Raw genomic sequence first — 115,343 nt, 5'->3', positions numbered from 1 at the left:
GAAAATATGTCTATGCATATTTGTAGCAATTGCGGCCATCACGAAGCGATTTTCGGCACGGGTGGTGCAGAAAAAATGGCACAAAAATACAATGTGAAAGTATTAGCTCAGTTACCGTTGAATATCCAAGTTCGTCAAGATTTGGATGCAGGTAAACCAACTGTGGTTGCTGCACCAGATAGTGAAATTGCGAAATCTTTCTTAGATTTAGCGGAGAAAGTATCAACTGAGCTTTACTGGCAAGGTTCAGTGATTCCAAGTGAGATTTTATTCCGCGAAGTGAAATAATCACAAAAAGATCATAAAAATTAACCGCACTTTAGGTCATCCAAAGTGCGGTTATTTTTTTGGCTAAATTTGCTTATTTTAAATGATCCGCATCATTCATTTTCTCAACGCGAAAACCGTTCTCATCGTCATAATGTACAACACTAATTGAGGTATTAATGAGGGATACCGATTTATCTTCATCGCGGTGGTTTTGCCACGTTGCGCCATTTAATAATGCCAGTAATAAACGTAAGGTGTGCCCATGTGACACGATAAGAATATTACCTTGATCGTGGATCTTAATAATATCCTGCAATGCTTTTATCGCACGTTCACCCAATTGTTCAAACGTTTCGCCACCATTGACTTGAGCTTTGTAATTGGCAGGATCTTTAATGAGTTGTTTGAACTCTGGATGTTCTCTTAACGTATCAACAACTTTGCCTTCCCAAGAACCAAAATACTGTTCATTTAAACCTTGGTGATGGAAAAGGGGGATATCTCGTTCACCAATAATATGAGAGGCTGTCGCGATGGTACGTTTTAATACGCTAGAGTAGGCCGCGACAAAAGGAATATGATTAAGTGCCACACCTGTTTTTTTCGCGCCATTAACGCCTTCTTCAGTCAAAGGGGAATCGCCATGACCTTGCATTAAACCTTCTGTATTCCAAACAGTTTTACCGTGGCGAATGAAATAAAAAGTCAGTTGTTTTTTCATTTTCATGTCCATAAAAAAATTAAGGAAGCCGAAACTTCCTTAATCATAATTTTAACGAGAGTAATAACCTGCCATTGAACTATATACGGCATTTTCTGCTTGAATGATGTTGTATTTCGCATTCAAGATAGAAAGTTGAGAGCTTTTCTCTGTGTTTGCCGCGGCGAGCCATTCACGTAATTCAGATACACCAGCATTGTAACGATCACGATAGTATTTGGTGATACGTTGATTATAGCTGTGTGTTTTTTGCAAGTTAGCAAAGGCACTTTGCGCTTGTGTATAGGCGAAGTAGTTGGTATCTACATCATTCAAAGCTTTAGTAATACTTTGCTCGTAGTTTAAACGTGCGGTTTCATAATCGGCTTCAGAGATTTTCACGTTCCATTTCACCGTATTCCAGTTGAGGAATGGTAGGCTAATGCCGATTAAACCTGTACCAACTGGATTGTGCAATGCGTTACCGACTTTAGTGCCACTTGATGTTAAGCTGCCGCCTAAAGTCACTTCTGGGAACCAACCTTTTTCGGTTGCTTTCGCATTTTTGAATGCACTGCTTAAGCGATATTGATAGCCTTTCACATCAGGACGATTCGCAATCACAGAAACAGGCACATTTAAATTCACGCCTACATTTTTTACATTAAGAATGTGTGGGAAGTTGATATTTAATGCTTCTTCTGGTTTTAAGTTCAGTAAGTTACGTAAAGTTTGTTCCGCTGTTTTACGTTGCGTTTGATAGTTGATTAAGTTGTTACGTGCGTTCAATACCGCTTGTTGTGCTTGATCTACGCTTGCGCTGTCTGCAACACCTTGTGATAAACGGCGTTGCATAATGCTGCTAATGTCATTGTAGTATTTAATGCTTTCTTGTGTGGTGTTGATCGCATCATTCAAGTAGGCAATTTGATAATAGGTTGTCACAACAGAGTTGATGAGTGAAAGTTTCGTTGCTTCTAAATCTTCAGCCGTTGCTTTGTGTGACCATTCGGCGGCATCTGCAGTATCTGCTAAGCGTTGCCATAAATCTAACGTATAACTCACATTTAATGCACCTTGATGGCTTACTGCTGAGCTGCCACCGGTTTTCACATTTTTACTTGCGGAAGATTGGGTTGAACCGCTAAATGCAGGAATTAAATTTGCGCCTGCAAGGTTTGCATTATATAAAGCACGGTTTACGGCGACAGACGCTTTGGCTAAATCTTTGTTGTTAACTAATGCTTGTTCTACCACACGATTTAATTGTGCATCATTGTAAAGCGCCCACCAGTTTTCTTTTACATTAAATTGTTTGGTGATTTCCGCATAATTTTGGTAATCCTGCTGGCTCGCTTTATAAGAATCGCCGATATTAGCACAACCTGCTAGAGCAGTTGTCATCGCGATTGCTAAGGTTAATTTTTTCATTTTTAACATGGATTTTTTCCTTTCTTTTTAATTAAAGTGCGGTCAAAAATTAGTGAGAATTTTAACCGCTCTTTTGAGTTTTACAAAATTTCTTTATTCTCTCGCAAGGGCGGTAATTGGATCTAATTGTGCTGCGCGTTTTGCCGGCATATAACCGAAGATCACACCAATCAGGGTAGAGAAGACCACCGCTGCAACAATTGAGCCGGTTGAGAATGCCATCGTAAAGTCAGTCATAAATACGTTAAAGAGTAGACCGATTAAACCCGAAAGTAGAATACCCGTCACGCCACCAATTAAACAAATCAGCACGGCTTCAATTAAAAATTGTTGCAGAATGTTAAATTGTCTCGCACCAATAGCCATGCGCACGCCAATTTCTTTGGTTCGTTCAGTAACAGAAACCAACATAATATTCATTACCCCAATACCGCCTACAATCAAAGAAATAAAGGCGATAGAAGAAATGAGCAATTTCATTGTGCCAGTGGTACTTTCAATGGTTTGTTTAATGGTATCGCTATTCATGATGAAGAAATCTTTTTTACCATGACGCATGGTGAGCAATTCAGTAATTCCTTTTTCGGCGACAGTAGTATTCACCGAATCATCCACTTTAACGGTAATCGAACCAATTTTTTTGCTACCCGAAATACGATTCATCACAGTGGTGTAAGGGGCATAGATATTAAGTGAACTGCTTGCCCCTCCCATTTGTTTATCCGATACCACACCAATAATACGTAATGGACGTTTATTAAACATCACAATTTTGCCGATGGGATTTTCATCTGGAAAAATCGACTTTTTCGCACTTTCATCGATTAAGGCTACTTGGTTGTTATCAGCAACATCTTGAGCAGAAAATAAATTACCGGATTTTAGTTTTAAGCCATCTACATCAAAATATTGTTCGCCTACACCTTTTAAACTGGTCGAGGAGAAAGTTTGATTGCCGTAAATCAATGTGCCACTTGATGAGCTATTTGGCGTGACACTTTGTACATAGCTTTGTTGATTTAAGGCTGTGGCATCATTAATTGTGAGATTCTGCATCTGTTCTGCACGACGATCGCCAAAACCAGTACCGTTAAAGATAGTCATGGTACTTGTACCAATGCCTTTAATGTTCTCTAAGATTTTTTGCTGTGAACCATTTCCCAATGCCACGACAGAAACCACAGACGTAATCCCGATAATAATCCCGAGCATGGTTAAAAGAGAACGCATTTTGTGGGCAATAATGGCACTCACAGACATACGAAAGGCTTCGACAAATTGATCTTTGCTGAACCCAAAGTGCGGTTTAGATTTGGTTTGATTTTCGACCGCACTTTTTACCGCCTCTTTTTGTGTATCGCCAATGATTTCGCCATCTTTAATTTCAATCACGCGATTCGCACTGGCGGCAATTTCACGATCGTGGGTTACCATAATAATAGTGTGGCCTTCTGCGTGTAATTGACGCAGAATTTCCATTACATTTTGTCCGCTTTGCGAATCTAATGCACCAGTGGGTTCATCGGCTAAGATAATTTCACCGCCATTCATCAACGCACGCGCAATACTCACACGTTGTTGCTGACCACCAGAAAGCTGGCTGGGTTTATTTTGCCATTTATCACCTAAGCCTAATTTTTCTAAAAGTTGCTTCGCACGAGAAAGACGTTTTTCTTGCGGCATTCCGGCATAAATAGCTGGTAAGGCGACGTTTTCTGCTGCGGTCAAGCTCGACAATAAGTTATAGCGTTGGAAAATAAAGCCAAATTTTTGGCTACGTAAATCTGAAAGTTGATCTTTGCTTAATTCAATGGTTTCTTTTCCATTGATTTTGTAAGAACCACTGGTTGCCGTATCCAAGCATCCGATGATATTCATCAAGGTTGATTTACCCGAACCAGATTGCCCAATAATCGCGACGAAATCACCTTTTTCAATATTTAAAGAGACACTATTTAAAATATGAACGCGATTTTCACCTTCACCGAAGTAACGGTTGAGATCCTTAATTTCAATAATATTCATTAATTTCTACCGCACTTTTAGAACATTCTTGGACCACGAGGCATAGAGCCAACCTGTTCACCATTCGCGACTTGTGACACGATAACTTTCTCACCTTCGTTTACGCCGGATTTGATTTCAGTGTGGAAATCATTTTGTACACCAGTTTTAACTTCACGCGGTTCAGACTGATTTTTGTCATTTAATACATTGACAAAGCTTTTGCCATCACGTTTTTGAATAGCCATATTGGAAACCAATAACACGTCTTTTGCATTGGCAATTTTGATGTTGTTTTCTGTTGTCATTCCGATGCGTAAAGTGCGATCAGGGTTATCAATTAATACGTTAGCGTAATAGTAAATCGCACTGGTTGTGGAGCTACTACTGCTTGAACTTGTCGAAGATGATGTTGAAGAGCTATCACTTGTCGTGGTATTGGCTGGATCAACAGAATCAATGACAGAGTGATACACCGTTTGGCTATCTGATAAAATAGTAAAGCTGACTTCTTGGCCAGCCTTAACTTTAGTAATATCGCCCTCTGAAATTTCAGGTTTAATTTTCATTTTGCTTAAATCGGCAATGGTCACAATCGTCGGCGTCGTTTGGTTGGCATTAACGGTTTGACCTTCTGAAACAGGCACAGAAACAACGGTACCATCCATTGGTGCGGTGATTTTGGTATAACCCACATTGGTTTCTGCGGTATTTACTTCAATTTCAGCTTGTTTGATATTGGCTTCAATGGCTTCCATTTCCGCTTTTGCATTATCAAGGGTGCTTTTAGCTGTATTCAAACTGTCTAAAGACGTCGCTTTTTGTGTATAAAGTTTTGATAAGCGGTTATAGCTTGAAAGGGCTACATCATAAGCGGTTTTCTTCGCTTTTAATTGAGCTTGATAGCTGACTAATGCGGCCTTTTTGGTATTTAAGGTATTAACTTGGGTTGTAGAATCAATATCCGCGATCATTTCGCCTTTTTTGATTTCTTGCCCTAATTTAACATAGAGTTTGGTGATTTTACCCGAAACTTGGGCACCAACATCCACTTCATTCACGCTTTCAACTGAACCAGAAGCGACAACTGTTTTTTCCACATTGCCACGTGTAACGGATTCCGTCAGATAAGTCGTTTCTTGTTTGCTATTGCTTGAGAAAAAATAATAAGCTGCACCAGCAGCAACGGCTAATCCAAGTAAAATAAAAAAGCGTTTTTTCATAAAGACTTTGTCATCCTAATAAAAAAATGAACGTTTGTTCAGTAAAGAGATATTCTAAAGGTAAACTTTTCAGTTTGCACGAAAAATCTTCAAGTTAGACCTAAAAATCCTAAAAAATTCAGTATTAATTTAATGAAAGTGCGGTTAGTTTTGGGATCAAATTCACAACGCCAGACTTTTCGTATAGAATGGGGAAATTATTTTCAATTTATTGAGAAATTTATGAGCAATACAGAACACACTCTAGAAAATGCGGAAAATACCCGCACACACAATTTCATTACTCAAATTATTGATGAAGATTTAGCTTCGGGTAAACACAAAAGTGTTCATACTCGTTTCCCGCCTGAGCCAAACGGCTATTTGCACATTGGTCACGCAAAATCGATTTGCTTAAACTTCGGCTTGGCAAAAGAATATAACGGTTTATGTAACCTACGTTTTGACGATACCAACCCGGTGAAAGAAGATGTGGAATATGTGGATTCCATTAAAGCTGATGTGGAATGGTTAGGCTTTAAATGGGAAGGCGAGCCGCGTTATGCGTCTGATTACTTCGATGCACTTTATGGTTATGCGATTGAGTTAATCGAAAAAGGTTTAGCGTATGTGGATGAACTTTCTCCAGATGAAATGCGTGAATATCGCGGTACATTAACTGAGCCAGGTAAAAACAGCCCATATCGTGATCGTAGTGTCGAAGAAAACCTCGCGTTATTTGAAAGAATGAAAAACGGTGAGTTTGCCGAAGGTACATTAAGTCTTCGTGCGAAAATCGACATGGCTTCACCATTTATGGTCATGCGTGACCCTGTGCTTTACCGTATTAAATTTGCGAGCCATCACCAAACTGGTGATAAATGGTGCATTTACCCAATGTACGATTTCACTCACTGTATCTCTGATGCGATTGAGCGTATTACACACTCTTTATGTACATTAGAGTTCCAAGACAACCGTCGTTTATATGACTGGGTGTTGGAAAATATCAGTATTGAACGTCCATTACCGCATCAATATGAATTCTCTCGTTTAAATTTAGAAGGTACGTTAACGTCTAAACGGAAATTATTGAAATTAGTGAACGATGGCATTGTAGATGGTTGGAATGATCCGCGTATGCCAACCATTTCAGGTTTACGTCGTCGCGGTTATACCCCGGCTTCGTTACGTGAATTCTGCCGTCGTATCGGTGTGACTAAACAAGATAACGTCGTAGAGTATTCTGCGCTTGAAGCATGCATTCGAGAAGATTTAAATGAAAATGCACCACGTGCAATGGCGGTGATTGATCCTGTTCGTGTAGTGATTGAAAACTTTGAAGGCGAAGAAACCTTAACGGCGCCAAATCACCCGAATCGTCCTGAATTAGGTGAACGCCAATTACCATTTACGAAAGAGCTTTATATTGATCGTGCAGACTTCCGTGAAGAAGCAAACAAACAATATAAACGTTTAGTGTTAGGTAAAGAAGTGCGTTTACGTAACGCCTACGTGATTAAAGCTGAACGCGTAGAGAAAGATGCAAATGGTGAGATTACTACGATCTTCTGTACTTACGATCCTGAAACCTTAGGTAAAAATCCAGCTGATGGTCGTAAAGTGAAAGGGGTAATTCACTGGGTATCTGCAGTACATAATCACCCCGCGGAGTTCCGTTTATATGAACGTCTCTTCACCGTACCAAACCCAGGTGCAGCAGAAGAGATCGAAAGCGTGTTAAATCCAACCTCTTTAGTGGTGAAACACGGTTTTGTAGAACAAAGCCTTGCAAATGCAGAACCTGAAAAAGGTTATCAATTTGAACGCGAAGGTTATTTCTGTGCGGATAACAAAGACAGTCGTCCAGAGCACTTAGTGTTTAACTTAACCGTAAGCTTAAAAGAAGGCTTCTAATTCTAAACAACAAAGTGCGGTCACAAATTACGTAAATTTTGACCGCACTTTTTTATTGGTTTCACTATGCAATTTGAATCTCATTTTTGGCAAAAAAAATCGCTCCTTGAAATGACGGAATCCGAATGGGAAGCCTTATGTGATGGCTGCGGAAAATGCTGTTATCGAAAATACATTCAAGGGCGAGGCAAGCGTGAAAAACTCTATTACACACGCATTGCTTGCAATCTCTTAGATGTGGAAACAGGAAAGTGTCGTAATTATCCTGAACGTTTTAAGATTGAGAGTGATTGTACGAAACTAACCAAAAAGAATTTGCCTGATTTTGGTTGGTTGCCGAATACTTGTGCATATCGTTTATTGTATGAGGAGAAACCTTTGCCCGAATGGCATCCCTTAATCAGTGGCGATCCTGACTCTGTGAAAAAAGCAGGCATTTTAATTCAAGATGGTGTACACGAAGAAGATGTCATTGATTGGTTTGAATTTGTGACTGAAACTGAATAAATTTTCACTAATAGACTTTTTGAAATTTGTTTTTTGATGTAGGTCACAATTTGCAATGTTGGTAATTGTATTTCAATTGCACTTACTTATAATACTTAGTAAGTATTATGTAGAAGTATTATTCGTTGTATGCAAATGTCCTTATCATTCAAACAATCTGCTAAACATCTTGGCATTTCGTTTTCCCATTATGATATTGATGGGCATTTAATTGATGCGTCGCCAACCAGTATTGATTATTTTATCGAGCAGTTGCAATTTCCGCCGAATATTGGACAAAATCAGCCGTTCCAAAATGTCATATGTGCCTTTAAAAACGAACCCATTCATGATGATTTAACCGCGTTTTCTTCTCCTCCTGATGCTTCTTTGCGTTATCAATTGCTTGACGAGCAAAACCAAATTCAGTTTGAAAATACAATTCCATATTCAACCGCACTTTCATTGCCTGCTTTGTCTTTTATCTATTATCGTTTAATGCTTTTTGTCTCTCAACAAATGAGAAAATGCAATCGGTTGTAAATTAATTAAGCTTCTAAAGCATAAAGGAGTATGTTATGACGAAACTAGTCACGCAATCAGTAATTAATTCATTTTTTGATGGCAAACATGCCGATCCTTTTGCTGTATTAGGCATGCATGAAACTCATAATGGTATTGAGATTCGTGCGTTATTACCCGATGCAGATAAAGTCGAAGTGATTGATAAAGAAAGTCAATCCATCATTGTCGCTCTCGAAAAAGTGGATGACCGTGGATTTTTTACTGCGATTATGCCAGAGATTCGTCATTTCTTTGCCTACCAATTAAAAGTGTATTGGGGCGCAGAAGCCCAAATTATTGAAGATCCATATCGCTTCTATCCGATGATGAATGATTTAGACCAATGGCTATTAGCAGAAGGTTCATTATTACGTCCTTATGACGTATTAGGTGCACATTTCTCCGAATGTGATGGTGTGCCAGGCGTGAATTTCCGTGTATGGGCACCGAATGCGAAACGCGTTTCATTGGTAGGTGATTTCAACTATTGGGACGGTCGCCGTCATCCAATGCGTTTCCATCCCGCAAGTGGGGTGTGGGAATTATTCTTACCAAAAGCTAGTTTGGGTCAACGCTATAAATTTGAATTAATTGATTGCAATGGCAACCTTCGTTTGAAAGCCGATCCTTATGCATTTAGATCGGAATTACGTCCAGATACCGCATCAGAAATCAGTATGTTACCGGATGTAGTCGAAATGACGGAGCAACGTCGTAAAGCGAACCAACGTAATCAACCTATTTCGATTTACGAAGTGCATTTGGGATCATGGCGACGTAATTTAGAGAATAATTTCTGGCTTGATTATGACCAAATTGCGGATGAACTCATTCCTTATGTCAAACATATGGGCTTTACTCATATTGAATTTTTACCGCTCTCCGAATTTCCATTCGATGGCTCTTGGGGCTACCAACCGATAGGCTTGTATTCTCCAACCAGCCGTTTCGGTACGCCTGAAGCTTTTAAACGTTTAGTCGAAAAAGCACATAAAGCAGGCATTAATGTCATTTTAGACTGGGTGCCAGGACATTTCCCAAGTGATACACATGGTTTAGTGGCATTCGATGGCTCGGCGTTATATGAATATGCAGATCCACGAGAAGGTTATCACCAAGACTGGAATACTTTGATTTACAACTATGGTCGTAATGAAGTGAAAAACTTCTTATCCAGCAATGCTCTGTATTGGCTTGAACGATTTGGTCTAGACGGTATCCGTGTAGATGCAGTAGCATCGATGATTTACCGTGATTATAGCCGTGCTGAAGGCGAATGGATCCCGAATCAATATGGAGGGCGTGAAAATTTAGAAGCGATTGAGTTCTTGAAACACACCAACTGGAAAATTCATTCTGAGGTGTCTGGCGCGATTTCCATTGCCGAAGAATCTACTTCTTTTGGTGGTGTAACTCATCCGACAGAAAATGGTGGACTTGGGTTTAATTTCAAATGGAACATGGGCTGGATGAACGATACCCTAAGTTATATGAAACTCGATCCGGTTTATCGTCGTTATCATCACGACAAAATGACCTTTGGGATGATCTATCAATACAGCGAAAACTTTGTATTGCCACTTTCTCATGATGAAGTCGTACACGGCAAATGCTCGTTACTCGGTAAAATGCCTGGCGATGCCTGGCAAAAATTTGCTAACTTGCGCGCTTACTACGGTTATATGTGGGGCTATCCAGGCAAGAAATTATTATTCATGGGGAATGAATTTGCTCAAGGTCGTGAATGGAATTATGAAGAAAGCTTGGATTGGTTCTTACTTGATGAAAACCATGGTGGCCTATGGCATAAAGGTGTATTGCAATTAGTCAAAGATTTGAACGGAATTTATCAAAAAAATGCACCGCTCTTTGAATTAGACGGCGAACCTGAAGGTTTTGATTGGTTAGTGGTAGATGATGCGGAAAATTCAGTCTTTGCTTTTGAACGTAAAAGCAGTAATGGCGAACGCATTATTGTGATCAGCAACTTCACCCCTGTGCCACGCGAAGGCTACCGTATCGGTGTGAATGCTGCGGGTGAATACGAAGAAATTTTAAATACGGACTCAATGTACTATCAAGGTTCAAATGTAGGTAATTTCGGGTCAGTGAGAAGCGAAGCGATCGCAAGTCACGGACGTGACTATTCGATTAGCGTGATCATTCCGCCACTCGCAACGATCTATTTAAAATATAAAGCATAACAATAGCGAAGAACACGATGTTTAGTATTTATAACAATGGCAAACCTTCCCCAATGGGATATTCGCAAACGCTGGAAACCAGAGTAAAAATTTCGAATTTTGCACTGTTTTCTAGTGCGGCGGATGCTATTGAACTTTGCTTGTTCCGTGATGGCAAAGAAAGCCGTTTTGCCATGAGCAGAACCGATGATATTTGGCATGTGGCAATTGAAGGTGTCGAGCTGAATGATGAGTATGCTTTTAGAATCACAGGCAAAAATGACCGCACTTTAGCTAATCCGCAAAAGTTAATACTTGATCCTTATGCGAAAGCAGTCACTCATAAACCAGATTTAAGTTCACCAGAAGCCTGTTCAATTTTCGTGTTAAATGATGAACGAGATAATGCAGCGGTTGCACCTAAAGGTCGCATTGTGGATGAACATTTTGATTGGTCAGGGGATTGTAAGCCGTCTATTCCTTGGGCTCAAACCATTGTTTATGAACTGAATGTTAAAGGATTTAGCCAATTAAATTCCTGTATTCCAGAAAATATTCGGGGCACTTATGCGGCTTTAGCACACCCAGAAAATATTGCGTATTTTAAATCATTGGGTATTACTAGCCTTGAATTGCTTCCAGTGAATTTCTTTATTGATGAACCGCATTTGCAAGAAAAAGGATTACGTAATTATTGGGGTTACAATCCACTAGCTATGTTTGCTTTAGAACCAAGTTATGCCGCTGATCAAAAACAGCCTTTAAATGAGTTTAAAAGCATGATCAAAACCTTGCATCAAGCGGGCATTGAAGTGATTTTAGATGTCGTATTTAACCATACGGCTGAATCCGAAAAATCATTTTCTACATTTTGTCAGCGTGGTATTGATGATGAAACCTATTACTGGCAAAACGAGCATGGAGACTACCTCAACTGGACGGGATGCGGCAATATGCTCAATCTTGCTAATGATGTTACTCGCAAATGGGTATTAGATTGTTTACGTTACTGGGTAACAGAATGCCATGTGGATGGTTTTCGCTTTGATTTAGCCACAGTGCTGGGGCGTGAAACGCCTGATTTCAATCCGAATGCAAAATTGTTTGTGGAAATGGAACAAGATGACGTTCTACAAAAAATTAAATTAATTGCAGAACCTTGGGATATAGGCCATTACGGTTATCAAGTTGGGTATTTCCTCGCTTATTTCTCTCAATGGAATGATCGTTTCCGTGATGATATGTGCCGTTTTTGGCTATGGCAAAGTGGTGAGGTAGGCGTCTTTGCTGAGCGTTTTGCTGGCTCTAGCGATATCTTTAATCGTGAAGATCGATTACCACATGGCAGCTTGAACTTTATTACAGCCCATGATGGTTTTACGTTGCGAGATTTAGTGAGCTATAACCATAAACATAATGAAGCTAACTGTGAAGAGAACCGTGATGGACGGAATGAAAACTATAGCTACAATCATGGAATTGAAGGTTCTCAACTGGATTTAGCAGATGAATGGCAAAGTGCGGTTGAAAAACGTCGTGTTTTATCGGAAAAAGGTTTATTAGGCTCTTTATTACTAGCAAATGGTGTACCCATGCTACTTGCCGGAGATGAGTTCGGCAACAGCCAATATGGCAATAACAATGCCTATTGCCAGGATAACGAAATTACTTGGTTAAAGTGGGATGATTTTAACCAAACCTTATTTGACTTCACCAAACAAACCATTGCATTGCGAAAAAAAATTAAAAGTTTGCAACAGGAGGCTTGGTGGTCGGATGAAAATGTCGTGTGGTTGAATACTGGGGGAAACCCGATGACCCTAGACGATTGGCATAATCGGGAAAGCAAAGCCCTACAAATCATGTTGGACGGCAAGTATCTTTTCTTAATTAATGCAAAAACTGAACCGCAATCTTTTTATTTTCCAAGTGGTAAATGGAAAAAGATTGCCGAAACTGAAAATAGCGTGATTCAACAATGTGATGTGAGCGGTATAGCATTTGAAGTGTTGGAACATATGGATGATGAAAACGATGGAGTTTGTTATGAAAAGTGATCTTAATAAATATGAATTAGTTAAAGGTACTTTAGTGCTTATTTTGGCTGGTGGTCGTGGTTCCCGTTTACATGAATTAACCGATAAACGTGCTAAACCTGCGTTATATTTTGGCGGTAATCGTCGCATTATTGATTTTGCGCTTTCCAACTGTATTAACTCAGGTCTGAATCGCATTGGTGTCGTGACCCAGTATGCCGCTCACTCTTTATTACGCCATTTACAGACAGGTTGGTCATTCTTACCACAAGAGCGTGGTGAATTCGTTGATATGCTACCTGCTCGTCAACAAATTGATGATTCTACATGGTACCGTGGTACAGCGGATGCGGTATATCAAAATATGGCGATTATCCGTAATCACTATCGTCCAAAATACATTTTGATTCTTGCAGGTGATCATATTTATAAACAAGATTACAGTGTCATGTTAATGGATCACGTGAGAAGTGGAGCAAAATGTACAGTAGGTTGTATTGAAGTACCACGTTCTGAAGCGAGTGAATTTGGTGTGATGGCGGTAAACGAAAATCTTAAAGTTAAAGCCTTCGTTGAGAAACCAAAAGATCCACCAGCGATGGTTGGTAAACCAGACATTTCATTAGCATCAATGGGGATTTATGTCTTTGATGCAGAGTATCTCTATAAAATGTTAGATAGAGAAGTAAATACGCCTTGTACATCACATGACTTTGGTAAAGATGTCTTGCCAAAATGCTTGGAAGAAGGCGTGCTTTATGCACATCCATTCAGCCGTTCTTGCATGGGCAGAAATACTGAAGGTGAGATTTACTGGCGTGATGTGGGTACGCTTGATAGCTTCTGGCAATCTAATATCGATTTGGTTTCAGAAAATCCACAATTAGATATTTACGATCAAAGCTGGCCAATTCGTGGTAATCCAGTACAGGCTTATCCGTCTAAATTCTTCTATAAAAAAGCGAATGTAAAACCGGTAGATAACTCGCTTATCGGTGGTGGCTGTGTGATTATAGATGCATCTATTAGTAATTCTGTGTTGTTTGATAGAATCAAAATTGATGAAGGATCTTCTGTTGATCACTGTGTTGTGTTACCACAAGTACAAATTGGTAAAAATTGTACGTTGAAAGATTGTATTATTGATCGCCATTGTATTATTCCAGATGGTATGGAAATCGGTGTAGATAAAGCCCTAGATAGTAAACGTTTCCGTGTGAGTTCTACTGGTAAAGTTGTACTTGTTACATCAGCAATGTTGAAAAAATTGCAGGGTGAAGAAGTCACAAACGAAGAACATTTGGATTAAAGTGCGGTCAATTTTGACAGTATTTTTAATGAACTAAAAAGATTGTGCTGTTATCAATGACAACACAATTTTAAGTATAAAAGGAAAATTATGAGAGTTTTACATGTTTGCTCGGAGCTGTATCCCTTACTCAAAACTGGCGGACTTGCCGATGTTTTAGGGGCGTTACCTTTTGCACAAAAAGAAATTGGTATTGATACACGTATTTTGTTGCCGGCTTATCCAAAAATTTCATCGGGTATTGAGAACACACATGTTGTGACAGAATTTGATAATTTTGCAGGCCATGTTGTATTACGTTATGGCGAATACAATGGCGTAGGAATTTATCTGATTGATGCGCCGCATCTCTATTGGCGAGAAGGGAACCCTTATCACGATACAGATTACAATGATTATGCCGATAACTATAAGCGTTTTGCTTTATTAGGCTGGGTGGGTGCCGAGCTTGCGACAGGCTTAGACAGTTGGTGGCGAGCAGAAGTGGTTCATGCTCATGATTGGCATGCGGGCTTAGCCGCCGCTTATCTCTTTAATAAAGGTCGTCCTGCAAAATCAGTATTTACGATTCATAACTTGGCATATCAAGGACAATTTGCCCACCGTCATTTACATGAAATTGGATTGCCAGAAGGGATGTTCCATGTTGATGGTTTAGAGTTATTTGGCCAAATTTCATATTTGAAAGCAGGTCTCTATTATTCTGATATGGTCACAGCAGTGAGTCCAACTTATGCGAAAGAAATTACCACACCAGACTTTGCTTATGGCTTACAAGGCTTGCTAACGGGTTTACGTGAAGCAGGTAAGTTGGTGGGGATTTTAAATGGCGTAGATCAAGAAATTTGGCATCCAAGTTGTGATGCTTATATTCAGCATCACTACAAATTAAAATCCATCGCAGGCAAGAAGAAAAATAAAGCCGATTTACAAGCTTATTTTAATTTACCACAACAATCTGATGCACTCTTATTTGTGATGGTGACTCGCTTAACCGAACAAAAAGGCGTGGATTTATTGATTGCCACAGCGGATGAAATTGTTAAACAAGGCGGCCAATTAACCATTCTCGGTTCAGGTGCAAAACATTTGGAAGAGGGGATTTGCCAATTAGCACAACGTTACCCAGAAAATATTGCAGTAAAAATTGGTTATGATGAAGCACTTTCACATTTGATGGTTGCCGGTGGTGATGTTATTTTAGTACCAAGTCGCTTTGAACCTTGTGGATTAACTCAATTATATGGGTTGCAATATGGCACATTGCCGCTTGTTCGTGCAACGGGAGGATTAGCTGATACCGTGACAAACAGTACAAGTGAAACCATTAAATCGCGTACCGCAACAGGTTTTGTATTCCAAAAAGTCGAAGCAGATGATTTACGAAGTGCTATCCAGCATGCCTTTGCTTTGTGGCAAAAACAACGTGTTTGGGCGATGGTTCGTAATAATGCCATGGCTCAGGACTTTAGTTGGAAAAATGCAGCCGCTCAATATGAGCAGCTCTATTTAGGCATTTTAGATTCATAATTAAATGGATTGACTCCCTCTTCAAAATAATCGCCTTTGAAGAGGGGGATTTTTGTTGTTTTTTTCGTAAAAAAGCTTAAAATTTGCGCGATTTTTTTATTGAGGTTTTACTTTCTATGATCATGGACAATTTTGATTCGCCATTTCTTTACAACCGGCCAAGTCTTGATGTTGAAGACGTAAAAAAAGCAATTGTTTATAAATTAATTTTCTTAATTGGTCGTTCACCAAAAGAGGCGAGTCAACGTGACTGGCTCAATGCGACACTTTATGCTGTACGTGATTTAGTGACTGAAGGCTGGATTACCACCGCTCGTCAATCTCGTGCAGAAGAAACTCGCCGTGTTTATTACCTTTCTATGGAATTCTTAATCGGCCGTACACTTTCTAATGCGATGATCGCAGAAGGTGTTTATGACGTGGCAGAAAAAGCCCTGGCTGAATTAAATGTTGATTTGGAAGAGATTATTGAAAAAGAAGTGGATCCAGGTCTAGGTAACGGTGGTTTAGGTCGCCTTGCAGCTTGCTTCATGGACTCACTAGCAACATTAGCAATTCCAGCGATGGGTTACGGTATTCGTTATGAATACGGTATGTTCCGTCAAAAAATTGAAAATGGTCAACAAGTTGAACGTCCAGATGATTGGTTAGAAAAAGGTGCACCTTGGGAATTTATGCGTCCATCAAAACGTTTCAGCATTGATTTTGGTGGTCATATCTATTTTGAAGATAAAAAATGTATCTGGAATCCGGCTGAAAAAGTGACCGCACTTGCATACGATCAAATGATTCCAGGTTATAAAAATGACTCGGCATCAACCTTACGTTTATGGTCTGCGCATGGTGGTGAGGTGTTCGATTTAGCGGAGTTTAACCGTGGTGATCACTTAGCGGCGGTGGCAACGCGTTCAGCTAACCAAAACCTTTCTCGCGTACTTTATCCAGATGATTCTACCTGGAATGGTCGTGAGTTACGTTTACGTCAAGAGTACTTCTTGGTATCTGCATCTTTGCAAGATATTCTACGTCGCCATTTAAGAACCCATGGTACACTGGATAATCTTGCTGATAAAGTAGCGATTCACTTGAATGATACCCACCCGGCATTAGCCATTCCTGAGTTGATGCGTATTTTAATCGATTTACACGGTTACTCATGGCAAAACGCTTGGGATGTGACTCGTCGAATCTTCTCTTATACTTGCCATACTTTAATGTCAGAAGCATTAGAAACCTGGCCGGTAGAAATGATGGCGAAAATCTTACCGCGTCATTTACAAATGATTTTTGAAATTAATGATCATTTCCTAGAGTATGTGAAAACTTATGTCACGACTGATATGGACTTTATCCGTCGCGTTTCACTGATCGAAGAAGGATATCAACGTAAAGTGCGCATGGGCTGGTTGTCTGTTGTCGGTTCACATAAAGTGAACGGTGTCGCAGCAATTCACTCAGATCTTATGGTTTCTTCTACTTTTGCTGATTTTGCACGTATCTATCCGGAACGTTTCACCAATGTGACAAACGGTATTACACCACGTCGTTGGCTTGCGGTAGCAAATCCGAAATTAGCGGCTTTATTTGATCAATATATTGGTTCTGAATGGCGTTGCGATTTAAGCCAAATTGAAAAACTTAAAGCGTTTACAGATAAAGGTGAATTTAAGCGTGCTGTTGCAGATATCAAATACGATAACAAAGTGAAATTAGCTCAATATGTGAAGAAAACACTTAACATCGATTTAGATCCGCATGCATTATTTGACGTTCAAGTAAAACGTATTCACGAATACAAACGCCAAATACTTAATGTGCTACACATTATTGCTCGTTATAACGAAATGTTGGCTCACCCAGAAAAAGATTGGCAGCCTCGCGTATTTATTTTAGCGGGTAAAGCGGCTTCGGCTTACTATGCGGCAAAACAAACCATTCGTTTAATTAACGATGTCGCAAATGTCATCAATAACGATGAGCGCTTAAAAGATCGTTTAAAAGTTGTATTTATCCCGAACTACAGCGTAAGTCTTGCACAATTGATCATTCCTGCTGCAGATATTTCTGAGCAAATCTCTCTTGCAGGAACAGAAGCATCAGGTACCAGTAACATGAAATTTGCCTTAAATGGTGCGTTAACATTGGGTACACTTGATGGTGCGAACGTTGAGATTTTAGATAATGTTGGTGAAGACCACATCTTTATCTTTGGTAATACGGTTGAAAAAGTGGAAGCATTACGTCGCGAAGGTTATCGTCCGTTTGATTATTATCAAAATGACGAGCAATTACGTGAAGTCATTGAACAAATCATTCGTGGTGATTTCTCTCCGGAAGAACCGAACCGTTATCACTCTCTCATTCAAGGTTTACAATACCACGATTACTATCAATCCTTTGCTGATTTCCGCAGTTATGTGGAAGCGCAAAAAGCGGTAGATAAAAAATATCAAGATCGCGATGTATGGATAGCAAGTACCATTCAAAATATGGTGAATATAGGCTTTTTCTCATCAGACCGTACGATTCTTGAATATGCGAAAAATATTTGGAAAATTGAGCCGTTAAAACTCGAGAAGTAAGTTCTTTTCCACTCATAGAAAACCCTGTCGGATTATTTCCACAGGGTTTCTTTTTATGCTAAAATCCACCGTCAAATTTATTGTTCATTCAGATTAGGAAAAAGTATGAAAGTTTTAGAAGGTGCGGTAGCTGCGCCAAATGCTAAAATCGCAGTAGTGATTGCTCGTTTTAACAGTTTTATTAATGAAAGTTTATTAGAAGGTGCGGTAGATGCATTAAAACGTATCGGCCAAGTGAAAGATGAGAATATTACAATCGTTCGAGCACCAGGTGCGTATGAACTTCCATTAGTAGCACGTCGTTTAGCTGAAAGCAAAAAATTTGATGCGATTGTAGCATTGGGTACAGTAATCCGTGGTGGTACAGCTCACTTTGAATATGTGGCTGGCGAAGCAAGCAGCGGTTTAGGTCAAGTAGCAATGCAAGCTGAAATCCCAGTAGCATTCGGTGTTTTAACCACTGAAAACATTGAACAAGCTATCGAGCGTGCAGGGACCAAAGCAGGTAATAAAGGTGCAGAAGCTGCATTAACTGCCCTTGAAATGGTGAATCTTTTACAACAAATTGATGCGGCATAATTCAAATGACAGAGAAAAAAGAACCTGTAAAAAAAGTATCGCCACGTCGTAGAGCGAGAGAATGTGCGGTTCAAGCATTATATTCTTGGGCGCTCTCTGGTAATGCGCCAGAACAAGTGGAACTCACTTTCGTTGTGGATCAAGATTTAAAAGGTGTGGATAAACCTTATTTTAGCCGCCTTTTCCGTCAAACCGTTGCGAATGTAGAAGCCGTTGATTTTTCAATGAGCCATTATTTAGATCGCGCATTGGATGAATTAGATCCGATTGAAAAAGCGATTTTACGTTTAGCGGTTTACGAACTTCAATTTGAGCCAGATGTACCGTATAAAGTGGCGATTAATGAGGCAATTGAAGTGGCGAAAGTGTTTGGTGCAGATGAAAGCCATAAATACATTAACGGTGTATTGGATAAAGTCGCTCCTGCATTAGGTCGCAAATAATTATTCAAATGTAGGGTAGACAAATGTCTGCCCTTTGTTTTTTGGTGCGCAGATAAAATGAGTACAGGTGAATTTGATCTTATAGGGCGATATTTCTCAATACAAAAAGGCAATCAATACTTTGTTGATTTTAGTATTGGGGATGATTGTGCGATCACTCATATTCCAGAAGGCTATCAGCTTGCCATTACCAGCGATACGATGGTCGAGAGCACGCATTTTTTATCTTCCATTTCTCCAAAAGATTTAGCGTATAAAGCTATCGCGACAAATCTAAGTGATTTAGCCTCTATGGGGGCGAAACCTGCTTGGATTTCTCTTGCGCTGACATTACCTGAAGTTGATGAAAACTGGCTAAGCCAATTTAGTCAAAGTCTGTTTGATACATTAAATCAATATGATGTGACGTTAATTGGTGGCGATACAACGAAAGGCCCACTTTCTATAACTATTACGGCACAAGGTTTCGTACCCAAAGGAAAGGCTTTATTCCGACATAACGCGAAGGTTGGAGATTTAATTTATGTATCGGGCTCGTTAGGTGATAGCGCGGCGGGTTTAAATTGGATCTTACAGGGTAAAAGTGCGGTCGATTTTGATACTGAATTTTTAGTAAAACGCCATTTTCACCCAACACCACGCGTTGAATTAGGTCAAGCCTTAGTGAATGTAGCGCATTCATGCATTGATATTTCAGATGGTCTCGTTGCCGATTTAGGGCATATTTTAACGAGAAGCCAATGTTCAGCTGAGATTGAATTATCAACCTTGCCTTTCTCTACATCACTCAAAAAAACATATAGCTTAGAAAAAGCAGAAGCGTTTGCATTAAGTGGCGGGGAAGATTATGAACTTTGCTTTACAGTTCCTGCAAACAAAAAGGCCGAGATTGAAAAGTTATCCCAATCGTTGAATATACCTTGCACTTGCATCGGAAAAATTGTTCAGCAAAATAACAATCAGATTACTTTTTTAAAAGATGGACGTGTAATCAATTATCAAGCACCGTCTGGTTTCGATCATTTTAAGGATAAATAATGAATAGTTCACCACTTGATAGAGTTAGCTTAAAAAATCCAGTTCATTTACTTGCATTAGGTTTCGGTTCAGGATTAATTCGTCCAGCACCGGGCACATGGGGAAGTTTAGCTGGAACGATTTTAGGTTCGGCATTATTAGCTTGTCTTGGACTAAAAATCTTCCTAATTTTGACCGCACTTTGCTTTGCGCTTGGCTGTTATCTATGCCAAAAAACCGCAGATGATATGGGCGTTCATGATCACGGTTCCATTGTTTGGGATGAGTTTATTGGGGTATTTATTGTGTTAGCCGCGATTCCAACTTTGTCGTTCCCTTGGATTGTGATTGCCTTTGTATTGTTTCGTTTCTTCGATATTTTAAAACCTTATCCAATCCGATACTTTGATCAAAAACTGGAAAGCGGTTTTGGGATTATGGTGGATGACGTTTTAGCGGCAATCTATGCTGTTATCGTGATCGTGATACTACGTATTGTAGGCTTACCATGCTAAATTTGATGATTATTCATCTTGTTGGTTTACTTTCGCCAGGCCCTGATTTTTTCTATGTCAGCCGAATTTCTGCCATGAGTTCCCGTCGAGAAGCTATTGGTGGCGTGATTGGGATTACCATTGGCGTACTAATTTGGGCAACGGCTGCCGTTTTAGGACTCGCCATTATTTTTGCTACCATGCCAATTATTCAAGGCATTGTGATGATGCTTGGTGGTTCGTATTTAGTTTATCTCGGCATTAAAATGGCAAAAGTAAAAACCAATGCGGTCTTTGATGAAAAGCAGAATGCAAATACATCAAATCAATCGACTTTAACGAGCATTATGAAAGGCTTATTGGTCAATTTATCTAATGCTAAAGTAGTGATTTATTTCAGCAGTGTGATGTCATTGGTTTTAGTGAATATTACCGAAACATCACAAATATTGACCGCACTTGCCGTGATTACCGTAGAAACCTTTTTATATTTCTACATCATTTCGGTGCTTTTCTCTCGTTCTGTTGCAAAACAGTTTTATAGCCAATATAGTCGCTATATTGATAATGCCGCAGGGCTGATTTTTATTTTCTTCGGAATCTATTTAATTTATAGTGGCGTTCAACACGCTTTAATTTGATTAAAAAAGGACAAAACATGACATTAAAAATTGCGATCGCCGGTGCAGGCGGAAGAATGGGGCGTCAATTAATTCAAGCTGTACATAATGCAGAAGGGGCAGAATTAGGTGCTGCTTTTGAACGTAAAGGTTCCTCTTTAGTCGGCGCAGATGCTGGCGAGCTTGCGGGGATTGGTGCATTAGGTGTCAAAGTATCAGATGATTTAAATGCAGAAAAAGATAACTTTGATTTGCTGATTGATTTCACGCGTCCGGAAGGCACGCTTGAGCATATTGCATTTTGTGTCGCTAATAATAAAAAGATGGTAATTGGTACCACAGGTTTTGATGATGCAGGCAAAGCCGCAATTCAAGCTGCATCGGAAAAAATTGCCATTGTATTTGCATCCAACTTCAGTGTGGGTGTGAATTTGGTGTTTAAACTATTAGAAAAAGCCGCCAAAGTGATGGGCGATTATTGCGATATCGAAATCATTGAAGCACACCACCGCCATAAAGTGGATGCACCATCGGGTACCGCACTTTCTATGGGCGAACATATTGCGAAAACTCTTGGTCGTGATTTGAAAACGCATGGCGTATTTTGTCGTGAAGGTATTACAGGCGAGCGCAAACGTGATGAAATTGGTTTCTCTACTATTCGAGCCTCAGATGTAGTAGGTGAACATAGTGTCTGGTTTGCCGATATCGGTGAGCGCGTTGAAATTGCTCACAAAGCATCAAGCCGTATGACCTTTGCGAATGGTGCAGTGCGTGCAGGTAAATGGTTAGAAAAACAATCTCACGGATTGTTTGATATGACAGATGTGTTGGATTTGAATAATTTATAAAGAGTAGATAGGATTTTTTAATTCACTTATTAAATAACGATCCGTACATGTTATGTGTGGATCGTTATATTTATGTATGGTAAATATTTAGTTTATAAATATTGAATAGGATTATTACAGTTTATCTGTGGGATAATTATTTAATAATTTTTAACCCAAAACCAAGAAAAAAAGAATGAATCAGAATATCGTAGATATTATATATTTTAATAATAATGAATGTATTATGACTATTACTTTCCCATATGAATGGGATTATGAAGGTATGGAATATATACAAGATAAAATAAATTTATATTTACATTATGTAGAAAGCGATCAAATTTATAATAATTACCCAAGTTTTAAAGTAGACGCTGTTCGTTTTAGAGTAGTGTATGACAGTAGATTAACAAAAGATGCTGAGGTGTTTTTAAATAATTTAGGTTCTGCATTAAATAATATTAATGTGTTGTTTGATTATTTTTCTACTAATGAAATAGAATAGATAAACCTTTGCTAGCTGGATCTAATAAGTTTCTAGATTGCAATAAAAACTAATCAGTTAATTGAGCAAAATAGTAATAATGATGCGATTTATAATAACAGTAATAAAACTTTCAATAATAGTTTCTTTGGGAATGTTGCTTTTGTATGTTATGGAGTGCATACAATATGGTGAAGTTAAGAGCTTTATTGATTTTCTAAAGACAACTTATCCTTATTCAATTTTGGCCGTTTTAGTGGGAATGTTGGCGAAAGAGAAAATAGATCATTAATATAGAGATATGTTATAAAATTTGCATCTTATAGTTCTATTTCCAAATCACTTTCCACCCGACAGCAACACAGTAAAATCTCATCGGGTTGGATAAAGGCAAGGGGCGCTTCAGCGTAAGACACCTTGCCTTTTTTTATCTTCACGCGACAAGAACCACAATAACCTGAACGACATTGATATTCATGGTGAATTTGATGTTGTTCTAAAAAGTTAAGCAGAGAAGTTTGGTTATCGAAATCTAAGGTGATTTGGCGCTGAATAAGGTGGATTTTCATGAAACAAAATAAAACAAAATTTTGCTCATTATAGAAGAAAGAGAAGTAAAACTCACGGCTCTTTTGTTGTAATATAGCGAGCTAATATTCATCATAAGGGAAGAACATGCAAACCTTTCTAAAATTAACGTTAATTTCAACCGCACTTTTATTAACGGCTTGTAGCACCATTTCAAAAGAGCCGGTTAAGCATATTGATATGTACGTAAAGCCTTATTACGATGCCAGAGATGGGCGACTTGAACAGATTAATGTGAATAAAGATATTGATGCGTTATTACTGAAAAATACACAAAAAGATTTTGAAAGTGCGGTCAATATTATTGAGAAAAAAGTGGATTTTGTTTCCCCGATGACAATGTTTGCACTTTCTGCTCGTGCTTATGATTTTGGTTTACGTGATGAAGCAGTAAAATGGTTTTATCGTGGGCAAAACCGTTTAATCACCGCTTTATATGTGTTGGATTTAGATAAATTAACAGTATCGAATAATACAGCATTTGGGCAATTAGTGGGACAGCATGTTAATCCCTATGCGTTCTGTGATTTGAATAAGCAACACAAGGCAGCGCAAGATGCGATTGACTGGGCGAAAAATCACCCATATCAGACTGTATTTTTACCTCAATTACCAAGCAAACATCCAGATAGAAAACAGGCATTAAAAGAAGCAGAGGCAAAACTTGATGCGCGCCTAGTTGAGCAAGACCGCTATTTTGCTAATCCTGAAAATAAAGCGAAATGGGAAAAAGAACGCCAAGATAACTTGGTAAATGAGCGATTTTGTTGGTGATTTTAAAAAAATTTAAAAATCTTAAGGTTGCTTAAGATTTCATTAAGATTTGTTGTGTTTAATAAGCATCAACAAGGCAGCAATGAGGATAATCCTTCGCTTTGAAACATGACTATTTATGCTTAATTTTATTTAGGAGAACATGATGAAAAAATTAGCTTTAGCAACCCTTTTAGCTTTATCTACTTCAGCAGCATTTGCTGGTTTTAATGGTAACACTGCACAAGGTGGCTTCCAAGGTAGTAACCAAGGTCAACAACTGACTGTTAAACAAGCATTATCTGCGAAAGATAATTCTATGATTACCTTAGTCGGTAACATCACTCAACAAATTGATGGTGATGAATATATTTTTACCGATGGTACAGACCAAATCAAATTGGAAATTAAAAACCGCGTTTGGAATGGCTTAAATGTGGGACCTCAGGATAAAATCCGCGTTTACGGTAAACTAGACAATGAAATGTTTGAAAAACCAGAGCTTGAAGTCATTAGCGTTGAAAAAGCGCAATAATTCATATAATTTGAAGTGGTGGGCAAAAGCCCGCCATTTTTTGTTTTGAGAAAGGTAAAAGTGCGGTCAATATTATGCGAGTTTTATTAGTAGAAGACGATCCTCTCATCGGCAATGGTCTGCAAATTGGTTTAACGAAATCAGGTTTTATTGTAGATTGGTTTACTGATGGGCAAAGTGGATTAAATGCCTTAATTGGTGCACCTTATGATGCGGTGGTATTGGATTTAACCCTGCCTAAACTGGATGGTTTGGATGTATTAAAACAATGGCGCTCAAATAATCAAGATGTGCCTGTATTGATCTTAACTGCACGTGATACATTGGATGAACGGATTAAAGGCATTCAACAAGGTGCCGATGATTATCTTTGCAAACCTTTTGCTTTGGCTGAAGTGGTGGTGAGATTACAAGCATTAATTCGTCGTCGTTATGGGCAAGTCAAACCGCAGATTGAGCATGGCAATGTCAAACTCGATCTTGCACAGCGTAAGGCTTGGTTGAATGAGGATGAAATTACATTAACCGGACGTGAATATAAATTACTCGAGCTTTTTATGCTGAATAAAGAACGAGTGCTTTCACGTGCAACCATTGAAGAAAAATTGTCAAATTGGGATGAAGAATTAAGTAGTGGTGCATTGGACGTACATATTTATAATTTGCGTCAAAAGCTGGGTAAACAATTTATTCGTACGGTACATGGCGTAGGCTATGCTTTAGGACAAGTTAATGAAAAATAAACGACTGAGTTTTCGTCTCTTAATCGGTTTAAGTTTGACCGCGCTTTGTGTGTGGTGCGTTGCCACGGCTGTTGCTTGGACGGTTGTTAAAAAAGAAGTCAAAGATGTCTTTAATGCACAGCAGGTGCTTTTTGCTGAGCGTTTGGCAACGTCTGATTTGAAAAATGTATTATTAGGCGAAAATGCGAATTTTCCACGTGGTGGATTTAAACCACAGAAACGTCATTATGATAATGATGCATTGGCCTTTGCCATATTTTCTAACAAAGGTGAAAGATTATTAACCGATGGTGATAATGGCGACAAATTTATTTTCCAAAATAAAACCGGATTTAGTAAAGCGCATATTTTAGATGATGACGATGAATGGCTGATTTATTGGCAACCTGTCGGTAAAGGTGAACTTGTCATTGCGGTGGGACAAGAATTGGAATACCGCGAAGAGTTGGTCAATAAAATGGTCTTCAGCCAAACAGGGATTTGGTTTGCTGGATTACCAATACTATTATTGGTTGCGTTTATTGTGATTTATCGTGCATTAAAACCAATTAATCGATTGAGTCGAAACGTACAAGCTCGTCGCCCTGGAGATGTATCATTATTAGAAACCGATAATGTACCAACAGAGATTCTACCGTTAGTCCAAAACTTAAATCAATTTTTCACACGTACCAGTGAGCAGCTAGAACGGGAGCGCCGTTTTGTTTCTGATGCAGCACATGAATTACGTAGTCCATTAGCGGCATTGCGTATTCAAACAGAAGTCGCACAGTTAGCTGGCGATGATGCACAAACACGTGAAACGGCTTTAGCGCATTTAACCCAAGGTATCGATCGGGCAACTCAATTAATCGAACAGCTTCTTACGCTTTCCCGCTTAGAGAATCTCAAAGAATTAGATAACCTTGCTGATATTCATTGGTCGGAAATTATCACTTCGCTTATTGGTGATTTATATTTTAGTGCACAACAACGCCAAATCGAATTACAGTTTGAGCATCAGGGAGATCCTGCCGTTAAGCAAGGGCAGCCATTATTACTTGCACAAATGCTACGAAACTTATTAGATAATGCCATAAAATATTGTCCTCAAGGCACTCTGGTTCGTGTGATTTTACAGCCACGTAAAATTTTTATTGAAGATAATGGCAGTGGTGTTGCGCCAGAAGAATTAGCGAAATTAGGGCAGCGTTTTTATCGTCCTGCAGGACAAAATGAAAAGGGAAGTGGGCTTGGATTGTCTATTGTGGCAAGAATAGCAGAATTGCATCACTATCGTTTCCGATTAGACAATATTGAAGCTAACGGGCAAATTCAAGGTTTGCGAGCTATCATTGAGTTATAAAAAAAGGGCGTTTAATACGCCCTTTTTGTTAAAACATTCCACCAATTAATTCCAATCGACCTTTCTCAACTTTAATTTCTTTGGCGAATTTCTTAATCAGCATTTGTTTCATGTCACTTTCATCCAAGGTGTAAACAGGCATCCGACTTAATAATGCTGCAACACCATCACTTAATAGCGGCATAACATCTTGGAGTTGATCCATCACACTATTAGGTTCGCCAGACCAGCGTAAAATTCGTAGATTTTTTAAATAAAGCGCCCCTTCTTGTGCGTTATACTCTGGAACGGCATCAAAGGTTAAATGCAATTTAGCTGGATAGGTTTTACCGGATAAACGAATAAGCGTATCAACTAAGCCACTCATTTCAACACGATTGCTTTCAGTTTGCCCGATTTTAGTTACTAAATCTTTCAGTGCGTAATCCACAGAAAATAATCCTGGAATACCGAGTTTGTCATTAATCGTGCCTTTTTCACTTAAATATTGGTTAATTTGTTGCTCGCTGATACTGAAGGGAGAGGCTTGTACAGATAGCGTACAGAAACCTAAGGTCAGTATGGTAAGCACTTTTTTCAAAAAATGCATATTTTTCTCCTTGATTGAAAAAGAATGAAAATTTTGTAGAATGTATCGCTTATCTTTTCAATACACAATAAAAATTTAAGTAGAGATTATGACTTCGTCACTTAAAGACCATGTGCAAAAGCTTCTTGAAGAACATCGTGGAGAACGTGTTTTCCGCTTTGAATATTTAGGGAAACATTATTGGTTAAAGCAACCCGAGCAATTAAAAGGGATATGGTTATTATTAAAACCACATCCAAAACAACATTTTAAAGAAGAGTGTGAAATACTACAGCATTTAAATAATATTGGTGCACCAGTACCTAAATTATGCGGTTTCGGTGATGATTATTTAGTATTGGAAGATGCAGGGCCAACATTAAACATCTGGCTGAATGATGAAACATTGTCTTGGGCAGAAAAATCACATATTTTGCATTCAGCGATAGAAATATTGATTAATCTTCATCAACAAGGCATTATTCACGGTCGTCCAGCTATACGAGATATCGCATGGAAAGATGGTAAAATTAGTTTTATGGACTTTGAATCTCATTCAAAAAGCCATAATGAACATTGGTTGATTACACGTGATATGCTAGCATTTTTAGACAGTTTATGTCGTGTGAAAAGCTTAGATGATGAAAAGCTTAATGAATTATTTGATTATTATAAATCTCACTGTCCGACAACTTATTGGGTTGATATGTTGTCATATGTGAAAAGATTTCATTGGCTTTATTATCTTTTACTTCCGTTCAAACCGATTGCACGAACTGACTTATTGGCCGTTTATCGGTTATTTGAACATTTAACAAAGGAAAATCTATGAAAAAATTATTTTTAGTGGCTGTATTAAGTGCTTTGGTGAGTGCTTGTTCTGTTGGCGTAGGTGCTGGTGGCGGTAGTAATGGTGTAGGCGTTGGTGTCGGCCTTGGTACTGGCTTTGGATTCTAACTATCACTTTAGATAAAGCAAAGTGCGGTCAAAAAATCTTATGTTTTCAAGAAAATTAGTAGAAATCGCTTGATCTTTTGATTTAGATCACTATAATACACCCATATTTCGGACGCGGGGTGGAGCAGCTTGGTAGCTCGTCGGGCTCATAACCCGAAGGCCGTCGGTTCAAATCCGGCCCCCGCAACCAATAACAAGTTCAGTAAAAAGAACCCCAAATTTGGGGTTTTTTTGTACGAGAAATTTAGAAACTGGGCTTAGGTTCATTGACGAACCTAACCCTTTTTTTATGTCTGAATTTTAAGATTAGGAGCAAAAATTGGCAACATTAGAACAAAAATTGCAAGAAATGCTTCAAGGTGCAGTAGAAGACTTAGGCTGTGAACTTTGGGGGATTGAATGCCAACGTGCAGGTCGTTTTATGACCGTGCGTTTATTCATTGATAAAGACGGTGGCGTAGGCGTTGATGATTGTGCTGATGTAAGTCGTCAAGTGAGCGCGATTTTAGATGTGGAAGATCCAATTGCGGATAAATATAACCTAGAAGTATCATCACCAGGTCTTGACCGTCCATTATTTACGCTTGAACAATTCCAACGTTATGTAGGCGAGGATATCGCCGTACATTTACGTATTCCCGTTTTAGATCGTCGTAAATGGCAAGGTAAATTGGAAAAAATTGAAAATGACATGTTGACACTTATTGTTGATGGTCAGGAACAAGTTCTTATTTTTGGCAACATTCAAAAAGCCAATGTAATCGCAAAATTTTAAAGGAGAAAAAGGAAAATGAGTAAAGAGATTTTGTTAGCTGCTGAAGCAGTATCTAACGAGAAGTTATTGCCACGCGAAAAGATTTTTGAAGCGTTAGAGAGTGCGATTGCACTTTCAACGAAGAAGAAATATGACTATGAAACCGATATTCGTGTGTCTATCAACACCAAAACAGGGGAGTTTGATACATTCCGTCGCTGGTTGGTGGTTGATGAAGTTAAAGTGCCAACAAAAGAAATGACATTAGAAGCGGCACAATTTGAAGATCCGAATATTCAACTCGGTGACTATGTCGAAGATCAAATTGAGTCTATCGCATTTGACCGTATTGCAATGCAAACCGCTCGCCAAGTAATCAGCACTAAAATTCGTGAAGCTGAGCGTGCAAAAGTGGTTGAGCAATTCCGTTCTGAAGAAGGCAAAATTGTTACGGGTACGGTGAAAAAAGTAAATCGTGAAAGCATCATTTTAGATTTAGGCAATAAAGCTGAAGCTGTGATTATGCGTGAAGATATGCTTCCACGTGAAAATTTCCGTCCAGGCGATCGTGTTCGTGGCGTGCTTTATAAAGTGAACCCGGAAAGCAAAACCGCACAATTATTTGTAACTCGTGCAAAACCTGAAATGTTAATCGAGTTATTCCGTATTGAAGTACCGGAAATTGGCGAAGAAATGCTTGAAATTCGTGGTGCGGCTCGTGATCCAGGTTCTCGTGCAAAAATTGCAGTGAAATCTAATGACAAACGTATTGACCCAGTGGGTGCATGTGTGGGCATGCGTGGCGCACGTGTTCAAGCGATTACCAATGAATTAGGTGGCGAACGAGTGGATATCGTACTTTGGGATGATAATCCGGCACAATATGTAATTAATGCGATGGCACCAGCTGATGTGACTTCAATTATTGTTGATGAAGATAATCACTCAATGGATATTGCGGTTAATGCTGATAACTTAGCACAAGCAATTGGTCGTAACGGTCAAAACGTACGTTTAGCGACACAATTAACCGGTTGGACATTAAATGTCATGACTACCGAACAATTAAATGAAAAACATCAAGCAGAAGATACTAAAGTATTAAATTTATTCATGGATAAATTAGGTCTTGATGAAGAGTTTGCTCAAATCTTAGTAGATGAAGGTTTTACTTCATTAGAAGAAGTGGCTTATGTTCCTGTGAGCGAACTGAGTGCAATTGATGGTTTAGAAGATGAAGATCTTATCGAAGAATTACAAGGTCGCGCAAAAGATGCCATTACTGCAGCTGCTGCAGCTGAAGAAGAAGCCTTGAAAAAAGCGAATATTGAAGATCGTTTATTAAATCTTGAAGGGATGAATCGTCACATTGCCTTTAAATTAGCTGAAAAACAAATTACTACGCTTGAAGAACTTGCTGAGCAAGGTGTAGATGATTTAGCTGATATCGAAGAATTAACCGCAGAGCAAGCCGCTGACTTTATTATGGCTGCGCGTAATATTTGCTGGTTTAGCGAAGAGTAAGGAGTTTAATAATGACTGAAGATGTAAAAAATGCGGATGCGAATGCACCGAAAAAACTAAGTATTCAACGCAGAACAAAAACAACCGTAAGCAGTACAACAGCTGGCGGTAAAGCAAAAGCGGTACAAGTTGAAGTTCGTAAAAAACGCACTGTGCCAACAGATGCTGCCCGAAAAGCTGCTGAGGCAGAAAAATTAAAAGCACAGCAAGAAGCAGAGAAGAAAGCGGCAGAAGAAAAAGCACGTTTAGCTGCTGAAAAAGCTGCAGCAGAAAAAGCAAAAGCTGAGAAAGCTAAGGTTGAAGCAGAAAAGGCAGTGAAACCAGCACAAAGTGCGGTTGAAAATAAACCTAAATCTGTTGATCCAGAAAAAGAAAAACGTAAAGCGGAAGAAGCAGAACTCCGTCGCAAAGCGGAAGAGCTGGCTCGCCAAAAGGCAGAAGAGCAAGCGCGTAAAGCGGCTGAAGATGCTAAACGTTATGCTGAAGCGGATACGTCAAGCAATGAAACCGCATCAGAAGATTATACTGATTACAATTTAAGCTCTCGTTATGCTTTAGAAGCGGAAGACGAAGAAGAACGCCGTAATGAAAATCGCGGTCGCGGCAAAAATAAAGTCGCTAAAGCGAAAAAAGAACGCGATGACGTGAAAGGCGGCAATAAAAATGAGCGCGAATCTAACCGTAAAAATCAAAAAGATGGTAAATTCGGTAAAGGTAAAAATGGTAAGAAAGGTGCAGCATTACAACAAGCCTTCACAAAACCTGTTCAGGTTGTGAAACAGGATGTTGTGATTGGTGAAACCATTACGGTTGCAGAATTAGCAAATAAAATGGCAACCAAAGCAACTGAAATCATCAAAGCAATGATGAAGATGGGCGAAATGGTGACCATTAACCAAGTGCTTGACCAAGAAACAGCTCAATTAGTGGCTGAAGAATTAGGTCACAAAGTGATTCTTCGCAATGAAAATGAACTAGAAGAAGAAGTATTAGGCGATCGTGATGTTAACGCAGAAAAAGTGACTCGAGCACCAGTTGTAACGATCATGGGTCACGTTGACCATGGTAAAACCTCATTGCTTGACTATATTCGTAAAGCGAAAGTTGCAGCAGGTGAGGCGGGTGGTATTACTCAGCACATCGGTGCGTACCACGTAGAAATGGATGATGGCAAAATGATCACCTTCTTAGATACGCCAGGACACGCCGCATTTACCTCAATGCGTGCACGTGGTGCGAAAGCAACGGATATCGTCGTTCTTGTTGTTGCGGCAGATGATGGTGTGATGCCTCAAACCATTGAAGCGATTCAACACGCGAAAGCAGCAGGTGCGCCTTTAGTGGTTGCGGTGAACAAAATTGATAAACCAGAAGCAAATCCAGACCGAGTAGAACAAGAATTACTTCAACACGAAGTGATTTCTGAGAAATTCGGTGGTGATGTGCAATTCGTTCCAGTTTCTGCGAAGAAAGGTACCGGTGTTGATGACTTATTAGATGCCATCTTGCTTCAATCAGAAGTACTTGAATTAACGGCTGTAAAAGACGGCATGGCAAGCGGTGTAGTGATTGAATCTTACCTTGATAAAGGTCGTGGTCCAGTTGCAACCATTCTTGTTCAATCTGGTACCTTACGTAAAGGTGATATCGTACTTTGCGGTTTTGAATACGGTCGTGTTCGTGCAATGCGCGATGAAAACGGTAAAGAAATCGATGAAGCAGGCCCATCTATCCCGGTTGAGGTGTTAGGTCTTTCTGGTGTACCTGCAGCGGGTGATGAAGCGACTGTAGTGCGTGATGAGAAAAAAGCACGTGAAGTGGCGTTACACCGTCAAGGTAAGTTCCGTGAAGTGAAACTTGCTCGTCAGCAAAAAGCGAAACTTGAAAATATGTTTAGTAATATGGCTGAAGGTGATGTTGCTGAACTGAATATCATCGTGAAAGCAGACGTACAGGGTTCTGTGGAAGCGATTATTCAATCGTTACAAGATCTTTCTACTGATGAAGTGAAAGTGAAAGTTGTTGGGTCTGGTGTCGGTGGTATTTCTGAAACTGATGCAACCCTAGCGGCAGCCTCTAATGCGATTATTGTTGGCTTTAACGTACGTGCGGACGCTTCTGCTCGCCGTATTATCGAAGCAGAAAATATTGACCTTCGTTATTACTCTATCATTTATGAACTATTAAATGATGTGAAAGCAGCGATGAGCGGTATGTTACAACCTGAATTCAAACAAGAAATCATTGGCTTGGCTGAAGTGCGTGATGTATTCAAACATCCGAAATTTGGTGCAATCGCAGGTTGTATGGTGACCGAAGGTGTAGTAAAACGTAACAACCCAATCCGCGTATTACGTGATAACGTGGTAATCTTTGAAGGTGAATTGGAATCTCTCCGTCGCTTTAAAGATGACGTTTCTGAAGTCCGTAATGGTATGGAATGTGGTATCGGCGTTAAAAACTACAATGACGTAAAAGTCGGCGACCAAATCGAGGTGTTTGAAGTCGTTGAAGTTAAACGTTCAATCTAATCGATAAAAAGAGCGGTCAAAATTCAACGTATTTTTGACCGCTTTTTAATAAGAGAAATATTATGGCAAGAGAATTTAAACGCAGCGATCGCGTTGCACAAGAATTACAAAAAGAAATCGCCATCATTTTGCAACGTGAAGTGAAAGATCCCCGTATTGGCATGGTAACCGTGTCTGATGTGGAAGTATCAAGCGATTTAGCTTATGCAAAAGTGTTTGTCACATTTTTGTTTGATCATGATGAAGTAGCGATTGCACAGGGCATGAAAGGGTTAGAAAAAGCGGCACCTTACATTCGTTCATTAGTGGGTAAAGCAATGCGCTTACGCATTGTGCCGGAAATTCGTTTCTTCTACGATCAATCCTTAGTCGAAGGGATGCGTATGTCTAATTTGGTGACAAACGTAATACGTGAAGACGAGAAAAAACACGTTGAGGAAAATGACTAATGTCGAGACCTCGTAAGCGTGGGCGTGATATTGATGGCGTATTTTTATTAGATAAGCCACAAGGCATGTCATCTAATGATATTATGCAAAAGGTGAAACGCGTATTCCAAGCGAATAAGGCAGGGCATACCGGTGCGCTCGATCCATTAGCAACCGGTATGCTACCTATTTGCTTAGGCGAAGCGACAAAGTTTTCGCAATTCTTATTAGATGCAGATAAACGCTATGTGGTTACAGCAAAATTAGGTGAACGTACGGATACCTCAGATGCAGAAGGACAAGTGGTCGAAACGCGTCCAGTCAATGTGGAAACATCACAAATTTTGACCGCACTTGAACAATTTCGTGGTGATATTTTGCAAGTGCCGACCATGTTTTCTGCATTAAAGCACAATGGAAAACCATTGTATGAGTATGCTCGCGCAGGCATTACGGTGGAACGTGAAGCACGTCCTATCACGATTTTTGAAATAAACTTTATCGAGTATCAAGCACCTTTTTTAACCCTGGAAGTGCATTGTTCGAAAGGAACTTACATCCGTACTTTAGTGGATGATTTAGGTGAGGTGTTAGGTTGTGGTGCTCATGTGACTGTATTACGTCGAACTGCGGTTGCGGATTATCCAACAGAAAAGATGATGACATGGGATGCTTTGCAGGCGCTTGCAGAGCAAGGTGATCTTGCTCAACTTGATCAACATCTTTTACCGACAGATACAGCGGTCAGCAAATTACCAGCGTTACAGTTAAATGCTGAACAAAGTAAAGGTATCGGCTTTGGGCAACGTGTCAAATTTGCTAATGAAGCAAAATTATATGGTCAAGTGCGGTTGTTTTCTGACAAGAATGTCTTTTTAGGCGTGGCACTTATCGATGATAACAATGTAATTCGTCCACAACGTTTGATTACACAATCTCTCTAATCATTTGCCTTTCTGTTTTAATTCCAGTAATCTCACCTGTAACCTTTTAATTGCAATCTATGTAAATAAGATATTACAGGTGAATTATGGATGTCCTTAATCATTTACGTCAGGAAATTGATACACTCGATCGCGAACTGATTCAACTTTTTGCTAAACGCCTCGAATTGGTGACCCAAGTCGGCGAAGTAAAGCACGAAAAAGGTTTACCAATTTATGCACCTGATCGTGAATTAGCGATGTTACAAGCACGCCGAGAAGAAGCGGTGAAAGCAGGAATCTCTCCTCAACTCATCGAAGATGTGCTCCGTCGTTTCATGCGTGAATCTTACTCCAATGAAAATCAATTTGGTTTTAAAACCCTGAACCCAGCTATTAACAAAATTGTTATCGTCGGTGGTTACGGAAAAATGGGGCAGTTATTTGCCCGCTATTTGCGTGCTTCTGGTTATCCCATTTCTATTTTAGATCGTGATGATTGGGATGTGGCAGAACACATTTTAACGAATGCAGATGTTGTTATTATCTCAGTACCGATTGATCACACGTTAGAAACCATAGAACGTTTAAAACCCTATTTAACGGAAAATATGCTACTGGCGGATCTCACCTCCGTGAAACGTGCGCCATTGGCTAAAATGTTAGATGTGCATAAAGGGGCAGTGGTTGGGCTACATCCAATGTTTGGCCCAGATATCGCGAGCATGGCAAAACAAGTGGTTGTACGGTGTGATGGGCGCTTTAGGGAGCGTTATGAATGGTTGCTAGAGCAAATTCAAATCTGGGGTGCAAAAATTTATCAAATTGATGCTGCAGAGCACGACCACAATATGACGTACATTCAAGCATTACGTCACTTTTCCACTTTTGCGAATGGTCTGCATCTTTCCAAACAACCAGTCAATTTAAGCAATTTATTGGCGTTATCTTCCCCAATTTATCGCTTAGAATTAGCCATGATTGGTCGTCTCTTTGCCCAAGATGCGGCACTTTATGCGGATATTATTATGGATAAGCCTGAAAATTTAGATGTGATTGAAAGCCTGAAACAAACGTATGAAGAAGCGTTGCAATTTTTTGAAAAAGGCGATCGCCAAGGGTTTATTGATGCTTTCCATCAGGTGAGAGAATGGTTTGGGGAGTATTCAGATCAATTCTTGCAGGAAAGTCGTCAGTTATTGCAACAAGCTCATGATTTACGACATGTATAAAATAAAAGTGCGGTTGATTTTCACCGCACTTTTTTTGTGATTTATTGTCTTGCCAAGCGTAAATTTTGCGGAATTTCCTCAAAGTTAGAACGGAATGGATTAATATCCAATCCACCACGGCGCGTATAGCGCGCATAGACGGTGAGTTTTTCTGGTTTGGCATAATGCATCAAATCATAGAAAATACGCTCAACACACTGCTCGTGAAACTCATTATGTTGACGGAAAGACACGATATAACGGAGAAGTTTTTCGCGATCGATTTGTTTACCCACATAATGAATTTGCACGGTTCCCCAATCGGGCTGGCTGGTGATAAGACAATTGGATTTCAATAAATGGCTCACTAAGGATTCTTCTACCATATTATCGGACGTACAATTTTGCAAAATGTCTGCATTAAATTCGTAGCTGTGGATTTCGATATCCTGATCATCAATACAATCGCCAGTTAAAGTATCGATACCTTGTCCTTGATAGTGGGATAATGGATGTAAACAAACTTTGACCTCGCCTTGAGCACAAGCACTTAGATCTTCACGCATAGTACGTTCTACGCTAGCAAAATCAGCAAATTTACTTTGATTAAAGCTGTTTAAATAGAGTTTGAAGCTTTTTGATTCAATTAAATTTTCACTACGATAATCAATTTCCACATCGGCAATAGCCACTTGCGGCAAACCTTTTGGATTTAACCAAGAAATTTCATAGGCCGTCCAAATATCGGCGCCTTGGGTAAATGGCTGTTGTTCAGTAATGCCTAAGCCATCACGATTGAGTTTTCGAGGCACGGGTTGTAACAAAGTGCGGTCATAATTCGCAGCATATTCTGTTGCTTGACCGAGTTTTAAAGATTGAAGGCTTTTATCTTGATAGTTCATTTGTTTTCCTGAATAACGAAAGCGTTATAAAAAATTCCACGACACATTCGAGACTAATCGACATTGGTCGCATTTAAAGTAAATTACATCAAATAGCGGTGCGTCTAATGCCCAATCGCGACCACATTGCGAGCAACAGCGTTTTTGTTCCGATTCTAAAGAATGGCCACCGATTCGGTATAAATAATAATAGGTCGGTATGCCGCTTTCTTTTTCAATTTCGGCAGCAAGGTATCGTCCATGTTTAGTAAGCGTGCTATTAACCTCGGAGATTTCGCTTAATGATTCTTTTTCTAAAACCGAACCATTCATTTGCAACTGATCGCAAGCCTGCCAATTTTCCTGCCATTTAATCAAATCTTGACTTAAGTGCGGTTGATTTTTTAATTGTTTATAGAGCGGAATTGGAGAAAAATCATCTCCGTTATGTAAGGGTGAGCAAGATTGTAAATGTGTGGTGTAGAGTATTTGCCATGCTGGTTGACTACATTCTGCGGTGCTGTCTGCATTTAAATCATCGGCAATAATTTGAAAACCCTGAAAATTTAGACCGCACTTTTCAGCATGTTCTATCGCCAGATTCACAGTTTGGTTATTATTCTCTGGCAAAAGACTATCTTGCTCAGGGCAAATAACGCGCATCGCAAAACCTTGTTCACCATCATCCTCCGTCAAATAAAGCGGGATTTCACGGCCGATAATTTGTCCGTTATAACGCCATTGGTCGATGATTGCATTGAGCAAACGGCTTTGTTGGCCGATGTCGTTTTCTAAGGCAGTTAATTTAAAAAAGGGTTCGATCAGATACATAATTACAGATTGTGCAAGATTTCTTCAATTTGTTTTAAACCGTTTAAGCGGGTTTCACTTAAGCGAGAGGCAATACTAAGTTCATCAAAAAATTGACGAATATTAAATTGTTGTAATTGGTTGCTGGTTTGGCCATTGATATTTTGCAGTAACAACCATAATAAACCATTCATAATGCGTGCTTCACTGTAAGCTTGAAATTGAAACGTATCGTCATATTGTGGAATGGCCATAAACCAAAGTCCCGCTTCACAGCCTTGAATTGATTGCATTTGAGCCAATTCATCTGGAGAGGGTTGAGGAAGATGTTTACCGGCTTGAATAATGAACCGGTAACGATCTTCCCAATTTTTTGCCTGTTTAATGTTTTCTAGCATGCTAATAACTCTAAGGATTTATCTAATGCCGCAAAAAAAGCGTCCACATCTTGCGGGCTGTTATAAGGCGCAAAAGAAAGTCTTAATGTAGTGCGCTCGCCAAGACGGGCTAAGTAAGGTTGGGCGCAATGTTCGCCAACACGCAACGCAATTTTTTGTTCACTTAATAGGGTCGCAAGATCTGAAGCAGCAATCCCATCAAAAACAAAACAGACCACAGAACTTGGTTGCGGTGAATTGAATAAACGACAATTTGGATAGTTTTTTAACCGCACTTTACTTTGCTCGGCAAGCTCAACGGCATGAGCCTCGGCGGCCTGAAAATCCCATTTTTTAAGCCAATTTAGCACCGCACCAAAACCAATCACGCCAGCAATATTCGGTGTGCCGGCCTCTAATCGATAAGGTAAATCGGCAAAGGTAATACATTCATGGGATACTCGCTCAATCATTTTTCCACCGTAAAAAAGCGGTTGTAGCAAGGAAAGTGAGCTTAGTTTTCCGCTTAATACACCAATCCCGTTGGGGCCATAAATTTTGTGCGCAGAAAAGGCAATAAAATCCGCATCTAATGCCTGTAAATCAATCTGTATATGACTAATAGCCTGAGCAGCATCCACTAAAACGAGCGCATTGCTATGTTGACGGATTAGTCGAATTAAATGCTGGATATGTTGTTCCGTTCCCGTTACGTTGGAAACAAAATTGAGTGCCACTAATTTGGTTTTCTTATTCAATGCTGCAATTAAGGCATTTTCATCAATTAGCCAATTATCCAAAATAGGCAGCACTTGAATTTTTGCCCCACATTTTTTCGCTGTTTCGTGCCAAGTAACAAAATTAGCATGATGGTCCGCTTGGCTAATTAAAATCTCGTCATTTGCATGCAAAGAGGGGAGTAAACCGTTGGCAACCAAATTAATGCCATGCGTTGTTCCGGAAGTCCAAATTACGGCTTTTTCATCTTCTGCATTAATTAAGGTTTTGACTAAGTGACGGGCATTTTCATATTGTGCTGTTTGTGCGGCTTCGTACTGACTACGATGCACGGAGCCTGCCGATTGATAAAAAGTACTCGTTGCATCAATTAATGCTTGAGGTTTTAGTGCTGTCGCCGCATTATCCAAATAAACTACAGCATTTGGCGATTTAAAATAAGGAAATTCATTTTTAAATGATTGATAATCAAAAGCCATGTTGACCTCCATGTTTACCTGCTTTGTTCTGTTTGCGCCATTCATAAGGGGCGGTAGGGTTAGGATCACGCCATAAGCCAATTTTTTGTTGTTGGGCAAAATCTTGAGCTTGAAAGTAGAGTGGATTTTTAGCATATTGCGGATAAACCCACGCCATACCGTTTTTTACCATTTCTAAGTTGATGTTTTGTTCTTGTAGATAAACCGTTGCCAAAATACGTTGGTAGCGATCATAACCGGAAACTGACAACGTCACATTTTGTTTAAAAACAAGCTGTGAAAGATATTGTTTGGCTTTCTTTCCAAATGGTTGGCCTTTTTCTGGAGCATCAATTTCTTGTAATCGCACTTTGAATTGTTTTTTAGTGGGTAAGAGGCAAGTCAGGGTGTCGCCATCACTTACGCCTACTACCCAGCATTCTACTTGGCGTTCTGCTGAGATTGAAAATTGCGTCCAAAGTGCGGTTAAAATTATGGTTAAAAATAAGAAGAATTTTTTAATCATTTTGAATTTCTTTGATCTATATCGCAATATTTAACTAAAAAGAGAGGGTAATTCTAACAAAAAAAGCGTAAAATAAATTTGAATTATTGTTAAATAAGTTGAAAGAGGAAATATGTTACTCCAAAAAGGCGTTCAACTTGTTCGCTCGCTCGTGATTTTATACATTATGTTGCTACTCGGCAATTTGATTTCGCAGTATGTGCCTGTTGGAATTCCTGGCAGCATCTGGGGATTATTAATACTTTTTATTGGATTAACCACTCGTGTCATTCGTTTAGAATGGATTTATTTGGGTTCTAGTTTGTTAATTCGGTATATGGCAGTACTTTTTGTGCCGGTGAGTGTAGGCATTATCAAATATTATGATTTACTTGTTTCTCAATGGAAAATTTTACTCATTCCAAATATTCTCAGTACTTTTCTGACGCTCTTTATTATCGCATTTTGGGGTAATTATTTGTTTTACAAGCAATCTTTTACTCATAAACGTCAGAAAGTATTAGAGAAACGTAATTTTCAGGCAGACTAAGGTTTTATTATGCAGTATGCAATTTATCTTTATACTGGTTTAACGATTTTTGGATTTTGGCTTGCATTACAAATTAGTAAACGTTGGAAGTCCATGATTTTCAATACTTTCGTACTTACTGTATCCATTCTCGTTTTGATCTTAGAAGTAGGAGGCATCCCTTATGATAATTATATGGCAGGAAATGCGCCGATTAATAATTTATTAGGGTTGAGTATTGTTGCACTGGCGTTACCGTTGTATGAACAACTTCGTCAAATTGCCAAACAGTGGAAAATTATCCTTTCAGTCGTCACATTGGCTTCGATATTCTCAATGTTTACAGGGGCTATTTTTGCTATTATTTTAGGCGCAAGTCCTGAAATGGTGGCGACCGTATTGCCAAAATCAATTACCACACCAATTGCGATGGAAGTGTCTTCACATTTAGGCGGTATTCCCGCCGTGACTGCGGTAGGTGTGGTCGTTGCGGGTTTACAAGGCTCCGTTTTTGGTTATCTCATCTTGAAAAAAGTTGGGATTAAACAACAAGAAGCAGTGGGTTTGTCTGTTGGCGCGGTTTCTCACGCATTAGGTACGGTAAGTTGTATGGAAGCCGATCCAAAAGCGGGTAGTTATAGTTCGATTTCTTTGGTACTTTGCGGTATTATGAGCTCCATTTTAGCACCCTTAGTATTCCATATTATTCATCTATTTTTATGAGAACCCAATTAGCTGATTTTTGGACTGAACGTTTCCTCCCTGATCCGCCTCGCGAAAAAGATCATCGACCGCCATTTCGTCGTGATCGCGGGCGGATTTTACATTCCGCCGCTTTCCGTTGTTTACAAGCAAAAACACAAATTCACGCGGTGGGCGAAAATGATTTTTATCGTACGCGCCTAACTCATTCTCTTGAAGTAGCACAAATCGGTAGCAGTCTGGTTTCCCAATTAAAATTTGCGGAAAGCTATGTTGCTATTTCAGACCAGCTTCATATCGAAAAAAGTGAATTACAGAAAAAACTCAAGCCTTTATTACCAAGCAATGATTTAATTGAAAGTTTGTGCTTTGCGCATGATATTGGCCATCCACCATTTGGTCATGGTGGGGAAGTAGCGCTTAATTATATGATGTGTAATCATGGTGGCTTTGAAGGCAATGCGCAGACATTTCGTATCATTACTAAACTTGAGCCTTATACTGAGACGGCAGGGATGAATTTAACGCGTCGTGCTATTTTAGGCGTGGTCAAATACCCGAATATTTTAGACTTATCTTCCCCGCAATATACCCAGTTGCCGCATGCGGAAAACTCAGATCCGCGTTATGTCAAAATTAGCGATTGGAAACCAGGAAAAGGCTTATTCCGTGATGACATCACAATGTTCAACTGGCTGTTGCAAAACCTTTCTGAAAATGACCGCACTTTGTTTGGTTCATTTCAAAAAGTGCGGTCAGAACCTGACGAGTTTTTAAAAACACAATTTAAATCTTTAGATTGCAGCATTATGGAATTGGCGGATGATATTGCTTACGGGGTGCATGATTTAGAAGATGCGATTGTGACCGGTGTGGTAAATCAACATCAATGGCAAGAAGCATTAGCTGAACTTAAAACGATTCCTTCAGATTGGTTGGCAAAAAATATAGAACAGGTCAGCCAACGATTATTCTCCAACCATCATTTCGAGCGTAAAAATGCCATTGGGGCATTAGTGAATTTCTTTATTACCCATGTGCGTTGGAAAGTTACCGGCAATTTTGATGAGCCTTTGTTACGTTATAACGCAGAACTACCGCAAGATGTGATTGCTGCATTAAATGTGTTCAAAAAATTTGTGTGGAAATACGTGATTCGTCATGTAGAAACACAACGCATTGAATATAAAGGGCAACGCATTCTCACAGAAATGTTCCAGATTTTTGAGTCTGACCCTGAACGTTTATTGCCAACGAATACCGCTAATCGTTGGAAAAATGCACCAGAACAGGGTAAAAAGCGTATTATTTGTGATTATATTGCGGGTATGTCAGATGCCTATGCCTTAAAGGTTTATCAGCAGCTTTAAAGTGCGGTTATTTTTATTGATATTTTGAATTTATAGGACAATTTTGTGGCATTAATTAGTTTAACTAACGCTTATCTTTCTTTTAGTGATCATCCTTTACTTGATCACGCCGAATTGCATATTGAACCGAATGAGCGCGTATGTTTGGTAGGGCGTAACGGTGCAGGTAAATCGACTTTATTAAAAATTATTGCACAGCAAGTCACCATGGATGACGGAAAAGTGCAGTATGAAAAAGATTTAGTAGTTTCTCGTTTAGAACAAGACCCGCCTCGCCATGCTGAAGGGAATGTATTTGATTATGTGGCGGAAGGGATTGAGCATTTAGCGGATTTGTTAAAGGAATATCACCATATTTCACAAGAGTTGACACAAAATTACAGTGAACAAATTCTTAATCAACTGGCACAAGTGCAGGCCAAATTAGAGCATGACAACGGCTGGCAGTTTGAAAATAAAATCAATGAAGTCCTGCAAAAGCTCGAGTTAAATCCTGATACTAAATTAGCGGATTTATCGGGTGGTTGGTTGCGTAAAGCCGCTCTTGCTCGTGCGTTGGTGTGTAATCCCGATGTCTTGTTATTAGATGAACCGACCAATCACTTAGATGTGGATGCAATCGAATGGTTAGAAAACTTCTTATTGGAATTTACCGGAAGTATTGTGTTTATTTCCCACGACCGTTCTTTTATCCGCAAAATGGCCACTCGTATTGTCGATTTAGACCGCGGGAAATTAGTGTCTTATCCAGGTAACTATGATTTATACCTCACCGCTAAAGAGGAAAGCTTACGTGTCGAAGCATTGCAAAATGAGCTTTTTGATAAGCGTTTAGCGCAAGAAGAGGTTTGGATTCGTCAAGGTATTAAAGCTCGCCGTACGCGTAATGAAGGCCGTGTGCGAGCTTTAAAAGCTATGCGTGAAGAACGTCGCCAACGTCGTGAAGTGATGGGCACCGCCAAGTTACAATTAGATAACTCGAGTCGCTCTGGCAAAATAGTATTTGAAATGGAAGATGTGAGCTATGAAATTGAAGGCAAACAACTTCTCAAAGATTTCAGTACGACCATTTTACGTGGCGATAAAATTGCATTGGTTGGCCCAAATGGTTGCGGAAAAACCACATTTATTAAACTTTTATTAGGTGAAATCAAGCCAACCAGTGGTCGTATTCATTGTGGTACAAAATTAGATATCGCTTATTTTGATCAATATCGCGCTGATCTTGATCCAGAAAAAACGGTGATGGATAACGTTGCCGATGGCAAACAGGATATTGAAGTCAATGGTATAAAACGCCATGTGTTAGGCTATTTGCAGGACTTCTTATTTCCACCGAAACGCGCCATGACACCTGTCAAAGCGCTTTCAGGTGGTGAACGTAATCGCTTGTTATTAGCTAAATTATTACTGAAACCGAATAATCTATTGATTCTCGATGAACCAACCAATGACTTGGATGTAGAAACCTTAGAATTATTGGAAGAAATCCTCACGGATTATCAAGGCACCTTATTGATTGTCAGCCATGATCGTCAGTTTATTGATAACGTCGCGACGGAGTGTTATTTCTTTGAAGGCGACGGTGTATTGAATAAATACGTAGGCGGTTTCTTTGATGCGAAAGGACAACAAGCCAATTACTTTGCGATGAAAGCAGAGCAAGAGACCCCAAAATCCAAAAAAGAAGCACCAAAAGTACAGGAAAGTGCGGTCAAAAATGACGTTGTTTCTCAAAAGCTAAAATCCGTTAAACTTTCTTACAAAGAACAACGTGAATTAGAACAACTTCCACAACTATTGGAAGAATTGGAAGAGAAAATTACCGCACTTCAAGCTGAAATTGGTGATCCTCACTTTTTCCAACAAGCCCATGATGTAACAGATGCCAAGCTTAAGGAATTATCAGACACCGAAGCTGAACTTGAAACAGCTTTCCTCCGTTGGGAAGAACTTGAAGAGAAAAAAACTCAAGCTGAAGCAAAATAGAGGATAGATAAAAAAGAAACCGAGCTAAATAGCTCGGTTTTTTATTATATGAAATTAACGCCTATAGTGATTTTTCTGCGGTTAAATCCTCCGCAATTTCCTCCGCTTGCTTAATCACATAGCTCACGGCTTCTTCCTGTTTATCCGGTGGGTATTTATAACGCTGTAAAGCTCGTTTAACGAGAATACGCATTTTGGCACGAACGCCTTCTTTGTATTGCCAGTCGATGGTAACTGAGCGTCTTAAAGTATCGGTAATTTCTTTGGCAAGTTTGCTCAATACTTCATCGCCCATCAGTTCACGGGCACTTTGGTTTTGGGCGAGGGCTTCGTAGAAGGCGAGTTCTTCTTTTTTCAGCCCCAGCTTTTCACCTAAAGCTAAGCGTTCTTGGAAGTCTTGGCTCATTTTGAAGAGCTCATCCAAAATTTCCACCACGCTTAAATTGTGGTTGTGGTATTGATTTAGGGCTTCTTTCAAACGTTGCTCGAAGTCTTTTTGCAATGTCAGATTCGCGCCTGATTTGGCTTTGATTTCGCTTGCCAAATAACGCTCCACCGCGCTGACCCATAAGTTCTTAGTCGGGCTGTTTTTGATGGTTTGTAAAAACTCTTCAGAAAGCAAACTAATTTGTGGTTGCGGTTTTTCCAGTAGGTCAAACAAATCAATCACGCCTTCGGAATAGACGGCTTGGTTGACCAATTTTTTTAATAAAATCTGTCTTTCATTAGAACCCGTACCATTTTGTTCACGCTTCGTGAGAATCGAGCGTACTGCATCATAAAAAGCAATTTCTTGGTTGTACGGCTCAACTTCAGCCAATGCACCGCACAGCATATAGCCTTTTTTCACCAATCCTGCCGCTTTCAAAAAGGCTTTTTTGCGAGGCTCGGTTTCTTTTTTATTAAACCAATGTTGCTCGTGCGCTTTGCCATCAAATGGTAATTGATCGAGGCTTAAAATATGGTTGGCGGCAAAACGAATAGCCATCAGAAGATCATGCGGATTATCTTTTTCTAAGGCCGTCTGAACATCAAAGGTTTTCCCTTCAACCGGCGTTGCAAACAGGCTACGGACGAACTCTAAATGCTCTTTCATTTTAAAGAACACATCAATTACGTTATCAGTCAGCTTGCCCTTGCCTTGTGAGTTTGTATATTGCTGAGTAGCTTTTTTGAGCTCGTCAGCAATACCGACATAATCCACAATCAAGCCGCCGTTTTCTCGGCTTTTATTGCGGAATACACGGTTAACCCGAGCAATCGCCTGCATCAGGTTATGCCCTTGCATCGGCTTGTCGATATACATTGTGTTACAACAAGGCGCATCAAAGCCCGTCAGCCACATATCGCGCACAATCACGATTTTCAGTGCATCATTTGGATCTTTAAAACGGCGTTCTAGTGTTTGTTTTTCCTGTTTACTGTAAACGTGTTTCTGCATTTCCGGCGCATCGGAAGCAGAACCCGTCATCACAATTTTAATCGTCCCTTCGTTGATATTGTCTGAATGCCATTCAGGACGTAGTTTGATGATTTCATTGTATAGGTCCACGCAAATCTGACGGCTGGAAACCACCATCATCGCTTTGCTGTCGACGACTTCATTGCGTTTGGCAAAATGCTGCACAAAATCCGCGGCTAAATCGGCCAGACGGGCTTGCGAACCCAGCAATTTTTCCTGCAAACGCAGGGCAGGGGATTGCTCCTCTTCCAGCAAATCATCAATTTCTTTGAATAGCTCATCGTGTTCTTTTTCGTTTAAGCGGATTTGGCGCGCTTCATACACAATCGGCACGGTTGCGCCATCTTCCACCGCATCTTGCAAGTCATAAATCGACACATAACGCCCAAACACATCTTGCGTATCCTTATCTTCTAGGCTAATCGGCGTACCGGTAAAACCGATAAACGAAGCATTTGGTAGCGCATCGCGCAAATAGCGGGCGTAGCCTGCCTGAAATTTGCCTTCATGTAGCTTTTGAGTAAAGCCATATTGGCTGCGGTGTGCTTCATCGCTGATTACAATAATATTGCTGCGCTCATTTAAAACGGGGAAGTGGCTTTCTTTCTTATTTAGGGCGAATTTTTGAATCGTAGTAAAAAACACGCCGCCCACTTCATTTTGCGCGAGCAGTTGGCGCAGTTGATCGCGATCTTCTACTTGTTGCGGCGTTTGTTTGATTAAATCTTTGCCAGAAGAAAAGGTTTGGAAAAGCTGACCGTCCAAATCGTTGCGGTCGGTAACCACCACAATGGTAGGATTTTTCAATTCAGGCTGCGCAAGCAGTTTGCCGGCATAAAACAACATGGAAATCGATTTACCCGAACCCTGCGTATGCCACATCACGCCAATTCGGCGGTCGCCTTTTTCTGAAGTCGCAAAAAGCGTGGAATCTACTGCTTCATTTACGCCGTAATATTGATGGTATGCCGCAATTTTTTTAATGGTTTTACCGCTGGAATCTCGCTCAAATAAGACGAAATAGCGGATATAGTCCAATAAATCCTCAGGCTGCATTAAGCCATTGAGCAGGCTTTGCAATTCATCATCAAAATATAATCGTGCGCTTTTATTTTTTTCATCGACCACTTTCCACGGGGTAAAGCGTTGGAAATCTGCCGAAAGCGAACCCAAACGTGCAGCAATGCCGTCTGAAATAATCAGGGTTTGGTTGTAAACAAACAGCTCGGTAATTTCATCTTTATAGGTTTCAAACTGATTAAACGCCTGCAATAAATCCGCCGATTCACGCAACGGATTTTTGAGCTCAAATACCACCAAGGGCAGACCATTGACAAAGCCGATAATATCGGGAATCCGTTTGCCCCCTTTACGGCTGCGGATTTCCAGCTGATTGACGGCAACAAAACGGTTGTTCTTCCAATGCTCGAAATCCACCAAGCGCGCCATCTCGATTTTTTGCTTGCCGTCAGCCTGATATTCCACCCGCACGCCATCACGCAACAGTTTATAAAACGCCTGATTACGCACCACCAAATCGCCGATATCACTTTTTGTCGCGGATTTAACCACAGAATCCACCGCACTTTCAGGTAGCTGCGGATTAAGTTTACGCACCGCCTCACGCAGTTGTTCAATAAAGATTACACCGCCCAAATCGCCACGAGCAAACTTGCCCTCATGAACGGGCAAGTCTTTACCGTAGCGATATTCCCAACCGAGGGATTGCAGGCGTTGAAGGGTGAGTTGTTCGATATCGTTTTCGTTGAGCATGATGGATTCCTTAGAGTGTGGTTTAAATCTCCCCTAACCCCTCTTTACGAAAGAGGGGAATGGTCTCGAGCGTAGTTTTAGTTTAGGTGTTTTTTATGAGTAATTTCTCTGTTAATCCGACCGCTTGCAGATAATAAACCTTCCAAATCTCCCCTAACCCCTCTTTACGAAAGAGGGGAATGGTATTGAGCGTAATTTTAGTTTAGGTGTTTTTCATGAGTAATTTTTCTGCTAATCCGACCGCTTGCAGTCAACAAACCTCCCAAATAGTCCCCCTCTTTAGCAAAGAGGGGATAGGGGAGATTTGGCTGAAGTGAAATTATCGTTATAAATGATTAGTCATTTTTAGACATAAGGTATTCGATATAAGCTTCTCGCTCATAATCTCGATCCGCTTCTAGTTCATATCCACAAGAAAAACATACGCCATTAATAACATTCATGTCGTAACATTCAGGACACGAATATCTATAATCACCACCATCTAGAATATCTCTATGAGTTAATTCCAACACATCATATACATCTAAGTTATCATTGAGACAGTATTTGCAGATAAGCTCGATATGTTCATCATCTTGACCTTTGCATTCAATTAAATTACTTTTACAACTAGGACACTTTTGATTGTCTAGAAGTACCTCTTTTACTTCATCACTAGGAAAAATAATATTATCGAAACTGTTTCTACAATGTTCTAATTTATCAGTATAAATTTGCTTGTTATTAAGGATTTTCTGATATACAGGAATAGTGATAAATTCTTCAAATCGCCCATGCAGCTCTACCAAATATTTATCATAAAAGCTTTCTATTAAATAATAAATTTTGACTAATAATTGTAATATATCTACCTCATTAACTTGATAAAAGTGTTCAATTTGATTTCTAGTATCAATTATTTCATCTAAAAAGGAAATGTTAGGTAAATTCAAATCAAGAGAATTGAAGTTATCTTTTATCTCTTTTACAGTTGCAGTTTGTCTAGGAAGTTCTTGTATATTTCCATTATAATTTTTCTTTCTAATGTACTTGAACTTATCTTCTTCAAATTGACTTTCTAGTAGTAATTTATATTTATAAAGTAGTAATAATCCTGCGACAGAATTACGAATAGATGAGATTTTTCTATTTTTATCATTTTCTGCTAGATCAAAGTCCTCGATGCCAAGTTGAATTGATGATTTAGCATTATTTAATAAGTTTTCTTTTACCTCTTTCATTTTTGGCATCTTAAATTTCTCCATTTAATAATTTAGGTAATAACAAATCTCTAGTATCTTTCAATACATCAATTTCAGAAAGAAGCTGTTTTCTTTTTTCAAATAAAGAAGAAGCATATTTCTGATGTAATTCAAGTAATTTGAAATCAGGCACTAATAGAGATATTTGTTTCAAATGTGTAGGTCCAAAGTTACGCTGGGCAGAACCTGAAGCTCGGATTTCCAATTCATGTTGTAATTGATTCTCAACAAAACCAGCAATGAAGCCTAATGTGCTTTTATTTTTAATAGGACGGAAACGGATAACACTTGTATTGAGTGATAAAGGCAGATGTTCCTTCCTAACAAAAGCAAATCGTCCTAATGTTCCAGATGTTGAAACAACAATATCGTCTTCTTCAAGTTGGAAGTGTTTATATTTTCCAAAAGCTTCTTCCTTCGTGATTTTATTTGCGGTTGTTAATGTCAAGTCCCCATTCTGGATGCAGCGGATATTGATAAACTTGATACCATCTTCTTCATCTGTATATTGCCAATTACGAATGCCTGGTCCTTCAAGGAAGTCAATGATTTCAGGTAGTGGTTTAATCTCCCACCCCCTCGGCACTTCAATCCCATCAACCTCCACTATCTCACACGGGAACACTTTGGCGGTTTCGGCTAATTCGGCGTAGCGTTCAGACTGTGCTTGTGAAAGTGCGGTCAGTTCTTCGGCTGTTTTTCCGCTGATTGCCTGCATGGCTGCCAGTTCCGCTTGTTCAAGGCTAAGGCCGTCTGAAAGGGCTTGGACTTTGGCGCGCACGGGATCGAAATCGATAAACCAGCTTTTAAACAGGGCTTGGGCGATTTGTTCCAAGGTTTGGTTGATTTGGGTGTTGAGTTGGATTTTATCATCAAAATTTCCCAAATTTTTCGCAATTTCTTTTTGAGTACCTAAATCAGGATACGAAATTTGAATATGTTCAAAAGTATCTCTTGTAATTGTGTCAAAAACTGCACCATGAGTTTTTTGTTTTAATTCTGATATATTATTTTTTAAAAAATAATATAAGAAACCATTGTCAAGAATCCCTTCTTTGCCGTTTAATCCATAACAAGATTGATTAAATGCCATGGGAACAGATAATTGAGCCAAACAACCGACAGTTCCTCTTGCAGAAATAATTAAATGATCTTTATCTAATAACTTAGTACTACTTTTCTGTAATCCTAATTCTGTAATATGCTCAATAGAGTCATTAACATATCTAAAATCGTTATTAAAATCTGCAACAGATAACCAAGGAATATCACCATTCCAATATTTATTCTCACTTCTTTTTGGTGTTCCACCACCAATAATTTCAATGACATCGGATAATTTGCTTGTCGTCCAATCACTCATACCCCAATCCCCCTAAATTCTTTTTAATCTCCGCTTCCAATTCTGCACTTTTCGCAAATTGCTCCGTTAAAAGAGCGGTCAGATTTTGCATTTTTTCTGCAAATGGTATGCCGTCGTCTTCTTGTTCTGCGGTGCCGACGTAGCGGCCCGGTGTGAGGACGAAGTCGTTGTCCGCAATGTCTTCTAAAGTCGCGGATTTGCAGAAAGCGGCTTGGTCTTCATAGCCGTCTGATTGTTGCCAAGTGTGGAGGGTATCGGCAATTTTGGCGATGTCGTCAGCGGTGAAATCGCGCAATACGCGGTCTTTCATATAGCCGATTTGGCGGGCATCGATAAACAATACTTCGCCTTTGCGCTTTTTGTTGCGATTTAAAAACCAAATACAGGCGGGGATTTGGGTATTGGTGAAGAGCTGGCCGGGCAGGGCGACCATACATTCGACCAAGTCGGCATTGATGATGGCTTTGCGGATTTCGCCTTCGTTGTTGGTTTGGCTGCTCATGGAGCCGTTGGCCAGCAACAATGCCATTTTGCCGTTGGGCGAGAGGTGGTAAATCATGTGTTGCAGCCAAGCAAAGTTGGCGTTGCCTTTGGGCGGCGTGCCGTATGCCCAACGTGGGTCATCGGCAAGGGATTCGCTCCACCAATCGCTGATATTGAATGGTGGGTTTGCCATAATAAAATCCATCTTTTTATCGATGTGTTGCGGCTGCGTGAAGCTGTCGGCGTTGTGTTTGCCGAAGTCGTAATCAATGCCGCGGATGGCCATGTTCATGGCGGCGAGTTTCCAGGTGGTTGGGTTGAATTCTTGCCCATAGATGGAAACGTTGTTGATGTTGCCTTGATGGACGGTAATAAAGCGTTCGGTTTGCACGAAAAAGCCGCCACTGCCCATGGCCGGGTCATAGACGCGGCCGGAGTATGGCTCGAGCATTTCGACAATTAGGGAAACTATGGATTTTGGCGTGAAATATTGTCCGCCACGTTTGCCTTCGGCTTGGGCAAAGCGACCAAGGAAGTATTCGTAAACGTGACCGAGAATGTCTTTTGCGCCTAAATGTACGGGTTCGCCGTTGTAAGTCGGACGGGTAAAGTTGGTATCGGAGAAGAGGATAATCAGCCCGCGCAGAGTATCTTCGTTTACGGCATAGCCGCTGATGCGTTGGAGTACGCCTTTGAGTTTTCCGTTGTCTTTTTCAATGGCATCGAAGGCATCGTCAATGAGTTTTGCTACGCCAGAAAATTTTCCACCCCAAGGCAGCTGTGCGCCGATGTTTAAGATGGAAACGGCTTTAATCTCGTCCCAACGGGCTTGCTGCGGCACCCAGAATACATTGTCGGCGGTGTAGTAGTCGCGGTTTTCCAGTTCGGCGGTTAAGGTTTCTTGGTATTCTTCTTCGGTGTTGTAAAAAGTGCGGTCAAGATAGAGCGCGTTTTCAGGATCGGTTAGTTCAGCCTGAATTTTGGCTTGTTGGTGGGTGAAACTATCGGAAATGTATTTTAAGAAGATCAGACCAAGAACGATGTGTTTGTAATTGGCGGCATCAAGCTGCTGGCGCAGTTTATCGGCAGATGCCCAAAGTTTTTCATCTAATTCATTTAAAAATGCTTGTTGTAATACGTGATTTTCATCGACAATCTTGGTCGTGTCGTGTCGTGTCGTGTCGTGTCGTGTCGTGTCGTGTCGTGTCGTGTCGTGTCGTGTCGTGTCGTGTCGTGTCGTGTCGTCTGCATAAAATTTATCCTTAGTAAAGTAATAATTCAATCAATAGTTAGTATTTTATCGAAAATTTTTCTTCTCTACAAACAATCATTTAGCAGTGAGATGATTTGTTTTTATGGATAAAAAAAGCAACGCTTTAGCGCTGCTTTTTTAATTAGGCTATATCAAATTACTAATAAAAATCACCAAAATAATTACAGGAACCACAAATTTGACATAGTTAAACCAAATTGTGGTGAAGAGCGAATTGGGTGTTGGTGATAGCTCTTTTTTTGCATCGTCTTGTAACACGAAACCAACGAAAATGGCACAGCCAAGTGCGGTCAGCATAAAGAGAATATTTCCGCTGACGAAATCGAAGGCATCAAAAATGCTTTTACCGAAAATGGTGAAATCTTTCCAAAGGTTATCACCTAGAATAGATGGCACGTTACCTAATAAGAAAATCCCCATTAAGGTAACAAAAATCGCTTTACCACGGCGCATTCTGAGTTTTTCTTGTAATGCGGTGATGATGACTTCATAAATCGTAATTGATGTGGTTAATGCCGCAATAAGCAATAAGCCGAAGAACACGATAGCAAAGAATTTACCCGCCCATAAATGTGAGAATACAATTGGTAAACTTTGGAAAACCAAGGTTGGCCCGGCGTTAGGTTCAATGCCGAATGTGAATAATGATGGGAAGATCATAAACCCACATAACACAGCAATAATGGTGTTAGTGAAGCCTGTAATAACGGCTGTGTGAATAAGGTTCTCTTCTTTGTTTAAATAACTGGATAGGGTAATCAACACACCAAAACCAAGGCTTAATGCGAAGAACACTTGCCCTAATACGAAGATGAATAATTTAGGTGTGATTTTGCTGAAATCAGGTTTTAAGTAGAAAGTCACCCCTTCCATTGCGCCAGGTAAGGTGAGGTTACGAATTACCATACCAATTAGGAAGATAAAGAGTAATGGCATTAAGTATTTAACGGAACGTTCAATCCCGCCGATGATACCTTTCGCTAAAATAATGTAATTCACCGCCACGAACAGGAAGGTGTAAAGCATGATTTCCCATGGACTGTTGCTGATGTGTAAATCGTAGAAATCTTTGGCCACTTCTTTTGTAATTGGGGCGCTAATATCAAGGGTGTTATTTATCAGACTAATGATATAAGACATCACCCAACCACCAAGCACCATATAATAGGCCATGATACCAAATGCGCCAAGAAGCCCCATATAACCGATAATTTTCCAATATTTGGAGATGTTTTTACCTTTATCTTGGATTTTATCGCCAAAGGCATCAATGGAATTCACACGTAAACGGCGACCGATGACGTTTTCCACTAAAATCATTGGGATACCAATCACAATCATCGCAATACAAAAGAGAAGTACGTAGGCACCACCGCCATTTTCACCCACTAAATAAGGAAAGCGCCATGTTGCCCCAAAGCCGACTGTCGCTCCCGCAACGGTGAGCACATAAGTTAGTCGGCTAGACCACGTTTGGCGAGATTGATTGTTTGTTGTCATAATATATTCCGTTTAATTGTATTCGTTTAATAATCTGTTTTTTCTTTATATTCGCAGAGATCTTCAATTAAGCAAGCTCCGCAACGAGGTTTACGGGCAATACATGTATAACGCCCGTGCAAAATAAGCCAGTGATGCACATCGACTTTAAATTCTTTAGGCACAACTTTGAGCAGTTTTTCTTCTACTTTTACCACATCTTTGCCTGGGGCAAAATTCGTGCGGTTGCATACGCGAAAAATATGGGTATCCACTGCAATAGTCGGGTGACCGAAAGCAGTATTTAATACCACATTCGCTGTTTTTCTGCCAACACCCGCAAGGGCTTCTAAGGCTTCACGGCTTTCAGGTACTTCGCCGTTGTGTTTTTCAACTAAATCACGACAGGTTTTAATGATATTTTCTGCTTTGCTATTATAAAGCCCGATGGTTTTAATGTATTCTTTTAAACCCTCTAAGCCAAGATCTAAAATGGCTTGTGGTGTATTTGCCACAGGGAATAATTTTGCCGTCGCTTTATTGACACCTTTATCGGTGGCTTGGGCCGATAAGATCACGGCGATGAGTAATTCGAAAGGCGAATTATACTCTAATTCCGTGGTGGGATGCGGGTTTTGCTCCCGAAGTCGAGTGAGAATTTCAATTCGTTTAGCTTGGTTCATTTTTTCATATCAATTCGGTTTTTAATCGCCAATAGGATGCCTAATCCAATAAAAGCACCTGGCGGAAGAATAAAGAGTAAAAAGCTACTATCCGTTTGGTAAATATGTAATGTAAGGAATTTCGCACCTTGGCCAAATAAGTTTTCAATGCCCTCAAAAAGGGTACCTTGACCTAAGATTTCACGTAACGCACCTAATACAGTAATACTTAATGCCATGCCTAATCCCATTGAAAAACCATCCCAGGCAGCATGTGCAACGCTATTTTTAGAGGCAAAGGCCTCAGCTCGACCGATGACGATACAGTTGGTCACGATTAAAGGAATAAAAATCCCAAGTGCTTGATAGAGTGTATAGGTATAAGCATTCATCAATAATTGCACCACGGTTACGGTAGTGGCAATAATCATCACATAAATTGGAATGCGAATATCATGAGGAATTTGCTTACGAAAAAGCGAAACAACTGTATTGGTGCAGGTTAAAACCAACATGGTTGCAAGCCCTAAACCTAAGGCATTTGTCGCCGTACTCGAAACAGCTAAGAGCGGACAGAGTCCTAATAATTGCACGAGAGTTGAGTTGTTTTTCCATACGCCCTGAATAAAGATTTCTTTCCAGACAGAAGGCGTTTGCGTTATTTCTTCTGAATTTTCAACCGCACTTTGCTCATCAAGTGCGGTCGTTTTTTCGGTTAAATCAGTCATAATAAATATCCTATTGCGCGTATTTTTTTGCCATCTCGTTGAGTAATGCTTCATTTTCAAGCATCACGAGAGCAGAGCGTTTTACTTGATTCACAATCGCGCGTGGCGTAATGGTTGCGCCAGAGAATTGATCAAATTTACCGCCATCTTTTTTGACTGCCCAATCTTTTAGGCTTTCTGGTACGATAACTTGGTTCGTAAAACTTAAAATCCAATTAGATATGCGAAGTTCGATTTTATCGCCCAATCCTGGGGTTTCATGATGTTCGATGACACGCACACCTAAAACTTCACCTTTTGGTGTAATCCCTACTAATAAACGGATATTCCCTGAATAACCATCTGGCGCTGTTGTTTCATAAGCATAGGCTGTTGGCTCATGATCTTTAATAGCAAAATAGAGTTTTTGAATGCCTTTGAGTTTATCTTGCTCAGGCGTTTCTACGCTTTCAAGCAAGTTATTATTAAAATAATCCTGAGGGATGACTTGGAGCAATAACGCTTTTTGTTGTTCAGCCATGGCTTCATCAATTTTATCTTTTGTTAGCATATAAATGCCTGCAGAAACGGCGGTACATACAAGCGCAATAAAGCCTAATAACAAACCAAAGCGGGAGGTGACTTTAAAAATACCCATTATTTTCTCCCTTTTGCAAAGTGCCCAGCTACGCGAGGACGGGTGTAGTAGTCGATAAGTGGCACACAAATATTACTTAACAAAATCGCAAATGCCACGCCGTCAGGGTAGTTTCCAAAGTAACGAATGAGGTAAACCAATAGTCCAACCAAAGTACCAAATACAAGCTTACCACGAGGTGTAATAGAAGCTGTGACAGGATCAGTCGCAATAAAGAATGCGCCGAACATCATGGCGCCGCTAAAGAGTTGGCTTATCATACTTAAATGATGATAGCCTGACATCGCAGTGATTGTTGCTAAGGTCACAAAGGTCACGAGCATTGAAACGGGAATTTGCCAGTGAATTTTTTTCTTTAAAATTAATACAATCCCACCAAGCATAAAGGCAAGATTGACCTGCCACCAACCTTCAGCAAAGTCAGTCCCGTTTTGTAATAAAATCGGTAATTTTACAAAATCATGGAATACGCTTTCATCGCCTTGATGTAAGTTATAGAAGATCTTTGCACTGTCTAATGGCGTCGCTTGTGTAATTCCATCAATGGAATGGACGAGTTGGCTTAAGCTAAAACCGTCAGTGGTTAAGCCTGTGAAAATTAAAGAAAGCGAATCCGCAAATGTTGGGGGTTCATTTAATAATGAAATCGGTGGCATCCAACTTGTCATTTGTAGAGGGAAAGAAATCAATAGCACCACATAACCCACCATAGCTGGATTAAAAGGATTTTGTCCTAAACCACCATAAACGTGTTTGCCTAGAATAACAGCAGAAAGCGTACCAATTAAAATCACCCAATAAGGTGCATAAGGCGGAATCGCCATCGCTAAAATTAAGGCAGTAAGCACCACACTAAAATCTGAAATATAGACCAGGTTTGGCTTATTGCGCAATTTGGTCACAATAAACTCAAGCACTAATGCGAAAGAAATAGCCAAAGCGGATTGCACCAAAACACCCATTCCAAAATAATAAATCTGCGTGAGCAGAGCAGGCAGCATGGCTGCAATCACCCATAACATAATACGGGCGGTTAATTTGCCTGAATGGGTATGAGGCGAACTCTCCATTTTCTTAAACATAATCTTTTCCTGCGTTATTCTGTTTCTTTAGCCGCTTCAGCAGCCGCTTTTTTTGCTTTAGCTCTTGCTATGGCTGCTGCGATAGCGGCTTTTTTCGGATCAAGTGCGGTTGGGGTTTCATCCGTTTTTTCGATCGCACTTTCAGTTTCATTTGTTGTAACTGCTTCACTTTGAGCGGCAGCTTTCTTGGCTTTAGCTCTTGCTATGGCTGCGGCTACTGCGGCTTTTTTCGGATCAAGTGCGGTTGGATTTTCATCTATTTTTTCTACCGTACTTTCAGCTACATTTGTCGTAACAGTTTCACCTTGAGCTGCAGCTTTCTTGGCTTTCGCTCTCGCAATGGCTGCAGCTACTGCGGCTTTTTTCGGGTCAAGTACGGTTGGATTTTCATCCGTTTTTTTGACCGCACTTTCAGTTTCATTTGTTGTAACTGTTTCACCTTGAGCAGCAGCTTTCTTGGCCTTCGCTCTTGCTAGAGCAGCTGTAACAGCCGCTTTTTTCGCATCTTTTTCGTCAGTTTGTGACGTTGTTGCATCCGTCACATCGCCAGTATCTGCTTGTGCTTGTTGTTTAGCTAGGCGACGGGCTTTACGCTGCTCCATGAGCTCATGGTTATCCGGTAAGATTTCGCCTTTCTCAGATACGATAGTTTTTGTTTCTTTATTTGCGGCTGAACCCGCTTGTTTTGCTTTCAGGCGTTCTAATGCCGCTTTAACTGGGTCTTCACCTTTTTGTTTTGCAAGTTCTTCTCGACGGGCTTCTGCTGCGCGTTGTGAACGTGCTTTACGTTCTTGCTCTTCGCGTTCCATACGAGCTTGTTTGGCTTCAAAACGGATTTTAGCTTCCTCTGCTTTTTTCGCTTTTTCTTTAATTTCCCAAATTTTGGCTTTTTCCTGACGGAAATATTGGATAAGCGGAATATGGCTTGGGCAAACATAAGCACACACGCCACATTCAATACAATCTTTTAAGCTGTATTCTTCAGATTTTTGATGATCTTCACTGCGAGCATACCAATAAAGTTGCTGTGGCATTAAATTAACAGGGCAAGCGTCAGAACAAGCAGAGCAGCGGATGCAAGATTGCTCAGGTTCGGGTTCACCATATTCAAAATGATCAGGTGCCAATAGACAGTTAATTAATTTGGTGACGGGAGCATTGAGATCTGAAAGTTGCAATCCCATCATTGGTCCGCCTGCAAAAACAGGGAAGCGTTCGTCATATTGATAGCCAACTTGTGCCAATAAGTGATCAACAGGTGTACCTAAGCGAACCCAGTAGTTGCCTTTCTCGGAAATTTTATCACCCGTAAGCGTAACGACACGCTCAATTAAAGGCTCATCATTAATGACCGCTCTTTTTATCGCAAAAGCCGTGCCGACATTATGCATTAATACGCCAATATCGTAAGAACGTCCGCCACTTGGCACTTCCATGCCAGTAAGTAAATAAATCAGCTGTTTGGCTGCACCAGATGGATATTTAGTCGGAATAATGCGCAATTCAATGTCATTTGCACCATGTAGTGATTGTTGAATTGCCTGAATCGCTTCAGGTTTATTGTCTTCAACTGCAATCACCACTTTTTCAGGGCGTAAGATATAACGTAAGATGCGAATCCCTTCGATCATTTCATCCGTGTAATCACGCATTAAGCGGTCATCACAGGTAATATAAGGTTCGCATTCCGCGCCGTTAATAATTAAGAGTTTAACTTTTTTTTCAGCCGATTGGATTTTGGCGGCAGTTGGGAATACCGCACCACCTAAGCCAGCAACCCCTGCTTGATAAATACGATCAATGAGTTGTTTGATAGGTTGTGTGAAAAATTCCTCAAGTGGAAATTGCTCACGCCATTTATCCAAACCATCCGCTTGAATATGAATCATGTCCTCGGTTAAACCAGAAGGATGAGGTGCAACATGTTTTCCGATAAATTTTACCGTACCAGAAGTCGGAGCATGAACAGGCAAGGTTCTTAAGCCATCACCTTGTGTTAGAGGTTGGCCTTTAAGGACATAATCACCTTCTTTAACTAATACATTACCCGCAGAACCAGCATGCTGTTTAATGGGTACATAAAAGTCATGAGCAAGTTCTGATTGCTGAATTGGGGATTGGTTTGATTGAGATTTCATTTCAGGTGGATGAATACCGCCTTTAAAATCCCAAATCTTGCCGGATTTAAATCTCGTTAATACATCAGCCATGTGATTCCGACTCCCCAACCACTAATTTTTTCTCGATTTCTGTGGTATTTACAACCGGAATGACTAATTTAGGATCAAACTTCCAGTCCCAATTATCAATATCTTTTTTCACTTTAATCATGGAAATACAATCTGTCGGACAAGGTGCCACACAAAGTTCACAGCCAGTACAGAGATCAGGGATAATAGTATGCATGGCTTTGTTTGTACCGATAATGGCATCAACAGGGCAGGCTTGAATACATTTGGTACAGCCGATACACATATTTTCATCAATAAAGGCAACCATTTCTTCTGGTTCAGCCACATCATCCATTGCGGGCACATCAACGCCCATGATTTCGGCAATTTTTACTACCGTTGGGCGACCACCAGGCACACATTTTGTGATAACGTCACCATTGGCAATCGCTTCGGCATAAGGCTTGCAACCAGGATAGCCGCATTGCCCACATTGGCTTTGCGGTAAGATGGCATCAATTTTTTCGACGATAGGATCAGCTTTGACTTTTAATTTAATCGAAGCAACACCTAAAATCGCACCAAAAATTAAAGCGAGAACGGTTACTGAAATTAAGATAAACATTATTTTTTAGTGTTATTCCAAAATAAGCCGAGAAAAATCACTGTCACAGTAATAAACATTAAGAGATAAATCATTTTACTAACCCGGCGAAGCCCATAAAGGCAAGAGACATCAAACCGGCCGTAATTAACGCAATAGACGAGCCACGAAACGTAATGGGTACATCTGCAGCAACTAAACGTTCACGTAAGGCCGCAAATAAAACTAAAACTAACCCGAAACCTAAAGACGCACCAAAACCATAAATGACAGATTCTGTTAAATTGTGTGCCAAATTCACGTTTAATAATGCCACACCGAGTACTGCACAGTTTGTGGTAATCAGGGGTAAGAAAATCCCTAATAAACGATAGAGAGATGGGCTTGTTTTATTGATCACCATTTCGGTAAATTGAACCACAACGGCAATCACTAAAATGAAGACTAACGTGCGCAAGAATGTGGCGTTTAGCGGCATTAAAATATAATTATCGACTAAATAAGAACACAGTGATGCTACAGTTAATACGAATGTCGTAGCAAGCCCCATACCAATTGCCGTTTCAATCTTTTTGGACACGCCCATAAATGGACAAAGTCCTAAGAATTTGACCAAAACAAAGTTATTGATTAATGCGGTGCTGATAATGAGTAGAATGTAATGTGTCATTGCGTCTAAATTTATTTTACATAAGTGGCGTATTATCTCTATTTATCGCACTGAGAACAATAAAAAATTTGGGTTAGTGCGGTCAGTTTTTCCTTTGTTTTTTATTTGGTAATGGATTCTTTCTGACTATGTTGGAAATAGCGATACAGCTGAGGCAGCAATTGAGAAATCAAGTTAAGTTGCTGATATGGTAACGCAAAAGCCATATCTGCTTTAGTTTGATTTTCATCCAACTGAATTTCTTTTAGGCTTTGCTCGATATTACCTTGTAGTTTGGCAAAGATTTCAGGACGAAGCTTTTCAATATTTTCCAGCGTATATAAAACCTTTTTCGCCACAGGATAAAAGTCTGCTAAAAATTCTGTAGTTTGCTGTAACTGCGTCATTTTATAGCGATATGCCCCTAAAGCAGAAATATAACTCAACAGAGAATAATTCATTTCTAACAAGTCAAAAACTTCCTGCAAATAGGCTTGATATTTCTTCGGTTCATTATTCATATTGGAAACCGTTGTGCTCAGTGCTGCCGCATATTGATGAGCATTACGGCGTGCAATACGGTATTTCAAATCATCGCTTTTACCAAATTGTAGTTGGCTGATGATGTGCAATAAATATTGTGCATCACTTTGAATCGCTTGGCGGCTCACTTTATCGAGTTGCAGATATTTCCAATCCGGCCATAAATAAGAAACCGCAAACCATGCAATGGCTGAACCTAATACGGTATCGATGAGGCGAGGAAAGAGCGCCGCCTGAGTATCAAATCCCATCACATCAAAGCTGATCAACACTTGCAGCGTAATAAAGAACGTGGAGAAACTGTAATTATTACTTCGGAAGAAGAAAAAGAGCGTACTGGTCACCACCATTAAGCCAAGTTTCATCTCTAATGTAGGGTTGAGGTAAGGCAATAAAGAGCCAATAACCACCCCTAAAATCGTACCGACAATACGCTGACGTAACCGCACTTTTGTTGCCGAATAGTTTGGTTGACACACAAATACTGCTGTAAGCAAAATCCAGTACCCTAAATTAAATTGGAAAAATTCAACAATGGAGCAACATAAAAATACCACGATAGACAAACGTATAGCATGACGGAAAAGTGGTGATTCGAAGGTAAAATTACTTCCAATAACTGAAAGAATATTTTTTAGGCCTGTAATTTGCTCAGTATGGATTTGTGCCGTTTGATCATTTTCACTGGTTTCTTGCTCAAGCTGACGTAGCTGCCAGTTAATGCTTTGCAGGTTATCAATAAGTGTTTGAAGGGCAAGCAACACATTGTTTTGATTGGTATGTTCTTTACTATAAAGCTCAAGGGATTGAATTGTCCCCATTAATGCTTTTTCTACGCGAATATTATAGTGATAAGGCGTATTTTGACGCAGGCAAGCCGTAATATCGTGACAGGCTTGCGCTTGTAATTCGAGCAAGCGCTGAATACGGAAAATTAAATCTGTATTTTTGAGTTGTTCTGCAATTTGTCGATAATCAAAATGTGTCGAATTTGCACGCTCATGAATGTCTTGCGCAGCAAAATAATAGCGGATCATGCGTTGTGTGCGAGCATGGCGATGTTGCCCACGAATACGATAGAAAAGAGCTGTTCTCGCTTGATTGAAGGCATCCACCACATTGGTGTTTTTCATCGCAAAATTAAGGTGTTTTTTCTCGATTTCATCAATCTCATCAGGATCAAAAAATTCTGATTTTGCATCTAGATAATTGCCTAAGGCACAAAACGCTTTTGCCACGCTTTCTTGTACTGGACGGTTTGGGAAAAAGAGATAGACGATGATGGTCACAATACTGTAAAGCAAAGTACCTAATAAAATCATCACCGGATTAATAAACCAGCTTGCAGAATTATCTGGTGTATAAGTGAGAGTGGTATAAATGGCTACCACCAGCGTACCAAACGCAATGGTTCGATAACGTTCACCCACGGCGCCAACCATCGTAAATAAAAAGGTGATGATGGTCATCAGCAATACGTATTGAATGGGTTTACCAATATTGAGTTGAACGATAAAGGTTGAAATAGAAAAGGCAATTAATGTGTAAAAAATATTTTTTAATCGCCCAGTTAGACGGTTATCTAAATCCACTAAACCGCCTGCAATAATCCCTAAAATTAAGGGCATAGATTGCGTAGAAATATCAAAAAACCAGACGCCAAACGCTGCGATATTCACTGCAATAAAAATAGGTATTGAAGCGATTACTTTTGCATTAAGCCATTGATTCATGTTGATATCCTTGCTTATTATTTTATGACTAAAAAATGGATGATAAAAAAGTGAGCGGGGAGGCTCACTTCTTTATCAAAGTGCGGTTAAAAAAACGATTATTTTTGTTTTTTTGCCCAGTTTAAGAAACGAGTTTGAGTTTCTTTATCTGCTTGTTGGAACCAGTATTGTAATTGTTGTTCTGCAACGTTTTCACCTTGAACAACCACTTTGCCTTTTGCTGCTTTTCCTGATGCTGCAGGCATCATACCTACTGCCGGTGCCGCTAAAGCTGAAACCGCTGCTGGTGCATTAGATGCATTATACTCAGCAAGGTCGTTAACAATATTCGCTGATGGGAATAAACCTTCTTGTTTTAAGGTATCCACTTTAGCATCAATCACATTACCTGATTTAGTTTTAACGGTAATTTGTGGTTGTGCATTAAATTTTTCGCCATCTTCTTGAGAACGAATTTTTTCTGCAGATACCACAACATCATCAGCCGTACCTTTGAAAGTCACAATAACAGGGTTAGACTCAAAAAGTCCTTGGCTAGAACCGGTACCGACGATCTCACCTAAACGTACCACAACCTGTTGTGTTTGGTCAGCTTCAGCATTGAATGATTTTTTTTCTTTTAGAAGGGATTTGCTGGCTTTTTGGCCATTGATAGCAAGAAACTCAAGGTTCGATGAGGTGGTGACCATGCCGGCTAAGCTGCTCGCACTGACTGCAAGGGCAACAACACCTAAAGCAAACTTACATAATTTCATAATTACTCCTTTTATTTTTTGAATGAAATTAGATGGTTGTAATGCTATGCTAAATTTTAAAAAATGGGAATAGGAAAGTGCGGTTAATTTTTAAAAAGTTTTTGTAACAAAGGAGCAAATTATGGCAAAACGATTTGTCGTATATGGGCGAGTACAAGGTGTCGGGTTTCGTTATTTTACGTGGAAAGAAGCAGAGAAAATTGGTATTAAAGGCACGGTAAGAAATTGTACAGACGGAAGTGTCGAAATCATTGCGGAAGGCAATGATGACCAACTGCAATACTTTTATGATTGGTTAAAAGTCGGGCCAAGAACTGCAACTGTTGAACGGGTCTTAGTCGATTATATTGAAGATAAACGGTATTCTGACTTTTCGATTATTCATCGCTAAAACTGACCGCACTTTACAGTGTGAATTGATGCTCGTAGAATACGCCGCTTGTTTATAAATAGGGGAAATCATGCGTAATCAAACAAAACTTCATCTTCAACAATTACAACTTGCTATGCAAAAACTTGATTTATGGCAAGCGGTTCCACCTTCACAAGATGCTTTTTTAAGTGAAGAGCCTTTTGCTATTGATACCATGTCACCAGAAGAATGGTTGCAATGGATTTTTATTCCAAGAATGTTTGCCTTACTTGAAAGTGGCGCTGAGTTACCCTCAAAAATTGCGGTGTCGCCTTATTTAGAGGAAGCGTTTAAAGAAGCAGAAGAAGATTTTTTAGTTGAATTATTAACGCCGTTACGTGAATTAGAAGCCTTATTACAAAATCAATAAATGTTAGAGATCTTATATCAAGACGAATATCTTGTCGCCGTTAATAAGCCTGCAGGTATGTTGGTACATCGCAGCTGGCTTGATACTCATGAAACGCAATTTGTGATGCAAACCTTGCGCGATCAAATCGGGCAACATGTTTTTCCTATTCATCGATTAGATCGCCCCACCTCAGGTGTTTTGCTGTTTGCTTTAAATAGTGAAATCGCAAATTTAATGTGTCAGCAATTTGAACAGAAAACGGTGCAAAAATCTTATTTGGCGATTGTACGAGGGTATTTGCAAGGCAAAGGACAGATTGATTATCCCCTTAAAATCCAATTAGATAAGATTGCAGATAAGTTTGCACAAGAAGATAAAGCCCCTCAAGAGGCGGTAACAGATTATGAGGGCTTAAACATTGTGGAAATGCCTTATGCGGTAGGGCGTTATCAAACCACTAGATATTCCTTGGTGAAGCTCATTCCTCAAACAGGCAGAAAACATCAGTTACGACGTCACATGAAACATATCTTTCATCCTATTTTAGGGGATACACAATATGGTGATTTACATCAAAATCGTGCATTGACGGAACATTCAGGCTGTCAGCGTTTATTCTTACACGCAGACACACTTATTTTTGAGCATCCTATTCATTTAATCAAAATAGAAATTAAGGCTGGTTTAGATGAACAATGGAAGCAAGTGTTGGAATTATTTAATTGGTCAATTTAACGAGAAGAAATCATGTTAGATATTAATTTAACCCATGAACAACAACAAAAAGCAGTAGAACAAATTCAGGAATTAATGGCGCAAGGAATTAGTAGCGGTGAAGCAATTCAAATTGTGGCAAAAGCATTACGTGAAATTCATCAAAAAGATGATAAAGAGACTTCTGATAATAAATAAGTAAAAATTTTGTGATCAATGTATCATTTTTAAAGTTTCGTTGTTGCATAAAAAAATAAAATGTTTGAATATATTTCCAATTGAGGTGATAAGGCATGAGTCTTATTGTTTTTAAGTATTAAGGGCGAAGCCTATAGAGGTCTACTATGGAAATTGGTGTAGTAAAATGGTTTAACAACGCAAAAGGATTTGGGTTTATTTCTGCAGAAGGCGTGGATACAGACATCTTTGCACATTATTCAGCAATTGAAATGGATGGTTACCGTTCATTGAAAGCGGGACAACGCGTGCAATTTGAAGTGATTCACGGCGACAAAGGATCTCACGCCACAAAAATAATTCCGATTGCGGAATAAGCGAAACGCTAAAACGTTTCAAAATTTTCTCTATTTAGCATAATCAAAAGCCAAGGTTTCGGCCTTGGCTTTTTTCATCTTATTTATTGAGCAAGTTTTTCAAACCGGCTTTCATTGCCGTCATTTGGCTTTCATATAATGCTTTGCTTTCACGTTCATCAATCATATAAGTGATGGTTTCAGAAAGTGTCATTTTCATTTTTCTTGAATATTTAGACAAACGAAGCCAAACACCATATTCTAAATCAATAGACTTCTTCTTCGTTGATTGTTTTTCTGCATTAAAAAAGCGTTTACGTCTTGCACGAATAGCCTGATCAAGCTTAATAGGTAAATCAAGAGAAAGGTGATTTTTAATCCATTCCTCGATTTTTTCAGGATAATTCTGACATTCTATTAATTCTTGAACTTTGCTTTCTTCTAAGCTTTTTTCTTCATAACGGGTAATTTTTTCCCCTTCGCGATGTTTGCGAATGAGATAAATCCATTTCCAGTTTGCTTCTTGGTTTTCTAATTTTTGGTATTTCATCGTTTTATTATACTTTTTAGTGACGTGGTAACCTCATAAATATACGCTGTTTAAATAAATTTTTCCAGTAGATTTTTATAACGGATTTTCACTCAGGGTGAAGTGTGCGATAATACCGCTAATTTAATTAAAGCGAGATATGTCGTGACTTCAACATCTTCGGAACAAGCCTTAAATTGGCAAGCCTTACAACCAGAATTATCGATTACTGAACTTTCAGCTGAAAAGGCTGATTTTTGGTCATTACAAAAACACGCCACAAAAGCGATTTCGTTATTCTTAAAACAACCTCGTCGTTCTTTGTTGGTTTTAAAAGCCGATGACCAAGCAGAATATGCCGATTTATTAACTGAACTTATTCGTCAAGAACAACCAAAAGAGCGGTCTGTTTTTGGGGTGAATTATGTAGTTGAGCAGGGGGATTCTTTTTCTTTTCCTCGTATTTATACTGAGCCAGCTCAATCTCTCACAGATAATTTTGCCGCACAAGGTGATGTGCTGAAGGCATTGCATGCTGATCAATTTACCCTTTTTGGTAGTGTGCGTGTTCATCCTAGTTCGCAAGATATTTTGCTTACACCAGGTTTAGTGCATCAAGCCAATGGTGGTGTGTTGATTTTAAGCGCAGCAACAATGCTGAGCCAATTTGATTTATGGCAACGCTTAAAGCATATTTTACAAACGCAAACTTTTGATTGGTATTCAGCTCATCCATTTAAAACCTTGCCTTGCGATATTCCAAGTTATCCACTTAATTTAAAAGTAGTGATTTTAGGCAACCGCACTGAAATTGCGACCTTAGGTGAGTTAGAAGAAGATCTTTACAGCTTGGCTGATTATGCTGAAATTGAAAGCTATTATTCTGTTGCACAACCAAAAGCACAAGAAAATTGGGCTAATTATGTGTTGGCATTAGCCTCAAAATATGAGCTCGATTTAGACTTAACTGCATTAAATAAACTCTATCAGTTACTGGTGCGTGAGAGTGAAGAGCGCTTTTTAATTAACATTTCACCGTTAAAAACAACAGAAATGCTACTCAATGCTGCGACGTTGTCACAAAAACAAACCTTAAGTGCGGTTGATTTTGAGCAAGCTTTTAAACAAAAGAACGAACAGCACGGTTTTTTACGTGAACGTACTTATGCGGATATCCTGAACGAACAAATTTATGTAGAAACCAACGGTGAAATTGTTGGGCAAATTAATGGCTTGTCTGTGATTGAATATCCGGGCACTCCCGTTTGTTTCGGTGAACCTTCTCGTATCAGCTGTTTAGTGCAGTTTGGTGATGGTGAAGTTGTGGATGTGGAACGTAAAAACGAATTAGCGGGTAACCTTCACGGAAAAGGTATGATGATTTCTGAAGCTTGCTTGGCAAGTATCTTAGAGTTGCCATCACAGTTACCATTTTCTGCGTCTTTAGTGTTTGAGCAATCTTATGGTGAAATTGATGGTGACAGTGCGTCTTTAGCTATTTTCTCCGTATTAGTCAGCGCGTTATCCGATTTGCCATTGCCACAAAATATTGCCATTACCGGTACCATTGACCAATTTGGTTTGGTGCATGCGGTAGGTGGAGTGAATGATAAAATTGAAGGCTTTTTCACCATTTGCCAACGTCGCGGTTTGACGGGTAAACAAGGAGTGATTATTCCTGCGACGACGATTCAACAACTAAGCTTATCTGATGAAGTGATTGAAGCGGTGAAAAATGAGCAGTTCTTTATCTATCAAGTCGAGGATATTTATCAAACAGCCAAAATTCTATTTGACCGCGATTTATTGGAAGAGAAAGAAGAATATGCGAAGGGCAAAGAGCCTATTGCACGTTTAATTCAAAATCGAATTGCTTTCCGTTCGGAAACGCCGAAAAAAAACTGGTTAGATTTCTTTAAATCTTAATTTCTTTAAAGCGAACCTTGAGTTCGCTTTTCTTTTATATGAATTTTACTGACTGATCCGACAAGTTTAGCTAACAAGTGTTCGCTGTTTACATTTCTTATAAATCCCCATAGAATCTGCACTTATTGTTTGTAACCAAGCAAAACTATATATACAAGGAAATAAAAAATGGAAAACACCTGTACACCAAACATTAAAAGCAGCTACACCTATGAAGATTTATTAGCTTCTGGTCGTGGTGAATTATTTGGTAAAGAAGGCCCGCAACTTCCAGCACCGACGATGTTGATGATGGATCGCATTGTGAAAATGACCGAAGATGGCGGTGCGTTTGGTAAAGGGTATATTGAAGCGGAATTAGATATTCATCCAGATTTACCATTTTTTGGTTGCCACTTTATCGGTGACCCAGTTATGCCAGGCTGTTTAGGTTTAGATGCGATGTGGCAATTAGTGGGTTTCTTCCTTGGCTGGGTTGGCGGTAAAGGTAAAGGCCGTGCATTAGGCGTAGGTGAAGTGAAATTTACTGGACAAATCTTACCAACCGCGAAAAAAGTGGTTTACCGCATCAATATGAAACGCGTAATTAATCGCAAATTAGTAATGGGAATGGCTGATGGTGAAGTGGAAGTAGATGGTCGAGTTATCTATACTGCAACCGATTTAAAAGTTGGCTTATTCCAAGATACATCAAGTTTCTAATTCAAATAAACACAACATCATATAAAAATAATAGCCCGATTCATTCGGGCTTTTCTTTTTCTATTCTTCTATTCTTCGTCAATAATATCGACAAATTCGGCGTTCAGTAATTTAGCTAAATCTTGAGGCGCTAATTCGACGCTTAATCCGCGTTTCCCACCTGAGACAAAAATCGTATCAAACTCAAGTGCGGTCGAATTTATCACTGTTTTTACCCGTTTCTTTTGACCTAATGGACTAATGCCGCCAACTAAATACCCCGTACTTTTTTGTGCTGCATCTTTATCAGCCATTTCGACTTTTTTTACACCAATTGATTTTGCCGCTTTCTTTAAACTCAACATATTTGCCGTAGAAAGCACAAAACACGCTAATTTTTTCTGATCACCATTTTCAGCGACTAAAAGTGTTTTAAAGGATTGGTGCGGATCAAGCCCAAGTTTTTCAGCGGCTTCATCGCCAAAATGGGTATTATTAGGGTCATGATCATAAGTATGGAGAGTAAAAGGAATTTTATTTTTCTTCAGTAAATCAATTGCCGGTGTCATCTGATTTCCTTATGTATTTATCAGTCTTTTTTCTGTAGAATGAATCGGTTCAGAACATTTTACAGCGGAGAGAAAAATGGACGCAAGCCTAAATATTGCTATTGCAGCAGAATTTGATCTATGTGAAAAAATTGCCGAAGCACTTGAACAAAGTGAGCTAGATGTAGGCAAGGTTTCTATTGTAGAAATTTATCCTTTTGAAGAAGAGCAAGCGGTGCGTTTTCGCAATAAAGCGGTTGCTCAATTAGCCACTGATGAGATTGAGTGGGATAGCGTTAATTATCTTTTCTTCGCAGGCCAAATTGACCAAGCGCCTTTATTAGCTCAAGCCGCAGAAAGTGGCTGTGTGGTGATTGATTTAAAAGGGATTTGTTCTGCATTGTCTGATGTTCCTGTTGTTGTCCCTACAATCAATGAAGAAAGTCTGACTGAATTAAGACAACGTAACATTGTGAGTTTACCCGATCCGCAAGTGAGTCAATTAGCATTATCTCTACTACCAATCGTTCAACAAACAAATTTAACTCAAGTTTTTGCGACGTCACTTTTACCGGCTTCATATACGGATGGTGAAACCGTGAATAAACTTGCGGGACAAACTGCTCGTTTACTGAATGGTATGCCATTGGAAGAAGGTGAAACCCGTTTTGCCTTTGATGTGTTTCCACAACAAGCGGCTAATTTAAATCTGCAATTACAAAAAATCTTCCCGCAGTTAGACAATGTCATTTTCCATCAAATTCAAGTGCCTGTCTTCTACGGCATGGCACAAAAAGTGACGGCACTTTCAGATTATGAATTTGATTTCCAACCACAACAAAGCGAATTAATTGAATTACACGATAGCCTTATTACGCCCGTGATTAATGGTGAAAACGAAAATGGTGAAGAAAGCGTAAAATTGCATATCAGCCAACAAAGTGCGGTTGAAAATGGCGTCGAATTTTGGACAGTTGCCGATGAACAACGTTTCAATATTGCCTTGTTAGGAGTGAAGCTACTTGAATCGATTTATCACCAAGGCTATTAAGGGGGAAACAATGCAACAATCTTTACTTGAACGCCTTTTTTCGATTAAAGAAAAGGGCAGTACCACCAAAACCGAAATTATCGCTGGTATCACAACATTCTTTACCATGGTGTATATCGTGTTTGTAAACCCATCCGTATTGGGTGATGCGGGAATGGATAAACAAGTTGTTTTCGTTACCACGTGTTTAATTGCTGCACTGGGTACCATTGCGATGGGATTATTCAGTAATTTACCTATCGCCCTTGCACCTGCTATGGGATTAAATGCGTTTTTCGCCTATGTGGTAGTCGGTAAACTCGGTTATTCATGGGAAGTGGGCATGGGTACCATTTTCTGGGGATCGATTGGTTTATTTGTTCTCACCTTATTCCAAATCCGTTATTGGTTAATGGCTTCGATTCCGCTTTCACTGCGCGTAGGAATTGGTGCAGGAATCGGCTTTTTTATTGCCTTAATTGGGTTTAAAAATATGGGATTGATTGTCGCGAATCCTGCAACCTTAGTGGCATTAGGCAATTTACATGATCCGAAAATTCTGCTTGGCGTATTAGGTTTCTTTATTATCGTAGTTTTAGCTGCACGTAATATTTTCTCTGGGGTTTTAATTTCTATTGCGGTAGTCACTGGTTTAGCGCTTTTAATTGATGACCAAGTTACCTTCCACGGCATTGTTTCTATGCCACCAAGCTTAGGTGCGGTTGTAGGAAAAGTCGATATTGCTGGTGCTTTAGATACGGCTTTGCTCGGCATTATTTTCTCTTTCCTTTTAGTAAACCTATTTGACTCATCAGGCACCTTATTAGGCGTAACCGATAAAGCAGGTTTCAGTGATGAAAAAGGTCGTTTCCCGAAAATGAAACAAGCCCTTTATGTGGATAGCGTGAGTGCTGTGGTTGGTTCTTATATCGGAACCTCAGCTATCAGTACCTATATTGAAAGTGGCGCAGGGGTTTCAGTCGGTGGTAGAACAGGTTTAACGGCAGTAACAGTTGGTATTTTATTCTTACTTACTATTTTCTTCTCGCCGCTTGCTAGTGTCGTGCCGGCTTATGCAACCGCAGGGGCATTAGTCTATGTAGGGATTTTAATGGCATCCAGTCTTATTCGTGTACACTGGGATGATTTAACTGAAGCAACACCTGCTTTTATCACTGCAGCGATGATGCCATTTACTTATTCTATTACTGAAGGTATCGCATTTGGTTTTATTAGCTATTGCGTCATGAAGGCCTGTACAGGTAGAATACGCGAGATCAATGCCCCTGTGTGGGTGGTGTCTTTATTATTTGTAGCCAAGTTCGTTTGGGTTGGCTGATTTCATAAAGGCGTAATTTATTACGCCTTCATTCTTATAGCATTGTAACAAGGAGTGCGTCATGCAAAATATTCTTTTTATCGTCAATGATTCCACATATAGCGGAGAAAAAACGTTTAATGCTGTTCGTTTCGCCATTAATATGAAAGAAGAGCACAGCAAGGATGTGAATATTAAATTATTCTGCTTTTCTGATGCGATTTTATGCGGTATTGCTGGGCAAAACCCAAATGAAGGTTTCAATATCCAACAGCTTATCGACATCTTAGCGGCACAAGGTGCTGAAATTAAATTATGCACCAGCTGCGTAAAAGCACGTGGTTTATTAGACGCTAAATTAATTGACGGCGTGACCCTTGGTACCTTAGATGATGTATCCGAGTGGACATTATGGGCGGATAAAGTTTTAACGTTCTAAAATAATAAGATAAAGATTAAAGTGCGGTGAAATTTCACCGCATTTTTTATGGAAATCCCTCAGCTAAATCCCTACAATAGGGGCACTCTAATGTTTACAGAAAAATAAAAAATGAGCCCAAAATCAACCGCACTTAATGCCATTTCATTACCCTTAAATCAAGTCAATTTAATTGAAGCCTCTGCCGGTACAGGGAAAACCTATACCATCGGTTCTATCTATCTTCGTTTACTTTTACAGGCTGGTGAGAATTGTTTTTCTCGTCCGTTGAATGTGGAAGAGATTTTGGTCGTAACCTTTACTGAAATGGCGACGGAAGATTTAAAACGCAAAATTCGGGAACGTTTAACGGCGGCAATTTTGGTTTTTTCTGAATATTATGAAAAGCAAGATAAGGCGATTTTTACTGGGGAACATCAATTTTTAGCGGAGTTGTTGCCTTATTTAGAGGATGTTCCCACTGCACTTCGCCGCTTAAAGCTGGCCGAACAAAATTTAGATTTAGCCTCTATTTATACCATTCACGGTTTTTGTCGCCGAATGCTGATGCAACATGCTTTTAATTCAGGCGTACATTTCAATTTAAAACTTCTCAAAGATCAGTCTGATTTACTCAAACAATTTGCAAATGAATTTTGGCGGGAGCATTTTTATTCCCAACCTTTCGAGATTGCTAATTTTATCTCGAAAGAGTTAGGTTCGCCTGATGATGTGCTAAGTATTTTAGAATCGGATTTAAACAAAGATGTATCGGTAGCGACGGACAACCAACAAAGCTTGTCGTTGTCAATTGATGAATTTTTACAGAAAAGTGTGGGAGAGCGATTAAAAGCTGTTGAAGCTTTAAAAGTTTTTTGGTTAAAAAATGTAGATAAAATTTCCTCCATTATCATGGAGGAAATAACAAAAGATTATCCAAAAGATCAGCTCACATCTCTCAGTCGTAGAAGCTACCAAAAAGAACGTCTTAAAACATGGATTGAACAGATTAATGAATGGGCAAATAATCCACTAGACTATGAAATTCATGAAATATTAAGGAAGTATTTTTTACAATCTTCGATTGAACAAAAATACGAAAAGCCGACAGAAAAAACGAAAAATAAAAAAGCGGCTATACCGTTTTATGCTCCAATTTTTGCGGAACTTGAAGAATTGGTTGAAAAACATCAACCAAGTGATTTATTAAAAAAAATCATTCTTTATCACTATCGTCAAGGTATTCAAAAGAAACTTCTTGAATACAAAGCAAATCACCCTGAAAAATCCTTTGATGATTTATTACGCTTATTGAAAGAGGCATTACATGGTGAGGGCGGAGAACAGTTAGCGGAATTAATTCGTTTTCAATATCCTTTTGCCATGATTGACGAATTCCAAGATACGGATGCGTTGCAGTATCAAATTTTCTCTAAAATTTATCGTAATGAAACCGCGTCTGGCAATGTTGGCTTTATGATGATCGGGGATCCAAAACAGGCGATTTATCGTTTCCGTGGTGCCGATATTTTCACTTATCTAAAAGCAGCAAAAGAAGCGAATGAACGTTTTAATTTAGGCACAAATTACCGTTCATCCCAACCTTTAGTGGAAGGGGTAAATCGATTATTTGATTTTAAAAATGCCCCCTTTATTTATAAAAATATTGAATTTTTAAATGTCGGCGCAGCCAAGAAGAATCTTGTTTTTCAGTTGAATAATCAACCTGAGCCAGCCTTCCGTTTTTACATTAACGATAAAGACAAATCCACCCAGCAAGATTATGCGAAAGCTTGCGCAACATCAATTCAGCAATGGTTAAAAAGTGCGGCTGAAAATCCGGTTGTTTTTCCGAATGAAAGCAAAGCAGAAAATCAAACATTGCGAGCAGAAAATATTGCCGTTTTGGTGCGTGGTTATACCGAAGCGGATCTCGTGAAGAAAGAATTGCAAGCACTCGGTATCGCTTCGGTTTACCTTTCGGATAGGGGAAATGTCTTTGAGAGTAACACAGCAAAAGAACTAGCCTTGATTTTGCAAGCCTGTTTGAGTGTGACGGAACGCCCAATTTTAAATGCAATTGCGACCGCACTTTTCGGCTTAAATGCAGCTGAAATTCACCAAATTCACCAGGATGAAATTCAGTGGCAACGTTGGGCAGAAAAATTTGCAGAGTATCAACAAATTTGGCAACGCCAAGGCGTCTTGCCGATGTTGCACCATTTACTTTTAGCTGAAAATATCACAGAAAAACTCTTATCTCGGCCTGATGGCGAACGAAAACTGACGGATTTATTACATTTAGCTGAAATTTTACAGCAAGCAGCCGCATTAAATGAAAGTGAAGCGGCATTATTGCGCTGGTTTGAAAAGCAAATTCAAGATAATGGTCGTCAAGAAGCTCAAATTCGTTTAGAAAGCGAACGCCAGTTAGTGAAGATTGTGACTATCCATAAATCTAAAGGGTTGGAATATGATTTGGTTTGGTTGCCATTTTTAGGTAATGAAGCAAAAGACCCAACAAAATCAGGCAAGCAGAAGAAACTGTTTAATTTATATTACGACAGTGATGAAGAGAAAACCTTGTGGGATATGCAAGATCAACACTTGGATGAATTAACAGAAGAAGTTTTTGCGGAAGAATTGCGTTTGCTTTATGTGGCATTAACCCGAGCAAAATATCAAATGGCCTTTGTGTTACCGAAAGCCTTTGATAAAAAATGGAATGCTTTATTGTATGTTTTAACGCAAGGTGAAATTGGTCGAAAACTCGATTTGCCAAATAATTGGGACACGCAGCCATTATTGGAAAAATTTAAGCAGCTTTTACCCAATGATGTATCGATTGAATTAACCGATGTGTTACAAGCCAGTGAACCACTTACCTTAAATATTTCTCAAGAAAATTTAAGTGCGGAAATTTTCCAAGGTGAAATTGAACAAGATTGGCGAGTGACGAGCTTTAGTGGCATTGAACAAACCCATCAACGCAAAGTTTATTTGAATGAAAGTGCGGTAAAAAAATCGCTCATTTTTGATGATGCGAAAGATTATGATGCGTCGATTTCAATAGAAAATATCACTGAAAATCTGACCGCACTTGCTCATGATCACGATGAAATGGTTTTAGATTTCCCACGTGGAACACAAATCGGTACTGTGTTGCATCGTTATTTTGAAAAGGTGCCTTTTGCTCAATTGGCAGAGAAAGAAAACATTGAAAAATTATGTCAGGATTTGAATCTTGCGGAAGAGCAGTTTGCTGCAGTCCAACAGTGGTTTGAACAAATACTCAGTACGCCAATTTTGCCAAATAATGATCTTACCCTTGCTCAGATTAACGAAAAACAATGCTTAAAAGAGTTGGCGTTTTATCTCAATATTTCAAGCCATTTTGATGTCGCAGGTTTTAATCGAGCGTTAGCAACCTTGCATCATTTGCCATCAGAACCGTTACAGTTTGAGGATATTCAAGGCATGGTGCGAGGCACAATGGACTTAGTTTTCTGTCATCAAGATAAATATTATTTGCTTGATTACAAATCGAATTTCTTGGGTGAGGTATTAAAGGATTACGACCAAGCTGCATTGAAAAAAGCCATGTCAGAGCATCACTATGATTGGCAATACTTGTTGTATGTGGTGGCATTACACCGTTATTTAAAAACACGTTTACCTCACTACGATTACAACCGAGATTTTGGTGGTGTGGTCTATGCATTTTTACGTGGAATGAATTGTTCGCCACAATCAGGCATCTTTTTTGATAAACCAGATTGGCAATTAATCCAACAATTAGAGGAATTATTTTAATGTTAAGCCTATTAAAATCCTTGCAAGAACAAGGTATGATTACTCAAGGCGATTATTATTTTGCTCAATTAATTGCTGATAAACAAAAAGATAAAGGCTATGCTGAGCCCGTCCAAAATTTAGCGATTTTGTTAGCCGCACTTTGTAACTGGAGCTATACGCAAGGTAATACTTGTTGTGTGTTAGATCGTTTCTTAGAACGTAATTTATTCGGCTTAGCTTATCGTAATACTGAAACGGATTTTTTAGCGCTTATCGATGAAAAGATCGGTTCGCTTCCGGTATCAAAATGGCAATCAGCCTTAGCGGGGCATATTGCTTTTACACAAGATCCTAAAAATCAGATTGCGCCTCTTGCGTTTCAATTTGGGGCGATTTATTTCTATCGAGCTTGGCAAGATGAATTCCGCGTTGCGCAATATATTAAAAATGCATTGAAAAATGACCGCACTTTATCGGTGGAACCGCAACAAATTCGAACCTTATTAGATCGTTATTTTCCTCAGCAACAAGCGCAAGTTGATTGGCAAAAAGTAGCAGTCGCAACGGCAGTGAAAAGCCCATTTTCTGTGATTACAGGTGGCCCTGGAACAGGGAAAACCACGACAGTCACTCGCTTGTTATGCGTATTACAAGAATTATTTAGTGGCAAGCTTCATATTAAATTGGTTGCGCCAACAGGAAAAGCCGCGGCGCGTTTAACAGAATCTATCGAAAACGCTTTGGCACAAATGCCGATTTCAGATGAGTTACGCGCATCTATTCCTCAAACCGCAGAAACGTTGCATCGCCTACTAGGCGTTCGACCTTTTACCGATAGTGTGAAATATCATGCACATAATCCACTGCAAATTGATGTGCTAGTGGTGGATGAAACTTCGATGATTGATTTGCCTATGATGGCGAAACTGGTGCAAGCCTTAAAACCCGAAACGCGTTTGATTTTATTGGGTGACCAAGCTCAATTGGCTTCTGTGGAAGCGGGGGCAATATTAGGTGAAATTGCACTGTTTTTAACGCTAGATTATAGCCCTTCTCAAGCTGATTATATTCATACAACAACAGGCTATACTGTTCCAACTTCAGATGAACACACTCCGCTGCGTGATGCCATTTGCCATTTAACCTTCAGTCGTCGTTTTCGAGATGATTCGGGCATAAAACAACTTGCTGAGCAAATTCAACAAGGAAACGGTGAGGGCAGCTTAGCGACCTTTTCGGAATATCCACAAGAGTTGCATTTCCATCATTTTGATGAAGTTCAAGACGTTAAAGAATCTGTTCGCCAAGTGGTGAAAAGTGCGGTCGAAAATTACCGTGTTTATTTAACCCAACTTCAAACTTATTTTACTCAGAAGAAAGATCTCAATGCAAAATTTATAGATGAAAAGGGTAATGAGAAAACTTATGCAGAAGCGATTTTAGACCGTTTTAATTCGGTGAGATTTTTGACCGCACTTCGAGCTTCAGCATTAGGTGTGGAAGAGTTAAATCGTGAAATTGCTTTGGCATTGCGTGCAGAAAAACTACTTTGGTTCCGCCAAGAAGATGATTGGTATATCGGTAAGCCAATTATGATTACCGAAAACGATCATAACGTGAAACTGTATAACGGTGATATTGGCTTGTGTTTAGCGAAAGGCAAAGTATGGTTTGGCAATCGAGAAGTTTCTACCAGTCGTATTCCCGCTCACGAACCTGCATTTATGATGACGATTCATAAATCCCAAGGTTCGGAGTTTGAACATACCGTCATGGTGTTACCAACAGAACCCAACCCAGTGCTTTCACGAGAGCTGGTATTTACCGGTGTCACCCGTGCGAAAAATCAACTTTCCGTATTTGCTAATGAAAAAATCTGGCAAAGTGCGGTCAGAAATACCGTAAAACGACAAAGTGGATTAGGAAAGTTATTACAAGAAAAAGAGGAGTAAAAAATGAAATTATATGTTTACGATCATTGCCCGTTTTGTGTACGTGCTCGCATGATTTTCGGTTTAAAAAATCTGCCGGTAGAACTTGTGGTGCTGGCAAATGATGATGAAGCAACACCAATTGGTTTAGTGGGCAAAAAAGTCGTGCCAATTCTTGTCAAAGAAGATGGCACCGCGATGCCAGAAAGTTTGGATATCGTGCATTATGTAGATAAGCATTTTGGTGAAAAAATCTTATCTGAACACGTTCGTCCTGAAATTGAAACATGGTTAAAAGAAGTTGGCAGTTATTATGGTCATCTTACGACTGCACGCTTTACGCAAATTGGCTTAGCAGAATTTGAAACCCAGAGTGCGGTTGATTATTTCACTAAAAAGAAAACAGAATTTATTGGGGATTTTGCTGAAAATATTGCGAAGACCGAAAACTATCTCGCTCGCTTAAAAGGCGATTTAGAGAAATTAGCTGTATTAATTCAATCTGAAAATGCCTTAAACGGCCAACTTTCTCTTGAAGATATTATCGTTTTCCCGGTATTACGAAATCTTACTTGTGTGAAAGGCATCGAATTCCCACCAGCGGTTTTAGCTTATATCACGAATATGGCTAAGTTAAGCAATGTGCCGCTGTATTTTGATAAAGCCATTTAATCTCTGTTAAGTCATAGGCTTTGGAGATACTGAACTTTTGACTTGGATCATAGATACGGTCATTTTTTCAGTATTTTTTATTCATCGATCTATAATCTCTAAGGTTTACTTTATAAGAGCGCAGAGATATGGATCAGGAATACCAACGAGCGGTTACCCGTATTTGTGTGGAAACCGCTTTGTTATTATTACAGCATGGGGCAGAAAGTGCTGTCGTCGTACAAATGGCTCAGCGATTAGGTGTAGCTTTAGGCATTGAAAGCGTGGAGTGTGCTTTGACGGCAAATGCCGTCTTATTGACCACACTTTCTAAGCAACATTGTATTACTACTGTGCGGAAGAATGTCGATAAAGGCATTAATATGCAAATCGTTACGGATGTTCAGCACATTGTGGTTGCCGTGGAGCATCACTTGTATGATTTGTCTATGGCACAAAAGAAATTGGATAAGTTAAAACCACTAAAATATAACCGTTATTTGGTGGTGTTTATGATTGGTTTATCTTGTGCCTCTTTTGCTCACCTTTCTGGCGGAGATATGACAATTTGTGCGATCACCTTTATTGCCTCTGCCATTTCTATGTTTGTTCGACAAGAAATTTCTAAACGTCATTACAATCCACTCATCGTTTTTGCCATTACCGCTTTTGTCGCTTCACTGATTTCCGGTATGAGTTTGAAATATAGTTTAGGCAATGATCCTCATATCGCATTAGCTTCTAGCGTTTTATTACTCGTTCCAGGATTCCCATTGATTAATTCACTTGCGGATATTTTAAAAGGGTATGTCAATATGGGAATAGGACGATGGACCATCGCTACGGTTCTCACTTTTGGTGCTTGTTTAGGCATCGTCTTTGCATTAAATCTTTTAAATATTGTTTCTTGGGTGGGGTAATAGATGTTTTTACTGAATTTACTCGATGATATGCTTTTCGCAGCCATCCCCGCAGTAGGATTTGCTTTAGTATTTAATGTTCCGCCTAAAGCCTTAAAGTATTGTGCTATTTTAGGTGCACTCGGACATGTCACACGAACTTTATTACTACACTTTGGTGTTCCAATTGTTTTTGCCACTTTTTTCGCCACTTGTGTGATTGGTTTTATTGGGGTGCATTTATCTCATCGTTATTTAGCTCATCCGAAAGTCTTTACCGTTGCGGCAATTATTCCAATGATTCCAGGTGTTCATGCTTATAAAGCCATGATTGCTATCGTACAAATTCATCATTATGGCTTTTCCGATACATTATTTGAGCAAATGATCAGCTCTTTTATCAATACCAGCTTTATTTTAGGTGCGCTTGTTTTGGGCTTAGCCTTACCAGGGCTATTGTTCTATCGACAAAAACCAGTTGTATAGAAAAGAAGTATTTTGATTATAACTTTAATAAGTTTAAATTAAGGGCGTGTGTAATACGCCCTTATTTTTTGTAATTGAATCATTAACCCATCTATTCTTTTAATCTCTAAATTTTGCGGGTATTTTTCTTGAATAGTTGAGTAAATAACTATATTATTCACGCCCTATTATATGTTTCGTGGGTGATACCTTAATGTTACCTGTTAAAGGCATTCAAAAATTATCACAAGATTAATTTCAAATAAAGAGCGGTTAGATTTCACGATGTTTTTATAAAAGAGTAGAAATTTAACCGCTCTTAAAATAGAAGGAATAAAAATGATTGATATCATCGCATTATTAATTGCTACGGCTGTAATTGACTCTCCTCTTTCTCATACTTCAGCAGCGGCAACCTCTTATGCACTAAAATCAACAATCAGTGCACCAGCCCCAATGACTCCTGAACAACGTCTTGAAAAAGCAAAAGCGCTTTATGAGAAAGGTTTTGATTATGAATATGGGATCACAAAAACCGTTGATCGTACTTTAGCGGATAAATTTTTAAAAGAAGCTGCCTATTTAGGTCATGCTGATGCTCTCTTTTTCTTAGGGATGAATGCGGTAGAAAGTGGCGATCTTGAACAAGCCAGAGCATATGCTGATTCTGCTATTGCTTTAGGAAACATGGCAGGAAAATATATATTGGCGGAAATTTCCGAACAGGAATATTTGGGGGATTCTGAAGAATTATATAAGGCTGGCTTTAAGGCATTAAAAGAGAAGGTTGAACAAGGCGATTTACATTATTCTAATGTACTTGGCTATGCTTACCGTTTCGGTATCGGCACTGAAGAGAATATTAAACAGGCAATTAAAGTTTTTACCCCTTCGGCTGAGCAAGGTAATGCGATGTCATTAGGACATTTAAGTGAACTTTATCTTGAACAAGATAAAATTGAAAAAGCTAAACCGCTTATGCTGAAAGCGGCTGAAAAAAATAATGATGTGGCACAATACAATTTAGGTTATAGCATTTATGAAGCAGACTCAGAAGAATCACTTTATTGGCTAAATAAAGCTGCTGAAAATAATAACCTCCAAGCCATCATGTATTTAGCTAGTTATTATCATAATCAGGATATAAACAAAGCGATTTATTATTATCAAAAAGCTGCCGAATTGAATGATTCTCAGGCTATGCTTGAATTAAGTTATTTATATGAAAATGGCGAAGGTGTAGAAAAGGATGATAAGAAAGCCATTGAATTATTAGAAGAAGCGTTTCGATTACAGAATGCAGAAGCGATGAATGAGCTTTCTATTCGCTATTTAGAAGGTAGAGGTGTAGAACGAAATTATGAAATGGCAGAAGCGTTATTTAATAACATAATTGCATTGGATGAAAGTTTAAGTGAGAAAGAAAAAGCGCCATATAATTTATATTATCAATTTGCAGAACGTTATGAAGAATTTGCCAAAGATGATAATGCAGCATTAGAAGCTTATAAACAAGGGTACGAAATTGAAAAGAAAGAAACCAAACGAGATAATAAAGAAATTAAAGCAAAAATTAAAGCATTAGAAGCAAAATTAAATAAGAAAAAATAATGAAAGTGCGGTTAAATTTCACCGAATTTTGCAAATACAAGGAAGAAATTTAACCGTTTGTCATTCTTAATGGAATCAGAATAATTCTCTAATAAAAGGAATCCAAATGACAAATATCGTCGCATTAATTGCTGCAACCGTATTAAATCTACAAACTCATCTTATCCCTGTGAAATCGAATGAAGCTCTAACAGACTTGGTGATAATTGAACAGATACCAATGACACAAGCCCAGCGCGTTGAAAAAGCAAAAGCGCTTTATGAAGAAGGATATGATTATTTCTACGGCATTACGCGCCCCATGAATCGTACGAAAGCGGTAGAGTATTTTGGGGGAGCTGGAAAGTTGGAGAATGCGGATGCTTTATTTTTCTTATCTATTCATCAAAAAAATAATGACAATTTGAAGGAAGCTGTTCAAGCAGCGAAAAGCTCGATTGAGTTAGGGAATGAGGCGGCTAAAATTGAATTAGGTGAAATTCAAGAAGATGAAAAATTGATGAAAGAGGGGTTCAATGCACTTAAAAATAAAGTGGATTCTGGCGATATGCATTATGCGAATTCTTTAGGCTATGCTTATGAATTTGGAATCGGTACTTCACTGAGTATCAAAGAGGCAATGAAATACTATGAAATGTCAGCAAAACAGAATAATGCGATAGGGATGACGAATCTTGCCGATCTTTATATTCAAGAAAATAAATTGAAAAAAGCGAAGCCTTTATTAGTTAAAGCCGCAAAAAAAGAATATGGCTATGCACAGTATTTACTCGCGATGAATTTTTTTGATCTTTATTCTGAAAACAACAAAGAGGCATTATTCTGGTTAGAAAAGGCAGCGAATAATGATGAGCCAGAAGCACTTTTTCAATTAGGCGTCTATTATTCAGAAGGGAATGATTTAGCTAAATCTATTAAATATTATCAACGCGCAGCTGAGCTTAATCATGCGGATGCAGTACTTGAGTTAAGCTATATCTACGATGAAGGAGCCATTGTTGAGCAAGATGATGATAAAGCTTTATTCTTTCTTAAGAAGTCCGCAGAATTAGGTAACCAAGAGGCGATTGAGGAATTAGCCGCTCAAGCATTAGTCTCTCGAGACTAGAACGGGCAAGGCAATATGGATGCTAAAGAAGTAGAGTATTGGATTAAAAAAGCAGGTTATACGGAAGAAATGCTTAAAGAATTAGATAAGCTACAAGAAAAAAGTTTAGAGATGTTTAAAAAAACGCAGAAAGAGAATCAGTAAAAGCAAGAATTAATGGTATAGAAAGAGATATATGTTTTAAAGACAAAATAAAAACCTGCTTTTCTGCAGGTTTTTATTTTATGGAAATTTAATTAAGCATGGCAAGTTTGACAAGCTGCTTGGAACATCCAAACAAGTTTTTCTTGTTCTTTGATGTAGTCGCTCATTTGAGACGCTGTACCTTCATCATCAGATTCACCTGCTAACTCAAGAATTTCACGTTGCTGTTCAAGTAATACTTTTAATCCTTCTAATGTACCTTTTAAGCAAGATTGCGCATTAGATACACCTAGCTCTTCTTTAATACGTGAGTCTTTGAAGTATTGTGAATAACCGTTATGTGGTGTGTAACCTAAAGTTAAGATACGTTCTGCGACCTCATCAACTTTTTCTACTAAATCTGTGTAAATTTCTTCAAATTTTGCGTGTAATTCAAAAAAGTTTACGCCTTTAATGTTCCAGTGGTAACCACGCACGTTAGTATAGAAGACTTGATAGGTTGCTAATAATTCGTTTAATTTTGCTGCTAATTTTTCAGATGCTTTTTTATCTAAACCGATTGATGTTTTTGACATAGTATTTTCCTCTTTATTGTTGATTAAAATGTTATTCCCTTGCTTGGGAAGTGCGGTCATTATAAGTATCGTTTTTTCTGATGGCTATTTCATATTATCTAGTGATTCAATAGTCAAAATCTATTTATAATAAATTATACATAGTTAAAAGCTTTTGTTTCAAGTTACAAAAAACTCTGTGAAGTAGATCACACATTCAATATTTCCCCTTTGACAGAATGAATCGAAGATGATTATGATTGATACAAATCATTTTATTCTAAGATTTGATTGCTTTACTTCATTTTCGAATGAAATGTTTGGCTAGGTTTAAAAACCAAAAATATGATTTTATTACTCATCAGGAGTTTAGTATGACAAAGCATTTTTCCTTTGAAACTAATGAATCTCGTCGTCATTTTATGAAACTTATGGCTGGCGTGGGGGCAGGTATTGCATTTAGTGGCACATTAGGCACATTTACACCAAAAGCCTTTGCTGCAGACATTAAAGGTAAAACCATTGAAGCGGGGATTGCTTATCCACTTTCTACTGGTTTTGACCCAATGACATCAAGCGGTGCTTCACCTTATGCCGCAAACTTGCACATTTTTGAAGGTTTGGTGGATTTGCATCCTGCAACTCGTGAACCTTATCTTGCTTTAGCAGGAAAAGAGCCTGAGCAAGTTGATGAAACAACATGGCGTATTACTTTACGTGAAGGCGCAACTTTCCATGACGGCGCACCTGTTACCACTGAAGACGTTGTGTATTCCTTCAATCGTATTATGGATCCTGCCAATAAATCATTATTTGTAATGTTTATTGATTTCATTGAAAGTGTGAAAGCTGTAGACGATAAAGTGGTGGAATTCAAACTGAAATATCCATTTGCTTTATTTGCTAATCGCTTAACTTGCGTGAAAATTGTACCGAAACATGTGATCGACAAAGTCGGACAATCTGCATTTGATGCACACCCTGTTGGTTCTGGTCCATTCAAATTTGTTTCTGCTGTGAAAGATGACAAAATCGTCTTTGAAGCGTATGAACCTTACAATGGTAAATATCCAGCACAAGTTGAAAAAATGTCTTGGTTATTGCTTTCTGATGCCGCCGCTCGCGTAACTGCACAAGAGTCTAAACGTACTCAAGCAATGGAAAGTGTACCTTATTTAGACATTAGCCGTTTGAAAAATAAAAAACAACAAGTGCAATCCGTTCAATCTTTCGGCTTGCTATTCTTAATGTTTAACTGTGAAAAAGCACCGTTTAACAATTCAAAAGTACGTCAAGCATTACACTATGGTTTAAACACTGGCAAACTTGTTGATATTGTATTTGATGGTAATGCAGAAGCTGCAACATCATACTTACAAACGACTCACCCTGATTATATTAAGGCATCAACTCAATATCCTTATGATCCTGATAAAGCCGAGGCATTATTAAAAGAAGCCGGTGTAACTGAGCTTAAATTTGAATTGCTCGCAACTGATCATGACTGGGTGAAAGAATCTGCACCGTTAATTTTAGAATCTTGGAACAAGATTCCTGGTGTGAAAGTGACTTTACAACATCTACAATCAGGTGCGTTATACAGCAACAACGTGGATCCGGGTGTATATGAAGTGGCAATCGCTCCAGGTGACCCATCAGTGTTCGGTAACGACTTAGACTTACTTTTAAGCTGGTGGTATCGTGGTGATGTATGGCCGAAACGTCGTTTCCGTTGGAGCAATACCCCTGAATTTGCGAAAGTGACTGAATTGCTCAACGCAGCTGTAAGAGCAAAAGATCACGCTGAAGCGAAAAAATCATGGGAAGAAACGATTAACATTATTGCGGCTGAAGTACCACTTTATCCGATTGTTCATCGCAAACTTCCTTCAGCATGGGATGATAGCAGCCTTGAAGGTTATCAGCCATTGGCGACAACCGGCTTATCTTTCCTAGGTGTGGGCCGTAAATAAAAGCACTTTTTAATGTTTAGGCTGTTGAGTAATCAACAGCCTTTTTCTTTCCTTTTTATCTCAAAGTGCGGTCATTTTTTCCTCTGTTTTTCAATCATTTTTTCTCTCTCTTTTATTTCAAAAAAATCTTTGTGAAGCCGATCACAGATTTGAACTTTGCCCTAGGCACTTGGATTGACAGGGTATAGTGCGGACATTATGATTTGTATAAATCATTTTGTTTTTTAATTTGATTATTTCACTTCATTTTTAATTTAATGAATTTCTCAAAATAGAATAGGAGAGGTCAGATGGAAATGATACTTCGATTATTGTTACGCCGATTGATGGCTTTGCCGGTCATGATACTTGGTGTAACAGCACTCGTCTTTGTAGTGCTTCAATTCACGCCGGGTGATCCTGCAACGGTGGCATTGGGCGAAAGTGCCAGTGAAGCGGCAAAACAACTTTACCGCGAATCTCACGGCTTAAATGATCCACTCTTTGTTCAATATTTTCGTTTCTTAGGCAATTTACTTGTGTTGGATTTTGGTGTGACGATGCCACCAGAATTACCCATCAGTAGCATGCTAGCGAAATCTTTCCCAATCACGTTACAACTTACCTTAATTGGTGTGGTGTTTGCGGCAGTGGTGTCTTTCTCATTAGGTATACTTGCAGCGCTTTATCGTGATAGCTGGGTAGATCAAGTAATTCGTTTAATCTCTGTAGCAGCGGTTGCGACCCCCTCATTCTGGTTAGGTATCTTACTTATTCAATGGTTCTCTTTGGAATTAGATTGGTTGCCTTCTGGTGGTTTTGTGCCATTCAGCGAAAGCCCAATGGAGTATATCAATTCCATGATTTTGCCATCTCTTGCGCTTGCTGTGCCGGTATGTGCGTCATTAATTCGTGTGGTACGTACAACCATGGTAGAAGAAATGGATAAAGACTATGTGAGAACGGCGATTGGTAACGGTGTACCTTATGCAACTGTTATTCGCCACAACGTATTACGTAATGCCTTAATTACACCAGTGACTGTATTAGGTTTACGCGTAGGATACTTACTTGGTGGTGCGGTAGTTATCGAACAAATCTTTGACTTACCAGGCATGGGGAAATTGATTTTTAACGGTATCGTCAACCATGACTTGCACTTAGTACAAGGTGTGGTACTAACAATCGCCTTTACCTTCGTTTTAGTGAATATTATCGTTGATATTCTCTATGTGTTGATTAACCCTAAAATTCGGAGTCTATAATGTTTCGTCAAGGTTTAGCAGATCGATTAGCTGCAAGCGGTGCGAGATTCCGAGCACTTTCCACCGCATCAAAAATTTCATTATTATTCTTAGTTTTCGTTGCTTTAGTGGCGGTGTTTGCCCCTTGGGTCGCAACACATGATCCATTAGAAGTGATCGCACGTATGCGTGCTCCAAGTGCGGAATATTGGTTTGGGACTGATCGACTTGGTCGTGATATTTTCTCTCGTATTGTTTACGGCGCCCAAACGTCCTTATTTATCGGTTTAGGTGCGGTAGCTTGTGCCATTCTTTTCGGTAGTATTTTAGGTGCAACTGCAGCCACATCCGATAAATGGGGTAATGAAATCATCATGCGCTTAATGGATATTTTAATGGCTTTCCCGGGTATCGCATTAGCGGCAGTGTTATTAGCAACCTTTGGTAACTCTGTACCGGTCATTATCATCACCATTGCCGTGGTTTATACCCCGCAACTTGCTCGTGTAGTTCGTGCAAATGTGGTATCACAATGGGATGAAGACTATGTGCGTGCTGAACGCGTTATTGGTGGTAGCCGTACTTACATTCTTCTCAAACACGTTGTACGCAATACTGCTGCACCGGTTTTAGTCTTTGCAACCGTAATGGTGGCAGATGCCATTGTATTCGAAGCCTCGCTTTCTTTCTTAGGCGCAGGTGTACAACCACCACATCCTTCATGGGGTAACATTCTTTCTGAAGGTCGTAACATCGTATTAAATGGTGCATGGTGGGCGACAACCTTTGCGGGGATGATGATTCTTTTAACTGTATTAGCCTTAAACATTTTGGCGGAAGGGCTTACTGATGCATTGGTTAACCCGCGCTTAAAAGGCGGTAAAAAACCAGAAGGCAAATCAGATGAACGTCTTTCTACTGACGTACAAGAAGCGCTTTCTGAAGGTCTTGCATTAAAACGTTACTTACTCAAATTACATGAAAAAGAAATCACACGTACGAATCGTATGCAATTAGATCCAAATGCAAAACCGATTTTACAAGTGAAAAACTTATCTATTCGTTTCCCGAATCGTTATGGTGAAATTCCATTGGTCGATAATATCAGCTTCACCGTAAATGAAGGAGAGACTATGGGGTTAGTGGGTGAGTCTGGTTGTGGTAAATCCATTACAGCATTCTCTATCATGGGCTTGTTACCAAAAACAGCAAAAATTACTGGGGAAGTGCTTTTCACCGACCGCAGTGGCAAACAACATAGCTTGCTTAATTCTCACAATTTAAGTGAATTGCGTGGTTCTGAAATTGCGATGATTTACCAAGACTCTTTAAGTGCATTAAATCCATCAATGCGTATTAAAGATCAAATGGCACAGCTCATTAAACGTGGCAGTCACCATACCGCAGAAAAATTGTTGGAATGGGTACACCTTGATCCTGAAAAAGTATTGAACCGTTATCCGCATGAACTTTCTGGTGGTCAACGTCAACGTGTGGTGATTGCAATGGCATTAACTCGTGAGCCGAAATTATTAATCGCCGATGAACCAACAACCGCATTAGACGTAACCGTTCAAGCAGAAGTAGTGAAATTATTGAATGAATTACGTGAAAAACTGGGTTTTGCGATGGTGTTTGTCAGCCACGATTTAGCATTGGTTGCCCAATTAGCTCACCACATTACGGTAATGTATGCGGGTCAAGTGGTTGAAATGGCGCCAACATCCTTATTGCTTGCTAATCCAACACACGAATATACCCGTGGCTTATTGGGTTCTGTCCTTTCAACTGAAGTCCGTGCGAAACGTTTATATCAAATTCCGGGCAGTGTACCATCACCTTACGATTTTGCTACAGGTGACCGTTTTGCAAGTCGTTCATTACGACCAGATGCAAATCCGGATCAAAAATTGATATTAACCGCCGTGGAGGGCGAGCCATCTCACTTGTGGGCTTCTCATTTAGCTGAGCCTGTAACGGAAGCGAAAGGAGCATAATATGAGCAGTAGTATTAAAGTCATTAAAGAACAAAACATCATTGATTTAGAAAATATCGTGGTGCAATTTCCTTCTCGCGACGGTTCGTTGTTTGGACGTAAAAAATTCACTGCGGTGAACAATGTGAGTCTTGGCATCAAAGCAGGGGAAACCATTGGTTTAGTAGGGGAGTCCGGCTGCGGTAAATCTACCTTAGCCAACGTGATCATAGGGCTTCTTAAACCGACATCCGGTTTAGTGAAATTCAACGGTTTACAAATGCAATATGGCAGCTCAGAAGCAAGAAAACAATTCGGCCGCCAAGTGTCGGTCATTTTCCAAGACCCAGCAACAGCGTTGAATCCTCGTATGAAAGTGTTAGATATTTTGCGTGACCCAATGGATATTCACAATGTGTTACAACCCCATGAGCGGGAAAAACGTGTGTATGACTTGCTTTCTCGCGTCGGTTTACCACGTTCTGCAGCACAAGTTGAGCCAACTCGTTTATCAGGTGGACAAAAACAACGTGTGGCGATTGCACGTGCCTTAGCGCTGAATCCCAAACTGATTGTGGCGGATGAACCGACTTCTGCATTAGACGTATCCGTTCGTGCTCAGGTATTAAACTTATTGGCGGATTTGAAAAAAGAACTCAATCTTGCCATGGTGTTTATCTCTCATGATATCCAAACCGTACGCCAAGTCTCTGATCGCATTGTCGTGATGTACGGCGGTCAAATTTTGGAAACAGGTAGTACAGAAGATATTTTCAATCACCCTACAGTGGATTACACCCGGAAACTACTTGGTGTGGCTCCATCATTGTTATAAAACGAGTAAATAAAATATCTTAATTTATGACCGCACTTTTAAAGTGCGGTTATTTTTTTATGATTTTTCTTGCATAGACTTGAAAACTTAGATAAAAGATTACTTATTTTTACTGATGAATTGTAATTGTGGAGCAATTATGCAAACTAAATTTAATTTATATCCCAAAGAACAATTACCTGAAAACTTTAAGTTTCCTCAGTCTTATATTGATTTATCGAGTAATATGGAAAAGATAAATGAATTGGAATATTTTCCTTGGTGGTTTGAAGATCCTGATTATGAGAATTCAGAGATAGAGGACAGTGTTTATCTTTATAGTAAAGCAATAGAAAAACTGACAGGTGTAGCTGATTTAATATCATTCGCTAGAGATGGTGATTGGGCAGCTTGTTTCAAATTGACGGATTACTCTGGAAATCCGAGAGTTTATGTTCATGATCTTGGTAATAAAGACAATAAATATGAATGTAAGGATTTTGATGAGTGGTTAGCGGATGAAATCAAAAGTGCAAAAGAGTATTAAAATGGACTATTTAAATTTAAGTAAAGAAGTTTCCTATGCGCTTCGTCATGCTCCATGGGAATATGAATTAGAACTGGATTCTGAAGGTTGGGTTTCTGTTGAACAATTAATTTCATCATTTAGAAATAGTGATGAAAAATGGAATACGTTAACCGAAGACGATTTAGTTAAAATGATCGACTTATCGGAAAAGAAAAGACATGAGATTAAAAATGGAAAAATAAGAGCTTTCTATGGGCATTCAATTCCAATGAAAATTTCTAAAGAAATTGGTTATCCACCAAAGTATTTATACCATGGGACAAGTATAAATTATTTAGATGATATTAAATCAAATGGATTGAAGCCGATGTCTCGTCAATATGTACATTTATCTGAGGATGTTGAGACCGCAACATTGGTTGGAAATAGAAAAAAAGGGGAGACAATTCTTCTAAAAATTGATACAGAACTAGCACAATCTAAGGGTATCAAATTTTATATTGGCAATGAAAAAGTCTGGTTATCAGATTACATTTCGCCTGAGTTTATAAAAGATAATTAATGATTAAGCATATTTTCATTATGTGATCATTTTTGCGGTGAAGTTCCTCCAAATAGCGTAGAATGGGCATATAAAAATAAGGAGATTTAACATGCAACAAAAAATTCGACAAGCATTATCCGATTCGCCACTTTCAAATGCAATTCTTTCTGCATTAGAAGAACAAGAATGGAAAGGTTTTTTACCGGCTGAAAAAGTGCGGTCAATTTGTGATGAATTTAAGCTTACGCCTGTTCAATTAGGTTTGGCGCTTTTGCCCGTAGCGGCTTGTTATAGTCATACACCCATTTCAGAATTTCATGTTGGCGCGATTGCGATTGGTGAAAGTGGTGATTTTTACTTTGGTGCGAATCAAGAATTTCAGGGTAGTAGCATGGCTCAAACCATCCATGCTGAACAAAGTGCGATTAGCCATGCATGGTTACGTAATGAATCTCGCATCACGGATATCGTGGTGAATTACACGCCTTGTGGCCACTGCCGTCAATTTATGAATGAGCTTTATCAAGCGGAAGATTTAAAGATTCATTTGCCACATAGCCAAAATAATCCACTTCCTCAATATTTACCCGATAGCTTTGGCCCGAAAGATTTAGGCGTTGATTTGCTTCTATTAAACAAAGAAGAACAAGGTTTCACTTTGACGACGGAAGATGAAGTGGCAAATAAAGCGATTTTAGGGGCAAACCGAGCTCATTCACCTTATTCTAAAAGCCCTCATGGTGTAGGCATTTTATTTAAAAATGGAGAAATGATTTGTGGTCGATATGCAGAAAATGCGGCATTTAACCCAAGCTTACCCGCTATGCAAACAGCGATTAATTTTGCTTACTTAAATCAATTGGATGTATCAAAAATTGAGCGTGTAGTATTTGCAGAGAAACCATTGCGTTTAAGTCACCGCAAGATGGCAGAGCAGTTATTGAAGAGCCTCTGCAAGGTGAAAATGGAATATATTAGCCTGTAAGTGCGGTCAAAAATGAATTAGTTTTTTTAACTAAAAGAAAAGGCGAACAGAGATAATCTCTCATGTTCGCCTTTCTTTTTACTGATTTTATGCTAATTCAGCACGTAATTTTTTCGTAACATCAACCATCACTTTTAATGCCGCAATTGTTTCTGGCCAACCGCGTGTTTTCAAACCACAGTCTGGGTTTACCCATAAACGTTCTTTCGGCACCACTTGTAATGCTTTGCGAAGAAGATGTTCAATTTCTTCTGCTGCAGGCACGCGTGGACTGTGAATATCATATACACCTGGGCCAATATCATTCGGGTATTTGAAATCACCAAATGCGGTGAGTAATTCCATGTCAGAACGCGAGGTTTCGATAGTAATGACATCGGCATCTAAGGCTGCAATAGCCGGTAGAATGTCGTTAAATTCGGAATAACACATGTGCGTGTGAATTTGGGTATCATCTTGGCAACCCATTGAGCTTAAACGGAAGGCTTCGCCCGCCCATTTCAAATAAGCCTCCCAATCTGCACGTTTTAACGGTAAACCTTCACGAATAGCCGGCTCATCAATTTGAATTACTTTGATGCCTGCTTTTTCTAAATCTAATACTTCATCAGAAAGCGCTACCGCAATTTGTTTACAGACTGTTTCACGAGAAATATCGTTACGCACGAAAGACCATTGCAAGATCGTCACCGGACCTGTCAGCATGCCTTTCATCACTTTATTGGTAAGGCTTTGGGCATATTGCGACCAACGTACCGTCATTGGTTCTGGACGAGTAACATCACCGTAAATCACTGGTGGTTTCACGCAACGTGAACCGTAACTTTGTACCCAACCAAATTTGGTGAAAGCAAAACCATCGAGTAATTCGCCGAAATATTCCACCATGTCGTTACGTTCTGCTTCGCCATGTACCAATACATCTAAGTCTAATTTTTCTTGCTCACGTACAACAAATTCAATTTCTTTTTTCATTGCAGTTTCGTAATCAGCTAAGCTAAGCTCGCCTTTTTTGAAGGCGGCACGGGCATGACGAATGGCTGTTGTTTGTGGGAAAGAACCAATATTCGTCGTTGGCAGAAGTGGTAAATTTAACCACGCATTTTGTAATTTAATGCGTTCCGCAAATGGCGATTTACGTTGGTCGGCATTTTCCGGTAAGTTTGCTAAACGTTCTGCTACACAAGTGCGGTGGATTTCACGCGAGTTTTTTCGTGCATCCGCAGCAGCTTGAGAGGCAGCTAATTCAGCTTGAACTGCTTCACGCCCTTGCTCAAGTGCGGTCTTAATAACACGTAGTTCTTGAATTTTTTGTAATGTGAAAGACAACCATTGATAAAGCTCTGGCTTATTTGCTTGTAGTTGCGTTTCAACTTCTAAATCATAAGGTGTATGGAGAAGAGAGCAGCTTGGCGCAATCCATAAACGATCACCTAATTTCGCTTTTAATGGTTCAACCACATCTAACACTTGATTCAAGTTTGCACGCCAGATATTACGGCCATCAATGATGCCCACAGATAAGATTTTGTCATAATCCGCAAAAGCAGCAAGTTGTTCTGGTGCGCGCACTAAATCGATGTGCAAACCTGCTACAGGTAAGGCTTTTAACAAATCAGCGTGTTCCGCCACAGAACCGAAATAAGTCGCAAGTAATAATTTCGCTTTCACTTGTTCAGCAAAAGTGGCGTAAACCGCTTGATAAGCGGCAATCCATTCTGCTGGTAAATCTAAGGTGAGAGCAGGTTCATCAATTTGAATGTATTCCACGCCTTCCGCAGCTAACGCATTTAAAATTTCAACATAAACTGGCACGAGTTTTGCTAATAAATCAAAGCGATTAAATGCTGCGCCTTTTTCTTTACCTAACCAAAGGAAAGTGAGTGGCCCAATGATTGTTGGTTTAACTTGATATCCAAGTGCTTTAGCTTCACGAATTTGTGTCACATAATGTTCGGGATTGGCTTTAAATTGTGTCTCTTTATGGAATTCTGGTACAAGATAATGATAGTTGGTATCGAACCATTTTGTCATTTCAATAGCAAATTGTGTTTTATTACCACGCGCCAATTGGAAATATTGAGCGAGCGTTAAGTTTTGGCTATCGAAACCAAAGCGTGCAGGAATCGCACCCGTTGCCACTTGTAAATCTAAAATATGATCGTAAAGTGTAAAATCAGCCACCGCGACAAAATCGGCATTTGCTTTGGCTTGATGCTGCCAGTTAAGTTCACGTAATCTTTTTGCAATATCTAATAAGTCCGCTTCTGCAATTTCGCCACGCCAGTAACGTTCTTGAGCAAATTTAAGTTCACGTTTTGCGCCTACACGCGGAAATCCTGCTAAATGAAATGTTGTCATAATTAATCCTTCTATTGTTTTTTTGTTTGGTTTAGACGTCTAAACGTCTGTTCATTTATAGAATGCAATAGAAAAGAAGATTACACAACTTCATAATTTTCAGTTTTAAAATGAATTAAATTAATAAACTATTTATTGATGAGATTTAGTATAACAAATATTTACATAGTATCTACTACAATAGTAATACTTTAAATTTGCTGAGATAATATAAAATTGTTATAATGTTCGAGCCTTTTAGTGTATGTCTACAAGTTTAGTTCGGTGTTTAGCCGTAACATGTTTATATTGGGCAGATATGGGTTGCGAGACAAATGTCAAGCAACTCAACTAGTTGCTTGACATTTGTCTCGCTTCCATTAGTAAAAGGCCAATTAAGAAGAGGGGGGATTTTTCCCCCTCTTGCATATATAGAGAGTTTCAAATGGAATCAAAATTCTTTCATACACTATGTAAAAAGCTAAATCTTTCTACTTCCGAGTTAATGGAATTTATCTCTAATGCCCCTGTCTCCTATAAAATTTACTCTATCCCCAAAAAAAATGGAGGGAGAAGGGTTATAGCTCACCCAGCCAAAAAACTTAAAAAGATCCAAAGAGAATTATTATTATTATTAGAAAAAGATTTAAAGATTCACCAGTCAGCCTTTGCTTATATAAAAGGAAAAAATATTATTCAGAATGCAGAACCACATAAAAATAATAAATATTTATTAAAATTAGATTTTTATGATTTTTTTAATAGTATAAGTGATGATATTTTTATTAATTATCTTGATAAAATAGGATTGGTTCTTAATGAATTAGATAAGGAATTAGTTAAGCATATTTTTTTTTGGAATCCAAATAGTAAAGATAAAAGACATAAGAAACTAATTTTAAGTGTTGGCTCCCCTAGTTCTCCAATGATATCGAATGCAATTATGTATTTCTTTGATTCTGAAATAAAAACATATTGTGATTCTATCTCTATAGTATATACAAGATATGCTGATGATTTATCTATTAGTGGTAATGATAAGGATAACTTAAAAGATGTTATAATGTTTATCAGGTCTAAACTTTATGATTTATTTAATGGAAGAATAATATTAAATGATTTAAAAACAACTCTTATTTCACCTGGTTATAATAAATTTGTTACTGGAATAACACTAACTACACAAGGTGGTTTGTCTATTGGTAGAAAAAGGAAAAGATATATTTTTAGTTTGGTTTATAAATATATTAAAAATGAACTGAAAGAAGATGCTGTTTTACATATGAAAGGTATGATATCATTTTCTCATTTAGTAGAGCCATCTTTTATAATTAGATTAGAATCAAAATATGGAAAAAATATAATTAATAGGATAATTAATGGAAAATAAAAATATAGCAGAACTGTATAGAGATTGGGATGGTGAAACTAAACCATCAAATGATTTAATGGAATTAATATCCAATAATCCTTTTGAGTTAACTAACATTGTAGTTTCTAATTATAAGGCATTTTCAGATAAGGTATCTGTTAAATTTGAAAGTAATTTTGATCCTGTTTTATTTGTTGGTGTTAATGCAAGTGGTAAAACAACAATAGCAGAATCTATCGCAAAGTCATTAAGTAAAATTAATAGTGCAATATATAATAAAAATAATGACTCAGGTGATATGATAGATGAAAAGAATATAAATAAAAAGAATGGTGAATATCAATATGCATCAATAAAATTAGATATAGGGTATGAAAATAAAAAATTAGCTAGCATTACTCTGGCAAAATCACCTGTTGGTGTTCCTAAAAATGTTTCAAGTATACTTATAGAAGCTAAAAAGCTTGGTGTAATGTATAGCTATATGTTAGCTGAAAAATATTTAGATTTACCGCTTTATTTGTTTTACGGAGTTGATAGGTCATTATTAAAAAGTAAAGATAAATTTGAAAAAACGGAAATTTATTTTAAGGTTGATAGATTGAAAGCTATACCTCAGAAGTTAACAAATCAATTAAATTTTGATGATTTTCTTTTGTGGTTTAAATATTTAGATGATAGTAATAATCAAGATATAGTAAATATTTATAAAGCAATTGAAGATGAACTAAACAATCTGAAAGGAAAGACTAGTGAATTATATAAATATAGTGCTAAATCATCAGCAGACGGAATCAATAGAACTACTGATTTGTTACAAGAAATAAATCGTATAAATAGTCTTTGCATTGAATTAAAAGATACAGAATTAGATGACATAAATAATTCTAAAAAAAGTAGACATTTGGAGAAAATTAAAGAAATTATTATTAAATTTATTCCAGATATAAAAGATATTAAAGTTGATCGTAGTCAACCTTATCCATTTATAGCTGAAAAGATTGATGGTTCAAAATTTTTATTATCTGAATTATCTCAAGGGGAAAAGTCAATAATTTCTTTAGTTGGAGATCTTGCCAGACGCATGCTTATATTAAATCCTCATAAGGATAATCCTCTAGAAACTCCAGCTATTGTTATTATTGATGAATTAGAGCTTCACTTGCACCCGACGTGGCAAAAAGACATTATTTGTAAGTTAAAAGAAAGCTTCCCAAAAACTAAATTTATTTTAACAACACATACTCCTACTGTTGTTAGCTCTATTATAAATCAGAATATTTATTTAATTTCTGATAATAAAATCACCCAGTTTAAGGATCAAGGCACATATGGTGCTGAATATTCTCGTATTTATAAGGATTTATATAATATAGAATTAAGACCTGATAATGAAATAACAAAGATGTTAGATAGATACTTAGAACTCATAGATAAAAATAAATATGATTCTGAAGAAGCTGTTTCTTTAAGAACAAAATTAGATAAGAATTTTAAAAATAATGAACCAGCTTTAGAAGAGGCAACATTAATTATTGAGAATAAAGAATGGGAAAAGTCATTATATGAAAAAAGTGAATAAATCAGATATACCAGAATCTTTCAGACTTTATACTAGTAATAGTAATAATGCTTCTAATAATTGGGATGATTTGAGAGGAGAGAAGGCAATCTACTCAGATATAAGAACGACAATATTTGAAGATCAAGGGAGAATATGCGCTTATTGTGAACAAGATTTTTCTTGCAATGCAGGAGATGATGATTATATAACACAGATGGTTGAACATTTTCACCCAAAGAGAGATATTAATACTAAAAATTGGGCTTTAGATTGGAATAATTTACTTGGTTGTTGTACTGGTGGCACTGAAGCTAACGGTTCTATATTTCCTAGGCCAGATAACTTAAGTTGTGATAAATATAAAGAAATAGCTTTACCAAATATTGATAATGTTGAGGGAGAACTTATAAATCCAATTGATATGCCGGCATTTCCGTGTTTGTTTAATATAAATAAATTTACAGGAAAGTTATCCTCAGATAAGGATAATTGTGAATCATTTAATTTCTCTAGTAATAATAAAAAAGATACAAAAGAGTTGGTAGACAGTACAATAAATGTCCTAAATCTAAATTGCAACCGTTTATTACGAAAACGAAAAGAACATATAAGAAACTATCAAGTTTTAATAAAAGAAGCTAGAGATAATGGGAATGAATCTATTTTTGAAGAACTATGTAAGAGATTTTTGGAGAAAAAAAATGGTAAGTACCATGCCTTTTTTACTACATATCGTATCTTACTATCTGAACATGCTGAAAACTATTTAAAAAATAATAATTTTTTAGGTTGATTTATTCTTACTTTTTATTTTTAGTGCTAGGAAAGGATTGCTTTATTATTGCAGGTTAAGAAACTTTTTGTGGCTTCAGAAAAAAATGCACTTTTTTAAGTGCATTTTTTATTTTAAAAAAACGGATTATTCAACACCAACCATTACAGAGGTTGCTTTGATAATCGCATATGCTTCTTTACCAACTGCTAAACCTAATTCTTTTACTGCATCGATAGAGATGGTAGAAGAAATTACGTTACCGTTACCGATATCAATGTGTACGATTGCGTTCACAGAACCAGTTTCGATTGATTTTACAGTACCTTTAAGTTGGTTTCTTGCACTAATTTTCATCAAGTATTTCCTTATGTTTGAGTTAAAAAAAGAGTGCACATTATAACGATAAATGCTTCAAATGAAAATACTACTTAAGAGGTGCTAAGCCTTTCAAGATTTGCTCGGCATTTTCTTTGCTTAACGTGTAACCGTAATATTTTTTATAGAAGGCTTGCGTTTTTTCGACCATGTTTAAATCTTTAAATTGTTCAGGGTGGAAGAGCTGAGCAGCCCAAAGAATTTGTAAGGCTTCTTCTGCACTGTAGCGATCCCATGGGAACGTGCCGGTTGGATTGGCATAAATACGATTATTTTTAACCGCACTTATTGATTGCCATGCTGGATCAGCTTTAATTTTTTCGATTGCTGCTTGCGCTTTATTGCCGCTGCTGCCAATGATGATGACATCTGGATTTGCTTGTAAAATAGCTTCCATGGTGACACTCACCATATTGGCTTCATCCGGTAATACGCTTTTACCGCCGGCTAATTTAATCCATTCGCCGATCATAGATTTTCCGCCGTCAATCATCAATAAGTCAGAGCCTTTAGTGATGTGTAATACGGTTGGGCGTTGTTCATCTTTAAGACCTTTAAGACGTTCTTCAACAAATTTAATGTTACCGTCTAATTCTTTGATATAGCTTTCTGCGATTTCAGGCGCTTTATCACCTAAAACTTCAGCGGTAATCCGTACGGTTTTCTTCAATCCATCAAAAAAAACGGCGAAGTCTATTCTTATATCATGTGGTGCAAGGCTTGCTCCTTTCGATATTCAGGAGCTTAGAGACTTGATGAAGGAAGATGAACTTGAGCTTGACACTCTTGACGATAGAAAGACAGCACTCTTTATTATTATCTCTGATACAGATGATACTTTTAACTTTGTGGTATCTATTATGTATTCACAGCTATTTAATCTACTTTGTGATAAGGCAGATAATGAATACGGGGGAAGATTACCTGTTCATGTAAGGTGCTTGCTTGACGAGTTTGCCAACATCGGCTTAATTCCAAAATTTGAGAAATTAATAGCGACAATCGAAGTAGAGAAATATCCGCAAGTATTATCTTGCAAGCACAATCTCAGCTAAAGGCAATTTATAAAGATAATGCAGATACGATTGTAGGTAACTGTGATAATACCTTGTTTCTTGGTGGAAAGGAAAAGACCACACTTAAATAACTATCTGAAACACGGGTAAAGAAACCATAGACCTATATAACACATCGGAAACAAGATCCAATGCCAATAGTTATGGACTGAATTATCAAAAGACAGGAAAGGAGCTGATGAGTCAGGATGAGATAACGGTTATGGATGGCAGTAAGTGTATTTTTTAGCTTCGAAGTGTCAGACCGTTTTTGTCAGACAAATTCGATATTAAAAAGCACAAGAATTACAAGTTACTTGAAGATTTTAATAAGAAAAATGCCTTTGATATTGAGGAATATATCAAGAGAAAAGGAAAAGGAAAAGTTAAGATGAATAGAAATACAGTAATTACAAGATTGTAATATTTTCTGTTATAGCTTTATGTGGCATAGGTATATTTGGTATAATAGGCTATATAAAATAATTTGGAGAATATGTAATGATTAATCAAACTATATTTGTAGATAATTTAAGAAAGAGGATGCATGTATCATTTGAAAATAAATTTTATTTAGAATCGATAGCATGTTCATATGCAATAATTGAAAATAGAACAAAGCGTATTTGTGAACATATAGGAAAATCAGTAAATGGAGATATGTTGAATAAAAAAACTGAGTATATTTATAATGCTATTAAAAATAAGGGTTTAGAAATTGATGTAAAAAAGAAAAAAATGATTGGCTTCTTACAATATAGAATTAAGAATACCAAATTATTGGATATTGATTTTTCTAAAGATTATAAAGCATTTAATTTAACGGTTGACAATACAACATTAGATAATCAATTAATAACATTTAGGAAACTTAGAAATGACTTTACTCACGACATGTATAGATATGATAGCACAAATCCGAAATTGATTAATTTTGAGGATTATGTAGATCTTGCAAAAATGGGAATATATGTTGCAGAAAATTTATGTAGTATTTCTTCTGCAATGAAGAGAAAGAAAATGAAATTATAGAGTGCAGGATATTTTATCTTTTAGGTAAATAAAAAAAATGGTATAATATACTAAACAGAGCTTGGATTTTTCCAACCATCCAAAGATGGATGTGGGACTGTAAAAAGTCTGCTCTGTTTTTTTTGTTTATAAAGACGATAGAAAAGCAACATCTATCGTCTTTTTTAATGCCTATTTTCAATTTATATTGCGATCAATAAACAGGAAAAACTCGCAGAGAAGCTAACTAGTATTTCAAATACCGCTCACGAGGTAAACGAAGATTAAAAATAATGTTGTTTTGCACATCACTGACATTATTGCCAATCAGACTTTGCACTACATTTTCAAGCGGAATCGCAAAGCGCCCCCAAGAGAGCGAACATAAAATGAGCCCAATAAGCAAGCAAAGTAGAAAGGGAAAGGTAAGGGAGGATTTGTTCATACACTCAAAATTCGTTGTTTTTATAAGTATATAGTGATTATATTTTTTGTATATAGCGAAATTTGGGTAAAAAAATAACCGTACTTTATCGCACGGTTACGTTATTCTATAAGCATTTAGCAGGTTTTGGCAGACCCGCCAGTTTGGTTGCTTGCTTGGCTGGTCCGTCAGGGAAGAGTCGTTGCAAATAGCGGCTGTTGCCTTTATCAGCACCTAATTTTTCTGACATGGCTTTTACCAGCATTCTAATTGCAGGGGAGGTGTTATATTCTTGATAGAAATCACGCACAAAATAAATCACTTCCCAGTGAGCCTCGGTCAGTTCTACACCTTCCAGCTGAGCGATGTGTTTTGCTACATCCTCATTCCAATCAGTAATATTAAGTAAATAGCCAAAGGCATCGGTTTCGATTTGTTTTCCTTGCACGGTAATCATATTAATTCACTTCTTTAAAGCTGATCATTTCATTATCGGAGTAGTCAGACGTATCTTCATCATCAAATTTCATTGGTTCGATACGTTCTTCATCAAATGCGGTATCCCCTTCAATGCCATCAAGTGATTGACCATGTTTAATGCCTTTGAAATCAAAGAGTTTTGGGTCACATAAGTGTGACAACGTAATGTTTTGCATCGCGCTAAACATGGTTTCTAAGCGACCTGGATATTGACGGTCCCAAGTATTCAGCATTTCTTTCACGACTTGACGTTGTAAATTAGGTTGAGAACCACATAAATTACAAGGGATAATTGGGAATTCTTTGGCTACGGCATATTTTTCAATATCTTTTTCTTTACAATAAGCCAATGGACGAATCACGATTTGCTTGCCGTCATCTGAAATTAATTTCGGTGGCATCGATTTTAATTTTCCACCGTAGAACATATTCAGAAACAGGGTAGCCAGCATATCATCACGATGGTGTCCAAGTGCAATTTTTGTTGCGCCAAGTTCAGTTGCCGTACGGTATAAAATACCACGGCGTAGGCGAGAGCAGAGAGAGCACGTTGTTTTGCCTTCTGGAATTTTCTCTTTCACGATGCCATAAGTATTTTCTTCAACAATTTTATAATCCACACCAATACTTTGCAGATATTCAGGTAAAACATGCTCTGGAAAACCAGGTTGTTTTTGGTCTAAATTGACGGCTACGATATCAAATTTAATCGGTGCGCTTTGTTGTAAATTTAACAAAATATCAAGCAGTGTATAGCTGTCTTTACCACCAGAAAGACAAACCATTACTTTATCACCATCTTCAATCATGCCAAAATCAGCAATTGCATTGCCTACATTACGACGAAGACGTTTTTGCAATTTATTGAAATTATAAATCTGTTTTTTATCTTGGTTTTGTTCTGTCATATTGATTTACTTTAGCTAATAAAAAAGCCCTGAATAACTTCAGAGCTTATAAATTCCGTGGTGCCTAGGGTCGGACTCGAACCGACACGGTTATTCACCGGCGGATTTTGAATCCGCTGCGTCTACCAATTTCGCCACCCAGGCATTTGGGTTGTTCTGAATTATACGTTTATCTTACTTCGTTGCAAGTAAAATTTCATTAAAAACGTGTGGTTGTTTTAAATTTCATCAACTTGTATTCAAAGATAAAAGGGAAGTTTAAAATAATTTGATACGTTGTCACAAATTATAGGTGAAATAAAAGCTTAGTATTTCTACTAAGCTTTATGATTATCTAATTAAGCGGTTTGACCTGCAAGGTTACCTAAATCTTTATCGATTAAGAATAAGCCTTTGCCATCTTCGCCAAGAAGATTTAATTTGTCTAAAATACCGCTGAATAATTTCTCTTCTTCGTGTTGTTCTGCAACATACCATTGTAAGAAATTGAATGCAGAGTAGTCTTTTTCTTCAAAAGTTTTACCCACTAATTCATTGATTTTACTTGTGATCAATTTTTCGTGTTCATAAGTTAATTCAATGATTTCTTTTAATGATTTGTACTCATGCGCAGGTGCTTCAATTGCAGTGATTACCGCTAATGCACCAGTTTCATTTAAATAAGTGAATAATTTACGCATGTGTTGCATTTCTTCTGCAGCGTGAGCTGATAAGAATTTAGCTGCACCTTCAAAACCATTTTGTTCGCACCATGCGCTCATTTGTAAATAAAGGTTTGAAGAGTAGAACTCAAGGTTCATTTGATCATTTAATAATTTGATTACGTTTGATGATAACATTTTGTATTCTCCTTTTAAAATTATAATGTTGCTAAATCACGATCGATAAAGTAAAGCGAACGACCGTCTTCACCCACCAAGTTAAATTTATCAATAATGCTATTAAATAATTTTTCTTCTTCGTGTTGTTCTGCAACGTACCATTGTAAGAAGTTAAAAGTAGAATAGTCTTTGTTTGCAAAAGTCACTTCAACTAATTCATTAATCTTAGAAGTAATGAATTTTTCATGTTCAAGTGTAGTTTCAAATACTTCTTTAAGTGATTTGTAGTCATTTTTAGGTGCATCAATTTTACCTAAAAGTGGCATACCACTTGTTTCACTCACATATTTGAATAATTTTTGCATGTGTTCTAATTCTTCATCAGCATGACGAAGTAAAAATGCTGCAGCACCTTCATAACCGTGTTTGCTACACCAAGAACTCATTTGTAAATAAACATTAGAAGAGTAGAACTCTAAATTGATTTGTTCATTTAACTTATCTGCGATTGCTTTATTAAGCATAAACCAACTCCTTTCCTTATTAAGTAGAGATTAAAAATAAAAACAAGACTGCTTAACTTGTCATCGGTGTGCATTCTAATCTCGCAAATGAGAATAGTCAAGTGTTTTTTTAAATATTTTTTTATAAGCCACTAATAATAAAGGAGAAATCAATGTTAATTATTCTCATTTATGTAACATATGTAAAATAAATTCTCATTATCAGATCAAGAATGATGAAATCTGCAGAATTGATGTACGCAATTGTATTCAGAATTCACGTAGCGTTATCTCAAAATTTCATTCCAATTTAATTATTCCATCACAAAGACATACATTTATTTCTTTTATATCCATAACCCAAAATCACCTTATTTTAACCAATGCATAAAAGTAGAATAGTTATCCGTTTTGATTTGTGATGAATTCATATATTTAATTTAACATAATATACATTATGCGAAATCAATTACAAGGTTAGTAAAGGCTACGTATTAATAAGATCACAGAGTTATGCACAGGTCACGAATACTGCTCAAGCAATGTAAAATCTGGACTGGTAATACCTTGTAACAAGATTAAATAATGATTTATACACTCTGAAATTGTTATGTAAGGAAAAAATAAAGAGATTTATAGGTGCCAAATAATGATAACGCTATGTGAATTCTGCGTTATTTTATGAGGTGAATATCATCAGATTTAAAAAAGAAAAACGTAAATCTTATCTATAAGATTTACGTTTTTTGATGGATGGTATTGGTGTGACTATGTCACGATATGTATAGATTAAGACAATAGTTTTGCACCGTATTCATAAACCTGTTGTAGTAAATTTAGCTTAGTTGGATTATCCGAATATTCCTCAGCTAACCGTTGTAAACTTTCTTCAAATTTAACCGCACTTTGTTCTAATTTACGTTGGCGATATTTTTGCCATTTGATTTGCTCAGCACGATTTAGGGTTTTGTAAAAATGCCTTGCACGATAATGGAATAACAATTCAGGAATTCGTTTATCTTCAAATGTTAAACCATGCTCAGCTAATTTTTCAGCTGGTAAATCGCGTAATATAGCCATGTTGTTTTTATCGGCATTGCTAAAGAAACCATTATAAAGCTCTGTTTCTACATTATCGCTCGGCTCAAATTCGCGCTCTTCTGAGAAGATTTCAATAACTTTCTCTCGTATATCTAAGGATTGACGCAATTTTGCTAAATTATCTAAGCAATATTGTCTATTTATCCCTAAACGAGCCGCATTTTCCGGCAGCAATGTTTTTACAGGCGCCAAAATTGGGCATTTATTAATATGAACCAATTTTAATGGAACGGATGAAACTCCCCTGTCTTCTAATTCACTTTTCTTAGTATATAAATCTTGTCGTAAATCAACCGCACTTTTGCTGAGCAAGTTATCAATATCACCTGATAAATCACTGACGATTACAGCATTTTGATTAGTTGGATGCCATGCTAATGGTGCCACCCAAGCACAATTGCCACGATAATTCCCTAGCATGCCCGAAACATGCACTAATGGTGTCATTTCAGCTGTGTCGATCAATTTCTCAATTTCCTTTTTACCTCTATGCTCAAAGAAGAATTGAAATAATTTAGGCTGCTTTTCTTTGATCAATTTAGCCATAGCGATGGTTGCATACACATCCGCCATCGCATCATGGGCATTTTCATGCTCAATGCCATTTGCTTTGGTTAGCTTTTCTAAGCGAAAGCTTGGCATGCCATCATCGTCATAGGCCCAATTAATTCCCTCAGGACGCAAAGCATAACAGGCGCGCACTAAATCCAGTAAATCCCACCGAGAATTGCCATTTTTCCAGCTATATTCATAGGGATCGATGAAGTTACGATAAAAGGTATAACGAGTCATTTCATCGTCATAACGAATGTTGTTGTAACCCATCACACAAGTATTGGGTTGTGAAAACTCAGCTAGAATTTTTGCAGCAAATTCAGGTTCAGGAATTCCCTTTTCATTACATTCTTGTGGTGTAATTCCTGTAACCATTACGGCTTCCGGAGCGGGTAAATAATCATTGGTTTGCTTACAATACAACATAATAGGCTCACCAATGATATTGAAATCTGCATCGGTACGAATACCAGCAAATTGAGCTGGACGATCACTTGCCGGATTGATACCAAAACTTTCGTAATCATAGATAAAAAAACTAAAATTGTTTGCCATAATTAAGCCAAAATTTTATCTAAATAATATAAACAGAAAATTGCTGAAAGACTGATAAGAACACCAAACCAGTTTATTTTGCTGATTTTTTCTTTAAAGAAAAATGCGCCGGTGATAGTACCTAAACAAATAACACCAATATTCATTCCCGCAAAAACTAAGGTTGGGTTTTGTCCAAAACTTTGGTGGGCTTTAATGTAAAACAGGATATTGAAGAAATTCAATACGCCTAAAATAATTCCACCAATAAAGCTTGGCACAGTCCATTGAGTACGTTTTAGGAATAAATACAGGAACATGACACAAGCGGCTAATGAGAAAGCAATAAATAATGTGGTTGGGAATGCTCCCCCGCTTTTGGCCACTTGTTTGAATAAGATATCAATGATGCCATAACCAAACCAAACACCAATTAATCCTAAAATACCTTTAAAAGTGACCGCACTTTGTTCATTCGACTTGTTCAAAATACAGAATAAACCGATGAATGCCAAAATAATGCCAACAATTTTGGGCTGACTTAATGTTTCATGGAAGATAATAAAAGAGGCAACAATCGGTAGAAATAACGATAAGCGTTGTGCAGCATCAGAACGCACGATGCCAGCAAATTCAACCGCTTTAGACATAATAATAAATACGGTTGGCAATAAAATCCCTAACGCGAGGAAAATAGGTGTGCTATCACTTTGTGCTAGATATTCGGTAAATTCTAATCCTTTAAAATCAGGTTTTAGTAAGAAATAGCTTAATGAAATGGCGACAATATAGTTGAACGCTATTGCTTGTTCAATAATGATGTTTTTCTTGCGGGCAACTTTGAGTAACACCGATACGGCAACACTACATAAAATAGCAAAAATAAGGTTGTGCATAATTCGTCCTAAATTCTCATAAAAATAACAATGAAAAAAGCAGCCAATTGCTTTGACCGCTTTAAAAAACTACTCTGTTGCGCCAAAGCCACGCAATCCAACCACATGAACTTGTTCTTGGTTGCCGGCGATTTTACGCACCAATTTATAGGTTGTCCCTTTTTCAGGGCTAATGTTTTCCGGTGCTGCGATAAGTAATTGCATATCCAAACGTTCGCAAAGTTCGAACAAGGTGGAAATGGATTTACCATCTAAACGCGCCGCTTCATCCAAGAATAGTAAACGACATGGTACGATGTCTTTACCGCGAATACGGCGGCTTTCCTCTTCCCAGCTTTGTACAACCATTAATAGGATTGACATACCCGTACCGATCGCTTCACCTGTCGATAATGCGCCACTTTCAGCTCGTAACCAACCATCAGCACCACGGAAGACTTCAACTTCTAACTCGAGGTAATTACGGTAATCCAATAATTCTTCACCGATAGTTTGTGCTGTGCGTTGCCCCATATCAATATGCGGGTTAATGCGTTGATAAAGTTTCGCAATGGCTTCAGAGAAAGTAATACGATTATCACTGAATAAATCTTGATATTCTTCTTGTTTACCAGACAGCGCATCAAGCAACATCGCATGTGTATCGCGAATATTGACCACTAAACGTACTGATTTTACCTGACCGAAGGCAATATTTTGTAGACCTTGGTTCAACATGCGAATACGATTTTGTTCACGTTGAATGGTTTTACGCATAATATTCGCTACACTTTCAGAACTGATCGCCAATTTTTTCTCACGGCCAGTCAATTCTTCAGTTAAGCGATTAAGCTCAATTTCCATTTGCTCAATTGCATCAATCGGATCATCAGTTTTAATAATATCCTGACGAATACGTTCACGAAGATGTTGATATACCGCAATGAAGAAGCGGACTTTATTTTCCGGTTTACGGCTGTCTTCAGAAATACGCAATGCATCGCGTAGATATTCATTATCTGCTACCGCGGTACGTAGTGCACCTAATGCTTTATCCGACATTGAACGTAGTTCATCAGCAGATAAATAAGCTAACTCACGACGATTGAGTCGTTTTTCCACATCGGAATTACGAGATAAACGGAGAACCACGCACCAGCTGACTTTCGCTGCTACAACTAACTCACGTTGAGTTTTGTAATCACGTTCAGCTTTACGAATACGTTTATTTAAGTTATCCGCTTCGCTTTCAATAAGCGTTAACTGTTTTTCGACATAAGAACGACGTTGACGGCTAGTTGAAAGTTGTTGATATAACTCATCACGGCGATTTCTTGCACGTTCCTCTGCCCCTTCATCAGCACGCACGCCCAATTCACCAATCTCAGCAATTAATTCTTTCAACAATTGATTTTTACTGTCATAAGAACTTTGCAATTGAATAAATACTTGGTTGTATTGTGCAAATTGGCTTTGTTTTTGACGCAATTGTTCACGTTGAGTATCACGCTGTGTTTGCAATTGTTCCAAGCGTTGACGAAGTTGCTCATTAAGCTCTGATGTTTCCGCTTGCCCTGCATCTTCATAACTGAAGTGATTTTTACGTTGCACCACATCCGCTAAAGCAAATACACGTTGTTGTACTTGTTTTTGACGTTCAACCGCTTGGGTTAAATCAGCTTTTAAGCGTTCATAGTTTTCCGGATCACTTTGTAAGGTATTCGCAATCGGCTCTAATTGTGACAACGCAACGCCATGTTGACGAATAAAGCTTTCATCTTGTTCTGCAATATCTAGTTGTTCACGACATTCTTCAATGCGATCAAGTAATTCTTCATCAGCGAGCAAGTTAAGTTGTGGCATTAACTTATTCAACAATTGCATTTTTTCTTTAGCGTTATCCAATTTAATGCGAATTTGTTGTTCGGTGCTTGAGAACTGATTGAGCTCGCGATCGATTTCATTACGCTCTTGATTGATTTCCGCCATCACCTCTTCAGGGTTTGGTTGGAATGCAAGGGCTAGATGTAAGCCAACAAATTGACTAAAGTGTTCGTGTAAACGTTGACATTTTTGTACATCAAAGGCGATTTGTGCGTATTCTTCCGCAATTTCATCACGTTTAGCTTGTAATTCTTCTAAATGTTTTTCACGTGCAGCGCGGCCGAATAATGGAATTTGCGGGAATTTTGAATAACGTAATTCACGATCAGACACTTGCACCACTACGCCCATTTCAAGCTCTTGGGCTGAAAGTACGCTGTCATCAAAGGCATTTGGGTCACCTTCGATTAAATATAAATCGTCAGGACAGTCTTCTAAATTAGCTAATTGTTCGCGTACCGTGTTGAGATCACGTACAACAATAGCATGACGTGCAGGACCATAAAGTGCTGAAAAATAAGGTGCATCTTCAATTGGTACATCATCATATAATTCAGAAAGCAATACACCGCCAAAGCGTTCTGCAAGCACATTCAAGCGAGCATCTTCCGAACCATCTGGTTGGCTTAAACGAGAAATTTGCTCGTCTAATTGTTGACGTTGTTTCTCTAAATTGTCACGTTGAATAGTCAGCTCACGTTCTTTCACCAATTGTGATTGCATAAAATGCATCACATCTTGGCTATCCTCGAAGGTTTCACCACTTTGCTCTTGTAAGCGTTCTAAAGCGGCTTGAGCAGTTAACCAAGCCGGTGCTTTATGAGCATTTTCTTCGTAAAGAGCGGTCAAACTTTCACGTTTTTGACGCAAGGTTGAACGGTTTTCTACTTGCTCAGCAAGTTCTTCATTTAAACTTTCAATGAGTTCTTCTTGTTCAGCGTGATATGCTTCAAGTTCATCAGCGGTTTCTAAAGATAAATCAGCACGTTGATTAAAATCAGCCAATAATTTAACCGCACTTTGTTGTTGAGCATAGCGCTGCTCTAACTCATGTAATTTTGCGCGTAATTGCGGGGTTTGTTGCGCCTGAATTTTTTGTGTTGGATATTCACGCAATAATTCTTTAGCACTTTCCCAAGCACTTGAACGCGGCATATCACCAGCAATTTTGCACACTAACTGATAGGCTTTATCAAATTGCGATTTGGCTGCTTCAGAAATTGACATCTTACGCTCTAACTCAAGCACTTGCTCGGTAAGGCTTTCTGCATGGGCCGAAAATTCCGCTTGATAATCTTCCGCATTTTTCACGCTTAAATCCGCTAAACCACATAAGGTTTTCGCTTTTTCAAGTGCGGCAATTGCTTGTTGATATTGCAAGGCACGGGTTTGTTGTGCATCTAATGCTTGTTGATAATCCGCAAGTTGCGCACGCACTTGGTCAATTTCAAGTTCAGTTTGTTCAAATTGTGCTTGGCTTTCTTCAAGCTGCTCGGTTGCGGTTTCCACAACCATTTTTTGCTCTTCTAATTTTTCTGTAAGTTCAGCCACATCTTCTTGATAACGCGATACTTTTTCTTGATGACGTAACGCATTTAATACCAAGTTCAGATGGTCAGCCGCACTTTGGTGATCGACTTCTAAAGTACGTTCATTTTCTACTAATTCAGCCGCTTCACGGCTTAAATCAATTAGTCGATGTTGCGATAACTCTTGCTCAGCTTTTGCTTTATACCAATCACGGCGGAAACCTAAAGCTGCTTCGATATTGCCGCGGCGTTCATTGGCATTACGCATATAATCTGATGCCACATAATTAGTGGTTTCGGTGATTAAATGCTTGAATAAATCACGGTCAGATTGGGTGACTTTAATTGCTTCAAGGGTCATACGGTTTTCACGTAACGCACTTTCCATATCTTGGAAGGCTTTACGCACACCAAGATTTTCTGGTAATAAGTAATCACGTAAAGAACGAGTAATAGCGCTGGAAATACCACCGTATAAAGAAGCTTCGATTAATTTATAGAATTTGCTACGGTCTGAAGCGCTACGTAAGCGTTTTGGAATAATACCTAAATCAAACATCATACCGTGATAATCGGTGATGGAATGATATTGCTTAAATTGCGCACCAAGATTTTCAATTTTGTCTTTTAATTCATTTAAATTGAGTACACGCGCCTGACGTTCACCGACTGTTTCGGTGAAAAGTGCGGTCGGATTTAAGGACAATTCTACACCTTGAATTGAGAATGTTTTTAAATCCACTTTCTTATCACGACCCGCAATTTGTTGTAGACGCACCCCCACGAGAATTCGTTGATGGCGAGAATTGATGGCATCCAATACTGCATAACACACACCTGGACGTAATTTACCGTGTAAACCTTTATCACGAGAACCGCCTGTCGAGCCGGCTTCTGTGGTATTACGGAAATGCAACAGGGTTAAGTCTGGAATCAACGCTGTGACAAAACCCGCCATGGTTGTGGATTTGCCGGCACCGTTACCACCGGAAAGTGTGGTCACCAATTCATCCAAATCAAAGGTACGGGCAAAAAAACCGTTCCAATTAATTAAGGTTAGTGAACGGAATTTACCTCGTTCTACCCCATTATGTTGGTTTAATACAGGAGCAATAAATTCTTCTTCAACCTGTTCGGTTGGTTGCTCAGGTTCGTCTTGATAGATTTCGTTTTCAAGTTCTAATACATCAGACATTATTCTTGTTCTCCTGCATCATCAAATTCTTCATCAATTTCGACCGCACTTTCTTCATCATCAAGGTCATCAGCATTACTCGCCGCTTTTGCTTGTTTTTCGAGTTCGAGAGATTGTGGTGTTGCTGCTTCCCCATCACGAATTAAACGAGCTTGTGCTTCTAATGGATCATCACCAGAACGGACTTCAGCCCCAAAACGGAAAACTGATTCTGAAATCGTAAATTTACCGCTATGCTGTTCACCTACGGTATGAATCATGCCTAAACGGCGTAAACGACCGATCGCTGCGCGTACTTTTTCAGATAATTTTTGTTTATCTAAATCCGAACCACTAGAGCGCTGATTGACGGCTTTCAATAATTTGCCTTCGTCTGCTAAATTCAGTAATTCATCATAGATTTCTTGCGTACTGAAGATACCTTGCTGTGCCAAACGTTCTGGGCTTAAATATAAATAGCAAAGTACCTTCCCTACTAACATTTCTAATTCGGAAAGCACTGAACGGGCAATTAATGTCGTCGCTTTTGGACGTAAATAGAAAAAGCCTTCTGGAGCACGAATTAATTCCACGTTGTAACGGCGGTAAAAGCCATCTAACTCATTTTGGAAATCCATCAAAAAAGCATGATTATCTAATTGATCTGTGCTGATATGGCGACCTGAACGCAGCAAGCTGTCCACTGCCGGGAAAATAGGATTTGCAATGGCATTTGCCAATTTCGGGGAAATTACATCTTGAATATCTGTCATGGTTAATTTCTCATTTTATGAATTCGTTTTTGGGTAAGCCACGAAATTAATATTTATCAATCACATGCGCTTGCACTTCTGCGCCGTAATCGTTAATTTCCTGCCATTGCGGATAAAGACCGGCTAAATCATCATTTGCCATACCTAAACGCACTGCTTGATCCACAATAATACGAGCCACATCAAAATGACGGGAAAGTGGATAAGCCTCTAATTGTTCTTTTAAGACCAAACTTAAATCGATTGGACGATTATTTTCACGATATTGAATTAGCAAGCCTTGCATATGTTCAACGATTTGATCATGTAAATCAGCCAAAGACTCATATTGCAATTCTTCTGGTAATTCACCCAATGCATCATCTTCACGCAATACCATTTCTTCATCTCGAAGATCGACCAAACGTTCTGCTTGAGCTGTCCACAAGAACCAAGGATGATCGAAATAACTGTGGATAGAATTACGCAAACGTTGTGAGAATACGCGGTTTTTATCCATATCAATGGCGGTACGGATAAATTTATGCACGTGACGGTCATAACCAATCCATAAATCAATGGCTTGTTGTCCCCAGCTAATAATGCGGTCAAGCTTAGATTGTAAATCGGTAATTAATTGTTCAATAAAATAGAGCTCATCATGGTCAATTACACAATCTTGAATACGTAATAATTGAGCCTGCAACTTATCACCTGCGGCATTTAAGGTATCTTGTAACTCACGTAAATTGCCCGAGGTTTCATCTAATAAACGTTCACAGCTAGAAATTGCCGCCTGCCAATCTTTTGTAAGCAAATTGGCAATTTCTTCCTTAATGCTTTGCTGATTTTCATCCATCACACGTTGTGATAAATCGATACTATCGAAAATCTCTGCTACAGAATATTTTAATGGTGCAAATACATTACGACGCCAAAAGTGCTCATTCTCCCCTTTTGTTGCACCCTCTTCCGCGGCATCGGATGCACGCTGAATTTCATCAGCCACAATAGAAAGCTGTACAGAAAGACGCAATGCAGAAAATTCACGCTGACGAATATAATAATCTGATACGCCAACACCCAGTGGGGTAAGACGATAAATGGAAAGCCCTTCAGTAAATTCACTGCTGAAACGATTGAGAAAACGCTGCTTCACCAATTCATTAATAGCATTATTGGCACGGGTAGCAATCGCATCCGTTGATTGGTCAAAGGCACTGGCTGTGTGGCGGAAAATATCCACTAAATCGGCTTCTAGCATCTCACCGTCTAAACGTTCGTTGTTATAGATGGCAATAGCCAGTAAAAACACCAAACGCTCCGTCGGCAGATTTAACGAAAATTCCCGCTCTTTCGCCCATGAGACGAGTTCAGGAATGGTTTGTGAGGTTTCGATCATTCGGTTACAAAAGCTTAAAATTGAACAAAAAATTTCTGAGATTATACAGGATTTTTTATCGTTCTTGAAATCTTCTTGCAAATTGAACGAACTTTTTATCTTTCAAGATCATATGTGGATAATCTGCGATATAAACAGATTATAAATAGACGTTATCTTCAAAACAAAGAGCCACAAATTGTGGCTCTTTTTATCTTCTCAAAACAATCAAAAATTTGACCGCACTTATTACAATAGATATCGCCAAACGAATGCGCTGACTAAAATAATCAGCATGATAATAATTTGTATTAAACGTTTTTTGGTTAATTTTTCTGCTGCCATACCTATTTACTCGTAGATAACTTCTTTAATTTACTATTTAGTGGTAGAATAATTGCGTTAGATCAATTTTACACTATATTTATCGATTTGAGGAACTAATGAATAATTTCGTTTCAGAAACTAAATCAGGGCGCAGAGTTCAATCTGGTGGTTGTGCGATTCATTGCCAGGATTGTAGCATTAGTCAACTTTGTATTCCTTTCACATTAAACGAACATGAGCTCGATCAGCTTGATAATATTATTGAGCGTAAAAAGCCTATACAAAAATCTCAAGTCCTTTTTAAAGCGGGTGATACGCTTAATTCTATTTATGCGATTCGTTCCGGCACCATTAAAACTTATACTATTAGTGAAACGGGCGAAGAGCAAATTACCTCTTTTCATTTACCAGGCGATTTAGTCGGTTTCGACGCAATTACGAATATGCAACACCCTAGTTTTGCACAAGCATTGGAAACCGCTATGGTATGTGAAATTCCGTTTGATATCTTAGATGATTTATCTGGAAAAATGCCGAAGCTTCGTCAGCAAATTATGCGTTTAATGAGTAGTGAAATCAAAAGCGATCAAGAAATGATTTTATTACTGTCTAAAATGAATGCTGAAGAACGTTTAGCCGCATTCATCCATAACCTATCTAAACGCTATTCTGCTCGTGGTTTCTCTGCGAAAGAATTCCGTTTAACCATGACTCGTAGCGATATTGGTAATTACCTCGGCCTAACTGTTGAGACTATCAGTCGTTTACTCGGTCGTTTCCAAAAACTCGGTGTACTCTCTGTTCAAGGTAAATACATTACTATTAATGATATTAATGCCTTGATTGATTTAACTGGTGTACATAAAACCAAAATCCAATTAGCAGAATAATTTAAAAGCGTGAGTTTTCACGCTTTTTTAACATTTGAAACAAAAAAACTTGCACGAGATCACTTTTTTGATAATCGGTTCTTGTCATCGTTTAAAATCTTTTCTATCCTATTGATATCTCATATCTTGGAGGCTTTATGAAATTTAACAATATTCTTGTTGTACTTAACCCTGATAACGAAAAACAATATGCGCTTGCTCGTGCAGTTCGTCTTGTTAAAGAACAACAAAATGAAACAAAAGTAAAAATCACTACTCTGTTGAGTGTCTATGACTTATCTTATGAAATGTCTGCGCTTCTTTCTTCGGAAGAACGTAGTCAAATGCATAAAACAGCCATTGAGCAACAACGTCAAGCCGTCCAATTTTATTTAGATAAATATGCGGATCCGGAAATTGAATTCGAATCTCACATTGTGTGGAGCAGTAATGAAGCAGATGCAATTCGTGAAGAAGTCGAAAAAAATCAATACGACCTCGTGGTAAAATACACCAAAGATGAAGAAAGTTTCACTTCATTGATTTTCACACCAGTAGATTGGCAATTATTACGTAAATGTCCGATTCCAGTATTAATGGTGCGTGATGGTGACTGGAAACACCAACGCCGTATTTTAGTCGCCGTGAATGTATCGGGTGAACAAGAATATCAAGATGAATTCAACCAAGAATTAGTTTCAACAGGGATGAATTTAGCGGAAAACTTAAACCGTGGTAATGTGCATTTAGTCGCAGCCTACCCTGTTGCGCCAATTAATATGGCGATTGATTTACCTGAATTTAATACTTCAGGTTATGAAAATGGCATTCGTGGCCAACATCTCATTAATATGAAAGCCTTACGTCAAAAATTTGGCATTGATGAAGATCATACCCATGTACGCGAAGGTTTCCCTGAAGAGGTGATTCCTGAAGTGGCGAAAGAAATTGAAGCTGAATTAGTGATTTTAGGCACAGTGGGAAGAACGGGTTTATCTGCAGCGTTACTAGGTAATACAGCTGAACATGTGATTAGTAAATTAAGCTGCAATTTATTAGCCATTAAACCATCTAAAAAATAAGTCTATTTAACTTTTTATTTAAAATAAGTGCGGTCAGAAAAACAACTTTTTCTATTCGTCTCATTATTTCTTTTTCGTTATACTCGTCCGCCCTGTCGAAGACTTTCTATAAATTGATTTATTATTAAAAAGGAAAGACAATGAAAAAAACATTAATTGCAGCACTACTTGGCTTTTCTGCGCTTGCGCAAGCCCATGAAGTTTGGGTTGCAACACCAGCACAACTTGCTTCTAATAGCGTTTTAAAAGCTGATTTAGCTTATGGTGACTACCCCTACGTTGAAAAAATTCCTGAAAAACGTCTTGCGATTTTTCCACCGATGGAACTCATCAATCAAGATGGTGAAATGCAAACATTAGTACAAAAAGGTGAAAACTACCAATATCAATCAGAAAAACCGTTAAAAGACGGTTCATATTGGGTAACAGCTACTTATAAACCAACTTTCTGGTCACAAAATAATGAAGGTTGGAAAATGGATAACTTACAAGGCACACCAAATGCATTCTATTGCGAACAAACTCAAATGTTTGGTAAAGCCTTTACTGTAGTGGGCAAAAAACCATTAAATGCAGATATGTCAATGACACGCCTCGGCTTACCACTTGAAATCGTGCCACTTAAAGATCCGAAAACAATTAAAGCAGGTGAAGCTTTCCCTGTTCAGATTTTCTATAAGGACCAACCACTTGCAGGCGAAACGATTATCGCAACCTCTGATACATTTGTTGTAAAAGATATGGAAGCGGCGACATCTCACCGTGAGCCGCAAGCCTTTTCTGGTAAAACAGACAAAGAAGGTAAAGTTAACTTTATTCCATTAATTGAAGGTGTTTGGAAACTTAAAGTGATTCATAAAGAACCATTTGAAGATCAAAAAGTTTGTCAACATTCAGCGAATTACGCGACGTTAATTCTCCCTGTTGGTAAAGCTAGAGCTAAACTCCCACCAAAACCAGAACATCATCATTAATCATAAAAAAGTGCGGTCAAATTTAACCGCACTTTGATCTGCACCCCAAAACCCGGATACCTAATTTGAGGTGCAGATTATGTCCTACTCTTATCAATTTCGTTTGAAAATTATCAAACTCGTTACCGAACAGGATTATGGTATCCGTGAGGTGGCTAAACTTCATAAAATTTCCCACGCTCTCGTCATTTATTGGCTAAAAGCATTTCGGGAAAGAGGGCTTGATGGCGTAAAATCGCCTTATACAAACCTTCAAACCCCGAAAATAGTGAAGCCAAAGATGAAAAAGAAAGACATTGAAATTCCGGAAACCACAGACTTTTCACCTAAAGCGTTTAAAAAGCTGCAGCGAGAGCTCGCCTTGGCTCGAGCGGAGATTGCTTACCTAAAAGAGTTGGAGAAGCTCGACCGTCAAAAACAACGACAGAAAAAAGAAAAATCATTGAAAGATTGAAGCCGGACCATGCGTTA

Annotated in this window: 104 protein-coding genes, 2 tRNA genes and 3 pseudogenes (1 of these 109 running past the window's edge); 67 read left to right on the top strand and 42 right to left on the bottom strand. The window is 38.6% G+C overall.

The genetic code is table 11. The annotated features are described in order from the left end of the window. Positions 1–288 carry the final stretch of an iron-sulfur cluster carrier protein ApbC gene (apbC, locus tag DPV95_RS00530; protein WP_049366956.1) on the top strand. Its footprint begins 825 nt before the window's first position, so 288 of the gene's 1,113 nt are visible here — the last part of the coding sequence; its start codon lies beyond the left edge, outside the window; its stop codon occupies positions 286–288. Between the two features lie 73 nt (positions 289–361). Here the strand turns inward: apbC and DPV95_RS00525 are convergent, their stop codons facing one another. The 4 genes from DPV95_RS00525 to DPV95_RS00510 form a co-directional block, all read right to left on the bottom strand. Continuing rightward, entirely contained in the window at positions 362–991 is a 630-nt protein-coding gene (locus tag DPV95_RS00525) for a histidine phosphatase family protein (RefSeq protein WP_111406586.1), read from the bottom strand. Between the two features lie 51 nt (positions 992–1,042). Further along, positions 1,043–2,410 carry a toxin/drug exporter TdeA gene (gene tdeA, locus DPV95_RS00520; protein ID WP_111406438.1) on the bottom strand — a complete coding sequence of 456 codons (1,368 nt, stop codon included), beginning with the start codon at positions 2,408–2,410 and terminating at the stop codon, positions 1,043–1,045. An 84-nt stretch (positions 2,411–2,494) separates the two neighbouring features. Then, positions 2,495–4,426 (bottom strand): MacB family efflux pump subunit, encoded by a 1,932-nt coding sequence (locus tag DPV95_RS00515; protein WP_111406437.1) that lies wholly within the window; start codon positions 4,424–4,426, stop codon positions 2,495–2,497. Positions 4,427–4,443: 17 nt separating this feature from the next. After that, a complete protein-coding gene (locus tag DPV95_RS00510; protein ID WP_111406436.1) occupies positions 4,444–5,628 on the bottom strand; it encodes an efflux RND transporter periplasmic adaptor subunit in 1,185 nt (394 codons plus the stop codon). A gap of 222 nt (positions 5,629–5,850) precedes the next feature. On the opposite strand from DPV95_RS00510, the gene glnS reads away from it, so the two are divergent. The 15 genes from glnS to DPV95_RS00435 all read left to right on the top strand — a co-directional run bounded on the left by glnS (position 5,851) and on the right by DPV95_RS00435 (position 22,705). Further along, the gene (gene glnS / locus DPV95_RS00505; RefSeq protein ID WP_049365844.1) at positions 5,851–7,524 is read left to right on the top strand and encodes a glutamine--tRNA ligase; all 1,674 of its coding nucleotides are present in this window, start codon (positions 5,851–5,853) and stop codon (positions 7,522–7,524) included. A gap of 66 nt (positions 7,525–7,590) precedes the next feature. Further along, positions 7,591–8,031, top strand: coding sequence for a YcgN family cysteine cluster protein (locus tag DPV95_RS00500; RefSeq protein ID WP_049355663.1), 441 nt, complete (start codon positions 7,591–7,593; stop codon positions 8,029–8,031). 129 nt (positions 8,032–8,160) lie between these two features. After that, complete coding sequence (locus DPV95_RS00495) at positions 8,161–8,553, top strand: hypothetical protein (RefSeq protein ID WP_049366966.1); 393 nt, start codon at positions 8,161–8,163, stop codon at positions 8,551–8,553. A gap of 35 nt (positions 8,554–8,588) precedes the next feature. Beyond that, positions 8,589–10,778, top strand: a complete 2,190-nt coding sequence (gene glgB / locus DPV95_RS00490; protein WP_049366967.1) for a 1,4-alpha-glucan branching protein GlgB — start codon at positions 8,589–8,591, stop codon at positions 10,776–10,778. Between the two features lie 17 nt (positions 10,779–10,795). Next, positions 10,796–12,814, top strand: coding sequence for a glycogen debranching protein GlgX (glgX, locus tag DPV95_RS00485; RefSeq protein WP_049366969.1), 2,019 nt, complete (start codon positions 10,796–10,798; stop codon positions 12,812–12,814). After that, positions 12,804–14,102 carry a glucose-1-phosphate adenylyltransferase gene (gene glgC / locus DPV95_RS00480; protein WP_049366970.1) on the top strand — a complete coding sequence of 433 codons (1,299 nt, stop codon included), beginning with the start codon at positions 12,804–12,806 and terminating at the stop codon, positions 14,100–14,102. The genes glgX and glgC overlap by 11 nt, the downstream gene beginning before the upstream one ends. Positions 14,103–14,192: 90 nt before the next feature. After that, the gene (gene glgA, locus DPV95_RS00475; protein ID WP_049366972.1) at positions 14,193–15,632 is read left to right on the top strand and encodes a glycogen synthase GlgA; all 1,440 of its coding nucleotides are present in this window, start codon (positions 14,193–14,195) and stop codon (positions 15,630–15,632) included. A 116-nt stretch (positions 15,633–15,748) separates the two neighbouring features. Further along, a complete protein-coding gene (locus tag DPV95_RS00470; protein WP_049366974.1) occupies positions 15,749–18,214 on the top strand; it encodes a glycogen/starch/alpha-glucan phosphorylase in 2,466 nt (821 codons plus the stop codon). Between the two features lie 105 nt (positions 18,215–18,319). Next, entirely contained in the window at positions 18,320–18,793 is a 474-nt protein-coding gene (ribH, locus tag DPV95_RS00465) for a 6,7-dimethyl-8-ribityllumazine synthase (protein WP_005695997.1), read from the top strand. A gap of 5 nt (positions 18,794–18,798) precedes the next feature. Continuing rightward, entirely contained in the window at positions 18,799–19,236 is a 438-nt protein-coding gene (gene nusB / locus DPV95_RS00460) for a transcription antitermination factor NusB (protein WP_049366976.1), read from the top strand. Positions 19,237–19,293: 57 nt separating this feature from the next. Then, on the top strand, positions 19,294–20,274 hold the full coding sequence (gene thiL, locus DPV95_RS00455) for a thiamine-phosphate kinase (RefSeq protein WP_049366977.1): 981 nt from the start codon (positions 19,294–19,296) through the stop codon (positions 20,272–20,274). After that, on the top strand, positions 20,274–20,768 hold the full coding sequence (locus DPV95_RS00450) for a phosphatidylglycerophosphatase A family protein (RefSeq protein ID WP_049366978.1): 495 nt from the start codon (positions 20,274–20,276) through the stop codon (positions 20,766–20,768). Before thiL ends, DPV95_RS00450 begins: the two co-directional genes overlap by 1 nt. After that, positions 20,762–21,388: a LysE family transporter gene (locus DPV95_RS00445; RefSeq protein ID WP_049366980.1), complete on the top strand. Its 627-nt coding sequence runs from the start codon at positions 20,762–20,764 to the stop codon at positions 21,386–21,388. Before DPV95_RS00450 ends, DPV95_RS00445 begins: the two co-directional genes overlap by 7 nt. A gap of 17 nt (positions 21,389–21,405) precedes the next feature. Beyond that, positions 21,406–22,218 (top strand): 4-hydroxy-tetrahydrodipicolinate reductase, encoded by an 813-nt coding sequence (dapB, locus tag DPV95_RS00440; protein WP_049366981.1) that lies wholly within the window; start codon positions 21,406–21,408, stop codon positions 22,216–22,218. A gap of 175 nt (positions 22,219–22,393) precedes the next feature. Then, complete coding sequence (locus tag DPV95_RS00435) at positions 22,394–22,705, top strand: DUF6572 domain-containing protein (RefSeq protein ID WP_049366982.1); 312 nt, start codon at positions 22,394–22,396, stop codon at positions 22,703–22,705. A 299-nt stretch (positions 22,706–23,004) separates the two neighbouring features. On the opposite strand, the gene yfaE is transcribed toward DPV95_RS00435, so the two are convergent. Beyond that, positions 23,005–23,253 (bottom strand): class I ribonucleotide reductase maintenance protein YfaE, encoded by a 249-nt coding sequence (yfaE, locus tag DPV95_RS00430; protein WP_049365833.1) that lies wholly within the window; start codon positions 23,251–23,253, stop codon positions 23,005–23,007. Between the two features lie 106 nt (positions 23,254–23,359). On the opposite strand from yfaE, the gene DPV95_RS00425 reads away from it, so the two are divergent. From DPV95_RS00425 to qseC, 4 genes are all read left to right on the top strand, one after another. Continuing rightward, positions 23,360–24,046, top strand: coding sequence for a hypothetical protein (locus DPV95_RS00425; protein ID WP_049366986.1), 687 nt, complete (start codon positions 23,360–23,362; stop codon positions 24,044–24,046). Positions 24,047–24,191: 145 nt separating this feature from the next. Continuing rightward, positions 24,192–24,560: a YgiW/YdeI family stress tolerance OB fold protein gene (locus tag DPV95_RS00420; RefSeq protein WP_049366987.1), complete on the top strand. Its 369-nt coding sequence runs from the start codon at positions 24,192–24,194 to the stop codon at positions 24,558–24,560. 74 nt (positions 24,561–24,634) lie between these two features. Further along, positions 24,635–25,303, top strand: a complete 669-nt coding sequence (locus DPV95_RS00415) for a response regulator (RefSeq protein ID WP_049366988.1) — start codon at positions 24,635–24,637, stop codon at positions 25,301–25,303. Beyond that, entirely contained in the window at positions 25,293–26,648 is a 1,356-nt protein-coding gene (qseC, locus tag DPV95_RS00410; protein ID WP_049366989.1) for a quorum sensing histidine kinase QseC, read from the top strand. Before DPV95_RS00415 ends, qseC begins: the two co-directional genes overlap by 11 nt. Positions 26,649–26,676: 28 nt before the next feature. Here the strand turns inward: qseC and DPV95_RS00405 are convergent, their stop codons facing one another. After that, positions 26,677–27,237 (bottom strand): YceB family lipoprotein, encoded by a 561-nt coding sequence (locus tag DPV95_RS00405; RefSeq protein WP_049366990.1) that lies wholly within the window; start codon positions 27,235–27,237, stop codon positions 26,677–26,679. Between the two features lie 88 nt (positions 27,238–27,325). Between DPV95_RS00405 and DPV95_RS00400 the strand changes: the two genes are divergently transcribed. The 9 genes from DPV95_RS00400 to tyrA all read left to right on the top strand — a co-directional run bounded on the left by DPV95_RS00400 (position 27,326) and on the right by tyrA (position 35,565). Next, entirely contained in the window at positions 27,326–28,048 is a 723-nt protein-coding gene (locus DPV95_RS00400) for a BUD32 family EKC/KEOPS complex subunit (RefSeq protein ID WP_049366991.1), read from the top strand. Then, positions 28,045–28,173: a hypothetical protein gene (locus DPV95_RS10665; RefSeq protein ID WP_005696016.1), complete on the top strand. Its 129-nt coding sequence runs from the start codon at positions 28,045–28,047 to the stop codon at positions 28,171–28,173. Before DPV95_RS00400 ends, DPV95_RS10665 begins: the two co-directional genes overlap by 4 nt. A 113-nt stretch (positions 28,174–28,286) precedes the next feature. Continuing rightward, positions 28,287–28,363: transfer RNA gene (locus tag DPV95_RS00395), tRNA-Met, on the top strand. 129 nt (positions 28,364–28,492) lie between these two features. Continuing rightward, positions 28,493–28,948: a ribosome maturation factor RimP gene (gene rimP / locus DPV95_RS00390; RefSeq protein WP_049364144.1), complete on the top strand. Its 456-nt coding sequence runs from the start codon at positions 28,493–28,495 to the stop codon at positions 28,946–28,948. A gap of 15 nt (positions 28,949–28,963) precedes the next feature. After that, positions 28,964–30,451, top strand: a complete 1,488-nt coding sequence (gene nusA / locus DPV95_RS00385; protein ID WP_049366533.1) for a transcription termination factor NusA — start codon at positions 28,964–28,966, stop codon at positions 30,449–30,451. Positions 30,452–30,462: 11 nt separating this feature from the next. Continuing rightward, complete coding sequence (gene infB / locus DPV95_RS00380) at positions 30,463–32,982, top strand: translation initiation factor IF-2 (protein ID WP_049366534.1); 2,520 nt, start codon at positions 30,463–30,465, stop codon at positions 32,980–32,982. 62 nt (positions 32,983–33,044) lie between these two features. Beyond that, complete coding sequence (rbfA, locus tag DPV95_RS00375) at positions 33,045–33,431, top strand: 30S ribosome-binding factor RbfA (RefSeq protein WP_005699364.1); 387 nt, start codon at positions 33,045–33,047, stop codon at positions 33,429–33,431. After that, positions 33,431–34,354: a tRNA pseudouridine(55) synthase TruB gene (gene truB, locus DPV95_RS00370; protein ID WP_049366535.1), complete on the top strand. Its 924-nt coding sequence runs from the start codon at positions 33,431–33,433 to the stop codon at positions 34,352–34,354. Before rbfA ends, truB begins: the two co-directional genes overlap by 1 nt. 86 nt (positions 34,355–34,440) lie before the next feature. Further along, positions 34,441–35,565, top strand: a complete 1,125-nt coding sequence (gene tyrA, locus DPV95_RS00365; protein ID WP_049366536.1) for a bifunctional chorismate mutase/prephenate dehydrogenase — start codon at positions 34,441–34,443, stop codon at positions 35,563–35,565. A 41-nt stretch (positions 35,566–35,606) separates the two neighbouring features. Here the strand turns inward: tyrA and queF are convergent, their stop codons facing one another. Genes queF through DPV95_RS00340 form a run of 5 tightly spaced genes read right to left on the bottom strand, consistent with a single transcriptional unit; the run spans position 35,607 to position 39,334 of the window. Then, complete coding sequence (gene queF, locus DPV95_RS00360) at positions 35,607–36,446, bottom strand: NADPH-dependent 7-cyano-7-deazaguanine reductase QueF (protein ID WP_049365538.1); 840 nt, start codon at positions 36,444–36,446, stop codon at positions 35,607–35,609. A 24-nt stretch (positions 36,447–36,470) separates the two neighbouring features. After that, positions 36,471–37,256, bottom strand: coding sequence for a Zn-ribbon-containing protein (locus DPV95_RS00355; protein ID WP_049366537.1), 786 nt, complete (start codon positions 37,254–37,256; stop codon positions 36,471–36,473). 2 nt (positions 37,257–37,258) lie between these two features. Further along, positions 37,259–37,633, bottom strand: a complete 375-nt coding sequence (locus DPV95_RS00350) for a SufE family protein (protein ID WP_049366538.1) — start codon at positions 37,631–37,633, stop codon at positions 37,259–37,261. Next, positions 37,627–38,829 (bottom strand): cysteine desulfurase, encoded by a 1,203-nt coding sequence (locus DPV95_RS00345; protein WP_049366539.1) that lies wholly within the window; start codon positions 38,827–38,829, stop codon positions 37,627–37,629. Before DPV95_RS00345 ends, DPV95_RS00350 begins: the two co-directional genes overlap by 7 nt. Further along, complete coding sequence (locus DPV95_RS00340) at positions 38,819–39,334, bottom strand: thermonuclease family protein (protein ID WP_049366540.1); 516 nt, start codon at positions 39,332–39,334, stop codon at positions 38,819–38,821. The genes DPV95_RS00345 and DPV95_RS00340 overlap by 11 nt, the downstream gene beginning before the upstream one ends. A gap of 112 nt (positions 39,335–39,446) precedes the next feature. Between DPV95_RS00340 and DPV95_RS00335 the strand changes: the two genes are divergently transcribed. From DPV95_RS00335 to DPV95_RS00320, 4 genes are read left to right on the top strand one after another with little or no spacing between them, the layout of a single operon-like run. Beyond that, positions 39,447–39,863 (top strand): CidA/LrgA family protein, encoded by a 417-nt coding sequence (locus DPV95_RS00335; RefSeq protein WP_049366541.1) that lies wholly within the window; start codon positions 39,447–39,449, stop codon positions 39,861–39,863. Between the two features lie 9 nt (positions 39,864–39,872). Continuing rightward, positions 39,873–40,565 (top strand): CidB/LrgB family autolysis modulator, encoded by a 693-nt coding sequence (locus DPV95_RS00330; protein WP_065243245.1) that lies wholly within the window; start codon positions 39,873–39,875, stop codon positions 40,563–40,565. Next, positions 40,562–41,914, top strand: coding sequence for an anti-phage deoxyguanosine triphosphatase (locus DPV95_RS00325; RefSeq protein WP_049366543.1), 1,353 nt, complete (start codon positions 40,562–40,564; stop codon positions 41,912–41,914). The genes DPV95_RS00330 and DPV95_RS00325 overlap by 4 nt, the downstream gene beginning before the upstream one ends. A gap of 45 nt (positions 41,915–41,959) precedes the next feature. Beyond that, the gene (locus tag DPV95_RS00320; RefSeq protein ID WP_049366544.1) at positions 41,960–43,903 is read left to right on the top strand and encodes an ABC transporter ATP-binding protein; all 1,944 of its coding nucleotides are present in this window, start codon (positions 41,960–41,962) and stop codon (positions 43,901–43,903) included. A 61-nt stretch (positions 43,904–43,964) separates the two neighbouring features. On the opposite strand, the gene DPV95_RS00315 is transcribed toward DPV95_RS00320, so the two are convergent. From DPV95_RS00315 to DPV95_RS00250, 14 genes are all read right to left on the bottom strand, one after another. After that, positions 43,965–47,138 carry a type I restriction endonuclease subunit R gene (locus DPV95_RS00315; RefSeq protein ID WP_049366545.1) on the bottom strand — a complete coding sequence of 1,058 codons (3,174 nt, stop codon included), beginning with the start codon at positions 47,136–47,138 and terminating at the stop codon, positions 43,965–43,967. Positions 47,139–47,473: 335 nt separating this feature from the next. Continuing rightward, positions 47,474–48,370, bottom strand: coding sequence for a hypothetical protein (locus DPV95_RS00310; RefSeq protein WP_049366546.1), 897 nt, complete (start codon positions 48,368–48,370; stop codon positions 47,474–47,476). Position 48,371: 1 nt separating this feature from the next. After that, positions 48,372–49,745 (bottom strand): restriction endonuclease subunit S, encoded by a 1,374-nt coding sequence (locus DPV95_RS00305; protein WP_049366547.1) that lies wholly within the window; start codon positions 49,743–49,745, stop codon positions 48,372–48,374. Beyond that, on the bottom strand, positions 49,738–51,384 hold the full coding sequence (locus DPV95_RS00300; protein WP_049366620.1) for a class I SAM-dependent DNA methyltransferase: 1,647 nt from the start codon (positions 51,382–51,384) through the stop codon (positions 49,738–49,740). The genes DPV95_RS00305 and DPV95_RS00300 overlap by 8 nt, the downstream gene beginning before the upstream one ends. A gap of 243 nt (positions 51,385–51,627) precedes the next feature. Beyond that, positions 51,628–53,001: a sodium-dependent transporter gene (locus DPV95_RS00295; protein ID WP_049371035.1), complete on the bottom strand. Its 1,374-nt coding sequence runs from the start codon at positions 52,999–53,001 to the stop codon at positions 51,628–51,630. Between the two features lie 26 nt (positions 53,002–53,027). Continuing rightward, the gene (gene nth, locus DPV95_RS00290) at positions 53,028–53,663 is read right to left on the bottom strand and encodes an endonuclease III (RefSeq protein ID WP_014065338.1); all 636 of its coding nucleotides are present in this window, start codon (positions 53,661–53,663) and stop codon (positions 53,028–53,030) included. After that, positions 53,660–54,370: an electron transport complex subunit E gene (rsxE, locus tag DPV95_RS00285; protein WP_049366549.1), complete on the bottom strand. Its 711-nt coding sequence runs from the start codon at positions 54,368–54,370 to the stop codon at positions 53,660–53,662. The genes nth and rsxE overlap by 4 nt, the downstream gene beginning before the upstream one ends. 10 nt (positions 54,371–54,380) lie before the next feature. Then, the gene (rsxG, locus tag DPV95_RS00280; protein ID WP_049366550.1) at positions 54,381–55,007 is read right to left on the bottom strand and encodes an electron transport complex subunit RsxG; all 627 of its coding nucleotides are present in this window, start codon (positions 55,005–55,007) and stop codon (positions 54,381–54,383) included. After that, positions 55,007–56,089: an electron transport complex subunit RsxD gene (rsxD, locus tag DPV95_RS00275; RefSeq protein WP_049366551.1), complete on the bottom strand. Its 1,083-nt coding sequence runs from the start codon at positions 56,087–56,089 to the stop codon at positions 55,007–55,009. The genes rsxG and rsxD overlap by 1 nt, the downstream gene beginning before the upstream one ends. A 14-nt stretch (positions 56,090–56,103) precedes the next feature. Further along, positions 56,104–58,299 carry an electron transport complex subunit RsxC gene (gene rsxC, locus DPV95_RS00270; protein ID WP_049366552.1) on the bottom strand — a complete coding sequence of 732 codons (2,196 nt, stop codon included), beginning with the start codon at positions 58,297–58,299 and terminating at the stop codon, positions 56,104–56,106. After that, positions 58,292–58,885 carry an electron transport complex subunit RsxB gene (gene rsxB / locus DPV95_RS00265; RefSeq protein WP_049366553.1) on the bottom strand — a complete coding sequence of 198 codons (594 nt, stop codon included), beginning with the start codon at positions 58,883–58,885 and terminating at the stop codon, positions 58,292–58,294. The genes rsxC and rsxB overlap by 8 nt, the downstream gene beginning before the upstream one ends. A gap of 70 nt (positions 58,886–58,955) precedes the next feature. After that, a complete protein-coding gene (rsxA, locus tag DPV95_RS00260; protein WP_005696042.1) occupies positions 58,956–59,534 on the bottom strand; it encodes an electron transport complex subunit RsxA in 579 nt (192 codons plus the stop codon). A gap of 101 nt (positions 59,535–59,635) precedes the next feature. Continuing rightward, positions 59,636–61,789, bottom strand: a complete 2,154-nt coding sequence (yccS, locus tag DPV95_RS00255; RefSeq protein WP_111406433.1) for a YccS family putative transporter — start codon at positions 61,787–61,789, stop codon at positions 59,636–59,638. Between the two features lie 98 nt (positions 61,790–61,887). Continuing rightward, positions 61,888–62,544 carry a curli polymerization inhibitor CsgI-related protein gene (locus DPV95_RS00250; protein WP_049373465.1) on the bottom strand — a complete coding sequence of 219 codons (657 nt, stop codon included), beginning with the start codon at positions 62,542–62,544 and terminating at the stop codon, positions 61,888–61,890. Between the two features lie 121 nt (positions 62,545–62,665). On the opposite strand from DPV95_RS00250, the gene DPV95_RS00245 reads away from it, so the two are divergent. The 5 genes from DPV95_RS00245 to cspD all read left to right on the top strand — a co-directional run bounded on the left by DPV95_RS00245 (position 62,666) and on the right by cspD (position 64,576). Continuing rightward, positions 62,666–62,935: an acylphosphatase gene (locus DPV95_RS00245; protein WP_080351264.1), complete on the top strand. Its 270-nt coding sequence runs from the start codon at positions 62,666–62,668 to the stop codon at positions 62,933–62,935. Between the two features lie 70 nt (positions 62,936–63,005). Then, entirely contained in the window at positions 63,006–63,326 is a 321-nt protein-coding gene (locus tag DPV95_RS10565; RefSeq protein WP_005696046.1) for a YqcC family protein, read from the top strand. Continuing rightward, a complete protein-coding gene (gene truC / locus DPV95_RS00235) occupies positions 63,327–64,043 on the top strand; it encodes a tRNA pseudouridine(65) synthase TruC (RefSeq protein ID WP_243583137.1) in 717 nt (238 codons plus the stop codon). Positions 64,044–64,055: 12 nt separating this feature from the next. Further along, positions 64,056–64,220 carry a YoaH family protein gene (locus tag DPV95_RS10485; protein ID WP_049363599.1) on the top strand — a complete coding sequence of 55 codons (165 nt, stop codon included), beginning with the start codon at positions 64,056–64,058 and terminating at the stop codon, positions 64,218–64,220. A gap of 146 nt (positions 64,221–64,366) precedes the next feature. Continuing rightward, complete coding sequence (gene cspD / locus DPV95_RS00230; protein ID WP_005696050.1) at positions 64,367–64,576, top strand: cold shock domain-containing protein CspD; 210 nt, start codon at positions 64,367–64,369, stop codon at positions 64,574–64,576. 79 nt (positions 64,577–64,655) lie between these two features. Here the strand turns inward: cspD and matP are convergent, their stop codons facing one another. Next, positions 64,656–65,105 (bottom strand): macrodomain Ter protein MatP, encoded by a 450-nt coding sequence (matP, locus tag DPV95_RS00225; protein ID WP_005696051.1) that lies wholly within the window; start codon positions 65,103–65,105, stop codon positions 64,656–64,658. 102 nt (positions 65,106–65,207) lie between these two features. Between matP and DPV95_RS00220 the strand changes: the two genes are divergently transcribed. Then, positions 65,208–67,010: an AAA family ATPase gene (locus DPV95_RS00220; RefSeq protein WP_049373463.1), complete on the top strand. Its 1,803-nt coding sequence runs from the start codon at positions 65,208–65,210 to the stop codon at positions 67,008–67,010. A gap of 168 nt (positions 67,011–67,178) precedes the next feature. After that, entirely contained in the window at positions 67,179–67,712 is a 534-nt protein-coding gene (fabA, locus tag DPV95_RS00215; protein ID WP_005698958.1) for a bifunctional 3-hydroxydecanoyl-ACP dehydratase/trans-2-decenoyl-ACP isomerase, read from the top strand. Between the two features lie 68 nt (positions 67,713–67,780). Here fabA and ybaK read toward each other — a convergent pair whose 3' ends face one another. Next, the gene (ybaK, locus tag DPV95_RS00210) at positions 67,781–68,260 is read right to left on the bottom strand and encodes a Cys-tRNA(Pro) deacylase (RefSeq protein ID WP_005696054.1); all 480 of its coding nucleotides are present in this window, start codon (positions 68,258–68,260) and stop codon (positions 67,781–67,783) included. A gap of 76 nt (positions 68,261–68,336) precedes the next feature. On the opposite strand from ybaK, the gene DPV95_RS00205 reads away from it, so the two are divergent. From DPV95_RS00205 to DPV95_RS10660, 11 genes are all read left to right on the top strand, one after another. Beyond that, positions 68,337–69,290, top strand: a complete 954-nt coding sequence (locus tag DPV95_RS00205) for an oxidoreductase (protein WP_111406432.1) — start codon at positions 68,337–68,339, stop codon at positions 69,288–69,290. Positions 69,291–69,300: 10 nt separating this feature from the next. Next, positions 69,301–70,608 carry an NCS2 family permease gene (locus DPV95_RS00200; RefSeq protein WP_111406431.1) on the top strand — a complete coding sequence of 436 codons (1,308 nt, stop codon included), beginning with the start codon at positions 69,301–69,303 and terminating at the stop codon, positions 70,606–70,608. 61 nt (positions 70,609–70,669) lie between these two features. Continuing rightward, a complete protein-coding gene (locus DPV95_RS00195) occupies positions 70,670–71,026 on the top strand; it encodes a DsrE/DsrF/TusD sulfur relay family protein (protein ID WP_005696059.1) in 357 nt (118 codons plus the stop codon). 111 nt (positions 71,027–71,137) lie between these two features. After that, the gene (recB, locus tag DPV95_RS00190) at positions 71,138–74,818 is read left to right on the top strand and encodes an exodeoxyribonuclease V subunit beta (protein WP_111406430.1); all 3,681 of its coding nucleotides are present in this window, start codon (positions 71,138–71,140) and stop codon (positions 74,816–74,818) included. Continuing rightward, the gene (recD, locus tag DPV95_RS00185) at positions 74,818–76,752 is read left to right on the top strand and encodes an exodeoxyribonuclease V subunit alpha (RefSeq protein WP_111406429.1); all 1,935 of its coding nucleotides are present in this window, start codon (positions 74,818–74,820) and stop codon (positions 76,750–76,752) included. The genes recB and recD overlap by 1 nt, the downstream gene beginning before the upstream one ends. A gap of 3 nt (positions 76,753–76,755) precedes the next feature. Beyond that, complete coding sequence (gene grxB / locus DPV95_RS00180; protein ID WP_111406428.1) at positions 76,756–77,403, top strand: glutaredoxin 2; 648 nt, start codon at positions 76,756–76,758, stop codon at positions 77,401–77,403. A 128-nt stretch (positions 77,404–77,531) separates the two neighbouring features. Continuing rightward, complete coding sequence (locus DPV95_RS00175; protein ID WP_111406427.1) at positions 77,532–78,302, top strand: threonine/serine exporter family protein; 771 nt, start codon at positions 77,532–77,534, stop codon at positions 78,300–78,302. Positions 78,303–78,305: 3 nt separating this feature from the next. Further along, positions 78,306–78,767, top strand: a complete 462-nt coding sequence (locus DPV95_RS00170; protein WP_049365508.1) for a threonine/serine exporter family protein — start codon at positions 78,306–78,308, stop codon at positions 78,765–78,767. A 318-nt stretch (positions 78,768–79,085) separates the two neighbouring features. After that, positions 79,086–80,357: a tetratricopeptide repeat protein gene (locus DPV95_RS00165; protein ID WP_111406426.1), complete on the top strand. Its 1,272-nt coding sequence runs from the start codon at positions 79,086–79,088 to the stop codon at positions 80,355–80,357. A gap of 106 nt (positions 80,358–80,463) precedes the next feature. Beyond that, positions 80,464–81,465, top strand: a complete 1,002-nt coding sequence (locus DPV95_RS00160) for a tetratricopeptide repeat protein (protein WP_243583136.1) — start codon at positions 80,464–80,466, stop codon at positions 81,463–81,465. Positions 81,466–81,480: 15 nt separating this feature from the next. Next, complete coding sequence (locus DPV95_RS10660; RefSeq protein ID WP_279386234.1) at positions 81,481–81,609, top strand: hypothetical protein; 129 nt, start codon at positions 81,481–81,483, stop codon at positions 81,607–81,609. Positions 81,610–81,701: 92 nt separating this feature from the next. Here DPV95_RS10660 and DPV95_RS00155 read toward each other — a convergent pair whose 3' ends face one another. Further along, positions 81,702–82,184, bottom strand: coding sequence for a Dps family protein (locus DPV95_RS00155; protein ID WP_049370990.1), 483 nt, complete (start codon positions 82,182–82,184; stop codon positions 81,702–81,704). A gap of 353 nt (positions 82,185–82,537) precedes the next feature. On the opposite strand from DPV95_RS00155, the gene DPV95_RS00150 reads away from it, so the two are divergent. The 7 genes from DPV95_RS00150 (at position 82,538) to cdd (ending at position 90,207) form a co-directional block, all read left to right on the top strand. Then, positions 82,538–84,136: an ABC transporter substrate-binding protein gene (locus DPV95_RS00150; protein ID WP_111406425.1), complete on the top strand. Its 1,599-nt coding sequence runs from the start codon at positions 82,538–82,540 to the stop codon at positions 84,134–84,136. A gap of 290 nt (positions 84,137–84,426) precedes the next feature. Next, positions 84,427–85,380, top strand: a complete 954-nt coding sequence (locus DPV95_RS00145) for an ABC transporter permease (protein WP_111406424.1) — start codon at positions 84,427–84,429, stop codon at positions 85,378–85,380. After that, positions 85,380–87,356: a dipeptide/oligopeptide/nickel ABC transporter permease/ATP-binding protein gene (locus tag DPV95_RS00140; RefSeq protein WP_111406423.1), complete on the top strand. Its 1,977-nt coding sequence runs from the start codon at positions 85,380–85,382 to the stop codon at positions 87,354–87,356. Before DPV95_RS00145 ends, DPV95_RS00140 begins: the two co-directional genes overlap by 1 nt. A gap of 1 nt (position 87,357) precedes the next feature. After that, complete coding sequence (locus tag DPV95_RS00135; RefSeq protein ID WP_005696082.1) at positions 87,358–88,170, top strand: ABC transporter ATP-binding protein; 813 nt, start codon at positions 87,358–87,360, stop codon at positions 88,168–88,170. 139 nt (positions 88,171–88,309) lie between these two features. Then, a complete protein-coding gene (locus tag DPV95_RS00130) occupies positions 88,310–88,696 on the top strand; it encodes an SMI1/KNR4 family protein (RefSeq protein WP_111406422.1) in 387 nt (128 codons plus the stop codon). Position 88,697: 1 nt separating this feature from the next. Then, a complete protein-coding gene (locus DPV95_RS00125; RefSeq protein ID WP_111406585.1) occupies positions 88,698–89,240 on the top strand; it encodes an RNA 2'-phosphotransferase in 543 nt (180 codons plus the stop codon). A 91-nt stretch (positions 89,241–89,331) separates the two neighbouring features. After that, positions 89,332–90,207, top strand: a complete 876-nt coding sequence (gene cdd / locus DPV95_RS00120) for a cytidine deaminase (protein WP_111406421.1) — start codon at positions 89,332–89,334, stop codon at positions 90,205–90,207. Between the two features lie 87 nt (positions 90,208–90,294). Here the strand turns inward: cdd and metE are convergent, their stop codons facing one another. Continuing rightward, positions 90,295–92,568, bottom strand: a complete 2,274-nt coding sequence (gene metE, locus DPV95_RS00115; protein WP_049366572.1) for a 5-methyltetrahydropteroyltriglutamate--homocysteine S-methyltransferase — start codon at positions 92,566–92,568, stop codon at positions 90,295–90,297. 424 nt (positions 92,569–92,992) lie between these two features. Here metE and DPV95_RS00110 point away from each other — a divergent pair, with 424 nt between their 5' ends. Genes DPV95_RS00110 through DPV95_RS00100 form a run of 3 tightly spaced genes read left to right on the top strand, consistent with a single transcriptional unit; the run spans position 92,993 to position 96,276 of the window. Next, complete coding sequence (locus DPV95_RS00110) at positions 92,993–93,937, top strand: retron St85 family RNA-directed DNA polymerase (RefSeq protein ID WP_049366573.1); 945 nt, start codon at positions 92,993–92,995, stop codon at positions 93,935–93,937. Further along, positions 93,927–95,501, top strand: coding sequence for an AAA family ATPase (locus tag DPV95_RS00105; RefSeq protein WP_049366574.1), 1,575 nt, complete (start codon positions 93,927–93,929; stop codon positions 95,499–95,501). The genes DPV95_RS00110 and DPV95_RS00105 overlap by 11 nt, the downstream gene beginning before the upstream one ends. Continuing rightward, complete coding sequence (locus tag DPV95_RS00100) at positions 95,485–96,276, top strand: retron system putative HNH endonuclease (protein ID WP_049366575.1); 792 nt, start codon at positions 95,485–95,487, stop codon at positions 96,274–96,276. Before DPV95_RS00105 ends, DPV95_RS00100 begins: the two co-directional genes overlap by 17 nt. A gap of 126 nt (positions 96,277–96,402) precedes the next feature. On the opposite strand, the gene DPV95_RS00095 is transcribed toward DPV95_RS00100, so the two are convergent. Both DPV95_RS00095 and DPV95_RS00090 read right to left on the bottom strand, forming a co-directional pair. Then, complete coding sequence (locus DPV95_RS00095) at positions 96,403–96,612, bottom strand: TOBE domain-containing protein (RefSeq protein WP_007525241.1); 210 nt, start codon at positions 96,610–96,612, stop codon at positions 96,403–96,405. 70 nt (positions 96,613–96,682) lie between these two features. Beyond that, positions 96,683–97,312: pseudogene (locus DPV95_RS00090) on the bottom strand (ABC transporter substrate-binding protein); the annotation flags it as partial. Between DPV95_RS00090 and DPV95_RS10695 the strand changes: the two are divergent. Further along, positions 97,248–97,780: pseudogene (locus tag DPV95_RS10695) on the top strand (type IV secretory system conjugative DNA transfer family protein). The pseudogenes DPV95_RS00090 and DPV95_RS10695 overlap by 65 nt on opposite strands. Positions 97,781–98,189: 409 nt before the next feature. Beyond that, complete coding sequence (locus DPV95_RS00080) at positions 98,190–98,720, top strand: hypothetical protein (RefSeq protein ID WP_049366576.1); 531 nt, start codon at positions 98,190–98,192, stop codon at positions 98,718–98,720. A gap of 247 nt (positions 98,721–98,967) precedes the next feature. On the opposite strand, the pseudogene DPV95_RS00075 reads toward DPV95_RS00080, so the two are convergent. From DPV95_RS00075 to mukF, 11 genes and pseudogenes are all read right to left on the bottom strand, one after another. Further along, positions 98,968–99,144 (bottom strand): annotated as a pseudogene (locus tag DPV95_RS00075) (iron ABC transporter permease); the annotation flags it as partial. 106 nt (positions 99,145–99,250) lie between these two features. After that, positions 99,251–99,580, bottom strand: a complete 330-nt coding sequence (locus DPV95_RS00070) for a TusE/DsrC/DsvC family sulfur relay protein (protein WP_049366577.1) — start codon at positions 99,578–99,580, stop codon at positions 99,251–99,253. Position 99,581: 1 nt separating this feature from the next. After that, a complete protein-coding gene (ttcA, locus tag DPV95_RS00065; protein ID WP_049366578.1) occupies positions 99,582–100,511 on the bottom strand; it encodes a tRNA 2-thiocytidine(32) synthetase TtcA in 930 nt (309 codons plus the stop codon). A gap of 58 nt (positions 100,512–100,569) precedes the next feature. Then, positions 100,570–100,655, bottom strand: a tRNA-Leu gene (locus DPV95_RS00060). A 194-nt stretch (positions 100,656–100,849) separates the two neighbouring features. Beyond that, positions 100,850–101,350 (bottom strand): non-heme ferritin, encoded by a 501-nt coding sequence (ftnA, locus tag DPV95_RS00055; protein ID WP_005696114.1) that lies wholly within the window; start codon positions 101,348–101,350, stop codon positions 100,850–100,852. Positions 101,351–101,370: 20 nt separating this feature from the next. Further along, the gene (gene ftnA / locus DPV95_RS00050) at positions 101,371–101,856 is read right to left on the bottom strand and encodes a non-heme ferritin (protein ID WP_049366579.1); all 486 of its coding nucleotides are present in this window, start codon (positions 101,854–101,856) and stop codon (positions 101,371–101,373) included. 768 nt (positions 101,857–102,624) lie between these two features. After that, the gene (gene sbcB, locus DPV95_RS00045; RefSeq protein WP_111406420.1) at positions 102,625–104,046 is read right to left on the bottom strand and encodes an exodeoxyribonuclease I; all 1,422 of its coding nucleotides are present in this window, start codon (positions 104,044–104,046) and stop codon (positions 102,625–102,627) included. A gap of 2 nt (positions 104,047–104,048) precedes the next feature. Continuing rightward, the gene (locus DPV95_RS00040; protein WP_111406419.1) at positions 104,049–104,921 is read right to left on the bottom strand and encodes a DMT family transporter; all 873 of its coding nucleotides are present in this window, start codon (positions 104,919–104,921) and stop codon (positions 104,049–104,051) included. A gap of 69 nt (positions 104,922–104,990) precedes the next feature. Further along, on the bottom strand, positions 104,991–109,508 hold the full coding sequence (mukB, locus tag DPV95_RS00035; protein ID WP_111406418.1) for a chromosome partition protein MukB: 4,518 nt from the start codon (positions 109,506–109,508) through the stop codon (positions 104,991–104,993). Beyond that, positions 109,508–110,260 carry a chromosome partition protein MukE gene (gene mukE / locus DPV95_RS00030; protein WP_111406417.1) on the bottom strand — a complete coding sequence of 251 codons (753 nt, stop codon included), beginning with the start codon at positions 110,258–110,260 and terminating at the stop codon, positions 109,508–109,510. The genes mukB and mukE overlap by 1 nt, the downstream gene beginning before the upstream one ends. Positions 110,261–110,306: 46 nt before the next feature. Next, positions 110,307–111,641: a chromosome partition protein MukF gene (mukF, locus tag DPV95_RS00025; RefSeq protein ID WP_111406416.1), complete on the bottom strand. Its 1,335-nt coding sequence runs from the start codon at positions 111,639–111,641 to the stop codon at positions 110,307–110,309. Positions 111,642–112,063: 422 nt separating this feature from the next. Between mukF and fnr the strand changes: the two genes are divergently transcribed. From fnr to DPV95_RS00005, 4 genes are all read left to right on the top strand, one after another. Continuing rightward, on the top strand, positions 112,064–112,837 hold the full coding sequence (fnr, locus tag DPV95_RS00020) for a fumarate/nitrate reduction transcriptional regulator Fnr (RefSeq protein ID WP_005697545.1): 774 nt from the start codon (positions 112,064–112,066) through the stop codon (positions 112,835–112,837). 137 nt (positions 112,838–112,974) lie between these two features. Beyond that, positions 112,975–113,898 (top strand): universal stress protein UspE, encoded by a 924-nt coding sequence (gene uspE / locus DPV95_RS00015; protein ID WP_005697484.1) that lies wholly within the window; start codon positions 112,975–112,977, stop codon positions 113,896–113,898. A gap of 140 nt (positions 113,899–114,038) precedes the next feature. Next, positions 114,039–114,872, top strand: coding sequence for a DUF4198 domain-containing protein (locus DPV95_RS00010; protein WP_111406415.1), 834 nt, complete (start codon positions 114,039–114,041; stop codon positions 114,870–114,872). A 79-nt stretch (positions 114,873–114,951) separates the two neighbouring features. Beyond that, complete coding sequence (locus DPV95_RS00005) at positions 114,952–115,326, top strand: transposase (RefSeq protein WP_049367743.1); 375 nt, start codon at positions 114,952–114,954, stop codon at positions 115,324–115,326. Positions 115,327–115,343 lie beyond the last annotated feature (17 nt).

Origin of the sequence: Haemophilus parainfluenzae, assembly GCF_003252755.1 — a bacterium.
In the GTDB taxonomy this organism is placed as follows: domain Bacteria; phylum Pseudomonadota; class Gammaproteobacteria; order Enterobacterales; family Pasteurellaceae; genus Haemophilus_D; species Haemophilus_D parainfluenzae_N.
Note: the sequence above shows the minus strand (reverse complement) of the source record. Positions and strands in the feature narration are given on the sequence as shown.

Coding starts and splice junctions, on each gene's coding strand:
- DPV95_RS00515 (WP_111406437.1), bottom strand. CDS start 4,426: ATGAATATTATTGAAATTAAGGATCTCAACCGTTACTTCGGTGAAGGT.
- DPV95_RS00525 (WP_111406586.1), bottom strand. CDS start 991: ATGAAAAAACAACTGACTTTTTATTTCATTCGCCACGGTAAAACTGTT.
- DPV95_RS00200 (WP_111406431.1), top strand. CDS start 69,301: ATGCAACAATCTTTACTTGAACGCCTTTTTTCGATTAAAGAAAAGGGC.
- DPV95_RS00495 (WP_049366966.1), top strand. CDS start 8,161: ATGCAAATGTCCTTATCATTCAAACAATCTGCTAAACATCTTGGCATT.
- DPV95_RS00470 (WP_049366974.1), top strand. CDS start 15,749: ATGATCATGGACAATTTTGATTCGCCATTTCTTTACAACCGGCCAAGT.
- DPV95_RS00500 (WP_049355663.1), top strand. CDS start 7,591: ATGCAATTTGAATCTCATTTTTGGCAAAAAAAATCGCTCCTTGAAATG.
- glgX (WP_049366969.1), top strand. CDS start 10,796: ATGTTTAGTATTTATAACAATGGCAAACCTTCCCCAATGGGATATTCG.
- DPV95_RS00335 (WP_049366541.1), top strand. CDS start 39,447: ATGTTACTCCAAAAAGGCGTTCAACTTGTTCGCTCGCTCGTGATTTTA.
- metE (WP_049366572.1), bottom strand. CDS start 92,568: ATGACAACATTTCATTTAGCAGGATTTCCGCGTGTAGGCGCAAAACGT.
- DPV95_RS00400 (WP_049366991.1), top strand. CDS start 27,326: ATGACTTCGTCACTTAAAGACCATGTGCAAAAGCTTCTTGAAGAACAT.
- rsxE (WP_049366549.1), bottom strand. CDS start 54,370: ATGACTGATTTAACCGAAAAAACGACCGCACTTGATGAGCAAAGTGCG.
- DPV95_RS00140 (WP_111406423.1), top strand. CDS start 85,380: ATGTTTCGTCAAGGTTTAGCAGATCGATTAGCTGCAAGCGGTGCGAGA.
- matP (WP_005696051.1), bottom strand. CDS start 65,105: ATGAAATACCAAAAATTAGAAAACCAAGAAGCAAACTGGAAATGGATT.
- ybaK (WP_005696054.1), bottom strand. CDS start 68,260: ATGACACCGGCAATTGATTTACTGAAGAAAAATAAAATTCCTTTTACT.
- DPV95_RS00135 (WP_005696082.1), top strand. CDS start 87,358: ATGAGCAGTAGTATTAAAGTCATTAAAGAACAAAACATCATTGATTTA.
- infB (WP_049366534.1), top strand. CDS start 30,463: ATGACTGAAGATGTAAAAAATGCGGATGCGAATGCACCGAAAAAACTA.
- rsxD (WP_049366551.1), bottom strand. CDS start 56,089: ATGTTTAAGAAAATGGAGAGTTCGCCTCATACCCATTCAGGCAAATTA.
- rsxB (WP_049366553.1), bottom strand. CDS start 58,885: ATGTTTATCTTAATTTCAGTAACCGTTCTCGCTTTAATTTTTGGTGCG.
- DPV95_RS00010 (WP_111406415.1), top strand. CDS start 114,039: ATGAAAAAAACATTAATTGCAGCACTACTTGGCTTTTCTGCGCTTGCG.
- DPV95_RS00415 (WP_049366988.1), top strand. CDS start 24,635: ATGCGAGTTTTATTAGTAGAAGACGATCCTCTCATCGGCAATGGTCTG.
- DPV95_RS00110 (WP_049366573.1), top strand. CDS start 92,993: ATGGAATCAAAATTCTTTCATACACTATGTAAAAAGCTAAATCTTTCT.
- fabA (WP_005698958.1), top strand. CDS start 67,179: ATGGAAAACACCTGTACACCAAACATTAAAAGCAGCTACACCTATGAA.
- DPV95_RS00095 (WP_007525241.1), bottom strand. CDS start 96,612: ATGAAAATTAGTGCAAGAAACCAACTTAAAGGTACTGTAAAATCAATC.
- DPV95_RS00315 (WP_049366545.1), bottom strand. CDS start 47,138: ATGCTCAACGAAAACGATATCGAACAACTCACCCTTCAACGCCTGCAA.
- DPV95_RS00105 (WP_049366574.1), top strand. CDS start 93,927: ATGGAAAATAAAAATATAGCAGAACTGTATAGAGATTGGGATGGTGAA.
- mukE (WP_111406417.1), bottom strand. CDS start 110,260: ATGACAGATATTCAAGATGTAATTTCCCCGAAATTGGCAAATGCCATT.
- qseC (WP_049366989.1), top strand. CDS start 25,293: ATGAAAAATAAACGACTGAGTTTTCGTCTCTTAATCGGTTTAAGTTTG.
- DPV95_RS00345 (WP_049366539.1), bottom strand. CDS start 38,829: ATGGCTTTTGATTATCAATCATTTAAAAATGAATTTCCTTATTTTAAA.
- thiL (WP_049366977.1), top strand. CDS start 19,294: ATGAGTACAGGTGAATTTGATCTTATAGGGCGATATTTCTCAATACAA.
- grxB (WP_111406428.1), top strand. CDS start 76,756: ATGAAATTATATGTTTACGATCATTGCCCGTTTTGTGTACGTGCTCGC.
- DPV95_RS00310 (WP_049366546.1), bottom strand. CDS start 48,370: ATGCCAAAAATGAAAGAGGTAAAAGAAAACTTATTAAATAATGCTAAA.
- DPV95_RS00405 (WP_049366990.1), bottom strand. CDS start 27,237: ATGCATTTTTTGAAAAAAGTGCTTACCATACTGACCTTAGGTTTCTGT.
- DPV95_RS00205 (WP_111406432.1), top strand. CDS start 68,337: ATGGACGCAAGCCTAAATATTGCTATTGCAGCAGAATTTGATCTATGT.
- nusB (WP_049366976.1), top strand. CDS start 18,799: ATGACAGAGAAAAAAGAACCTGTAAAAAAAGTATCGCCACGTCGTAGA.
- DPV95_RS00130 (WP_111406422.1), top strand. CDS start 88,310: ATGCAAACTAAATTTAATTTATATCCCAAAGAACAATTACCTGAAAAC.
- mukB (WP_111406418.1), bottom strand. CDS start 109,508: ATGTCTGATGTATTAGAACTTGAAAACGAAATCTATCAAGACGAACCT.
- DPV95_RS00150 (WP_111406425.1), top strand. CDS start 82,538: ATGACAAAGCATTTTTCCTTTGAAACTAATGAATCTCGTCGTCATTTT.
- yfaE (WP_049365833.1), bottom strand. CDS start 23,253: ATGAAAATCCACCTTATTCAGCGCCAAATCACCTTAGATTTCGATAAC.
- DPV95_RS00080 (WP_049366576.1), top strand. CDS start 98,190: ATGATTAATCAAACTATATTTGTAGATAATTTAAGAAAGAGGATGCAT.
- rsxG (WP_049366550.1), bottom strand. CDS start 55,007: ATGGGTATTTTTAAAGTCACCTCCCGCTTTGGTTTGTTATTAGGCTTT.
- rsxC (WP_049366552.1), bottom strand. CDS start 58,299: ATGGCTGATGTATTAACGAGATTTAAATCCGGCAAGATTTGGGATTTT.
- ttcA (WP_049366578.1), bottom strand. CDS start 100,511: ATGACAGAACAAAACCAAGATAAAAAACAGATTTATAATTTCAATAAA.
- ftnA (WP_049366579.1), bottom strand. CDS start 101,856: ATGCTTAATAAAGCAATCGCAGATAAGTTAAATGAACAAATCAATTTA.
- DPV95_RS00175 (WP_111406427.1), top strand. CDS start 77,532: ATGGATCAGGAATACCAACGAGCGGTTACCCGTATTTGTGTGGAAACC.
- mukF (WP_111406416.1), bottom strand. CDS start 111,641: ATGATCGAAACCTCACAAACCATTCCTGAACTCGTCTCATGGGCGAAA.
- uspE (WP_005697484.1), top strand. CDS start 112,975: ATGAAATTTAACAATATTCTTGTTGTACTTAACCCTGATAACGAAAAA.
- glgC (WP_049366970.1), top strand. CDS start 12,804: ATGAAAAGTGATCTTAATAAATATGAATTAGTTAAAGGTACTTTAGTG.
- cspD (WP_005696050.1), top strand. CDS start 64,367: ATGGAAATTGGTGTAGTAAAATGGTTTAACAACGCAAAAGGATTTGGG.
- DPV95_RS00145 (WP_111406424.1), top strand. CDS start 84,427: ATGGAAATGATACTTCGATTATTGTTACGCCGATTGATGGCTTTGCCG.
- dapB (WP_049366981.1), top strand. CDS start 21,406: ATGACATTAAAAATTGCGATCGCCGGTGCAGGCGGAAGAATGGGGCGT.
- DPV95_RS00445 (WP_049366980.1), top strand. CDS start 20,762: ATGCTAAATTTGATGATTATTCATCTTGTTGGTTTACTTTCGCCAGGC.
- DPV95_RS00155 (WP_049370990.1), bottom strand. CDS start 82,184: ATGTCAAAAACATCAATCGGTTTAGATAAAAAAGCATCTGAAAAATTA.
- DPV95_RS00325 (WP_049366543.1), top strand. CDS start 40,562: ATGAGAACCCAATTAGCTGATTTTTGGACTGAACGTTTCCTCCCTGAT.
- DPV95_RS00005 (WP_049367743.1), top strand. CDS start 114,952: ATGTCCTACTCTTATCAATTTCGTTTGAAAATTATCAAACTCGTTACC.
- tyrA (WP_049366536.1), top strand. CDS start 34,441: ATGGATGTCCTTAATCATTTACGTCAGGAAATTGATACACTCGATCGC.
- DPV95_RS00350 (WP_049366538.1), bottom strand. CDS start 37,633: ATGCTAGAAAACATTAAACAGGCAAAAAATTGGGAAGATCGTTACCGG.
- DPV95_RS00245 (WP_080351264.1), top strand. CDS start 62,666: ATGGCAAAACGATTTGTCGTATATGGGCGAGTACAAGGTGTCGGGTTT.
- DPV95_RS10660 (WP_279386234.1), top strand. CDS start 81,481: ATGGATGCTAAAGAAGTAGAGTATTGGATTAAAAAAGCAGGTTATACG.
- DPV95_RS00195 (WP_005696059.1), top strand. CDS start 70,670: ATGCAAAATATTCTTTTTATCGTCAATGATTCCACATATAGCGGAGAA.
- recD (WP_111406429.1), top strand. CDS start 74,818: ATGTTAAGCCTATTAAAATCCTTGCAAGAACAAGGTATGATTACTCAA.
- glgA (WP_049366972.1), top strand. CDS start 14,193: ATGAGAGTTTTACATGTTTGCTCGGAGCTGTATCCCTTACTCAAAACT.
- DPV95_RS00340 (WP_049366540.1), bottom strand. CDS start 39,334: ATGATTAAAAAATTCTTCTTATTTTTAACCATAATTTTAACCGCACTT.
- truC (WP_243583137.1), top strand. CDS start 63,327: ATGTTAGAGATCTTATATCAAGACGAATATCTTGTCGCCGTTAATAAG.
- truB (WP_049366535.1), top strand. CDS start 33,431: ATGTCGAGACCTCGTAAGCGTGGGCGTGATATTGATGGCGTATTTTTA.
- DPV95_RS00435 (WP_049366982.1), top strand. CDS start 22,394: ATGAATCAGAATATCGTAGATATTATATATTTTAATAATAATGAATGT.
- DPV95_RS00420 (WP_049366987.1), top strand. CDS start 24,192: ATGAAAAAATTAGCTTTAGCAACCCTTTTAGCTTTATCTACTTCAGCA.
- DPV95_RS00295 (WP_049371035.1), bottom strand. CDS start 53,001: ATGACAACAAACAATCAATCTCGCCAAACGTGGTCTAGCCGACTAACT.
- DPV95_RS00425 (WP_049366986.1), top strand. CDS start 23,360: ATGCAAACCTTTCTAAAATTAACGTTAATTTCAACCGCACTTTTATTA.
- DPV95_RS00510 (WP_111406436.1), bottom strand. CDS start 5,628: ATGAAAAAACGCTTTTTTATTTTACTTGGATTAGCCGTTGCTGCTGGT.
- tdeA (WP_111406438.1), bottom strand. CDS start 2,410: ATGTTAAAAATGAAAAAATTAACCTTAGCAATCGCGATGACAACTGCT.
- rsxA (WP_005696042.1), bottom strand. CDS start 59,534: ATGACACATTACATTCTACTCATTATCAGCACCGCATTAATCAATAAC.
- queF (WP_049365538.1), bottom strand. CDS start 36,446: ATGAACTATCAAGATAAAAGCCTTCAATCTTTAAAACTCGGTCAAGCA.
- nth (WP_014065338.1), bottom strand. CDS start 53,663: ATGAACCAAGCTAAACGAATTGAAATTCTCACTCGACTTCGGGAGCAA.
- DPV95_RS00125 (WP_111406585.1), top strand. CDS start 88,698: ATGGACTATTTAAATTTAAGTAAAGAAGTTTCCTATGCGCTTCGTCAT.
- DPV95_RS00305 (WP_049366547.1), bottom strand. CDS start 49,745: ATGAGTGATTGGACGACAAGCAAATTATCCGATGTCATTGAAATTATT.
- DPV95_RS00040 (WP_111406419.1), bottom strand. CDS start 104,921: ATGCACAACCTTATTTTTGCTATTTTATGTAGTGTTGCCGTATCGGTG.
- DPV95_RS10485 (WP_049363599.1), top strand. CDS start 64,056: ATGTTAGATATTAATTTAACCCATGAACAACAACAAAAAGCAGTAGAA.
- DPV95_RS00355 (WP_049366537.1), bottom strand. CDS start 37,256: ATGTATCTGATCGAACCCTTTTTTAAATTAACTGCCTTAGAAAACGAC.
- DPV95_RS00250 (WP_049373465.1), bottom strand. CDS start 62,544: ATGAAATTATGTAAGTTTGCTTTAGGTGTTGTTGCCCTTGCAGTCAGT.
- recB (WP_111406430.1), top strand. CDS start 71,138: ATGAGCCCAAAATCAACCGCACTTAATGCCATTTCATTACCCTTAAAT.
- rbfA (WP_005699364.1), top strand. CDS start 33,045: ATGGCAAGAGAATTTAAACGCAGCGATCGCGTTGCACAAGAATTACAA.
- glgB (WP_049366967.1), top strand. CDS start 8,589: ATGACGAAACTAGTCACGCAATCAGTAATTAATTCATTTTTTGATGGC.
- glnS (WP_049365844.1), top strand. CDS start 5,851: ATGAGCAATACAGAACACACTCTAGAAAATGCGGAAAATACCCGCACA.
- ftnA (WP_005696114.1), bottom strand. CDS start 101,350: ATGTTATCATCAAACGTAATCAAATTATTAAATGATCAAATGAACCTT.
- ribH (WP_005695997.1), top strand. CDS start 18,320: ATGAAAGTTTTAGAAGGTGCGGTAGCTGCGCCAAATGCTAAAATCGCA.
- DPV95_RS00450 (WP_049366978.1), top strand. CDS start 20,274: ATGAATAGTTCACCACTTGATAGAGTTAGCTTAAAAAATCCAGTTCAT.
- DPV95_RS00160 (WP_243583136.1), top strand. CDS start 80,464: ATGACAAATATCGTCGCATTAATTGCTGCAACCGTATTAAATCTACAA.
- DPV95_RS00070 (WP_049366577.1), bottom strand. CDS start 99,580: ATGATTACCGTGCAAGGAAAACAAATCGAAACCGATGCCTTTGGCTAT.
- fnr (WP_005697545.1), top strand. CDS start 112,064: ATGAATAATTTCGTTTCAGAAACTAAATCAGGGCGCAGAGTTCAATCT.
- DPV95_RS00170 (WP_049365508.1), top strand. CDS start 78,306: ATGTTTTTACTGAATTTACTCGATGATATGCTTTTCGCAGCCATCCCC.
- DPV95_RS00100 (WP_049366575.1), top strand. CDS start 95,485: ATGAAAAAAGTGAATAAATCAGATATACCAGAATCTTTCAGACTTTAT.
- nusA (WP_049366533.1), top strand. CDS start 28,964: ATGAGTAAAGAGATTTTGTTAGCTGCTGAAGCAGTATCTAACGAGAAG.
- yccS (WP_111406433.1), bottom strand. CDS start 61,789: ATGAATCAATGGCTTAATGCAAAAGTAATCGCTTCAATACCTATTTTT.
- DPV95_RS00165 (WP_111406426.1), top strand. CDS start 79,086: ATGATTGATATCATCGCATTATTAATTGCTACGGCTGTAATTGACTCT.
- DPV95_RS10665 (WP_005696016.1), top strand. CDS start 28,045: ATGAAAAAATTATTTTTAGTGGCTGTATTAAGTGCTTTGGTGAGTGCT.
- DPV95_RS00330 (WP_065243245.1), top strand. CDS start 39,873: ATGCAGTATGCAATTTATCTTTATACTGGTTTAACGATTTTTGGATTT.
- cdd (WP_111406421.1), top strand. CDS start 89,332: ATGCAACAAAAAATTCGACAAGCATTATCCGATTCGCCACTTTCAAAT.
- sbcB (WP_111406420.1), bottom strand. CDS start 104,046: ATGGCAAACAATTTTAGTTTTTTTATCTATGATTACGAAAGTTTTGGT.
- DPV95_RS10565 (WP_005696046.1), top strand. CDS start 63,006: ATGCGTAATCAAACAAAACTTCATCTTCAACAATTACAACTTGCTATG.